Source organism: Dactylosporangium maewongense, assembly GCF_039531485.1.
Taxonomy (GTDB): domain Bacteria; phylum Actinomycetota; class Actinomycetes; order Mycobacteriales; family Micromonosporaceae; genus Dactylosporangium; species Dactylosporangium maewongense.
Genome location: NZ_BAAAQD010000006.1, coordinates 121,915 through 237,257, shown reverse-complemented (window position 1 = coordinate 237,257; position 115,343 = coordinate 121,915). Strand labels below are relative to the sequence as shown.

Sequence of the window (115,343 nt, the reverse complement as noted above, 5' to 3'; positions counted from 1 at the left end):
GTGAGCACGACCACGGTGCGGTGCAGCGGGCCGGCGACGGCGGCGGCGATGCCGTGCGGGTCGGTGCCGGTCAGGACGGTCAGCGGCACGCCGAGCGTGCGGGCGATCGCGTCGGCGGCGCGGGCCGGCGCCCCGTCGCCGGCGAGGACGACGCGGTCCAGGCTCAGGGCCCGCAGCTCCGTGCGGAGCATGGTGACCCTGGGGACCACGTCGTAGTCGGGGGACCAGTCGAGCGGGGAGCGTGGTAGGGCGCGGGTGTCGATCGCACCGGCGACGGCTGCGGCGCCGAACACCGTGAGTCCGGCCGCAGCGGTGACATCGTCGAGAAGATCAGGCACCCGCACCCCCCAAGAGACGGCCGGCCCAGATGGCCGGCCTACTGAAATCGCGTGCCCTACTTGCCCGCTTCGAGGGCCGTCCGGACGGTCTCGATCATCTCGTTGCCGGAGACGGAGAACTTCTCGACGCCCTCGCGCTCCAGGACCTGCACGACGTCGTCGTAGTCGATGCCGATCGCGGCGAGGTCGTCCATGACCTGCTGGGCGTCCGCGTAGGAGCCGGTGATCGCGTCGAGGCGGACCTCGCCGTGGTCGGCGAACGCGTGGATGACGGCCTCCGGCATGGTGTTGACCGTGCCGGGCGCGACGAGCTCCTCGACGTAGATGACGTCGCGGTACTCGGGGTTCTTCGTCGAGGTGGACGCCCACAGCGGCCGCTGCGGGTGTGCGCCCGCGTCGGCGAGGGCCTGCCAGCGCTCGGAGGAGAACAGCTCCTCGTACTTCTTGTAGGCGAGCTTCGCGTTGGCGATGGCGGCTTTGCCCTTGAGCGCCTTCGCCTCGTCGGAGCCGATCTTGTCGAGCCGCTTGTCGTACTCCGTGTCGACGCGCGACACGAAGAACGACGCGACCGAGCCGATCTTCGCGAGGTCGTGACCGTTGGCCTTCGCCTGCTCGAGGCCGACGAAGAACGCGTTCATGACCGCCTCGTAGCGCTCCAGGGAGAAGATCAGCGTCACGTTGACGCTGATGCCCTCGGCGAGCACGGCGGTGATCGCCGGCAGGCCTTCCTTGGTCGCGGGGATCTTGATGAACAGGTTGTCGCGGTCGACGAGCCACCACAGCGCCTTCGCCTCGGCGACGGTGCGGGCGGTGTCGGCGGCGAGGCCCGGGTCGACCTCGATCGACACCCGGCCGTCGATGCCCTTGCTGGCGTCGGCGGCGGGCTTCATGACGTCGCAGGCCCAGCGCACGTCAAACGTCATGAGCGCGCGCATCGCCTCGTTGACCTGCGCGTCGCGCAGGGCGAGGTCCTTGACCTGGTCGGCGTAGTCCTCGGCGGAGGTCAGCGCCTTCGCGAAGATGGTGGGGTTGGTGGTGACTCCCACGACGTGCTGTTCGCGGCGCAGCTTGTCGAGGCCGCCGCCGCTCAGTCTGGCGCGGGAGAGGTCGTCGAGCCAGACCGCCACACCTGCGGCGGAGAGCTCGGCCAGCCGATCGGAACTCATCGCAGTGCTCCTCTAACTCAGATGCCGATGTCTCAGTTGCCCGTGGTGGTGCCGGTGATCTCGCCGACCTTGGCGAGCGAGGCGTGCGCGGCCGCGACGACCTTGTCGGTGGTGAAGCCGAACTGCTCGAAGAGCACCGTGTGCGGGGCGCTCGCGCCGTAGTGCTCGATGCTCACGGCCACGCCGTGGTCGCCGATGATGTGCTGCCACGACATGGCGATGCCGGCCTCGACGCTGACCCGCGCCTTGACCCCGCTCGGCAGGACCTGCTGGCGGTACGCCAGGTCCTGCTCCATGAACCACTCCTGGCAGGGCATCGACACGACGCGGGTCGGGGTGCCCTCCGCCTCGAGCCGGCGCTGCGCAGCGACGGCGAGCTGCACCTCGGAGCCGGTGGCCACGATGATCACCTGCGGCTGGCCGTCAGAGGCGTCCTTGAGGATGTAGCCGCCCTTGGCGGTGCCCTCGGCCGGCGCGTACTCGTCGCGGTCCAGGGTCGGCAGGTTCTGCCGGCTGAGGGCCAGCGCGACCGGGTGGTCGGTGACCTCAAGGGCCCGGCGCCACGCCCACGCGGTCTCGTTGGCGTCGGCGGGGCGGACCACGGCCAGGCCGGGGATCGCGCGCAGCGCCGTCAGGTGCTCGACCGGCTGGTGCGTCGGGCCGTCCTCGCCGAGGCCGATCGAGTCGTGCGTCCACACGTACACGACCGGGAGCTTCATGATGGCCGCGAGGCGCACCGCGGGCCGCATGTAGTCGGAGAAGACGAGGAACGTGCCGCCGTAGGGCCGGGTCGGGCCGTGCAGCTTGATGCCGTTGAGGATCGAGCCCATGCCGTGCTCGCGGATGCCGAAGTGCAGCGTGCGGCCGTACTCGTTGCCGGGGAACGCCTTCGTGGCGAACTCGGCGGGCACGAAGGACGGCTCGCCCTCCATCGTGGTGTTGTTGCTCTCAGCGAGGTCGGCGGAGCCGCCCCACAGCTCGGGCAGCACCGGGGCGAGCGCGCCGAGCACCTCGCCGGACGCCTTGCGGGTCGCCATGCCCTTCTCGCTGGCCGGGAACTCCGGCAGCGACTTCTCCCAGCCCTCGGGCAGCTGGCCGGCGAAGAGGCGGTCGAGCAGCTCGGCGCGCTCACCGGCGGACTCCCGCCACGCCTCGAAGCCCTTGTCCCACTCGGAGTGCAGCTCGCGGCCGCGCTCGATGGCGCCGCGGGCGTGCGCGAGGACGTCGTCGGCCACCTCGAACGTCAGCGCCGGGTCGAAGCCCAGGACCTGCTTGGTCGCCGCGACCTCGTCGGCGCCGAGCGCCGAGCCGTGGATCTTGCCGGTGTTCTGCTTCTTCGGGGCGGGCCAGCCGATGATGGTGCGCAGCGCGATGAACGACGGGCGGCCCGTCTCGGCCTTCGCGGCCTGGATCGCGTCCCACAGCGCCTGCACGTCTTCGGCGTAGACACCGTCGCCGGCGTCGTGACCGGCACGCCAGTCGACGGTCTGCACGTGGAAGCCATACGCCTCGTACCGAGCGGCGACGTCCTCGCTCTTGGCGACCTTGGTGTCGTCCTCGATCGAGATCTCGTTGTCGTCGTAGATGACGACGAGGTTGCCGAGCTTCTGGTGGCCGGCGAGCGCGCTGGCCTCGTGCGTGACGCCCTCTTCGATGTCGCCGTCGGAGCACAGCACGTAGACGTGGTGGTCGAACAGGCTGTCGCCGGTCGCCGGCTCGGGGTCGAAGAGGCCGCGCTCGCGGCGGGCCGCCATCGCCATGCCGACGGCGTTGCCGAGGCCCTGGCCGAGCGGGCCGGTGGTGGTCTCCACACCGGCGGTGTGCCCGTGCTCGGGGTGGCCCGGGGTCAGCGAACCCCACTGCCGCAGCGACCGGAGGTCGTCGAGGCTCAGACCGTAGCCGGCGAGGTACAGCTGGATGTACAGCGTCAGGCTCGAATGCCCGCAGGAGAGCACGAAGCGGTCGCGGCCGAGCCAGTTGGGGTCGGTCGGGTCGTGCCGCATGACCTTCTGGAACAGCATGTAGGCCGCGGGTGCCAGGCTCATCGCGGTGCCGGGGTGGCCGTTGCCGGCCTTCTCGACGGCGTCCATGGCGAGGACCCGCACCGTGTCGACCGCCCGACGGTCGACGTCGGACCAGGAAAGCTCGGGACCCTTGACCTCTTCAGCGCTCACGGCTGTGCTGCTCCTGTCGAACGAGGGTTTTGTCAGCGTGTTGCGGGGGCTCTTTCAGAACGACCCTACCCACGAATGGGTAGGCCCACGCGCAGTCGACCATGTTTCGGACATCGGCGACACTGCCTGCGGCAACGGTAGTCGATGCCCACCGCGACCTGCACCGGCACGCGACTGCGCGGATGCGCGGAACCGGCGCCAAACCTGGATCGATTCAGCCCTGCGCGAAACTTTTGCTGCGACGGTACAGGCGGCCGCCGCGACGGAGGCGTCCGCCGATGTGGTGGGGTCCCGCTCTGGCCTGCGTTGATCCTGTTCTAGGATGCGAGTGCCCGCCGGTCTCGGCGGGACCCTCGGTCTCGCCCTGCCGCCACGCGCCGTCATCCGGCCGCGGCCCCAAGGCAGGCGGTCCCAGGTGCGGCCGATGCCGGGAAGGTGGCAATCCAGACGTGACGCAGCTCGTCGACCGTGCGGTCTCCCAGAGCGCGTCCGAGCCGGTCCGCCCCACGACGGCAGCGGCACTGGCCCGGGCACAGCAGCAGCAGGCGGCCGGCCGCCGCGCCGGCTTCGGCGCCGTGGTCAAGGCATACGTATCACTGACGAAGCCGCGCATCGTCGAGCTGCTGCTCATCACGACGGTCCCGGCAATGCTCCTCGCGGAGCGCGGCCTGCCGTCGCTGTGGCTGATCGCCGTGGTGCTGGTCGGCGGTTCCCTGGCGGCCGGCGCGGCCAACGCGCTGAACTGCTACATCGACCGCGACATCGACCCGCTGATGAAGCGCACGTCACGCCGCCCGCTCGCCACGCACAGCATCACCCCGCGGGCCGTGCTGATCTTCGGGCTGATCCTGGCCGCGCTGTCCACGGTGCTGATGGCGACGTTCACCAACCTGCTCGCCACGCTGCTGACCGTCGGCGCGATCGCCTACTACGACCTCGTCTACACGATGTGGCTGAAGCGCACCACGCCGCAGAACACGGTGTGGGGCGGCGCGTGCGGCGCGGCGCCGGTGCTGATCGGCTGGGCCGCGGTCACCGGCGGCCTGGCCTGGCCGGCCTGGGTCATGTTCGCCGTGGTCTTCCTGTGGCAGCCGCCGCACTTCTACGCGCTCGCCATCAAGTTCAAGGACGACTACGCCCGCGCCGGCATCCCGATGCTGCCCGTCGTGGCGAGCATGCGGCGCGTCGGGCTGGAGACGGTCATCTACAGCTGGCTGACCGTGGCCGCGTCGGTGGCGCTGTGGCCGTTCGGGATGACGCCCGTCTACGGCGTCGTCGCGGTCGTCGTCGGCGCGCTGCTGCTGCTGGAGGCGCACCGCCTCGACGGCCGGGCCCGCCGCGGCGAGCCGCTGAAGCCGATGCGGCTGTTCCACTGGTCGGTCACGTATCTCACGCTGTTGTGCGTGGCGGTCGGAGTAGACGTCTTCATCCAGTGATCTGGTTGCCGCCGGTGCCGTATCGATACCATCCGGGGGACCCCGGAGGCGCCGCCAAATGTCGAGCTTGAACGTGTCTTGACCCGGAAACGCCCGAATTTTTGGCACAACGCGCCCCAGGGGTCGTGACGTGATGCATGTCTCTCGTTTGCCCCCGGATCTGGGCGCCTGAATATCCGCTTTTAGCTGGTTCTGTCGGGGCAAAACGAACGCCTGGTGAACTAAACCTGTCAGTAACTACGATCACATCAGACCGTCAGTTCACTCCCGAGCGGCGGGTTACCCCTTTAGTGTGGCCGTCATGGCAGATGGTTCCGATACGACGATGACCCTGAGCCGCCCGGTGCCGGGCAGCCTGATCTCCGGCATCAAGTCCTTCGCGGACGACCACGGCGGCGCCAAGGCAGTCATCGAGTACGTCGGCCGGCGCGGTGCTCGCATCGTGCTCGTCGGGGAGGACGGCGTCTGGGGCGACCAGATGGCGGAAGGCACCGACATCGCGCGCTCCGCCTGCGCGCAGGCCGGAGTCAAGATCGAGAATGCCTGGGAGCGCGAGCTGCTCGAGCAGATGCGGCCCAGCAACGACCTCTGGCGCTCCATGGGGCGGCGTGTCCTTTCCCGCTAGGGTCGGTATCTTCGCTCCGTGATCATCGAACAGTCATATTCCGCGACCCGGGCCGGTGCCCGGGTCGCTCTCGTTACCTGCGCCAAACTGCCCGACCTCGACGAGGACGACCAGAGCCTCGTCCCGGCCCTCGCCGCCGCCGGCGTCACCGCCGTCCCCACCGTCTGGGACGACCCGGCCGTCGACTGGCCGTCCTACGACCTCGCCGTCGTGCGCAACACCTGGGACTACCCGGCCCGGCGGGCGGAGTTCACCGCGTGGGCCGCGTCCGTGCCCCGCCTCGCCAACCCGGCCGACGTCATCGCGTGGAACACCGACAAGCGGTACCTCCGCGAACTCCACGACAAAGGCATCCCCATCGTCCCGACGCGGTGGCTCGACCCCGGCGACCCGATCGGGCTCGACGACATCGCCGGAACGGCCGCCGCCGAGATCGTGGTGAAGCCTGCCGTCAGCGTCGGCAGCGTCGACACCGGCCGCTACCGGCTGCCCGAGCAGGCCGACCTCGCCGCCGCGCACGTGCGGCGCCTGCACGACGCCGGACGGCTCGTCATGATCCAGCCGTACCTCGCCGACGTCGACACCGCCGGGGAGACCGCCCTGCTGTTCATCGCCGGCGCCTACAGCCACGCGATCCGCAAGGGCCCCATCCTCACCGGCCCCGACGAGGGCGTCGAGACGCTGTACCAGGAGGAGTCCATCACCCCGAGGACACCGTCACCGGCGGAACGCGACCTCGCCGAACGGGTCCTCGCGGCGCTGCCCTTCGACCGGACCGGCCTGCTCTACGCCCGCGTCGACCTGCTGCCGACCCCGTCCGGCGACCCGGTCGTCATCGAGGTCGAGCTCACCGAGCCGTCGCTGTTCCTGACCACCGCCGAAGGCGCCCCCGACCGGCTCGCCCGGGCCATCGCCGAGCGTCTGACCGGCCGCTCGTGAACATCTTCGAAGCGATCCTCCTCGGCTTCGTCGAAGGACTGACCGAGTTCCTGCCGATCTCCAGCACCGGCCACCTCACGATCCTGGAGAAGCTCCTCGGCTACTCGATCGACGACCCCGACATCACCGCGTTCACCGCGATCATCCAGACCGGCGCCGTCCTCGCGACCGCCATCTACCTGCGGCACGACATCGCCCGGATCGTCCCCGCGTTCCTCCGCGGCCTGTTCGACAAGACCCGGCGCGACAACCTCGACTACCGCTTCGGCTGGTCGGTGATCCTCGGCTCCATCCCGGTCGGGATCGTCGGCCTGCTCTTCAAGGACCAGGTCGAGACGACCCTGCGCAGCCTCTGGTTCGTCGGCGGCGCGCTCATCGCGTTCTCCGGCGTCATGTGGTTCGCCGACCGCGCCGCCACCCAGCAACGCCACGAGACCGACGTCACGTGGAAGGACACGCTCATCATCGGCACCGCGCAGGCCCTCGCCCTCATCCCCGGCGTCTCCCGCTCCGGCGCGACGATGTCCGCGGGCCTGCTGCGCGACTTCGACCGGGTCACCGTCACCCGGCTGTCGTTCTTCCTGTCCATCCCCGCGCTGCTCGCCGCCGGCGCCCTGCAGATCGCCGACGAGCACGACAACATCGCCAACGGCGTCGGCTGGCCCGCCACGATCACCGCGACCCTCGTCAGCGGCGCCGTCGGCTACCTGGCCGTCGCATGGCTGCTGAAGTTCGTGGCGCGGCACACGTACACCATCTTCATCGTGTACCGCGTCGTGCTCGGCGTCCTCCTGCTCGTCCTCGTCGGCACCGGCACGATCGAGGCGACCTAAGCTTCCCGCCCGGGCCGCCGATGAACACCTTGTGAAACGGCGGCTCGGCGCGGCTCTTGTCCTGGCCTCGGCACTGCTCTCCGGAGTGGCCGGCTGCTCCGTGCTGCCCGGCCTCGGCGGTACCGGCGCCGGCAACACCAACAAGAAGCAGGGCGGCAAGGTGCTGGACCTGCCGCAGAAGACCGTCTACTCGAAGGGCGACGCGGTCAACCCGTCGGCCGGCCTGACCACCGGCGCCCCCGTCCGCGGCCCCCTCGCGTCGATCTCGCCACTGCCCAAGGTCAGCCGCAGCTACCCGACCCCGAGCATGAGCCCGACCGACTGCACCGGCGTCGTGCGCCCCGGCGTCATCAACGGCGTCGACGTGGTCCCCGGGACCGCCTCCGCCACCGTCAGCTGGTGGAACATCGGCGACCCGTCCATCGTCTCCTACCAGCTGACCGCCATGTCCCAGGAGCTGCTCATCGGCCCGCAGCCCGGCTGGACCTGGCAGACCGTCCCGCCCGGCAAAGGCTGCACACGGGTCACGACCACGGTCACGGGCCTGATCTCGCAGACCCCGTACGTCTTCGTCGTCCACGCCGTCCTGAAGAAGTACGAGTCCCTCCCACCGACCGCCCCCGAGGTGGCCCGATCCGAGGCCGTCACCATGCTGTGATTCCCCCCACCGCTGTGCTTCCGCCCCACCGGTGCCGCAGCGGGTCCCGGCGGGGATTCTCACCCGCACCCCAATGCGCCGCTCCGCGGCGCACTGCCCGCGCCGAGGCGCGAGGCAGGGCAAGCGGCGCATGCGCGCCGCATCCGGTGGCCACCGCTCCCGTGGCCTCGCAGGGCTCCGGTAGCCCTGCGGCCTCTCGCGGAATGCGGCCGCTTCGAGGCCGGCACCGTGCTCGGGCCGGGGCTATGGTGTCTCTGTGCTTCCCGAGCTGCTCCCGCCGGCGGGCGTTGCCGGCGCCGACGTGCCGCTGCTCGTCCACTACGAGGCCGACGGCCGGCGCACCGCTCTCACCGCTGCGCAGCTCGGCGGCTGGGCCGCCCGCACCGCAGGCCTGCTGCACGACTGCGGGCTGGGCCCCGGCAGCCGCGCCGCCGCCCTGCTCCCGCCGCACTGGCGCACCGCGGCCGCCCTGCTGGGCGCCTGGTCCCTCGGCGTCACGGTCTCCTTCCACCTGGCCGCGACCGCCGGCCTGCCCGACGTGGGCCCCGACGCGGGCGTGCCGTTCGACGTGGTGTTCGCCGCCCGCGACCGGCTCGGCTCCTGGCTGGAGTCCGTCCCCGACGCCCCGCACCGCTTCGTCTTCGGCACCCCAGCGGCCGGCCCGGCCAGTGGGGACCCGCGCGACGTCCTCGGCTACCGCGACTTCGACGCCGCCGTCGCCGCGTACCCGGCGTCCACCCCGGCCCCGGCCCTGATCCGCCCGGGCGCCGCGGCGAGCGGCGACGGCACCACGTACGGCCAGTGGGGCAGCATCGCCCGCGAGCTCGCCGACCGGCAGGACCTCCGCCCCGGCGACCGCGTCGTCGTCGACACCAGCGAGCACGAGCACCCGGTGAAGTGGCTCCTCGCCCCGCTGTCGGTCGGCGCCTCGATCATCCTCTGCCCCGGCCCGTCCCACCTCTCCACCATCACCGCCGCCGAGTCCGCCACCCGCGTCTTCGGCACGCTGTAATTCCCTGCACCGCTTCGCGGCGGCGCCCTTCTCACCCGCACCCGCTGCACCCCACCGCGCCGCGGCGCACGGCCGCGCAGACCGCGCCGACGGGGATCGCCCCTGCGCGCCGCATCCCGGTAGCCGCGCTGCATCCCGTAGCCGCATCCCGTAGCCGCGTGCTGCATCCCGGCAGCCACGCGTCGAATCCCGGGTAGCTGCGCGCCGCGTCCCGTAGCCGCGCGTCGGACGCCTTCCGACCCTCCGCGACAGAGCCGGCTGGGATGATCGCGGCTGCGCGCCGCGTCCGTAGCTGCGCCGCGTCCGTAGCTGCGCCGCGTCCGTAGCTGCGCCGCGTCCGTAGCTGCGCCGCGTCCGTAGCTGCGCCGCGTCCGTAGCTGCGCCGCGTCCGTAGCTGCGCCGCATCCCGTAGTTGCGCGTCGCATTCCGTAGCCGTGCGCCGGGCGCCTTCCGGCTCCCGCGACAGACGTTGGTCAATGCCCCTGAATGTGGCTTTTGCGTCATCGACGGTGCGCGATCAACCTACAAGATGATCTCTGAATTGGGGGTGGATCGCGCACCGTCTATCCGAGGGGCGCGGCGCGGTGTGGCGGGTCGTGTGGGCGGCGGGCGGGAAACCGCTAAGGGGACTTCGTGTGTGCCTGGAGGGCGCGGTCCACCAGTACACCGGCGGCGTCGGCGGCATCGTCGGCCGTCCCGGACGCGGTGGTGGCGCGGGCCAGGTTGGCGCGCATGACGTCGGGGTGCACGAGGAGCCGCTCCAGGGCCGCACGCAGCCACGACGCGGCCGAGCCGGTGCAGACGAGCAGCTCGCGCAGGGGGCGCCACTCGGCGTGCCAGGCGCCGGCGGCGCGTTCGTGCTCGTGGGCCATCGCGGCGAGGAGGTCGGCGACGAGGCCCGGCGCGGACGCGGCGCTGCCGAGGGCGCAGACGGCGGCGACCGGCTTGCGATCATGCGGCGCCGCCGACGGGCCGGCGGCGACGGAGGCTTCGTCGACCTCGTCCTGCGCCATCAGCGTCAGGTCGCGGGCGATCTTCGCGACGGTCCCGGCGGCGCCGCCGAGAGCGCCGGCGAGCTCGGCGACGCGGGTGCGTTCGGTGTGCCAGGGCACGACGGGCTCGGCGAGGCCGAGGAGCGTGGCGAGGGACTCGACGACGTCCGGCCCGTCGTCGCCGAACGGGGCGAGGGTCCCGGCCGCGCCGCCGAACTGCACCGCGAGGCGCTCCCGCCGCACCTGTTCGAGCCGGCGGCGGGCGGCGTCGAGGCCGGTGAGCCAGCCGGCGGCCTTCAGGCCGAACGTGGTCGGCACGGCCTGGCGCAGCAGCGTACGGCCGATCATGCGGGTGTCGCGGTGCTCGCGGGCGAGGCGGGCGGCCTGGTCGGCGCAGGCGGCGAGGTCGGCGAGCAGCGGCCGCAGCGCCTGCGCGGCGACGAGCATGCCGGCGGTGTCGAGGATGTCCTGGCTGGTGGCGCCGAGGTGCACGGACGGCCCGGCGGGACCGGCGAGCGCCCGCAACCGCTCGACCAGCGGCACGACGGGGTTGCCGCTGGCGGCGGCGCGGGCACCGAGGTCGGCGGCGTCGAAGTGCTCGGGCCGGGCGCAGCCGGCGATCGCGTCGGCGTCGGCCTGGGGGATGAGCCCGCTGAACGCCTGCACCTGGGCGAGCGCCGCCTCCACCTGCAGCATCGCGGTCAGCCACGCGTCGTCGCCGACGGCGGTCGCGACCTCGCCGCGGGCCAGGACGCCGTCGAACAGGGCGGAGGAGGACGGTTTCATGCTCACCTTGGTGGACTCTATCGAGCAGGCCGGGGGCGCAGACCTACATCGTGAGCTTTCGCAACGCGGCCGGTGCGCCCGTGCGGGGCCCGGGTCGTGTCGGCGGGCAGATCTCGCCGGCGCACCACCCGGGCCGCGGCACGCTTCACCGGCCTCCGTGCCGGCCACACCCGCATCCGGCCCCCGGATCGCGGACCGGGGGCGGACGCTCTAAAGGAAGTCGGTGAACCCTGGACGGAAGCGGTCGTCGGGCTTGCCGAACGTCGTGAACACCAGCCCGCCGCGCGGCTCCACCCCGGGCAGATGCTCTGTCATGCGCTGCTGCTCAACGACGCATGCCAATGCCTCTTGCAAGTCTGACTCGAGTTGGTGGACCGCCTCTTCGAGGTCCTCTTCCTTGCGTGACCAGTCGATATCGGCCTCGCGAAGCTGCTGACCGGCCAGTTTGGCGATCACGTCGGGGTCGTTGACCGCGACTTCCAGGCGGCAGTAGATCTGCATGATGAGCGGTTCTGGTTGCCCCATTGCAGAATCGTTACACAGGGAGATCCCTGTACAAAGAAAGTGCAGATGAATTTACAGCCCGGCAATAGATGGGGCTAAGGTCTTGCGGATGGTGTCATTTCTCCGCAACGTTGCTTTCGACTGCGCCGACCCGTACGCGCTCGCGACCTTCTGGGCTGACGTCATCGGCCACCCCGTCCACCCCGGCTGCTCGCCGGGCGACGCCGAGGTCGTCATCGAGCCGGAGGACGGACCGAGGTGGTACTTCCAGGCGGTACCAGAGCCGAAAACGCTGAAGAACCGCGTGCACGTGTGCCTCCGGCCCGGCGACCGGGACCGCGACGCCGAGATCGACCGGCTGCTCGCGCTCGGCGCGACCCTCGCCGACGACCGCCGCGAACCCGACGGCACGGGCTGGGCGGTCCTGCAGGACCCGGCGGGCAACGAGTTCTGCATGACCCGTCCACAGTCGTGAAGATCGTGTGGAACTGCGGTGCAGGCCCACCGGATCCGGGCGCCGGTGCGGCAGGGTCGGCGGTGTGCCATCGACCCTGCCGACCCACCCCTTGGCGGTCCTGCCCCTGAAGCTGTGGCGGCCGCGCTGGTTCGACGGCGTCGCGCTCGCCGTCGGCGCCACCGCACCCGACATCGCGTACGCGCTCGGCGACGCCGTCACCATCCGCAGCCACACGGTCGCCGCCGCCTTCTGGTGGGGGCTGCCCGTCACCGTGTTCACAGCGTGGCTGATCCGCCTCGGCGCCCCCGTCGTCGCGGCGCACCTTCCCGGGTCGCTGCCGGAGCTCGGCGTGCTGGGGCGGGTCAGGCACCGGTGGTGGGTCACCGCGACCTCGGCGCTGCTCGGCGACGCCAGCCACCTGCTGTGGGACCTGGTCACCCACCCGCAGCCCGAGGTCATCGCGTCGTGGCGCCTGGTGCGCGACGTCAGCGACTACGCCGCGCTGCTCCTGCTGCCGCTGTTCATCTGGTACGTCCAACGCCGCCATCTGGTCAGGGAATGGCACGGGGCCGCACCGGTCGTGGCGCGGCGACCGTGGCTGTTCTGGTCGTGCGCCGTCGAAACGTTCGCGGCCTGCGCGTTCGTCGTCGGCAACCTGCACTACGGCGGCCCGCACGTCTTCGTCGTCCGGCTGATCGTATCGGCGGTGATCGCTCTGCTCACGGCCTGTCTGGCACTACACTTCGTGCGTGCTCCTGGAGACAGACCGGTTGCTGCTGCGGCGCTTCCACAGCGGTGACGCCGCCGCCCTCGCCGCCTACCGTTCGGACCCGGACGTGGCCCGGTACCAGTCCTGGGACGCGCCCTATCCGCTCGGCGACGCCCTCGCCTTCGTCGCGGAGACCGCACGCCTGGACCCCGAGCGGGAAGGCTGGTTCCAGTACGCCGTCGAGGGCCGCGACAACGGCCTGCTCCTCGGCGACGTGGGCGTCAACCGCGGCGACGGCGGCCGGCAGGCGGAGATCGGCTTCACGTTCGCGCCCGCGTTCCAGGGCCAGGGCTACGCCACCGAGGCGGTCGGGCGGGTCGTCCGGCACCTCCTCGTCGAGGAGGGCCTGCACCGCGTGCATGCGGTGCTGGACGCCCGCAACGAGCGGTCGGCCCGGTTGCTGGAGCGGCTCGGTTTCCGCCGGGAGGGGCTGCTCGTGCGGGCCAGCTACTGGAAGGGCGAGTGGACCGACGACCTGCTGTACGCCGTCCTCGCCGCCGAGTGGCAGGCGTAGCCCTTCACACGGTGCTGCCCTTTGCGCGGTGCCGCCCTTCACATGGTGCTGCCGCTTACGCGGTGCTGGCCGCCGGGTGGGCGGCGCAGGCGTTTACGCGGTGCTCGCGTCGGGCTGTGCGTCGAGGACCAGCTGATCCTCGGCGGCCGCGCCGCCGGCCGGAGCGCGACCGGGTGACACCGCCAGCAGCAACCCCAGCGTCGCCGTCCAGACCAGGCAGGCGCCCAGCATGTGGAGCAAAACGACCGGCCAGGGCAATCCCGTAAAATATTGGACAAACCCAACGATTCCCTGCCCCAGCTCGACGGCGAGCAGCAGGGCGGCGGCCCGAGTGACCCGCAGCGGCGCCCCCAGCGCGCGCAGGCCGAACCACAGCGCGATCGTGAGCCCGACCAGGACAAAAACCGCATCCCCGTGCAATTGCGACACTGTCGCGGGGTCGAACCCGGTCCGCGCCGCCTTCGTGTCGCCGGAGTGCGGCCCGCTGCCCGTCACGACCGTCCCGAGCACCAGCACCACCGCCGAAACCGCCGTGATCACGATCCCGGCGCTCCTGATCGCCCGCGGCGCGGTCCACCGCGGCGGCACGTCACGCGTGCGGTGCCAGAACACGTACGCCAGCGCGATCAACAGCATCGACGCCAGGAAGTGCGCCATCACCGTCCACGGGTTGAGCGCCATCCGCACGGTGATCCCGCCCAGCACCCCCTGGAACGCGATCCCCGCCATCATCCACACCCCTGCGGCGAGCAGCCCCGGCACCCGCTGCCGCTGCCGCCACGCCGCCGCGAGCGCGACGACGGCGATGAGCCCGAGCACGAACGTCAGCGTCCGGTTGCCGAACTCGATGATCCCGTGATGCCCCATCGCCTGGGTCGTCACGTACGACTCCTCGGTGCACCGCGGCCACGTCGGGCAGCCGAGCCCCGACCCGGTCAGCCGGACCAGCCCGCCCGTGCACACGATCCCGATATTCGCCACCAGCGACGCGAGCGCCGCCCGTCGCAGCACCACCGGCCGATCGAGCAGCGACAACACCATCCCCAACACCCGGCCGATACTACGCGCGGCTACATATCACCCCCGCCGCGGTCCGCCCACACCTCTGCCCGCCACTTCCGCCCCGCCGGCGGCGCCCCATCACCGACGCCCCGGTCGCCGTCCCGCCACCGCCGACGCCCCGTCACCGTCCGTCCCGACGCCACCGAGGACGCCCCGTCACCGTCTCGCCACCACCGACACCGACGCCCCGTCGCCGTCCGTCCCGACGCCACCGAGCCTGCCGCCACCGAGCCTGCCGCCACCGAGCCTGCCGCCACCGTCTGCGACCCTCCGCAGCCGGCCCAGCTGTCGGCGTGCTTGTCTGGCCGTCCACGCTCGTCCCGCCGCCCAAGTGCTGGTCCCGTCCATGCGCCCGTCTCGCCGGACACGTGCTGGTTCCGCCCGCGTGCTCGTCCGGTCGCCTGAGTGCTGGTCTGGGCCGTTGGCGTGCTCGTCCCCGTTCACGTGCTGGTCCCGTCGTCCCGCGTGCCGCCACTCCCAGTCCCGGTCCGCCGCTGCCGCCCGTCCCCGCTGGTCGGGCTGCTCAACGGGTCCGGGTCGGAGGGTTTTCCCAGCCCAGCGGTGCCGTGTCCGAGCGTGATCTTGCTACCGCGCGCGGGTGTGCGGGTGGTGGCGACGGCGAGGAAGTTGGTGGTGGTGGCGCCGGGTCGGGGTCGCGCTTCACGAAAGGCGTCACGGGCCGGTGTCGGTGGCCGCTCCGCTTTCAAAGCAACCGTACTCCCGCCCTCCTAATCGGACAGCGATAAGTATGGTCGCTCCGCTACGAACCGTTATAAGGCCTGCTCGATAGCCGGAAGTTCAGCTAAGGGGAGCCTTACCTTCCGTGCGTTGGATCACCCGTAGGGCGGTTTGCCTGCGTCAGGCGAATTACGTAACGTTGGTGTTGTGAAAAACGCGGAGGTGGCGCAGCAGAGGTCTGCCGTCGCTGACGCGTGCCCGCCGCTCGACGTGCGCACCCGTGACCGGGTCACGGAGTTGCTGCTGCAGCAGGGGTCGGCGACGGCGACCGAGCTGGGGCTCGCCCTCGGGCTGAGCGCGGCCGGGATCCGTCGGCACCTCGACGCGATGCTGGCCGAAGGCCTGGTGGAGAGCCGGGAGCGGCCGGACCGCGGGCGTCGCGGGCGCGGGCGGCCGGCGCGGGTGTTCACGCTGACCGCGGCGGCGCGTGAGGCGCTGCCGCACACCTATGACGACCTCGCCGCGTCCGCGCTGCGATGGATTGCCGAGCACCACGGCGAGGCCGCGGTCGCCGCGTTCGCCATGGCGCAGGTCGCAGGGCTCGAGGAGCGCTGCAAGGCCGCCATGGCCGAGGCCGGCGACGACCCGCTCGCCCGCGCCGAGGCGCTCGCCAAGGCGCTGACCGCGGAGGGCTACGCCGCCGGCGCGACCACCATCGCCACGGGTGGCCAGCTGTGCCAGCATCACTGCCCGGTGGCGCACGTCGCCGCCGAGTTCTCGCAGCTGTGCGAGGCCGAGACCCAGGTCATCTCCCGCCTGGTGGGGACCCATGTCCAGCGGCTCGCGACCATCGCCAACGGTGATGGTGTCTGCACCACGCACATCCCGGCGCCAGTCCCCGGTGCCAGATCCGATAATGCCCGTCAAATTCGGCAAAATAGGCAAAGGAACGTGAGATGACCACCGCCGATCAGCTTGCCGGTCTCGGCCGGTACGAGTACGGCTGGGCCGACTCGGACAGCGCCGGTGCCGCGGCACGCCGCGGCCTCAACGAGGACGTCGTGCGCGACATCTCGGCGAAGAAGAGCGAGCCGCAGTGGATGCTCGACCTGCGCCTGAAGGGCCTGCGCCTGTTCGACCGCAAGCCGATGCCGGCCTGGGGCGCGGACCTGTCGCACATCGACTTCGACAACATCAAGTATTTCGTCCGCTCGACCGAGAAGCAGGCGGCGAGCTGGGAAGACCTTCCCGACGACATCAAGAGCACCTACGACAAGCTCGGCATCCCCGAGGCGGAGAAGCAGCGCCTCGTCGCCGGTGTCGCAGCGCAGTACGAGTCGGAGGTCGTCTACCACAAGATCCGCGAGGATCTCGAGGAGCAGGGCGTCATCTTCCTCGACACGGACACCGCGCTGCGTGAGCACGAGGACGTGTTCAAGGAGTACTTCGGCACCGTGATCCCGGTCGGCGACAACAAGTTCGCCTCGCTCAACACGTCGGTGTGGTCCGGCGGCAGCTTCATCTACGTGCCCAAGGGCGTGAAGGTGGAGATCCCGCTGCAGGCGTACTTCCGGATCAACACCGAGAACATGGGCCAGTTCGAGCGGACGCTGATCATCGTCGACGAGGACGCGTACGTCCACTACGTCGAGGGCTGCACCGCGCCGATCTACTCGTCGGACTCGCTGCACTCCGCGGTGGTGGAGATCGTCGTGAAGAAGGGCGCCCGCTGCCGGTACACCACGATCCAGAACTGGTCGACCAACGTCTACAACCTGGTCACCAAGCGGGCCGTGTGCCACGAGGGCGCGACCATGGAGTGGATCGACGGCAACCTCGGCTCGAAGGTCACGATGAAGTACCCGGCGGTGTACATGCTGGGCGAGCACGCCAAGGGTGAGGTCCTGTCGGTCGCGATGGCCGGCGAGGGGCAGCACCAGGACGCGGGCGCCAAGATGGTGCACGCCGCGCCGCACACGTCGAGCACCATCGTGTCGAAGTCGATCGCCCGTGGCGGCGGCCGGACGAGCTACCGCGGTCTCGTGCAGGTCCTGGAGGGCTCGCACCACTCCCGGTCGACGGTGAAGTGTGACGCGCTGCTCGTCGACACGGTCTCCCGTTCGGACACGTACCCGTACGTCGACATCCGCGAGGACGACGTGTCGATGGGGCACGAGGCGACGGTCTCGAAGATCAGCGACGACCAGCTGTTCTACCTGATGTCGCGCGGCCTCACCGAGGACGAGGCGATGGCGATGATCGTGCGTGGCTTCATCGAGCCGATCGCCAAGGAACTGCCCATGGAGTATGCGTTGGAGCTCAACCGGCTCATCGAGCTGCAGATGGAGGGCGCGGTCGGATGAGCGGCCAGCGAAGCGGCTCGGGCCGCTCATCGTGTGTCAGTTTTGGCTCAGGCCGACGCCGGAGCGCAGCGGAGGCGGCGGAATGAGCGCACCCGTACTGGTACCGCCGAAGACCCGCGCGCAGCAGGTCCGCTCGTTCGACGTCGCCGACTTCCCCGCCCTCACGGGGCGGGAGGAGGAGTGGCGGTTCACCCCGCTCAAGCGTCTGCGTGGCCTGGCGACCGCCGAAGGCGGCGAGCCCACACAGGCACCGGCGCCGAAGGTCGAGATCGGTGACCTGCCCGAGGGCGTGACTGTCGCGACCGTCGACCGCTCCGACCCGCGGGTCGGAGCGGCGCTGACCCCGTTCGACCGGATCAGCGCGCTCGCGGCCGGCGGCGCCACCGAGGCGCTGCTGGTGTCGGTGGCGGCGAACGCCGTGCCGGAGACCGCCGCCGTGGTGCGGCTCGTCGGCTCGAGCACCGAGGTCGCGTTCGGCCACACCGTCGTCGAGGTCGGCCGGCTCGCCGAGGCGACCGTCGTGCTGGAGCAGGTCGGCTCGGTCACGCTCGCCGACAACGTCGAGGTGCTCGTCGGCGACGCGGCCCGGCTCACGCTGGTCACGGTCACCGACTGGGACGCCGACGCCGTCCAGGCGCAGCACATCCGTTTCCGGCTCGGCCGGGACGCGAAGGTCACGCACGTCCAGGTCACGCTCGGCGGCGACCTGGTCCGGCAGTACACCAGCGTCGACTACACCGGTCGCGGCGGCGAGATCGACGCGTTCGGGCTCTACTTCGCCGACGCCGGGCAGCACATGGAGCACCGGCTGCTCGTCGACCACTCGGTCCCTGACTGCCGCAGCTACGTCGCGTACCGCGGCGCGCTGCAGGGTCAGGAGGCGCACACGGTATGGGTCGGCGACGTGCTGATCCGGGCCGAGGCGACCGGCACCGACACGTACGAGATCAACCGCAACCTGGTGCTGACCGACGGGGCGCGCGCCGACTCGGTGCCCAACCTGGAGATCGAGACCGGCGAGGTCGCCGGCGCGGGCCACGCCAGCGCCACCGGCCGGTTCGACGACGAGCAGCTGTTCTACCTGATGTCCCGGGGCATCCCGGACGAGCAGGCGCGCAAGCTCGTGGTCCGCGGCTTCTTCGCGGAGCTGCTGCACAAGATCCCGGTCGAGTCGCTGCGCGACCGGCTGGGCGAGGCCATCGACGCACGACTCGAGGCGGCCGGCACGTGATCCGAGTGTGCGCGGCGGCCGAGGTGGGCAAGGGGACGGTGCGGCAGGTCGAGGTCGAAGGGACCGAGATCGCGCTCGTCCACGCCGACGACGACAACTTCTACGCCGTCTACGACGAGTGCTCGCACGCCGCGGTCGCGCTGTCGGAGGGCGAGGTCGAGGGCTGCACCCTGGAGTGCTGGCTGCACGGCTCGCGCTTCGACCTGCGCACCGGCGAGCCGACCGGCCTTCCGGCGACCGAGCCGGTCCCGGTCTACCCCGTCGAGATCCGCGACGGCGACGTCTACATCGACTTGAATCCCAGTAACGGAGTGACGAAGTGAGCACGCTGGAGATCAGCAACCTGCAGGTGTCGGTGAAGCTGCCTGACGGCGAGCTGAAGCCGATCCTCGCCGGGGTCGATCTGACCGTCGGGGCGGGGGAGACCCACGCCATCATGGGCCCCAACGGCTCGGGCAAGTCGACCCTGGCGTACTCGATCGCCGGTCATCCGCGGTACGAGGTCACCGGCGGTTCGGTGACCCTCGACGGCCAGGACGTGCTGGCGATGACCGTCGACGAGCGGGCCCGCGCCGGCCTGTTCCTGGCGATGCAGTACCCGGTCGAGGTCCCCGGCGTGTCGGTCGCCAACTTCCTGCGGACCGCGAAGACCGCGATCGACGGTGAGGCTCCGAAGCTGCGCACCTGGGCCGGCGAGCTGCGCGGCGCCATGGAGAAGCTGCAGATGGACCCGGCGTTCGCGCAGCGCAACGTCAACGAGGGCTTCTCCGGCGGTGAGAAGAAGCGGCACGAGATCATGCAGCTGGAGCTGCTCAAGCCGAAGATCGCGGTGCTCGACGAGACCGACTCCGGCCTCGACATCGACGCCCTGCGCATCGTCAGCGAGGGCGTCAACCGGGTCCGCGAGAGCGGCGACACCGGGCTGCTGCTCATCACGCACTACACGCGGATCCTGCGCTACATCAAGCCCGACTTCGTGCACGTGTTCGTCGGCGGGCGGATCGTCGAAGAGGGCGGGCCGGAGCTCGCCGAGCAGCTCGAGGCCGAAGGCTACGAGCGCTACCTGGCCGGTGCGGGACCGGCGACGCACCACGCTTAGGGGAATCATGAACGCGCTGGATGTCGACGCCGTACGGAAGGACTTCCCGATCCTCGATCGGGAGGTCAACGGCAAGCCTCTCGTCTACCTCGACTCCGGGAACACGTCGCAGAAGCCTCGCCAGGTGATCGACGCGGTCCGGGAGCACTATGAGCTGCACAACGCCAACGTCGCCCGGTCCGTGCACACGCTCGGCACCGAGGCCACCGAGGCGTTCGAGGGCGCCCGCGAGAAGGTCGCCGCGTTCGTCGGCGCCGGCACCGCCGCCGAGATCGTCTTCACGAAGAACTCGACCGAGGCGATCAACCTCGTCGCGCACGCCTTCACGGCGGTCGCCGACGACCCGCGGCTGCGGATCGGGCCCGGCGACGAGATCGTCATCACCGAGATGGAGCACCACTCCAACATCGTGCCGTGGCAGCTGCTCGCGCAGCGCACCGGCGCGACGCTGCGCTGGTTCGGGCTCACCGACGAGGGCAGGCTCGACCTGTCGGCGATCGACGAGATCGTCAACGAGCGCACGAAGCTCGTCTCGGTGGTGCACTACTCCAACATCCTCGGCACGATCAACCCCGTCGACGTCCTCGTCGCCCGGGCCCGGCAGGTCGGCGCGCTGGTGCTGCTCGACGGCTCCCAGTCGGTGCCGCACATCCCCGTCGACGTGACCGCGCTCGGCGCCGACTTCGTCGCGTTCACCGGCCACAAGATGCTCGGGCCGACCGGCATCGGCGGGCTGTGGGGCCGGTTCGAGCTGCTCGACGCCATGCCGCCGTTCCTGGGCGGCGGTTCGATGATCGAGACGGTCGCGATGACCGGCTCGACGTTCATGCCGCCACCCGCCCGCTTCGAGGCCGGCACGCCGCCGATCGCGGAGGCCGTGGGTCTGGGCGCGGCCGTCGACTATCTCAGCGCCGTCGGCATGGACGCGATCCAGGCGTACGAGAAGCAGCTCACCGCGTATGCCCTCGACGCCCTGACCGCGACGCCGGACGTGCGGATCATCGGCCCGACCACTACGGAAGGCCGTGGCGCGACGATCTCCTTCACCGTCGACGGTGTCCACCCGCACGACGTCGGGCAGATCCTGGACGACGAGGGCGTGCAGGTCCGGGTCGGGCATCACTGCGCCCGCCCGACCTGCGTGCGCTTCGGGGTGCCGGCGACCACGAGGGCGTCGTTCTACCTGTACACCACGACCAACGAGATCGATGCGCTGGTCCGCGGCCTGGAGCGGGTGCGGAAGGTCTTCGCATGAAGCTGGACCAGCTCTACCAGGAGATCATCCTGGATCACTACAAGCGGCCGCACGGCCGTGGCCTGCGCGAGCCGTTCGACGCCGAGGCCCACCACGTCAACCCGACCTGCGGCGACGAGGTGACCCTGCGCGTGTCGATCAAGGGCGACACCGTCGCGGACGTGTCGTACGAGGGCGTCGGCTGCTCGATCAGCCAGGCGTCCGCGAGCATCCTGCACGAGCTGCTCAAGGGCGGCACCGTGCAGGAGTCGCTGCGGCGGCACGAGGCGTTCACGGAGCTGATGGGCGGCCGCGGTCAGGTCGAGCCCGACGAGGCGGTGCTGGAGGACGCGGTGGCGTTCGCCGGCGTGGCGAAGTACCCGGCCCGGGTGAAGTGTGCCCTGCTGGCGTGGATGGCGTACAAGGACGCGCTCAGCCGAGCCGTCCCGAGTGAGGAGAAGGCATGACCGCGGTGCTCGCCGACATCGAAGAGGCGATGAAGGACGTCGTCGACCCGGAGCTCGGGATCAACGTCGTTGACCTCGGCCTGGTGTACGGCATCCACGTCGACGAGGACAACGTCGCGACCCTCGACATGACGCTGACGTCCGCGGCGTGCCCGCTGACCGACGTCATCGAGGACCAGACCCGCCAGGCGCTGTGCAGCGGCCCGGGCGGCGGCCTGGTCAGCGACATCCGGATCAACTGGGTGTGGCTGCCGCCGTGGGGGCCGGACAAGATCAGCGACGAGGGCCGCGACCAGCTGCGCGCTTTGGGCTTCAACGTCTGACGAGCCGTTCAGCGAGAAGCCGTTCAGCGAAGGGCGTTCAGCGGGGCTTGGTCGGCGTGGCCGTCCTGCAGGAGCAGACGTAGTCCATGTAGCCCTGGAGGCCGTGGATCCGCTGCTCCACCGCGTCGGCCTCGCGCACCTTGGCGACCCGGAAGCGGAACGCCTGGGGGAGCATGTCGACCCGGGTCGCCGCGACGAGGTCCGGCGCGTCGCTGAAATGGATCTTGAACTGCTCCCAGGCCTGCTCCTTGGTCTCGAAGCTCAGGCAGTAGACCTCGGGGGAGCTGCGCAGCGCCAGGTCCAGTTGCTGCGTCTGCTCCTCGGTGACGTCGCTCTTGAGGAAGACCGCCACGTTGTGGCCGGGCCGGTCGCAGCCCGGCCCGGCGGCCATCTGCGCCGGTCCGTCGCCGGGCAGCAGGCGCCACGTGACCGCCCCGGCGCCGGCGACGGCCAGGGCCAGGATCGCGGCACCGGTGGCCATGTGCCGGCGCCTCCTGCGGGCGGCGCCCGTGTGCACGGCGGCGACGCCGTCGGGGCGGATCGTGTCGTGGGCGAGCTCGTACTCGGCGCGGAGCGCGTCGTGCAGCTGCTGGTTCATCGGCGTGCCTCTCGGAAGTCGTCCAACATGGCCGCGAGGGACTGCCGGGCCCGGTACAGCCAGGTGCGCACCGTGCCCTCACGGACCCGGCACAGCTCGGCGATCTCCGCGACCGGCAGCCCCACCAGGTAGTGCAGGACCACGGCGCGGCGCTGGCCGTCGGGCAGCGCCGCGAGCGCGTCGCGGATCGCCACACCGTGCCCGCCGTGCTCGTCCGGGCCGGGCACCAGCTCGAGCCTGGCGCCGCGTTGATGTCGCAGCGCGACCCGCAGGCGGCGCAGGCGCGACGTGGCGAGGTTCCACGCGACGCGGCGGATCCACGTCGCGGGCTCCTCGTAGCGGCTGATGCGGTCCCAGCGCTGCCAGGCGCGCACGAACGCCTCCTGGGTCAGGTCCCGCGCCTCGTCGAGGTCGCCGAGGTACACGCTCAGCTGGGCGGCGATCTGCCGGAACTGCAGCGCGTAGCACTCGGCGAACCCTTCGGCATCCCTCATGCCGACATCACGCGCGGGCGCGGCAAAAGGTCACACGACCAGAACGACGGCGAGGACGGCGATCACGGCGCTGGACGTCAGCGCGGTCCACAGCCTGCCGCGCGGGCCGGTGAGGACCTTGCCGAGCAGGGTGCCGCCGCCGGCGATGAGCAGCTGCCAGCTCGCCGACGCCACGAACGCCGACAGGACCCAGACGGTCTCGCCGGCCGCGGACAGGCCGTCGTCGGCGCGGCGGCCGAGGACGAGCGCGCCGAAGTAGACGATCGTCGCCGGGTTGAGCATGGTCAGGCCGAGCAGCGCGAAGTACGCGCCGGTCGGCCGGGTCATCCTGCCGTCCGTGTCCCTGCCGTTATCCCCGGCGCGCGCGGCCTCGTGGCGGTGCCGCAGGGCGTCGGCGGCGGTCTTGACGGCGAGCGCCACCAGTACCACAGCGGCGACCCAACGCAGGGGAGCGGAGATCGGCGCGATGAGCCCCGCGAGGGCCGCGCCGCCGAGGACGGCGATCACCGCGTAGATCCCGTCGGCGGTGGCCACCCCCATCGCGGCGCCGGCGCCGGTCCGCCAGCCGGTGCGGGCGGCGAGCCCGGCGATCAGGGCGCCGATCGCGCCGACCGGCACCGCGACCCCGTAGCCGGCGAGCATCCCGGAGAGGACGACCTCCCCGAGGCCCGCGGTCACGATTGCTGCTTGCGGCTCGCCTCCGTCAGGGCGCCGGTCTGTCGCTTCGCCCGTTCGCCGGAGCTGGCGGGGGCTGCGATCAGGAGGCGTCGGCTCATGGCGTGCATCATGGCGCCGGTGCCGGGGTGCCGCCACCGATATTCTTCAGCGCTTCCCGCCTGGACAGGCCGGACAGGTCCGGGTTCGCCGCGACGAAGGCGCGCACCGCGTCCGGGTCGGTCTTCGCATACTCGCGCAGTGCCCAGCCGATGGCCTTGCGGATGAAGAAGTCCTGCTCGTGTTTCCATCGGCCGCTGTACGAGAAGAGCCGTCGCGGGTCGGTCGCCTCGCGGTACTTCAACTGGTGCAGGATCGCGGTCCGCACCACCCACAGGTCGTCGTCCTCGATCCAGGCGTCCATCGGGGTCTGGTCGTGGCGGACGACCGGCCCGACGACGTTGGCGGCGAGCAGGTCGACCGTGTCCCACCAGGGCCTGGTCGTGATGAGGGCGCGCAGGGCGGGCAGGTCGGCCGCGGTGAGGTGCTTCGCGTGCCTGGTCAGCAGGTCGCAGGCGAAGTACTGGAACTCCCGCTCCGGCTGCGCCCAGCATTCCTGCGCCAGCCGCAGGGGCTCGTCCGTCCGCAGGAACGGCTTGTCCAGCTTCCGTCGTACCGGCGACGGGATGCCGAGGAAGTCGAACTGGTCGCGCATGTAGGCGCGCATCCCGGCGGCGGTGCCGGGGGCGGCGTGCCCCCGGTACACCTGCCGCAGCTCGACCAGTGTCACAGGTTGCTGGTGGAGAAGGTGTCGCACTGGCGCGGGTCGCCGGTGTTGAAGCCCTGCGTGAACCACTTCTTGCGCTGCGCGGACGTGCCGTGGGTGAAGCCGTCCGGGTTGACGCCGCCGCCGGACTTCTTCTGGATCGTGTCGTCGCCGATCGCCTCGGCCGCCTCGATCGCCTCGTTGATGTCCGCCTGCGTGATGGAGGTGAACAGCACGGCGTCGCCCTCCTTGTCCTTGGTCTCCGTGGCGTGGAAGGCCCAGGTGCCGGCGTAGCAGTCGGCCTGCAGCTCCAGGCGCACCGAGCCCGAGGTGGGGCCGGTGTCACCCTGCTGGACCTTGGCGTTGGTGCCGAGCAGGTTCTGGATGTGGTGGCCGTACTCGTGGGCGATGACGTACGGGGCGGCGAACTCGCCCTTGGCGCCGAAGCGGCTCGACAGCTCCTTGTAGAAGGTGAGGTCGATGTAGACCTGGCTGTCGGCCGGGCAGTAGAAGGGCCCGACGCCGGAGTCGGCCTGGCCGCAGCCGGTGTTCACGGCGCCGTTGAAGTAGTTCGTCTTCGCCTGCTGGTACTGCTTGCCGAACGCCTGCGGCATCTCCGCCTTCCAGTACGCCTGGACGGAGTTGACGTACAGCAGGTTGCGGCAGTCGGCGTCGTTGAACCGGTCCTTGTTGGACTTGTCGCAGCGCTTCTCGATGTCGGAGTTGTCGGCCTGCTGGTTGCCGCCGCCCCCGCCGCCGAGCATGCCGCTGCCGAAGAGGCCACCGCCGCCGCAGATCACCAGCGCCAGGACGACCAGGGTGATGATGAGGCCCATCTTCCCGCCGCCGCCACCCGGGAGGGGGATCGGGATGCCGCCGAGGCCGCCACCGCCACCACCGCCGCCACTGGTCGACCCGCGCAGGTCGTTGACCTGGCTGCTGTCGAGATCAGCATCGTCGTTGAACTCCATGGCACACCTCTTCAGACGGGGGGATCGATCGGCGTCTGCTGCGTCGGTACCCGATGATCTTGTGACGTAATCGTGTGGCGGTGCGGTGCCGTGCGCACGGTAGGATATGCCGGTGACTCGCACGCTTCGTACGCAGAGGGAGTGACCCCGGTCCTGCACCAGGAGTCTGTCCGTCTTCCCCCTGAATATTGCGAGAGCGAGTCCTTCCTGTGATCACGACCACGGGTCTTGAGCTGCGCGCGGGCGCGCGCATCCTCCTCAGCGACATCAACCTGCGCATCCAGCCCGGCGACCGCATCGGTCTCGTCGGCCGCAACGGTGCCGGCAAGACCACCACCCTCAAGGTCCTCGCCGGTGAGGGCACCCCGCACGCCGGCTCCGTCGAGCGCCGCGGCCCCGTCGGCTACCTGCCGCAGGACCCCCGCACCGGCGACCTCGACGTGACCGCCCGCGACCGGGTGCTGTCCGCCCGCGGCCTGGACACCATCTACGCCGAGATGAAGGCCCTGGAGGCCACGCTCGGCGACGACGAGCGGCTCATCCGGCGGTATGGGCAGCTGGAGGACCAGTTCGCCGGGCTCGGCGGTTACGCGGCCGAGGCAGAGGCCGCCCGCATCTGCGCCAACCTCGGCCTGCCCGACCGGGTGCTCGCCCAGACGATCGGCACGCTCTCCGGCGGTCAGCGCCGCCGGATCGAGCTGGCCCGCATCCTGTTCCGCGACGCGGCGGCGACCGGCGGCGGCATCCTGCTGCTCGACGAGCCGACCAACCACCTCGACTCCGACTCCATCGCCTGGCTGCGCAACTTCCTGTCCAGCCACAAGGGCGGCCTCGTGGTGATCTCCCACGACGTGGAGATGCTCGACGCGATCGTCAACAAGGTGTGGTACCTCGACGCCAACCGCGCGACGATCGACTTCTACAACCTCAACTGGAAGCTGTACCAGCAGCAGCGCGAGACCGACGAGAAGCGCCGCAAGCGCGAGCGGGCCAACGCCGAGAAGAAGGCCGGCGCCCTCATGGCGCAGGCCGACAAGATGCGGGCCAAGGCCACCAAGACCGTCGCCGCGCAGAACATGGCCCGCCGCGCCGAGCGGATGCTGGGTGACCTGGAAGAGGTCCGGGTCTCCGACAAGGTCGCGAAGGTCCGCTTCCCCAACCCGAAGCCGTGCGGCAAGACCCCGCTGACGGCGTCCGGGCTGTCGAAGATGTACGGGTCCTTGGAGATCTTCGTCGACGTCGACGTCGCCGTCGACCGCGGCTCCCGGGTCGCGATCCTCGGCCTCAACGGCGCCGGCAAGACCACCCTGCTGCGGATGCTCGCCGGGGAGCTGGAGCCCGACACCGGCGAGGTCCACGCCGGGCACGGCCTGCAGCGCGGGTACTACGCCCAGGAGCACGAGCAGCTCGACGTCGACCGCACGATCCTGGAGCTGATGCGCTCCGCCGCCCCGGACCAGAACGACACCGAGCTGCGCAAGATCCTCGGCGCGTTCCTGTTCACCGGCGACGACGTCGACAAGCCAGCCGGGGTCCTGTCCGGCGGCGAGAAGACCCGGCTCGCGCTCGCCACGCTGGTCTGCTCCGGCGCCAACGTGCTGCTGCTCGACGAGCCGACCAACAACCTCGACCCGATCAGCCGCGAGCAGGTCCTCGACGCGATCGCCCGCTACCCGGGGGCGATCGTCCTCGTCACGCACGACCCCGGCGCGGTCACGGCCCTGAAGCCGGACCGCGCGATCCTCCTGCCCGACGGCGTGGAGGACGCGTGGAGCGACGACCTGCTGGAGCTCGTGGAACTCGCCTGAGGTTTCACCAGGGCGTGATCAGCACGGCTTCGACGACGACCGCGAGGGCTGCCCCGACCGCTGTGAGCAGCAGCGGGGTCGGGGGCAGCTCGCCGGCCGGCTTCTCCGGCGCCACCACGGCGACCGTGAGCCACGGGAAGAACGGCAGCCAGGCGTGCTCCACACCGCCCCTGGCGAGGCCCGCCGCGATCGAGAACACCACGGCCGCCCCCGCGCCCACCAGGAACGGCCAGGCGGCCGTGTTGCGCAGCTTCCGCGCGCTGGCGACGATCGCCGGGCCCGTGGCGAGCAGCAGGACGACGACGCTGATCGCGCTCCACCACAGCACCGACCGGTACGGCGCGACCCGGCTTGCGTAGTCGGTCTCCGCGGCCACCAGGCCGTCCGCCCAGCCGAAGCCGAGCAGTTGCGCCCCCAGGACGGGCACGAGGGCGCCGATGCCCGTCACGATGTTGAGGAACGCCCGCCGCCGGGCGAAGTAGACGCAGACGATCGACAGGCCGAGCCAGGGGGCCGAGTACGAGAACAGCGCGGCGACGCCCACGAGCAGCCCGGCCGCCAGCGCCCAGACCGCCTTTTTTCGGACTTTTGTGCGACTTGCCCGGAGGCCGCACACGATCGCGGCCGCGCCCAGGGTCGCCACCAGGCCGTCGAGGCTGACGGCGACCCAGATGGCGTACGGGGCGAGGACGAGCACCGGCAGGTACCGCCGCGCGGCCGCCTCGCCGACGGAGTCACGCACCGCCGACAACACCAGCGGAATCGTCAGCGCCGACAATGCGGTGATCAGGAATCCGAGGACGACGTGGTTGTCGACGCCGATTCGGTCGGCCAGCCACAAAAACAGAACGGGACCCGGCGGATGGCCCCGGGAGGCGACCGAGTGGGCCGGCGCGTCGGAGGTGAAATGTCTGAGGTATGCGAGGGGATCGCCGCCGACCCGCCTAACGTCACCCAGATATTCCTCCGGCGAACCGAGGGCTTTCGTAAGGCCAGACCAGCCATCGACAAGCGCCAAAGCGATTGCCCACGTCAGGCCGGCGCAGTACCCGAAAAGCTGAATTTTTCGCCAGGATCGTCGCTCGAGGGTGCCCTGTGACGCAGACCACAGTACCGCCGCGGCCACCAGCGGCGCCAGTACGCTTCCCGGCCCGACCCTGATCTTGTACCTGCCGAGGAAGGGCGCGCTTGCGGTGCCCAGACGGGCGTCGAGCTGCACCGCGAGCGCGGCGACAGCGAGCCCGAGCAGGCCGAAGGCAACCCAACGGAGCGCATCGCGACGCTCACGATGCGCTGTCCATGGTTGGTCGGTGGAGGGTTCGCTCATCACGGCGCATCACGGTATCGGGTAGGCGACAATGCTGTGCGTGTCGGTTGGCGTGCCGTCGATATCTAGCGCATGATCGTTCGAGGCGGTCTAATAGGTGGGACCGCACCAACCGCTCAGTCTGGGACGTGAGGGATCAGCATGGCAGCCACCGCCACCACCAGCACCGAGAAGGGTCGCCGGATCGTCGGCGCCGAAAGGCAGACGCTGGCGAAGGACCTCGTGAAGCGGTACACCAACGGTGAGAGTATCCGCGCGCTCGCCGCTTCCACCGGTCGATCCTATGGATTCGTGCACCGGGTGCTGACCGAATCTGGCGTTCAGCTTCGTCAGCGTGGCGGTGCCCGGCGCCGCAAGAAGGCGTGAACGCCGCTCCCACGTCGGGAGAGGCGCGTTTCGACGTCGAAGGGCCGGTCGCAACGGTGACGTTGGACCGGCCCGAGGTTCTCAACGCGCAGACCCCCGCGTTGTGGGCCGACCTCCGGGCGTTCGGCCGGTCACTGCCGGGCGACGTTCGGGTGGTCGTCGTGCGCGGCTCCGGTCGGGCCTTCTCGGCCGGGCTCGACACCTCGGTCGCCGCGTCCATCCTCGGCGGCGTCTCCGACGCGCAGATCGCGCAGTATCAGGAGGCGTTCGCCTGGCTCCGGCAGCCGTCGCTGATCTCGATCGCGGCGGTCCACGGCCACGCCATCGGCGCCGGATTCCAGCTCGCCCTCGCCTGCGACTTCCGGGTCGTGGCCGAGGACGTGAAGTTCTGCATGGCCGAGGTGTCCCTCGGGCTCGTCCCGGACCTCGGTGGCACCAAGCGGCTCGTCGAGCTGGTCGGTTATGCGCGGGCTCTGGAGCTGTGCGTCACCGGCCGGCGCGTGCACGCCGGCGAGGCGTCGCAGATCGGCCTGGCCAACGCGGTGGTTCCCCCGGCTGATCTGGGGGACGCCGTCGGTGATCTCACCGCGGCCGTCCTGGCGGGTTCCCGCGACGCGGTCGTGGAGATCAAGGCGCTGATCGCGGCCGCGGGCGGGCACACGTTCGCCCAGCAGGAGGCCGTCGAGCGGGCCGCGCAGGTGCGCCGGATCCAGGATCTGGCGGGCCTCGGCGAATAATTTGTCGTACCCCCCGGGCATGCTTGGGCTTCAAGTTCTCCGACCGGGGGGTTTCGAATGACGTCGCCGAGCAGCATGGCCGGGTGGGAGACCCTGCGCTCCCTGCGCAAGGCCGACGAGCTGGCCGGCAAGCGCCTGGCCCGCGGCACGGCGAAGCGCATCCTCGCCTTCGCCCGGCCCTATCGCGGCGACATCAGCGTCTTCCTCGTCACCGTCGTGTTCGGCGCGGGCATCGGCGTCGCCACGCCCTACCTCGCCGGCGACGTCATCAACAAGATCAATGCCGGTGGCCCCCACGCCGGCACCGCGGTCGTCCGGGTCGCGCTGCTCATCGGCGCCCTCGCCGTCGCCGACGCCCTGCTCTCCCTCGTCCAGCGGTGGTATTCCGCCCGCATCGGCGAAGGCATCATCCTGTCGCTGCGCACCCAGGTCTATGGGCACGTGCAGCTCATGCCGCTGCAGTTCTTCACCCGCACGCAGACCGGCGCGCTGGTCAGCCGGCTCAACAACGACGTGCAGGGCGCGCAGCGCGCGTTCACCTCGACCCTGTCCGGCGTGGTCAGCAACGTCATCCAGCTCGTCCTCACCGCCGCGGTCATGGTCACCCTGTCGTGGCAGGTGACGCTGCTGTCGCTGGTCATGCTGCCGGTCTTCATCCTCCCGGCCCGCCGGGTCGGCAAGCGGCTCGCCGCGATCACCCGCGAGGCCTACCAGCTCGACGCCACGATGAACGCGACGATGACCGAGCGCTTCGGCGTCGCCGGCGCCCTGCTGGTCAAGCTCTTCGGCCGGCCGGAGACCGAGGCGGAGCGCTTCGCCGACCGGGCCGGCCGGGTCCGCGACATCGGCATCCAGACCGCGATGTACAGCCGCGTGTTCTTCGTCAGCATGCTGCTCGTCGCCTCCCTCGCCCAGGCGCTCACCTACGGTCTCGGCGGCTGGTTCGCCGTGCACGGCCAGATCACCGCCGGCACCGTCGTCACCCTGGCGCTGCTGCTCACCCGGCTCTACGGCCCGCTGACCGCGCTGTCCAACGTCCGGGTCGACGTGATGAGCGCGCTCGTGTCGTTCGAGCGGGTCTTCGAGGTCCTCGACCTCGCCCCCGGCATCGCCGAGCGCCCCGACGCCCGCCCGCTGCCGCCCGGCGCGGCGAAGGTCGAGCTCCGCGACGTCCGCTTCCGCTACCCGAGCGCCGCCGAGGTCTCCCTCGCGTCCCTGGAAGACGTCGCGTCGCTGGACCGCACCGTCACCGACGAGGTGCTCAAGGGCGTGTCCTTCACCGTCGAGCCGGGCCAGATGGTCGCGCTCGTCGGCCCCTCGGGCGCCGGCAAGTCCACCACCGCCATGCTCGTCCCGCGCGTCTACGACGTCACCGCCGGCGCCGTCCTCGTCGGCGACGTCGACGTCCGCGACGCGACCCTGCAGTCGCTGCGCGACACCATCGGCGTCGTCACCCAGGACTCGCACCTCTTCCACGAGACCATCGCCGAGAACCTGCGCTATGCGAAGCCCGGCGCCACCGACGACGAGCTCTGGACCGCCCTGCGCCGCGCCCAGGTCGGCGACCTCGTCGAGTCCCTCCCCGACGGCCTCGCCACCGTCGTCGGCGAGCGCGGCTACCGCTTCTCCGGCGGCGAGAAGCAACGCATCGCCATCGCCCGCCTCCTGCTCCGCGCCCCCTCCATCGTCATCCTCGACGAAGCCACCGCCCACCTCGACTCCGAGTCCGAGGCCGCCGTCCAGCGCGCCCTCGCCGAGGCCCTCACCGGCCGCACCGCCCTCGTCATCGCCCACCGCCTCTCCACCATCCGCGCCGCCGACCAGATCCTCGTCGTCGACAACGGCCGCATCGTCGAGCACGGCACCCACGACACCCTCGTCACAGCGGGCGGCCTGTATGCGGAGCTCTACAAGACCCAGTTCGCCCTGGTCGACTCCCCACCCGTACCGCTGCTCGTGCCGTCTTCCGACACCCCCTCCAGCACCCCCTCGCCAGCCACTCCCTCTACAGACCCTGCACCCGCAGCCACCGCGTTAGCTGGCGCCGCCTCCGCAGACCCTGCTCCCGCAAGCACTGCCTCTGTGGCCGTCACTCCCGCGAGCGTTGCCCCTGCGGCCTCGGCTTCCGCAGGCGTTGCTCCTGTGGGCGTTGCTTCCGAGGGTGCTGTTCCCGGGGCCGCTGCTTCCGCAGGCGTTGCTCCTACGGGCGTCGCTTCGGAGGGTGCTGTTCACGGGGCCGCTGCCTCTGCGGACGCTGCTTCCGGTGGTGCTGTTCCCGAGGGCCTTGCTTCCGCGGGAAGTCCCCACGCTGGCGTTCACTCCTCAGCCCACTCCGAAGACATCCACCCCTCCGATGAACCCGACCCTCCCCACCAAACCGCCCCTTCCAGCCCCGTTCCCACCCCAACTCCGTAGCCGAACCCGACCCGGCGCTCCGCACTCGCCGCACCCACCCCCAACAACGTCCATGGCCTGCCGTGCGTGAGTGCCTGCCCGGCGGCGTGCGCCACGACTGCGTGTTCGGCGGGATCTGCGTTGCTGTGTGAGCCGACACGTCGAGGGTCTGGTTCCCGCCGGTTCTGGTGCCCGGTGCGGGTGGTGGCGGCGGCGGGCTGTGTGAGCTGGGCTGCCTATCTGGCAGTGTCGGGTCGGCTGCGTCAGTCCGGCTGCGTCTGCGCGGCTAGGTCCGTCCAGCTGTGCCTACCGGGCGTACCTGCCTGACCGTGTCTGCGTGCCCTGGCGACCAGGTGTCCGTCCGAACGATCTGCCCCGCCTCCGTCTCCTGGCCGAGTAGATCCGTCCCGTGACGCTGATCCGTGTGTCTGGCCCCGTGTCCAGCTGTGACTGCTTGACCCGCACGTCCGGGCGTGTCCGCGCGGCCGTGTTCGTCCGGGTGGCTGCCGGTTGCGTGTGGCCGGCCTTCGCCGTCGCGACCCTCGACGTCGGCGTGTGAGTTCGACGCTGCCCTTCGGCCTGGCTTCGTGGGAGGCTGCGTCGGTCCGGGCCGTTGTCCGTCCAGCTGCCTGTCGTGTGTGTGACCGGCTCCTACGCCGCCATCGTCACTCTCGACGACGTGGGCGCGTGAGCCCGGCACGAACCCGACCTGTGTGTCTGGCTCTGCGTCCACGTGGGACTGTCGGACCGCGTGTCCGCGTGGGTGTGTCCGTCCGGGTGCCTGCGGGAGCTCGACCTTGGGAGTGGGTCTGGCTTCCGTGTTCGGCTGAGACTGCCCGGCCCCGCATCCGGCGCAATCGTGGCCGTGTTGGTCCGGCTGTGTGTCCGGCTTGGGGGCTGGGCGCCGAGCGGGCCGACCCGGGCTGCGGTTGGCGGGTCGAGCGTGAGCGTCGCTGGTTGCCGGACGGGTGCGCCGCGTCGGTGGTGAGGCAGGGCGCTTCCGCGGGGTCCGCGGGACCTCGGTTGCCGGGAGCGGCGCGGTCAGGGCTGCGGTGTGGGTCGATGCTGAGCGCTTCGTCTGGATGGCCGGCTTGAGGTGTGCTGTTTCGCCGCCGTCGCTGGGGGATGGGGGTGGGCGTCCTGGTGTGGGGCGCATTGTTGCTGCTGGGAAAGTAGCGGCGGTGGAGAAGGGGGGCTGGGGGTCATCGACCTCAGTGGATCATGTGAGTGCGTGGGGGGAGTGTTGCGGCGTGTCCGGGCGATTCGCGTGTTGTCCGGCAAAGCGTGCCGCCGCGTGGTGGGTAGTTGATGGTCGTCAATGCGATAGGGGGTGGAAATGGGGGGAGGGAATGGCGAGGAATGTGGTGTAGGTCACGGCCCGGGCCGGGGTGGGAGAGGGGTCAGGCGAGGACGGTCCAGGTGTGTTGGGTGGGGGTGGCCTGCAGGGCGGGGGTCTGCGGATAGTTCTGGCTCGGCAGCTGGGCCCTGATCGCCCTGAGCCAGTCGCGGTACGTCGCGTCCGGTGGCAGGGCGGCGAGGGTGGTCAGGGCAACGTACGTGAACGCGCCGTTCGGGCGGCCCGAGAAGGTGGCGTCGTAGGAGTACTCGGTGTCGCGGCACGCCGACAGCAGCAGCGCGGCCGAGCGGGGGCGGGTGACACGCGGAGCAACAGCCTCGTGGGTAGGGGTGCCGAGGGGCAGGAACGTCGACGGGGCCAGGAAGCGGGTCGGGCAGCGGCCGTCGCCGAGCGGGCGGCTGAGCCGTGTCAGCGTGCCCGAGTGGCAGGAGTCGGAGATCAGTACGACGCGGACGCCGGGGGCGGCGGTGGCGAACAGGGTGGAGAGCTCGTCGTCGAGCAGCGGGCCGTTGGCGGCGACGTCGTGCGGGCAGATCGCCTCGTCGCGCTGGTCGGGTTCGTCGCCGTCGAGGTCGGGGACCCAGGTGCCGTGGCCGGAGTACGTGATGACGACCGCGTCGCCGTCGGAGGTGCGGGAGAGCAGGTCGGCGATGCCGGTGCGGATGGCGAGGCCCGAGGCGGCGCTGTCGAGCAGGGTGCGGACGTCGAAGCCGCGCGCGGTCAGCGCCGCCGCCCAGTCGGCGGCGTCGTTGCGGCAGCCGTAGAGGTCGTTGGAGACGCCCGGGTAGTCGTTGATGCCGACGCAGAGCGCGAGTTTCATGGTGTACCCCCGTAAACCAGTGGAACCTTCTGCAGTGAAGGCGCCACAGCGCGTCACCGAGGTTGCACGAACTCCGTCAGCCCGCGCCGAAGCAGACGAACGGCGTCGCCTCCGGCAGGTCGGCCAGGGCACGGGCCGGTGACACGCCGAGCGCGACGGCGCGGTGGTAGTGGGCCATGACGGCGGGGCCCAGCTCGTCGGGGATGCGTGCGACGCTGGCGACGACGTTGGCGGTGCCGGCGTGCAGGAGGGCGGCGGTGAAGCCGACCAGCTCGTCGCCGGCCCGCACGACCGCCCGGCCGACGTCGCAGGCGGAGAGGACGACCTGGCCGGGGGCGGTGCCGAGGCGCTGCAGCTCGTACGCGAGCAGCGGGCCGTCGCCGAGCTCCAGGCGCGAGAAGAGCACGTTCTGCGTGTCGTGGTGGCCGTGCGCGGCGACGTGCACGACGGGCGCGGCGTCCATGCCGGCCAGGACGCTGGTCGCGGTCGCGTCGGCGCCCCGCAGGACCCGGCCCCGCGGGTACAGCCGCGCGATCGCGTCGATCTCGGCGTCGGCGTGGACGAGGTCAGGGCCCGCGACGAGCAGGGGCGCTCCTGTTGTGACGGCGTTGGCGGCGGTACGCGCGGCGAGCCACACCGACGCGGACGGCGCCACCGCCACGGGCCGCCCCCGCAGGCTGGGCAGGAGCCCCCAGGGCAGCACCGCGAGCTGCCGGGTCGGCACGACCACCACGTCGTGGGGGCCGAGCGCCGCCAGTACAGGAGCGATCAACGCCTGATCGAGGGTGGCGGCCTGCCGGTCGGCGCTGGCCCGCACCACCGCGGCGAGCTTCGCCGGGAGGCGCCGGTCGGCCGCGGTGTCGAGGTCGCTGAGGAGGCGGCGGACGGACTCGGCCACGGGAGCGTACGGGCCGAGCTCCACCGACGTGATCGCCCCGCCGGCGAGGACGAGCGCGTGCAGGCGGTCGCGGCGGACGAGGTAGCTGACCATGCAGCGGCCGGCGCGGGCGAGCTCGGCGGCCACCTCGGTGTGGGTGGCGGCGCCGTGGCTCTCCTCGGTGTCGCCGGCCCACCAGCCGTGCCGGCGGATGCTCTGCTCGAGGTCGGCGCAGCGGGCGCGCAGCAGCGGCTCGGGCCGGCCTTCGAGCTCGCCGAGGCGCACGGCCCAGCGCAGCTGCCGCAGCTCCGCGAGGGCCTCGGCGATCTGCGGGTCCTGCGGCGGCAGGACGGACCGGATGCGGAACGACTGTGCCCGGGACCGCTCCGACCAGTTGAAGACGAGGCTCGGCGGGCCGAGCGACCAGGAGATGTCCAGCCCGTACGCGCCGAGGTCCGCCCCCAGCGCCGCGACGCTGCTCTGCAACTCGAGGCTGCCGAACCGGCGCCGGTGCTCCTGCAGCGTCACGAGCCCCTTGCGCAGCTCGTCGAGCGCCGCCCGCGGCCGCCCGTCGGCGCGGTGCAGCTCGGCCCGGGTGAGCCGGTGCAGCAGCCGCACGTCGAGCGGCACGTCGGCGACGAGAGCCCGGCGCGCCGGGGCCCGCTGCTCCGCCGACGGGGTGTCACCGGCCGCCACCCTGGCCCGCAGCGCCAGCAGCTCCGCACTGCCGGCGTCGTGCCGCAGCCCGAGTCCCCGCAGCGTCGCCGCCAGCCGTGTCGCCCGCCTGGCCACGGCCAGCAACTTCCGACGATTTGGGTTTTTCGGCTGATGTACCCCTGAAACCACCCCGACATGACTGCCGTTGCTTTCCGGCTGGACGTCGCTGCTGATCGCGGCGGCCTGGACGGAAGCAGCCGCTGCCACCGACCGCCGGCCGGGCCCGGTGGCAGGTGGCTGGTCCGGGTCGGCGGCGGCCGCGGGTTCGTCGGGGCCATGCTGTGGCCGGGCGGGACGGATGGCCTGTGGCTGGTCCAGGTTGGCGGCAGGCGCGGGTTCGCCAGGGGCAAGCAGCGCCCGGGTGGGACCGGTGGCAGTGGGCTGGTCCGGGTTGCCGGGCGCAAGCTGCGGCATGGCGGGGCGGGTGGCAGGTGGCTGGTCCGGGTTGGTGGGCGGTGCGAGTTCGCCGGAAGCAGGCCGCGGCCGGGCGGGTCCGGTGACCGGTGGTGGCTGGACGGGACCGAAGACCGTTGGCGGCTGGGTGCGGGCGGCGGCAGGTCGTGGCTGGACGAGTCCCGCGGCCTGGACAGGGGCGGTGGACGGTGGCGCCTGGACGGGACCAGCGGCCGGTAGTGGCTGGACGGGGTTGGCGGCCTGGGTGCGGGCGGCGCTGGCGAGGTCGACGCGGACCTGGAGCGACGCGGCGAGGGCGGCCCAGGCGCGGTTGCGGCGGCGGGTGAAACGGGCGCGGGCCCTGGCGCTCCACACGGCGGCGGCGGCCAGGTCGCCGCTGCCGAGGGCGGCCTGGGCGCGGGCGAGCTCGGCCTCGCCGAGGTCCTGGCTGAGACGGTGGCGTTTGAGCAGTTCGATCGACCGGTCGAGGTCCTCCGCGGCGGCGGTGTCGAGGCCCGCGCCGAGCAGCGCCCGCGCCCGGTCGAGCATCGAGATGGCGAGGAACCCGTCCGCACGCAGCCGCCGCAGCGAGTCCGCCGCCGTGTCGAACGTCTGCAGCGCCGCCGGCACGTCCCCGCCCGCGAGCGCGCAGTAGCCGAGGTTGTGCTCGACCTTCGCCGCGAGCAGGTCGAGCCCGTGCGCACCGGCGAGCTCGCGGCACAGGCGCAGGTCGGCCCGGGCCAGCCGGACCCGCCCGGCGGTGAGGTGCACGACGCCCCGGTTGAGCAGCGTCCGCGCGAGGACCGCCGGCTCCCCGTGCTCCTGGAGCACCGGCACGGCCGCGTCCAGCAGCTTCAACGCCGCGTCGATCTCCCCGACCCGCAGCAGGAGCAGCCCCCGCTGCTGCAGCACGGTGCCGACGTCGGCCAGGTCGGCGAGCGTCTCGGCGCGGTCGAGCAGCTCCAGCCCCAGCTCGGTGCGCCCCTGCTCGGCCTCCGCATGCGCGAGCGTCAGCAGCAGCCTCGCCGCCAGCGCCGGCCTGGACGGCTCCGCCCCCGGCCACCCCAGCAGCCGCAGCGCCTCGGTCGCCCGCTTCGCCGCCGCGGCAGGCTTCCCGGCCGCCCCGGCCCGCACCGCCGACCGGTGCAGCCGCACCACCCGCGCCACTTCCCGCCGCTCGCCCGCGTCCGCCCCACCGTCCGCCACCGCCCGCCCCGCAGGCGCCGCCACACCCGCCACCGCACTGGCGACCGGGGAAGCGCCGCTCGAGGAACCGGCAGCCACGGACGGCCCGGCTCCCGCGAAGGTGCCAGGTCCCGCAACACCCGCCGGACGGTCCGCGGGGGAAGGGGTGGTGGCACCCGCCGGGCTGTCCGCGGGGGAAGGGACGGCGATGGTGGGTCGCGTGGCACCCGCCGGACTGCCGGCGGCGGGCGCGGTGGCGGCGGCTCGCACGGCGCCTGCCGGACTGTCCGCGGGGAAAGGTGCGGTGGTTGTGGGTCGTGCGGCGCCCTTCGACCTGCCGGCGGGGGAGGGTGCGGTGGTGGATCGCGCGGCCTTCACCGGACTGTCGGCGGTGGCGGGTCGCGCGGCGCCCGCCGGACTGCCAGCGGTGGGGGCGGCGCGCGTCGGGCCGCCGGCGGGGGCAGGGGCGGTGCGGATAGGCATGGGTGTAGCCCGCGTGGCGGTGGAGGCACGCGGGTCGGCCGGGGACGGTGAGGTTGCGGCTACACCACGAACGATGGCGTCACCACCGTCCGGGCGCCATCGGCTTCTTGGTCGTTCGTCGGGTGGACGCGGATCTGGACCTCGCCGCGGGTGACCCGCTGGGCGGCGAAGCGGCCGCCCTCGTCGGTGTCCATGGTCTGCGGGCCGTCGACCGTGCGCAGCTCGATGCGGCAGGGGGAGGGTGGGGCGAGCCAGCCGTCGAGGCGGACGGTGCCGGCGGCGCCGGCGGTCCATTCGACCATGATGGTGAGGCTCGCCGACTCGAAGGTGGCGCGGGTGGTCTCCTCGTCGCCGCGGACCCCGGCCATCGCGCCGTCCAGCGCCGGGACGAGGCGACAGACCTCGATGTCGAGCCCGGCGACGCTGAGGGAGAAGAGCAGGTCGGCGGGGACGGGGTCGACCAGGCCGGCGACGCGCCGCAGGTCGGCGAGCAGCCCGTCGTCCGAGAAGTGCTGGAAGTCGGCCATGGTCTACCCCGGGAACCCGTCGAGGGCTCGCAGCGCCCGTTGCGCGGTGGACTTCGCGTCCACCTGGTCGAGGCGCAGCTGCGGGTCGGCGGCGGCGTTCTCCAGCAGGAGCGCGGCGACCTCGGCGGCGCCGAGACCCGCGGCGAACGAGCTGCCGCTCCACGAGGCGAAGCCGCGCGTGTAGTCGTCGTCGTCGAGGGTCTCGCGGCGGGTGGGGCGGCCCCCGGCGTTGCCGGCGGGGGTGGTGAAGGCGGCGCCCCGGCTGCCCTGGACCTTCGGGAACGTGCTGATCAGCGCCGACCCGGGCGCCCAGTAGCGGACCCAGGGACCGTCGTTGCTGAACATCGCCTTGGCGTCGTTGGGCTGGAAGGCGCCGACGCTCATCACCGGCAGCTCCCCGTCGCACGGCAGCGCCGCGGGGTAGAACTCGCGGGACGTGGCGTGGTTCCCGGCGGCGGCGACCACGACGACCCCGGCCGCGAGCAGGCGGTCGACGTGTTCCTGGAGGCGGATGGTGTACGAACCGTCGGCCGCGCTCTCGAGGTAGTAGCCCAGCGACAGGCAGACGACGTCGACCATCCGTCCGCCGGTGCCCGCCTGGGCCGCTTCGACCTCGTCGGCGAGGCGGTCGAGGGCGATGAGCAGGTCGCTCTCGTAGACGACGCCGTCGCTGTGCATGACCCGGATCTGCAGGACAGTGGCGTCGGGGGCGACCTGCCGGACGAGCCCGCCGATGAACGTGCCGTGCCCCGTATGGGTGCCGAGCTCGCCGGCGACGGAGCCGGTGCTGATCTGCCGCTCCCAGGCGTCGCGGAGGCGTTGCAGGGAGTGACCGGCGGCGATGAGCTGGTCCTGCGCGGCGAGGATCATGGCCTGCAGCTCGGTGTCGACGGTGGTGAACCCGTCCGCGGGCAGCGCCGAGCCGGCGGGGGTGGGGACGTCGAGCCACTCGTGCGGGGAGATGCCCGTGTCGAGGATCGCGACGACGGGCCGCCGGTCGCCGAGCTCCGCGGCGGTGCGCCGGCGGGGCGGCGGGAGGACCAGGTCGACCGGCCGGCGGCCGGCACCGCCGGCGAACCGCCAGGCGCTGCCCTCCGTCATCGGGGACCCCTCCGTCATGGGGGAGCCTTCGGTCATCGGCGAGCCCTCCGTCATCGGAGAGCCTTCCGTCATGGGGGAGCCCTCGGTCATCGGCACCCCGCCGATGGAGGCGCCGAAGAGCAGGTGGTCGAGCGACAGGTGCGCCCCGTGGCCGCCGGCGCGCAACGCCTTCAGCGCGGCCCACGCGTCGACGGACTCGGGGTCGGCGCCGTGCGCCGCGACGAGCTGGACGGCCCGCACGCGCCGCCGCACGGCCCGCTCCCTGGCGGGCCCGTCGGGGCCGTGCGCCGCGGCACCGTGCCCGCCGGGCCCGCTGGGCACGGCGTGGCTCTCGGCGAGGCGCATGCCGGACCCGGCGAGGGTCTGGTTGCAGCGCTCGAGGGTGTCCGGCGGCTCGCTGGCCGGCGCGGTCGACAGCAGGACGCCCGCCCGGTACACCGTCGGCGCGGACACGCCGTCGCCGGGCTCCAGCACGCGGGCACCGTGGCGGCGCAGGACGGCGGCCGACGGCAGCCAGGGCGTCGACGGTGGCGCGCCGTTGTCGTCACCGAGGTCGGCCAGCGCGTCCCCCGTCATCCGCCGGCAGCGTAACTGCATGTGGCTCTCCGTCCCCGCAGGGCGCCTCGAATCCGAAGTCGGCGCCGTCTCACCTGACTAGAGGACACACGCGTGGCACCTGATACAAGAAATTTCAGAGCGCGCCGGTCACGTGGACCGGGATCCGTGCCGTGACAGCAGCAGCCGCAGCCGGGCGGCGAGCCGCCCGCGGGGGACCGGGGCGGTGGCGCCGTCGTAGCGGAAGGCGGCCTCGCGCCCGGCGAGCTCGTCCCGGGCGAGCGGCGTCAGCGTGGCGGGGTCGGCGCAGCGGGCGAAGTCCCAGCCGTCGCGCAGCGAACCCTGCGGCGGGCGCCCGGACGCCCACTCGGCGAACGCGCGATGCCAGCGGTCGCCGTACGACGCGGCCAGGAAGGGCCATGTGCGGGCCACCTCGCCGGCGCGTTTCCTGCGGAGGGCGACGGCCGCTGCCCGTACACCTGCCGCATCGAAACCAGGGGGGACGGCACCGCCGGCGACGAGCGCGTCGACGAGGGCCCGCTGCCGGTCGGCCAGGGTCATGCCGTGATCCGGGGGAGGCCCGCGGCGGCGCAGAGGGCGTCGAGCTCGCGGGTCAGCTCGGCGGCGGGCGGGTAGTGGCCGTCGCGTTCGAGCATCAGCGCCGGCGGGCTGGTCCGCGCGCACAGCTCCTTGACCAGGTCGAGGACCTCCGGCGGGGTCGGGTCGGTGTGGGTGTCGTGGTAGAAGCCGTCGTGCTCGGCCCCGCCGGCGACGTGCACGTACGCGATCCGCTCCAGCGGCAGCCCGTCGAGCAGGTCACCGGGGGTGCCGCGGTTGCGGGCGTTGGCGTGGACGTTGGCGACGTCGAGCAGGAGCGCGCAGCCGGTCCGGTCGAGGATCTCGGTGAGGAACTGCGCCTCGGTCAGCTCCGGGTCGGGCCAGTCGAACAGCGCGGCGATCGGCTCCAGGGCGAGGGTGACGCCGCCGAGCGCCGCCTGGGTGCGCCGGACGTTGGCGACGACCGCGTCGACCGCCTCCCGGGTGCGGGGCACCGGCAGCAGGTGCCCCGCCTCGACGCCGCCGGCCCGCACGAACGCGATGTGCTCGCTGACCAGCGGCGACCGCAGCAGCTCGGCGCAGCGCGCCAGGTGCGCCGCGCGGGTGTCGTCGACGGGTTCGGCGCCGCCGAGCGACAGCCGCACCCCGTGCGGCACGACCCGCACGCCCCGGTCGACCAGGTCCATGAGCATCGCCGGCGGGTGCGTCAGGTGTACGGACTCCGCGACGACCTCCGTGAACCGCAGCCCCGGGAGACCGGCGACGTAGCCGGCGATCTCGGGCCGCCAGCCGATGCCGACCGTGGTCATCCCCCGCACCCTCCGCCGCCGCCACCGCAGCTCGACCCGCCGCCGCAGCTCGAGCTCGACCCGCCGCAGGAGCTGGACGAGCCGGAGTCGGAGCTGCCGCTCGAACCGCTGTCGAAGGAGCCGCCGCCACCGCTGGCGGCGACGTGCCGCTGCAGCTCGGCGGCCTCGGCGAACGCGGGGTCGGCGAGGAAGAACGCGCCGGCGCCGAAGAGCCCGATGCTGAGCGCCGCGGCCTCCGGGCCGTAGGTGGACCACGACGGCGACTGGCGCGGCGACAGGTGCTGGGCCCGCATCCGCATCCGAAGCAGCAGGGCCCTGCCGTTCGTGGTGACCCGCGGGACGGACCGGAACAGCAGCGCGATGAGGAAGACCGGGACCACCAGCATCACCAGGAAGCCGATGGGCCGGTCGTTGAAGATGCCGGCGCCGATCCGGGCGACGCCGAGCGCGACGACGGCGAGGACGATCAGCCACGCCCGCCGCACGTTGCGGCGGCGGTCGGGGTCGAGCAGCCAGCCGGCCAGGGTCAGCTGCTCCTCGGTGCGCTTGAGCACGGCGACGACGCCGGAGTCGGTCTGCACGTTGCGGGCGGCGAGCCCACGGCGCGCGGTCTCGTGCACGGCCTGGTCGAGCTCGCCGGCGCCGGCCGGCAGGGGGCCGGTCTGCCGGAGGATGCCCCGGGTGCTGGTGTCGATGGCGCCGGCGGCGCGCAGGGCGGCGAGGGAGCTGTAGACGGCCAGCTTCCGGTCGCCGTTGAGGAGCGCGGCCTGGGTCGGGGTCAGGTCCCGGGCGCGGCGCAGCGAAGGACCGCGCAGGGCGGCACGGCGCCAGATGAACGCGGTGATGATCGCGAGTGCGGCGAGCCCGGCGTACAGCCACAGGAAGTCCGGGCCCGCGATGCCCCAGGTGTCACCCGGGCCAGCGACGATCGATGTCCTCATGGGGTCAGTGTGGGTGCGGACGTCGAGAAGCGCCTGTCACCGGAAGGACACTTGAGGAAACCTTGTGACCGATGTCATCCCGATCTTCGGCCGGCGGCCTCGCGGCCGCCGGCCGGCGTCGTCACGACTTTCGGACGGCGGCCTCGACCAGGTTGAGGACGGCCTCCAGGTCCTGCACGGGGCGGCCGGTCGCGAGGTGGAGGACCAGGCCGTCGTAGGCCAGCTCGAGGAACTGGGCGAGGATCGCGATCGGGACGTCGGCGCGCAGCACGCCGGCCTCCCGCTGGCGCTGCAACCGCTCGCGGGTCGCCTCGGCGACCGCCTCCGAGCGGGCCGCCCACCGCTTCGCGAACTCCGGGTCGGTGCGCAGCCGCCGAGACACCTCCAGCTGGCTGCCGAGCCACCCGGCGACGTCCTCGGTGGCCGCCCGGGCGAGGAGGTCCCGCATGACCTGGACGAGGCCGTGCTCGGCGACCGTGGCTACCATGGTCGCGGCGTCGTCCTCGGCGACGGCGAGGAAGAGCGAGTCCTTGTCCCGGAAGTGGTGGAAGATCGCGCCGCGGGACAGGCCGATCTCCTCTTCCAGCCGCCGGACCGTCGCCCCTTCGTAGCCGTGCCGGGCGAAACAGGTCCGCGCGCCGGTGAGGATCTCCTTCCGGCGTGCGTCGAGCTGGTCCTGGCTCACCCTGGGCACGGGACGATTATGCAAGCCGTACATACGGTTTGGCACACTGCCCAGGGAAAACGGTGCGTTTCACCCCGTTCTGTGGGGATCTTCGGCCATCGAAAATGTGAGCACTGTTTTATGTCATTCCGGTCACGTACCCTGCCCGCGTGCCCCTGTTGTTGCTCTCCCTGGACGACACCCTGCTGGACAGGGCCGGGGCGTTCCGCGCATGGGCCGGCGACTTCCTGCGTGGCATCGGCGCGCCCGAATACGACCTGGACTGGCTGCTGTCCGTGGACGCCGACGGGATGGGTTCGACGTGGGACGTCGCCGAGGGGATCCGGGAGCGGTACGGGCTCCGTGAGGCCGCGATCGACATCGTCGAGGAGATCCGCGGCGAGCTGATGGCCCGGGTCCGGCTCAACCCGCTGACCGCCTGCGCCCTCGCGATCGCCGAGGACGCCGGCTGGGTGCCGGTCGTCGTCACCAACGGCGAGACCCGGCAGCAGGAGGAGAAGCTGCGCAAGACCGGGCTCGACCGGTACCTGGCGGACTGGGTCATCTCCGAGGACGTCGGCGTCCGCAAGCCCAACCCGCGGATCTTCGCGATCGCGGCGGAGCGGGCGCGGATGCGGCTCGGCGGCGCCTGGATCATCGGCGACAGCCCCGAGGCCGACATCGGCGGTGCCGCGGACGTCGGGATGCGCAGCGTCTGGCTGCACCGGGGCCGCCGCTGGGTGGAGCCCCGCTATGCGCCGACCCGCACGGCCGACGGGGTGATCGCCGCGATCGCCGAGGTCATGGCGTCGCGGTAATTCGGTTGCGTTTTCCGCGGGTGTACGGGATGGTGCACCTGACCTCAGGGTCTTCGTGTCTTCGTGTCTCGAGTTGAGAGGGGGCTGGTTCGCATGGCTGCCGTCACGGCGCGTTTTTGCATGCCGACTTCCGCTTTCCTCTTGACTCTGGAGACCTCGCGTTGCGCGACAACGACTCTTTTGGCACGTCCGCTCGCCGCCGCCGCAAGTTCGACGACGACGATCCGACCTTCGTAAAACGCTCCTCCCCGTCCAGCGAGGCCGCCTGGGACGTCGTGGAGGAGGAGACCGGCTGGTCCTCGTGGAGCGCGCCCGGCGTGCAGCACGGCCCGGCCCCGTTCCCCGACTGGGTGATCACCGAGCACGCCGCCAAGGACACCGACCGGGGCGTGCTCAAGACCGGTAAGGAAGCCGACGTCCACCTGGTGGAGCGCGGCGTCCCCGGCACCGACCGGCGGGTCCTGCTCGCCGCGAAGCGGTACCGGGCCGCCGAGCACCGCCTCTTCCACCGCGACTCCGGTTACCTGGAGGGCCGCCGGGTCCGCGAGTCCCGGGTCACCCGGGCGATGGCGGGTCGGACGGCGTTCGGCCGGGAGGCGATCGCCGGCCAGTGGGCGAACGCCGAGTTCGGCGCGCTCGCGCAGCTGTGGGAGCTGGGGGTCTGCGTCCCGTACCCGGTGCAGCTGCTCGGCACGGAGCTCATGCTGCAGTTCATCGGGGACGACGACGGCACGGCCGCGCCGCGGCTCGCGCAGACCCGCCCGGACCTGGACCTGCTGGCGGACCTGTGGTGGCAGCTGGTCGACGCGCTGCGGGTCCTCGCCCGCGCCGGCGTCGCCCACGGCGACCTGTCGCCGTACAACACCCTCGTCCACGACGGGCGGCTGGTCATCATCGACCTGCCGCAGATCGTCGACGTGGTGATCAACCCGAAGGGGGCGGACTTCCTGGCCCGCGACGTCGCCAACATGGCGAAGTGGTTCACGGGCAAGGGCTTCCCCGTCGACCCGGAGCCGCTGATCGTGGAGCTGCTGCACGACGCCGGCATGCGGGTCTGAGCGTCTGGTTCAAAAGCGCGGCCCGCCCGGTCTTGTGGCCGGGCGGGCCGCGGGTGAAAGCGGCGGGGAGGGTATGTCCGCCGCTTCCGTCTGCGCGAGGTGTCGAACCTCGCTCAGCCCATGTGGACGGCACCTTCTTCGGGCACGTCGTCCTTGCTCGCCTTGATGAAGACGGCGACGATCACGGCCGCGGCGACCAGCAGGGCCGAGCCCCACCAGAACGCCGTCACGTAGCCGTGCACCATCGCCTCCAGCTGCGTGCCCTGCGGGTCGCCGGCCGTCGCGTGGTCCGTGAAGTACGACGTGGCGGCCGTGATGGCGACCGTGTTGAGCAGTGCCGTGCCGAGTGACCCGCCGACCTGCTGGCTGGCGTTGACCACCGCGCTCGCGGCGCCGGCGTCGTGCTCGTCGACGCCGACCAGGGCGATGTTGCCCAGCGGCACGAACGTGCAGCCCAGCCCGAAGCCGAGGATCAGCATGGACGGCATGACGTGGGTGGCGTACGCGGTGTCGACCCCGATCCGGGTCAGCAGGATCATGCCGGCCGCCCCCAGTAGTCCGCGATCCTGCCGCCGAGCAGCAGCAGCCCGCCGAAGGTCAGCGTGTACGCCGTCACCACCCACTGCTGGTTGGCGTCGCTGATGCCGAGGTCGGCCTTGGCGTGCGGGAGCGCGACGTTGACGACCGTGGCGTCCAGCACCACCATCAGCTGCGCCACCGCGATGATCACCAGCGCGAACCAGCGGCTCGGGTGCGTGTGCAGCTCGTGCCTGCCGTGCTGGGTCGTTGCCACGTGGCTCATCGCGCTCCCCTCCTCTGGACCATTGAATGGTCTAGTCGGGGGACTTTTCCCGGCTTCGCGCAGGTCCGTCGCCTGAGATCACGATCACGGAATAATGAGCAGCTTCCCGGTCGAGTGCCGGCCCTCCAGTGCGGCATACGCGTCCTGTACGGCGTCCAGCGGGTACTTCCCGGTGACGGCCACCTCGACGACGCCGTCCGCGATCCAGCCGAACAGCGTTTCGGCGCGTTCGAGCAGTTCGTGCCGCTTCGCGATGAAGTGCCCCAGGGTGGGGCGGGTCAGCATGTAGGACCCCGCCATGAGGCGCAGCGGGTCGACCGGCGGCACCTTCCCGCTCGCCGCGCCGAACAGCACGAGGGTGCCGCGCGGGCGGAGCGCTTCGAGACTGGTGTCGAACGTGTCCTTGCCCACGCCGTCGTACACGGCCGCCGCGCCGTCGCTGACCTCGCGGACGGCTTGCAGGGCCTCGTCGTACGGCACGGCCCGCACCGCACCGTCGGCGAGGGCGATCTCCCGCTTCGCGGGCGTGCCGGCGGTCGCCACCACCCGGCCGCCGAGGTGCGTGATGATCCGCGTCAGCAGGCGCCCGACCCCACCCGCGGCGGCGTGCACCAGGACGGTGTCCCCGGCGCGCACCGGGTAGGAGTCGTGGGTCAGGTAGTGCGCGGTGAGGCCCTGCAGCATCGCCGCGGCCGCCTGCTCGGTGCTGATCCCGTCCGGCACGGGCACCAGCCGGTCCGCCGGGACGACGGCCTGCTCCGCGTGGCTGCCGGGGACGCCAGTCCACGCCACCCGGTCGCCGGGGGCGAGGCCCTCCACCCCGTCGCCGAAGCTGAGCACCGTGCCGCCGCCCTCGCTGCCCAGCACGAACGGCAGCGGCACCTGGTAGGTGCCGCTGCGCTGGTACACGTCGATGAAATTCACCCCGCTGGCTTCCACGAGCACCAGGACCTCGCCCGGCCCCGGCTGCGGGTCTGGGGCATCCTTCGCCCGCAGGACCTCCCGGTCGCCGTACTGCTCGAACACGACTGCGCGCATCGACCCTCCCGTTTCTGTGTCGGCTTCCTGTCTACCCCAAACCGCCGATCGGAAATGTCGTACCGCTGCCGTACGATCCCGGGGTCTTTGGAGGTGAGGGCGTGGGGCCGACCCATCGTCTCGCGATCGATCTGGGCACCTGCCACACCGTGGCGGTCGTCCGCCGTGGTGACGACGCCCCGCGCGCGCTGCTCTTCGACGGCTCGCCGGTCATGGCGTCCGGCATCTACGCCGACGAGAGCGGCAAGCTCTCCGTCGGTCGCGACGCGGAGCGGCTCTCCCAGCTGGCCCCGTCCCGCTTCGAGCCCTACCCGAAGCGCAGCGTCGACGAGGGCGCGGTCCTGCTCGGCGACACCGAGGTCACCGTCGTAGAGATGCTCTCCGCGCTGCTCAAGCGGGTCGCCGACGAGTCCCTGCAGGCCGGGGTCAACCCGGTCGGCTCCACCGTCCTCACCTGCCCCGCCGACTGGGGCGGCCAGCGGCGCAACGTGTTGCTGGAGGCGGCCCGCGCCGCCAACCTCGGCCCGGTCGTCCTCGTCGACGAGCCGATCGCCGCCGCCACCTACTGCCTGCGCGTCCTCGGCCAGCAGGTCGCGCCGCTGCAGTCGCTCGCCGTGTTCGACTTCGGCGGCGGCACGCTCGACGTCTCCGTGGTGCGCCGCGAGCCCGCCGCCGCGGGCGGCCCGGGCGGTCTGCGCGTCCTCGGCGTCGGCGGCCTCGACGACCTCGGCGGCGTCGACATCGACGCGGCCCTCGTCGGTCACCTCGGCCAGCTCATCAGCCTGCGCAACCCCGAGATCTGGCAGCGCCTCGCCAACCCCGACAGCATCGCCGCGCACCGCGACCGCCGCGCCCTGTGGACCGAGGTCCGCGCCGCGAAGGAGATGCTGTCCCGCGCCGCCTCCGCCCCGATCCACGTCCCCGGCACCGAAGAGGCCCTGCACATCACCCGCGAGGAGCTGGAGCGCGTCGCCGGCCCCCTCATCGACCGCGCCGTCGACGAGACCCGCCGCGTCCTGGAGCGCGCCGGCGTCGACGTCCGCCAGCTCGCCGGCATCTTCCTCGTCGGCGGCTCCTCCCGCATCCCGCTCGTCGCGAGCCGCCTGCACGCCCGCTTCGGCGTCGCCCCCGTCGTGCCCGAGCAGCCCGAGCTGCCCGTCGCCTATGGCGGCATGCTCGCCATCGCCACCTCACCCCAGCAGCTCTTCGACGGCGGCCAGTCCCCGGCCCCCCGCCCGGTCTCCGGCACCCCGGTCTCCCCGAGCGGCACCTCCTCCCACCCGCTCTCGGTCCCGATCGCGGGGATCGGCGGTTCGTCGTCCCCGACCTCACCGGGCGCCTTCGGCTCCCCGGCGAACTTGTCGCAGACCTTCAACGCCGCCTCCCCGTCGTCCCCGGCCGCCTTCGTCCCCAACCAGAGCGGCCGTCCCGGCGGGCCCGGTTTCGGCGGCCCGGCGGCGTTCGGCGCGACCGCTCCGCCCGGCGTCCGGCCCGCCCCCGGCGTCCCCGCGGGCGCTCCCGGCCTGGCCCGCCCCGACGTCCCCGCAGGCATCGGCGCCCCCGGCGGCTTCAGCACTCCCGGCGGCCCACCCGGCCAGGGCGGTCCCGGTTTCAGCGCTCCAGGCGGTCCCGGCGGTCCCGGCTTCGGCGCTCCGGGTGGCCCGCCCGGCCAGGGCGGCTTCGGCGCCACGACGTTCCCGCCGGGCGGCCAGCCCGCGTTCACCCCACCCCCGCCGGTCATCGTCCGCCCTCGCCGCAGCGCCGCCCCCTGGATCGCCCTCGTCATCGTCCTGTCCCTCATCGGCGGCTGCCTCTGGGGCGGCTCCAAGGTCTTCACCTGGATCGGCGACCAGTTCGAGTCCGTGAAGGACGGCCTGCCGGACAACACCACCGCCAACGACAACGGCACCGTCAAGGACCCGAAGATCCAGGGGCTCAGGTCGGGGACGCCGATCACCCTGCCGAGCGAGGGCGCCGTCGCCGCGGTGGCCGGCAACGGCATGGTGTTCACGGCGGCGGTGAGCGTCGGCTCGACCGACGTCGTCGGCTATGAGGCCACCGGCGGCCAGAAGTTCCGGGTCCAGCTCGGGATGGAGCCGAAGAAGGTGCACCTCACCGTCGTGGGTGGTCTCCTCATCGTCGACGGCGAGGAGGACGTCAAGCAGGCGGAGAAGAAGGGCAGCCGCGCTGTCGTCGACATCGCGAGCGGCACCAAGAAGTGGATCGGTCCCTACATCGACCGCATCGACGCGCTGTACATCGGCACCGACGCGATCACCGAGTTCCGCGGCTTCAACGCCACCGCGATCGAGCGCATCAACCTGCTCGACGGCAAGGCCCGCTGGTCGCACCCCGGTGCCAAGGAGTTCTACATGCACGGCGCCCGTGGGGTGCGCCCCGCGCAGCGCTGGGCCGCCGCCGGGTCGCCGGCCGACGTGATCGTCCCGACCTACTCGGTGTCGTTCAGCGATCCTGTGCCGTATCAGCAGTCGCTCACGGCCGACACGACGGTGGCCGTGCAGCTCCAGGACGGCGACAAGGCGAGCACGATCGATCTCAACTCGGGCAAGGTCAAGGCGACCGGCGCCATCTCCATGGGCGACGAGCTGTGGACCGTCTACAACGACCTGGCGATGGTCAAGCCTGAGAGCGACGGCAACGAGCTCGTCGCCTATGGCCTGGCCGACATGAAGGAGAAGTGGCGGTACAAAGCCACCGCAGGCACCAAGATCGGCGACATCCGCCCCTGCGGCGAGAAGCTCGTCTGCGTGCAGGCCGAGCTGTCGTCGTCGAAGGACGCCATCGTCGCCATCGACACCGCCACCGGCACGGCCAAGTGGACCAAGACCCCGCCCGCCGACGGCAAGAGCCTCATCACCAGCGACGGCGAGTGGGCCGTGGTCGGCGGCAAGCTGATCGGCGGCTTCGGCTCGTCCGGCGAGATCGGCGAGGGCGCGGTCATCGACCCGGCCAACGGCAACAACCAGTTCTACCTCGGCCAGAGCCTCGACGCCCATGACGTCGCCGCCTGCGCCGCCGGCCGGGTCGCCATCGTCAGCTTCCGCAACGCGGCCTCCGCCGTCCAGGTCGCGATCGTCAACGTCGCCGACAACAAGATCGTCGGCACCGCCGACCTCGCCAAGGACGACATCCTCCAGGAGGTCTCGATGTCGGACAACACGGTCGTCGCCCTCAACCCCGACACCCGCGTCGTCCAGCGCTACACCATCCCCAGCTGACCCCGAGGCGTTCGCAGTGCGTGCCCGCTCGCGGGGAAGCCGGGAGCGGGCACGGCGGACACCGGCGGAACCAGTGGCTTCGCGGGCACTCGGGCACCGGGCCTGTCCTTGGCCGAAGCGTGGTGACAGCCGGAATCGGCCGGTTTGTCTGCGCGGGCGGTAGCGGCCGATCCAGGCAGCGACAATGCCGGATGTGAATATCAACGTTCGCCAACGAGTTGCGTCGCTGGCCGCGGCGCTGGTCATCGGGGCCGCCGGGAGCGTGGTGCTGCTCGCGGAGCCGGCGGCTGCGGCGGTGCCGGTGTGCACGAGCTACGTCCGGACCTCGATCTACCGGCCCTCCTCCTCGACGGGTGACTACCGGTGCTGGATGCAGCGTGGTCACCGGACCGACGGAGTCATCATCCTGCAGGAGGCGATCCGCGTCTGCTACGGCGCGTGGCTCAGGTCGATCGGATTCCCTCAGGAGGTCAAATCCGACGGGGACTTCGGGCCGATCACGGAGGACGCGCTGCGCCGAATCCAGAAGCTCGAAGGCGCCGCCGTCGACGGCGTGTTCGGGATCGATACGTCGTATCGGATGCTGTGGTTCAACGGGCGGGACGCGAACTGCCGCCACGTGTACTGACGATCGAGGCGACGCCCCGGGTGCGATCGCAGCGAGGGCAAGAGGACGGGCCGGTCACCGTGGTGGTGGCCGGCCCGTCGGGTTGGGGAGCCTCTGGTTACGCCTCGATCATCTTGCGGAGGACGTACTGGAGGATGCCGCCGTGGCGGTAGTAGTCCGCCTCGCCGGGGGTGTCGATGCGGACGACGGCGTCGAACTCGGTGCCGGTGTCGGTGGTGACCTTGACGGTGCGGGGGGTGGTGCCGTCGTTGAGCTGTTCGACGCCGGTGACCGTGAAGGTCTCGGTGCCGGTGAGGCCCAGGGACTCGGCGTTCTGGCCCTGCGGGTACTGCAGCGGCAGGACGCCCATGCCGATGAGGTTGGAGCGGTGGATGCGCTCGTAGCTCTCGGCGATGACGGTGCGGACGCCCAGCAGGGCGGTGCCCTTCGCGGCCCAGTCGCGGGACGAGCCGGAGCCGTACTCCTTGCCGGCGAGGATCACCAGCGGCGTGCCCGACGAAGCGTACGCGACGGAGGCGTCGTAGATGGTCGTCTGCTCACCGGTGAGGTGGTTGACGGTGACGCCGCCCTCGGTGCCGGGGGCGAGCTGGTTGCGCAGGCGGATGTTCGCGAACGTGCCGCGGATCATCACCTCGTGGTTGCCGCGCCGGGAGCCGTACGAGTTGAAGTCCTTGCGGTCCACATCGTGCGCGGCGAGATACTTGCCGGCGGGGGAGTCGGCCTTGATCGAGCCGGCGGGGGAGATGTGGTCGGTGGTGACCGAGTCGCCGAGCTTCGCCAGGACCCGGGCGCCGCTGATGTCGGAGACCGGGGCCGGCGAGGTGGCCATGCCCTCGAAGTACGGGGGCTTCCGCACGTACGTCGACTCGGCGTCCCACTCGAACGTGGAGCCGGTCGGCGTGGGCAGCGACTGCCACTGCTCGTCGCCGGCGAACACGTCGGCGTAGCGGGAGTTGTACAGGTCGCTGCCGATCGCCGCGGCGATGGTGTCCTCGACCTCCTTTGGCGTGGGCCAGATGTCGCGGAGGTACACCGGCTGGCCGTCGGAGCCGGTGCCGAGCGGCTCGCTGGTGAGGTCCAGGTCCATGGTGCCGGCGAGGGCGTACGCGACGACGAGCGGCGGCGACGCGAGGTAGTTCATCTTCACGTCGGGGTTGATGCGGCCCTCGAAGTTGCGGTTGCCGGACAGCACCGACACGACGCTGAGGTCGTGCTCGTTGACGGCGGCGCTCACCGCCTCGGGCAGCGGGCCGGAGTTGCCGATGCAGGTCGTGCAGCCGTACCCGACGAGGTTGAAGCCGAGCTTGTCGAGGTACGCGGTGAGCCCCGCCCGCTCGTAGTAGTCGGTGACGACCTTCGAGCCGGGCGCCAGGGTGGTCTTCACCCACGGCTTGACGGTGAGGCCCCGCTCGACGGCGTTGCGGGCCAGGAGGCCGGCGCCGATCATGACCTGCGGGTTGGACGTGTTGGTGCAGGAGGTGATCGCGGCGATGACGACGGCGCCGTGGTCGAGCTCGAAGTCGCCGACCTTCACCGGCTTCGACTGGCGCCCGTTGGCGCCGCGGGCGGCCGAGACGAGGTCGTGCGGCTTGTCGCCGTTGGCCTGCAGGTGGTTGGCGGGCGGGTCGCTGGCCGGGAAGGACTCGGCGCTCGCCTCGTCGGCCGGGCCCTCGATGCCACCGTCGGCGACGTAGTCACCCAGTACACCTCGGAACAACGGCTTGGCGCTCTTCAGCGGCACCCGGTCCTGGGGCCGCTTCGGGCCCGCGAGGGAGGGCTCGATGGTGGACAGGTCCAGCTCGAGACGCTCGGAGTAGTCCGGCTCGGCGGCCGGGTCGTGCCAGAGGCCCTGCTCCTTGGCGTACGCCTCGACGAGCGCGACCTGGGCCTCGTCGCGGCCGGTGAGGCGGAGGTACTTGATCGTCTCGTCGTCGATCGGGAAGATCGCGACGGTCGAGCCGTACTCCGGGCTCATGTTGCCGATCGTGGCGCGGTTGGCGAGCGGGACGGCGCTGACGCCGGGGCCGTAGAACTCGACGAACTTGCCGACGACGCCGTGCTTGCGCAGCTTCTCGGTGATGACGAGCACCAGGTCGGTGGCGGTGCAGCCCTCGGGGAGCTCGCCGCTGAGCTTGAAGCCCACGACCCGCGGGATCAGCATCGACACGGGCTGGCCGAGCATCGCGGCCTCCGCCTCGATACCGCCGACGCCCCAGCCGACGACGCCCAGGCCGTTGACCATCGTGGTGTGCGAGTCGGTGCCGACGACCGTGTCCGGGTAGGCCTGGCCCTTGCGGGGCATGACGACCGGCGCCAGGTACTCGATGTTGACCTGGTGCACGATGCCGGTGCCCGGGGGCACGACCTTGAACTCGTTGAACGCGGTCTGGCCCCAGCGCAGGAACTGGTAGCGCTCCTTGTTGCGCCCGTACTCCAGCTCGACGTTGCGCTCGAAGGCGTCCGGCCGGCCGAACAGGTCGGCGATGACCGAGTGGTCGATGACCAGCTCGGCGGGGGCGAGCGGGTTCACGCGGGTCGGGTCGCCGCCGAGCTCGACGACGGCCTCGCGCATGGTGGCCAGGTCGACGACGCACGGGACGCCGGTGAAGTCCTGCATCAGTACCCGGGCGGGGGTGAACTGGATCTCCACGCTGGGCTCGGCGGTGGCGTCCCAGCCGCCGAGCGCACGGATGTGCTCGGCGGTGATGTTGGCGCCGTCCTCGGTGCGTAGCAGGTTCTCAAGGAGGATCTTCAGGCTGTAGGGCAGGCGCTCGGCGCCCTCGACCTTGTCGACCTTGAAGATCTCGTAGCTGGCGTCACCGACGCTCAGCTGGCTCTTGGCTCCGAACGTGTCGAGGCTCGCCACGGCGTTGCTCCCTTAAGTCATCAGGCGGGTGTCTCACGGCAAGTCTTCCGCAAGTGGGACGCCCAGTCGTCGTCAACCGTCGTCCAGCAAGAAAACCGTACGTCCGTCTTGTTAAACCCGCAAGCGTGTACCAAGCTGTGAAACATGATTCACCACGCCCAACTCGCCTGCCCGGCGGGCTCCGAGGCGGTGTCGATCGCCTTCTACGGTGACCTGCTCGGCCTCGCCGTGGTGCCGAAACCGCCGGCGCTCGCCGGAAGGGGTGGCTGCTGGTTCCGCGGGCACGGCATCGAGCTGCACCTGGGGGTGGAGACACCGTTCACGCCGGCGCGCAAGGCCCACCCCGGGCTGCTCTGGCCCGACCTGCCGGCGCTCGCCGCGCGGCTGTCCGCGGCCGGCCACCAGGTGACGTGGAGCGACGAGCTGCCCGGGTACCGGCGGTTCCACACCTTCGACCCGCACGGCAACCGGTTGGAGTTCTTGCAGCCGGTTGTCGCCTTGTAGATCGTTTCTTCGACCTTCTCGTTCAGAGATCTCTGTTTCAGAGGTCGACGGTCCATGCGCCGGCGTGCTGCCGGAAGCCGGCCTGGCGCAGCAGGTCGTGCCCGTTGGGGGGGAACTCGGCGGCGAGCCGCTCCGCCTCACCCGCGCGCAGTGCGTCGACGAGCCCCTGCAGGACCTGCACCGCGAGGTCGCGCCGTCCCGGCGGCGCGGCGAGACGGATCAGCTTGACCGTGGCCCCGTCGGGGCGGACGGCGGCGAGCGCGGCGGCGGGCTGCTCGTCGTCGCAGATCGGATCGACCAGCTCCCACCACTGCACCCCGGACGTGGCCGGCGTGCCCCAGTGGGCGGTGATGCGCCGGGTCACGGCGAGGCGGTGCGCCGGCACACGCCGGACAAGGAGTAGGGGATCCACCCGACCACTGTGTGGGATCGGTCTTGCAGGACCCTTGCCTTCGCTTTGCCACGTGGCGTGGGCGTCCTCGTGTACCGCCCGCGTGCTTGTGGGCACGCGGGCGGTGTCACCTTGCGTCAGAACCCGAACTCGGACACCAGCACGGCCCGGGCGATCGTGTGCGCGACCACGTTGAACCCGACGACGTTCGCCGCCGCGTCGGCGCCGATCTCCAGGGCGTCCACGTCCAGGGCGTGCACCGCGAAGAAGTACCGGTGCGGCGCGTCCTTCGGCGGCGGCGCCGCACCGCCGAAGTCCCGGGTGCCGTAGTCGTTGCGGGCGTGGATCGCCTCGTCCGGCAGGCCGTCCTTGTCACCCGTGCCGGCACCCGTCGGCAGCTCGGTCGCGTCCGCCGGCAGGTTGTACACGATCCAGTGCCAGAACCCGCCGCCTGTCGGCGCGTCCGGGTCGTAGCAGGTCAGCGCGAAGCTCTTCGTCCCGGCCGGGAACCCCGACCAGCTCAGGTGGGGCGAGGTGTTGCCACGCTCGTAGACCTGCGCGTCGGGCAGCGTGCCGCCGTCGGTGAGGTCCTCGCTGGTCAACGCGAACGCCGGCACCGCGGGCAGGAAGTCGTACGGCGACGGGGGACGGGGTCGGTCGGTCATGCGCACTCTCCTAGTGCTGGGATGGCTCCTAACCAGATCCTCTTACCCAACGACCAGCGGGCTCAAGTGACGCCGGTCAGCCTCGCGTACTCCGCCTCGGTCCCGATCGCCGCCCGCCGGTCCGGATGCTCCACGTAGTGCTCGACCACCGATCCGAGGAACACCGGCTCGACCGCCAGCAGCTCCAGCGGCACCAGCAACCAGCCCGGCTCATGCCGCCCCGGCCGCCGGATGCTGAGCGCCAGCTTCGGGCTGCGCACGGTGAGCGGCAGTGGTCGCTGCGGCACCTGTACGAGGTCGTCCCAGCGGACCCGCCGGCTGCCACCCGCGCGGATCGTGAGCCCGTCGGGGCTGAAGACGATCCGCGGCCCCCGCAGCAACGGCACTGCGGCCAGCCCGATGAGCAGCACGGCGACCGCATTCAACGTGACCCGCAGCTCGACGGGTGCGCTCGGGTCGCTCTCCAGGAACAACGTGCCGAGCAACGCCCACGCCATCGCCGCCCGCCCGGACCAGACCGGAGACCCCGGCACGACGAACGCGTCCCCACGCACCCGCAACGCCGCGGGCGGCGGCTGCATCACCGGCCGCAGCACGATCCCGAACCCCACGAACGCCCCGCTGAGCAGCACGACCGGCGCCAGCAGCAACGTCACCGCCAGCCACGTCGGCGTGCGCGCCTCGGTCACCCCGAACTCGTACCCGACCCGCAGCCCCACCAGCGCCAACGCGACTACCCCAGCCGCGATCCTGCTCCCACGCACATAGCGGCCGAGCTGCTCCGACGTCACACCGGCCAGTGTACGAACAACCGCATCGGCCGACATGAGTAACATTGGGCGACGCGGTCATCGCGCTGCGAAACCACGATTTGGTGGCATGAAGTAGCGTGCTGTACAGCGGAATGCCCGGCGCCACTCACCCGTTCCCATCGACCAACCGCCTCGCCCCAGCCGCCCCGCCGTCACCCCGACCCAGCGCAGACGCCCGCACCCACCCGCGCGTGTCACCCAGGCGGCGGCGCCACGCGCGTCGCTCTGGCCTGACGGCCCGTACCCTGCGCCGGCGCGACGTGCTCGGGCTCACCTGGTCGCCGCTCTTGCGGCAGGTGAGCCAGCCCTGCGGGCAGCATCCCGGCCACGTCGAGATCTCCGACCACGCTCCCCTTGACGGCGCCCGCCTCTGGACGGCGCCCGCCCGTGCCCGCGTCGGGCCTGGCGATCCTGCCGTGCTTGCGGGTCACGCGGCTCGCAGCGGCAGGGGGTGTGGGCCAGATGGGTGGCGAGCGCGGATCGGGCCGGCGGTGAGCGCGGGCTGAGCGGGCGCCGGGCGCGGGTCGGGCTGGATCGGGCGGGTGGCGGGCGCAAGTTGGGCGGGTGCGAAGTCAGGCGTGGCGGGCGCAAAGTTGGGCGGGCGGCGGGCGCGAAGTCAGGCGTGGCGGGCGCGAAGTCGGGCGGGCGGCGGGCCCGGGAAGCCGGGCGGGTGGCGGGCGCGAAGCTGGGCGGGTGGCGGGTCCGGAAAGCCGCCTGCGTGCGATGCGGGCGGCCTTGGCGTGGGCTGTCGAGGGGGCGACGGTCGTGTCCAGCGCCCGCTGCCGTGGACGGCGAAACCCGTGGTGCCGGCCATCCCCGCGCCGTCATCACGGACAGGACCTTCCATCGCCGTCCTGCGGTCCGCAAGCCCGGGGAGCGCCGTCCTGCGGTCCGCAAGCCCGGAGAGCGCCGTGCTGCGGGCCACAAAGACCGCGGAACAGCGATGGCCGCGCGGAACGACAAGGCCATGGGGCGACGGCCTGCCGCACGAGTTCGCGGGAACGCTGAACGGGTGGGTTACAGGGGCAGGGTGGGGAAGCGGGCCTGCAGGGCGGCCACGGTGGGCATCGAGACCGCGCCGCCGCGTGATTCGCAGACCAGGGCGGCGACGTGGACCGCGACCCGGGTGAGGTCCGCCCAGCCGTCGAGGGTGGTGGGGAGGCCCTTGGTGAGGATGCCCCAGGACAGGGCTGCCATGGTGGCGTCGCCCGCGCCGGTGGCGTCGACGGCGGTGACGGTGGGGGCGGGGACGCGGACGGTGGCGGCGGCGTGGGCGACGAGGGCGCCCTCCGCGCCGCTGGTCACCACGACCGCGCCGGCGCCCAGGTCGAGCAGGCGGCCGGCGGCGTGCTCGGGGGACTCGCCCCACAGGGCGGCGGCGTCGGCGGAGCTGAGCTTGACCAGGTCGGCCGTCGCGGCGAACTCGGCCACCACGTCGGGGTCGACGCCGACGACCGGGCGGACGTTGGGGTCGAAGACGCGGATCGGGCCGGGGGTGGCCCAGGCCGATCGGGCGGCGGCCAGGACGGGCGGGCTGAGCAGGCACATCGAGCCGCAGTACAGCAGCCCGGCGGAGCCGACGAGGGCGGTCGACAGGTCGGCGGGGGACAGGAGGGCGTAGGAGGGCGGGTCGCCGTAGAAGCGGAAGGTCGGTTCGATGCCGCGGAAGGTGGTCACGGCGAAGGTGGTGGCGACGCCGGGGACGGTGGCCACGCCGCGGGTGCCGACGCCGGTGGCGGTGAGGAAGTCGACGATGCGGGTGGCCCAGGGGTCGTCGCCGACGGAGCCCGCGAACTCGCTGGCGGCGCCCAGGCGGGCGATGCCGACGGCGACGTTGAGCGGGGCCCCGCCGATGGCGGGGTGGTAGACGATCTGGCCGTCGTCGGTGGTGGACTCCAGCAGGTCGACCAGGGCTTCACCGATGACCACCGCATGTCCCGTCATCGCGCCAGTACATCATTTCGGCTGACGTGCCAGCCAGAGTTCGCGGGCGAGGTCACCGGGGCCGAGCTGGGTGGCGGAGGGGGCGCGGCTGAGGACGGTGGCGCCGTCGGAGTCCTTGGCGACGTACCAGATCTGCTCCGGATCCAGGACGGGCAGGCCGTCGCTGCCGGGGCCGAACGGGGTGCGTGCGGTGAAGACCAGCTGCGCCCTGGCCGGGTTGAGGTCGCGGTCGCGGAGCAGGCGGAGCGCCTCGGCGGCGAGGTCGGGGTGCACGGCGGCGTCCAGGTCGTCGACGAGCAGGACGCCGCCGCGTTCCAGCATCGGCAACAGGGCGGCGAGCAGGTCGAGCCAGGCGATGGTGCCGTCGGACTCGGCCCAGCCGCCGAGGGGGACCGAGCCGGAGCGGCCGGCGTGGACGAGGCGGAGCAGGTCGCGCTCGACGCCGACGACGCCGAGGTCCGCGTGGCTGACCAGGAGCGTCAGCTGCTCGCTCCACCGGTCGGAGAGGTGGGCCAGGCCGCCGGCGAGCCGGGTGCCGGGGGCGAGGCGGACGGTCCGGATGCCGAACAGCCACGCGGCGATCGGGGCGAGCCACGGATGCTCCACGTCGGCGCCGAGTGACAGCAGCGTGACGGCGGACGGGCAGGCGGCGGCGAGGTGGTCGAGGCGGGCCTCGGGCAGGCAGCGGATGCCGGTGCGGTCCCGCTCGAACCAGACCCGCCGCCGGTCGCGGTCCGTGGCGTGCAGCCATTCGCCGGCGATCTCGTCGCGCTTGTAGGCGCAGCCGTAGACGTACCGGACGCCGTCGAGCAGGAACTCGATCTCGAACCGGGTCGGCAGCAGCCGGGCGGCCGGGTCGAGCTGGAAGGGCTCGAAGCGTTGCGTGGCGTCGTGGACGTCGCTGCCGGACACGGCGAGGGACCGCATCGTGGACAGGGCGCGCAGGATGGTCGACTTGCCGGCGGCGGTCGGGCCGAACACCCCGCACAGCGGCGACACCCGGAGCGCCCCGGCGGTGTTGTCCGAGGACGAGGATCCGGCGGTACGTGAGGAGCCGGCGGAACCCTGAGCGACGGACGCGTGCGAAGGGCCAGGAGCACCAGAACAGCCGGAGCGCAGCGGCACGCCGAAGCCGCCGTCGGGGCCCGAGAGCAGTGTCAGCTCTTGGATGTCACGGACCGAGCGGGAGTTCTGGAGCCTGAACTTGAGCAGCATCAAGTACCGACGCTAAGCGCCTGCCAGCACGGCGAACAGTGTGCCGCGTAAAGATCACCAGGGATCTAACCCCAGGCCGTCGGCGACGGAGTGCGACACCGCCGTGGGGATCACGGGTTTGACGGTCTCCGTGACGAACACGGCGTGCCACATGCAGAAGACCAGCACCGTCCAGATCTTGCGGGAGTGGTCGGCCTCCTTCTTGCGGTGCGCCTTCAGCAGGCCGCGCACCACGTCGAGGTCGATGAGGTCGCCGGCGCCCGACGAGTCGAGCAGGCCGTGCGCCCAGTCGTGCATCTCGGTGCGCAGCCACGGCCGGATCGGCACCGGGAAGCCGAGCTTCGCGCGGTTGACGATCGGGTCCGGCACGACCCCGGCCAGGGCCCGGCGCAGCGCCGCCTTCGTCACCGGCGACTGGGTGCGCGAGCGTGGTGGCACCTTCAGGTCGCTCGGCAGCGTCGAGGCGACCTCGAACACGGCCCGGTCCAGGAAGGGCGTGCGCAGCTGCAACCCGTGCGCCATCGTCATGCGGTCGGCCTTGACCAGGATGTCGCCGCGCAGCCACGTGTACAGGTCGATGTACTGCATCGTGGTGACGTCGTCGAGGGCGCTGGCCTCCTTGAAGACCGGCGCGGTGACGTCGGTGTGCCTGATGTCCGCCGTGTAGTGCCGCAGCAGCGCCGCCTTCTCCTCCTCGGTGAAGACCCGCGCGTTGCCGTAGTAGCGCTCCTCGATCGGCGTGGTGCCGCGCTCCAGGAAGCTCTTGCCCTTCACGCCCTGCGGGATCACCCGCGACACCGCCCGCAGCCCGCGCTGCATGGTGTCGGGCAGGTGGCTGACGCCGGCGAGGGACAACGGCTCCCGGTAGATCGGGTAGCCGCCGAAGAGCTCGTCGGCGCCGTCGCCGCCGAGGACCACGGTGACGTCCCGGGCGGCGCGCTCCGCGAGCAGGAACAGCGGGACGAGCGCCGGGTCGGCGACCGGGTCGTCGAGGTGCCAGACGATCCGCGGCAGCGCCCGCATCAGGTCCGCCGGGCCGACCTCCAGCGGCACGTTGGGCACCCCGAGCGCGCGGGCGGACTGCGCCGCCACCTCCAGCTCGGAGAACTGCGCTATGTCGTACCCAACCGTATATGTCCGGATCGCCGGGTCGACCTCGGCGGCGAGCGCCACCAGGGCCGTCGAGTCGATGCCGCTGGACAGGAAGGCGCCCACCGGCACGTCGGCCCGCAGGTGCGCCTGGACGCTGTCGCGCAGCGCCGAGGTGATCCGTCGGACCAGGCCGTCCTCGTCGCCGGTCGGGGTGGGGCGCAGGTCCAGCTGGCCGTAGCGGCGGTTCGCGAGGGGGCCGCCGGGCGTGTAGACGAACGACTCGCCCGCACCCAGCCGCCGGATGTCGGGGTGCAGGGTGGACGGCTCCGGCACGTACTGCATCGTCAGGTAGTGCTGCAGGTTGGCCGGGTCGACCAGGCGCCGGCGCTCCTCGGCGACGAAGGGCAGCAGGGCCTTGCGTTCGGACGCGAGGTAGACGCCGTCGTCGGTCGTCAGCTGGTACAGCGGGCGGATGCCATACGGGTCGCGCGCGCCGAAGGCGCGCCTCGCCGAACCGTCCCAGATGACGAACGCGAACATGCCGCGCAGCCGGCTGACCGCGCTCGGCCCCCAGTGGTGGTACGCGGCGAGGATGACCTCGGCCTCCGACTCGGTGGCGAAGTCGGCGCCCCGGTCCTCGACCAGCTCCGCGCGCAGCTCGTCGGCGTTGTGGACCGCGCCGTCGAAGACGATGAGGTACCGCCCGCGGGTCACGCCCATCGGCGGGAACGACATCGGCTGCCGCCCGCCGGTGAGGTCCCGCACGGCGAGCCGGTCGGCCCCGAACACCACGTCGTCGGTCACGACCACGTTGGTGTCGTCAGGTCCGCGGTGGCGCAGCAGCTCCAGCGCGTCGACGACCGCGTCCCGGTGCGCCGCCGCCCGCCCACGGGCACTGACGAAGGTGAGCAGCCCAGCCATCCCGTCCCTCCGCTCGTTCAGGAGAAAGTCTCGCACGCGGTACCGTCGCAGGAGGAGCACGAATTCGCAGCGATAGGACAGGCGGAGATGGACGAGAACGCGGGTGGCCAGTCGCACGATCCGGATTTCCCGGACCGGTTCATCGAGTTCATGCGCACCGGCTGGCGCGACTCGACCCTCGACGTGTCGCCCCGGCCGGAGGCGCCGGACCACGCCAAGCGCCGCGCCGAGCTGTCCGCGGCCTTCCCCGGTGAGACGATCGTCATCCCGACCGGCGTCGACAAGGTGCGCTCCAACGACACGTACCACCCGTTCCGCCCCGGCACCGACCACGCGTGGTTGACCGGCGAGCACGACCCCGACGCGGTCCTCGTGCTGCACCCCACCGGCGGCGGGCACGACGCGATCCTCTACGTGCGCCCCCGCTCGCCCCGCGACACCGACGAGTTCTTCCGCGACCGCAACCACGGCGAGCTGTGGATCGGCCGCCGGCACACCCTCGCGGAGAAGGCGACCGAGCTGCAGCTGCAGACCGCGCACCTGGACAGGCTCGCCGCCGCGCTCGACGACGCCGCGCCCGGGCGCACCCGGGTGCTGCGGGGGTTCGACCCCACGGTCGACGGGGCCGTCCGGTCGGCGAATCCGGCCCGTGACGCCGAGCTGGCCACGGTGCTGGCGGAGCTCCGCCTCGTGAAGGACGCCTGGGAGATCGAGCAGCTGCAGGACGCGATCGACGCGACGACCCGCGGCTTCGAGGACGTCGCCCGCATCCTGCCCGCCGACCGCCCGGTCAGCGAGCGGCTCATCGACGGCGTCTTCAACCTGCGCGCCCGCCACGACGGCAACGCCGTCGGCTACGGCTCCATCGTCGGCAACGGCGCCCACGCCGCGATCCTGCACTGGACCCGCAACGACGGCCGGACCCGCCCGGGCGACCTGCTGCTCATGGACATGGGCGTGGAGAACCGCAACCTGTACACCGCCGACGTCACGCGCACCGTCCCGGTGAACGGCACGTTCACCCCGTTGCAGCGCCAGATCTACGACCTGGTCTTCCGCTCCCAGCAGGCCGGCATCGACGTGATCCGGGCCGGCACCAGGTTCGACGACGTGCACCAGGCCTGCATGCGGGTCCTCGCCGAGGGCCTCGCCGACCTGGGCATCCTGCCGGTCAGCGTCGACGAGGCGATGGACCCGGCGTGCATCTTCTACCGGCGCTGGACGCTGCACGGCTTCGGGCACATGCTCGGCCTGGACGTCCACGACTGCGGCGAGGCCCGCAAGGAGCGCTACCGCGAGGGTGTCCTCGACGCGGGGTACGTCCTGACCGTCGAGCCGGGCCTGTACTTCCAGCCCGACGACGAGCTCGTCCCCGCCGAGCTGCACGGCATCGGCGTCCGCATCGAGGACGACGTCCTGGTCACCCCGACCGGCGCCGTCGTCATGTCGGAGGCCCTGCCCCGCTCCCCGGACGCCGTCGAGTCGTGGCTCGCCGCCCAGCGCGAGGCAGGACCCCGCCTGCCGGGTTAGTCCAGCCAGAACGTGTCGTGGGCGAGCATGAACTCGTCGCGCTCCAGCGCGCTCAGCGACGACAGGTGCGGGAGGCCCTCGAAGTAGGCCTCCCGCGGCGCGCCGGGGGAGAAGTGCAGCAGCATCGAGGCGGGTTCGCCGGACTCGTTGCGGAACGCGTGGATGCCGCCCTCCGGCACGTGCACCCAGTCGCCGGGCTGCGTGGTGATCCACTCCTTGCCGTCATAGATGCGGACCGAGCCCGACAGGATGTAGAAGGACTCGGAGATCGAGCGGTGGTAGTGCGGGTCCGGGCCGCTCGGCTGCGGGCCCATCTCCCACCGGTACAGGCCGAACTGCCCGTGCGTCGTCTGGCCGGTGGCCAGGTAGTGCACCGTGTTGCCGTTCGCGTAGGTGAACTCGGGCGGCGTCGCCGCTGGGCGGTAGGTGGCCGACAGCTCGCCGGCCGGCCCGAGGTAGTACGGCGGTGGATAGGACATACGATCACAATACGGCGCACCCGGCGCGACCTCGACGAATCCAGGTAGGCTGTTGACCCCGTGAAGACCATCGAGCGCGTCCGCAAGCCCATCCGGACATATCACCCGCGCCGGGGGCGGCTCAGTGGTCGGCACTTCGACGCCCTCGAGCGCCTCACCACCGCGTACGGGTTCACCCCCGGGGACCGGGTCGACGTCCTGGAGATCGGGTCCGGGATGGGCGAGGCGACCCTCGAGATGGCCGCCGCGGACCCCGGCCGGCGCTACCTGGCGGTCGAGATCCACACGCCGGGCGTGGCGAACCTCCTCGCCAACATCGAGCAGCGCGGCCTGGCGAACCTGAGCGTGGTCAGCGTCGACGCCCTCGACCTGTGCCGGGAGCACATCGCCGACGGGTCCCTGGACGCGGTGCACGTGTTCTTCCCCGACCCGTGGCCGAAGGCCCGGCACCACAAGCGCCGCCTGATCCAGCCCGCCAACGTCGGGCTCCTGGCCGCGAAGCTGCGCACCGGCGGGCTGCTGCACTGCGCCACCGACGACGCCGGCTACGCGGAGTGGATGCTGGAGACCTTGACGAACGCCGCGAACCTGACCAACCGCCACGACGGCTACGCGCCGCGGCCGTCCCACCGGCCGGTCACGAAGTTCGAGCAGCGCGCCCTGGACGCCGGCCGCGCACCCGCCGACCTGATCTTCGTGAAGTCATGAGCGCCGGACTGGCCGCCAGGGTCCCCAGGGGAGGCGACCCGGACACGGTCTTCGACGCGTTCGCGGAGTGGGCCATGGAGCAGGGCCTTGAGCTGTACCCGCACCAGGAAGAGTCCCTGATGGAGATCGTCTCCGGGGCGAACCTGATCCTGTCCACGCCCACCGGCTCCGGCAAGAGCCTCGTCGCCGCCGGGGCGCACTTCGCCGCCCTCGCCACCGACCGGACCACCTTCTACACCGCGCCGATCAAGGCGCTGGTGTCGGAGAAGTTCTTCGCCCTCGTCGCGATGTTCGGCGCGGAGAACGTCGGCATGCTCACCGGCGACGCGTCCGTCAACGCCGACGCGCCCATCATCTGCTGCACGGCGGAGATCCTCGCCAACATCGCGCTGCGCGACGGCGCGACCGCCGACGTCGGTGTCGTCGTCATGGACGAGTTCCACTTCTACGCCGAGCCCGACCGCGGCTGGGCGTGGCAGGTGCCGCTGATCGAGCTGCCGCAGGCGCAGTTCGTGCTGATGTCGGCGACGCTCGGCGACGTCACCAGGTTCGTCGACGACCTGACGGCGCGCACCGGCCGGCCGACCGCCGTGGTGAAGAACGCCGAACGGCCCGTGCCGCTCATGTTCAGCTACTCGATGGACCCGCTGCACGAGACGATCGAGGAGCTGCTCAGCACGAAGCAGGCACCGGTCTACATCGTGCACTTCACCCAGGCCGCCGCCCTGGAGCGGGCGCAGGCGCTGATGAGCATCAACGTGTCGACCCGCGCGGAGAAGGACATGATCGCCGAGGCGATCGGCCGGTTCCGGTTCACGGCGGGCTTCGGCAAGACCCTGTCGCGGCTCGTCCGGCACGGGATCGGCGTCCATCACGCCGGGATGCTCCCCAAGTACCGCCGCCTCGTCGAGACCCTCGCCCAGGCCGGGCTGCTGAAGGTCATCTGCGGCACCGACACCCTGGGCGTGGGCATCAACGTGCCGATCCGCACGGTGCTGTTCACCGCGCTGTCCAAGTACGACGGGCAGAAGACGCGGCTGCTGTACGCGCGGGAGTTCCACCAGATCGCCGGCCGGGCCGGCCGCGCCGGGTTCGACACGATCGGCACGGTCGTCGTGCAGGCGCCCGACCACGTCATCGACAACGAGCGGGCCCTGGCGAAGGCCGGCGACGACCCGAAGAAGCGGCGCAAGGTCGTACGGAAGAAGCCGCCGGAGGGCTCGATCGGCTGGGGCAAGCCCACGTTCGACCGGCTCGTCGACGCCGAACCCGAGCCGCTGCGCTCCAGCTTCCACGTGTCGCACGCGATGCTGCTCAACGTGATCAGCCGCCCCGGCGACGCGTTCGCCGCGATGCGGCACCTGCTGACGCAGAACCACGAGGACGTCCACTCGCAGCGCCGCCTGATCCGCCGGGCGATCGCGATCTACCGGGCGCTGCTCGCCGGCGGCGTGGTCGAGCAGCTCGCCGAGCCCGACGAGGAGGGTCGGCGGGTCCGGCTCACCGTCGACCTGCAGATGGACTTCGCGCTCAACCAGCCGCTGTCGCCGTTCGCCCTCGCCGCGATCGAGCTGCTCGACCGGGAGGCGCCCGCGTACGCGCTGGACGTGCTGTCGGTGATCGAGTCGACGCTCGACGACCCGCGGCAGATCCTGTCCGCGCAGCAGTTCAAGGCCCGCGGCGAGGCCGTCGCCGCGATGAAGGCCGAGGGCATCGAGTACGAGCAGCGCCTGGAGCTGCTCGACACCGTCACCCACCCGAAGCCCCTCGACGAGCTGCTCGACAGCGCGTACAACCTGTACAAGCAGGGCCACCCGTGGGTCGCCGACTACCAGGTCAGCCCGAAGTCGGTGGTCCGCGACATGTACGAGCGGGCCATGACGTTCGTCGAGTACGTCAACTTCTACAGCCTGTCCCGCTCCGAGGGTCTCGTGCTGCGGTACCTGGCGGACGCGTTCAAGGCGCTGCGCCAGACGGTCCCCGAGGACGCCCGGACCGAGGAGCTCACCGACATCATCGAGTGGCTCGGCGAGCTCGTCCGGCAGGTCGACTCCAGCCTCATCGACGAGTGGGAGCGGCTGCGCAACCCGGGGGCCGAGGACGAGAAGCTGGTGCTCGACGACCGCCCGCCGGCCGTCACCCGCAACCTGCGCGCGTTTCGCGTCCTGGTCCGCAACGCGCTCTTCCGCCGGGTCGAGCTGGCCGCGCTGCGCCGCTTCGACGAGCTGGGGGAGCTCGACGGCGAGCACGGGTTCACCGCCGACGACTGGCAGGACGCGATCGAGGACTACTTCGACGAGTACGACTCGCTCGGCGTCGGCCCGGACGCCAGAGGTCCGGCCCTGCTCGTCATCGAGCAGAAGCCGGACCGGTGGTTCGTGCGCCAGATCTTCGACGACCCGGCCGGCGACCGCGACTGGGGCATCACCGCCGAGGTGGATCTCGCCGAGTCCGACGCCACGGGGTTCGCGGCGATCAGGGTCACGGCCGTGGGACCCATGTCGGACGCTTAGGCGTTGGCGTCGACGGTACGAAGTGCCGCCAGGAACTCCTTCGGGTGCGTGAACGCGGCGAAGTGGGACGCGCCGTCGATGAGGACCAGGGACTTCGCCGGGGCGTCGACCTCGGCGAAGTAGTCCACGGCGGGACCGGTCAGGGTGACCACGTCCTGCGCGCCCTGGAACAGGTGGAACGGGATCTCCAGGCGGGTGCCGTCAGCCCGGGCGTCCCAGCGCATGAACTGCTCGAACATGCCGTCCCGGACCGCCGCGAAGCCCTTCAGCCAGGCGACGACGTCCAGCAGTGAGTAGTCGGGCTTGGTCAGCAGCAGCGAGAAGAGCTTCTTCAGGCCGCCGTTGGGGTTGGACGGGTCGGTGCCCATCGACCACTGCATGCGTCGGCCCCAGGCCTTGACGTCCCAGGTGCGCGGGTCGGCGTCCAGCTGCTCGAGTGCCGCCACCCCGCGCTGGTTGCCGGCCTCGCGGAGGCGCTGGAGGGTGTCGGCGCGGCCCTGGCGCTCGTTGTCCAGCATGTTCACGTAGAAGTCGGTGCCGACGTATGCGCTGAACAGGTCGGGCCGCTGCCGGGCCATCGGCAGGCCGACGATGGTGCCCATCGAGCCGGCCATCAGGATCACCTTGTCCTTGCCCAGGTGGGCGCGGACGTGCTCGGCGACCTCGATGCCGTCGGCGACCAGCTGCTCGAAGGTGCCGCTCTCCGGGCCGCTGCGGCGCAGCGTCCGGCCGCAGCCGCGGCGGTCCCAGTGCACGACCGTGAAGTGCTTCTCCCACTCGCGGAGCGCGGCGGTGAACACCGAGTAGGGCGAGCCGGGGCCGCCGTGCACGACGAGCAGCACCGGGTTGGCCCGGTCCTCGCCGCGGATCTGCAGCCACTGCTCGACGCCGCCGATGGTGACGTAGCGACCCTCGACGATGCCGGCGGGGCTGGTGATGCGCGCCTCGGCGGCGCGGCGGTGCTTGAGGACCGCCCGGACGGCGAGGGGGGCGGTGGCGAGAGCGGCAGCGGCGGTGAGGGCGGCGGGGGCGATCAGCATCAGCGTCATGCCGAGAACTGTACGCACGTCTCACACAAACGTGCAAGAGAGATGTGCAAGACGCTTGTGTCAGACGGCGCTATGCTTCGGGGCATGGGCAACAAGGAGAAGCTCCTCGAGGGCGCGCTGGCGTGCCTGCTCGACAAGGGCTACGCACGCACCACCGCACGCGACGTCGCGTCGGCGGCCGGGGTCAGCCTCGCCGCGATCGGATACCACTTCGGCACCACCGACGCGCTGCTCAACGCCGCGCTCGACCAGGCCCTCGAAGCCTGGGGCGCCGCCCTGGAGGAAGCCCTGCGCGGCGCCGCCGACGGGCCCGACGACGACCCCGCCGCCAGGTTCGAGGCCGTCTGGGCGCGGATCATCGCCTCCGTCGAGGCGCAGCCGGCGCTGTGGAAGCTCCAGTTCGAGGTGGTCGCGCAGCTCGCCGTCCTGCCGGAGCTGCACGAGCGCTGGCAGCACTCGCTCGCCGCCGCGCAGGAGGGGCTCGCCGCGCTCTTCGGCGGCAGCCCCGGCACCGGTGCGTTCTATCAGGCGCTGCTCACCGGCGTGGTCGTGCAGCACCTCGTCGCGCCGGGCCGCGGGGTGGACGGCGCGCAGCTGGCGGCGGCGGTGCTGGAGGTGGCGGCGCACCTCCGCGGCGGTGAAGATGCCGCCGAACGCGTGTAAACGGCGCGAACCGCGGTAGCCCGTAGGTATGACCGCTGCGCTGACCACAGACCAGGGCATCCCGGTCGCCGACACCGACAACTCGCTGCGCGCCGGTGCCCGCGGGCCGAGCCTGCTGGAGGACTTCCACCTGCGGGAGAAGCTGATGCGCTTCGACCACGAACGGATCCCGGAGCGGGTCGTCTACGCCCGCGGTGCCGGAGCGCACGGCGTGTTCAAGCTGCACACGCCGCTGGACGACTACACGACGGCGGACTTCCTCACCGACCCGGACGCCGAGACCCCCGTCTTCGTCCGGTTCTCCACCCTGCAGGGCTCCCGCGGCTCCACCGACACGCCCCGCGACGCGCGCGGCTTCGCCACGAAGTTCTACACCCGGCAGGGCAACTTCGACCTCGTCGGCAGCAACATGCCGGTCTTCTTCATCCAGGACGGCATCAAGTTCCCCGACCTGGTGCACGCGCTCAAGCCGGAGCCGCACCACGAGATGCCGCAGGCGTCGTCGGCGCACGACACGTTCTGGGACTTCGTGTCGCTGCAGCCCGAGACGATGCACCACGTGATCTGGCGCATGTCCGATCGGGCGCTGCCTCGCTCGTACCGCATGATGCAGGGCTTCGGCGTGCACACCTTCCGCCTCGTGAACAGCCAGGGGCGCGGCACGTTCGTCAAGTTCCACTGGAGGCCGTCGCTCGGCACCCACTCGCTGGTCTTCGACGAGGCGCAGCGCATCTCCGGCCAGGACCCCGACTTCAACCGCCGCGACCTCTGGGACGCGATCGCGTCCGGGAACTTCCCGTCCTGGGAGCTCGGCGTGCAGCTGTTCTCCGAGTTCGCCCTCGACGACGTCGACCTGCTCGACGCCACCAAGCTCGTCCCCGAGGAGATCGTGCCCGTCACGCCGGTCGGGCGGCTCACGCTCAACCGCAACCCCGACAACTTCTTCGCCGAAACCGAGCAGGTCGCGTTCAACGTCGGCAACATCGTGCCCGGCATCGACTTCACCGACGACCCGCTGCTGCAGGCGCGGCTGTTCTCCTACCTGGACTCGCAGCTCAACCGGCTCGGCGGCCCCAACTTCGCGCAGCTGCCCGTCAACCGGCCGCACGTGCCCGTGCACAACCACCAGCAGGACGGCTCCCACCAGCAGCGGGTGCCGACCAGCCGGGTCACGTACTCGCCCAGCTCCCTCGCCGCCGAGGCGCCCGCCGGTTTCGTCTCGTACCCGGAGACCGTCGACGGGCCGAAGGAACGCAAGCGGAGCGTGACCTTCGCCGACCACTACAGCCAGGCGACCCTGTTCTGGAACAGCATGGCGCCGTGGGAGCGCGCGCACATCGTCGAGGCGTACCGCTTCGAGCTCGGCCGGGTCACCTCGATGGCGATCCGGGTCCGGATGGTCGAGCACCTCAACCGCATCGACCACGACCTGGCGGCGGCGGTCGCATCCGGGATCGGCGTCGAGGAGCCGGTCAGGTCCGTCGCAAACCACGGCCGCTCGTCCGCGTCCCTCAGCCAGGCCGCCGCCGCGCCGGCACCCGTGGCCACCCGGAAGGTCGCGGTCCTCATGGGCGACGGCGTCTCCGCCCGCTGGGTCGCCCGCCTGCGCGACGACCTCACCGCCGAGGGCGTCGTCGTCGACCTGCTCGGCCCGGTCGACGGCACCGTGATGACCGACGACGGCCTGCCCATGGAGGTCACCCGCGCACTGAGCACCGTGGCCTCCGTGGTGTACGACGCGGTTGCCGTCCCCGACGGGGTGCTCGCGCTGCCCGTGGACGGCCCGGCGGTCCACTTCGTCGCCGAGGCGTACAAGCACGGCAAGCCGATCGCCGCCTCGGGCACCGGCGTGGACGTGCTGCTCCGCGCCCACATCCAGATCCCCGCGGCTGGCTCCCCGGGCGCTGACGCCGCGGGCGCCGCCTTCGCCGCCCGCTCCGCGGGTCCGTCCGCCGGCGCGTTCAACGGCCCTCGCTCCGCGGGTCCTTCCGCCGCCGCCGAGCCTGCGGGCACCGTCTTCGCCGCCCGTTCGACGGGCCCTTCCGCCGGCGCCACCCGCGGCCCACGCTCGGCCGCTCCTGCGCCCGCGGGCGCCTCTTCCGCCGCCCCGTCCTCCACGAGCGTCGCGGACATCGCCGACGTGTCGCTCATCGTCGCCGACGAACCGGCGTCCCGCCTGCTGGCGGCGCTGGCCATGCACCGCAACCACGACCGGGACGTGACCTCGATCCCCGCCTAGCGCCGCCGCGCCTCGTCCACTGGCCTTGTCCACTGGCCCAGGTCTACTGGCCCAGGGCCTTCGCTACTGGCCCAGTGCCTTCTCCCTACTGGCCCAGGGCCTTTTCCACGAACCTGTGGCGGTCGACGAGCATGCGCTCGACCCGGCCCTCCGCCACGACCTGGCTGCCGTCGCGGGCGACGACCTCGAACACCAGCTTCCGGCCGTCGGTCTTGGCGAGGCGGGCCTCCACGACGACCTTGCCGCCGATCGGGGTGGCCGCGCGGTGCTCCAGCTCGACCCGCGTGCCGACCGTCGTCCAGCCCGGCGGTAGTCGCCTGACCAGAGCGCCGACGCTCGCCGCCTCCGCGAGCGCCAGCACCTTCGGCGTGCCGAGCACCGGCACGTCACCCGACCCCAGCGCCTGCGCCGTGTCGGCGTCGCTGACGATGAGCTCGACCCGGGCGACCGCGCCGACCCAGGGTGCCGCGTCCACTGAGAAACCCATGTGCTCAGCCTAGTGAGTCGCGGCTACAGTCGGGCCGATGCGCAACCTGGCGGCCTGGATCGATGCGGGCTCCGTCGTCGCCCTCACCGGCGCCGGCATCTCCACCGACTCCGGCATCCCCGACTTCCGCGGCCCCGACGGCGTCTGGACCCGCGACCCCGAGGCGATGAAGCTCTCCTCGATCGACCACTACGTGGCCGACCCGCAGGTGCGCCGCCGGGCGTGGCAGGAGCGGCTGCACAACCCCGCGTGGACCGCCGAGCCCAACGCCGCCCACTACGCCCTCGCCGACCTGGAACGCGCGGGGAAGGTCACCGCCGTCATCACGCAGAACATCGACGGCCTGCACCAGCGCGCCGGCGCCTCGAACGTCATCGAACTGCACGGCACGCTCTCCCAGACCGAGTGCCTCACCTGCGCCGAACGCCGCCCGATGCCCGACACCCTGGCCCGCGTCACCGCCGGCGACCCCGACCCCGCCTGCCTCAGCTGCGGCGGCCTGCTGAAGTCGGCGACCATCTCGTTCGGCCAGTCGATGCACCTGCCGACCCTCGAGGCCGCCGCCGAGGCCGCCATGGGCTGCGACGTGCTCCTGGCCATCGGCACGTCACTGACCGTCCACCCGGCCGCCGGCCTCGTCGACGTCGCCCACAAGTCCGGCTCCATGGTCGTCATCATCAACGCGGCCGAAACCCCGTACGACCCCATCGCCCACCTGCTCGTCCGCGACCCGATCGGCGAGGTCCTGCCCCGCCTGGTCGCCGGCTGACCTTCTTCGCGGTCCGACCGGCGAGGCGCTGCCTCACTCGCCCGCCGGCCGCCCGGCCGACTCGTCCGTGATGCGTTCGGCGAGGTCCTGCCCGCCCGGTCGCCACTGCCCCGCGCGGCAGTTGGCTGCCGTACCTGCGACGGACCGCGGCTGCGCAGCCAGCGGGGGAGCGGCCGCCGGGTCCGGCCGCGCGGCGACCGGGTTCGGCGGCGCGGCGGTTGGCTTCGGCGGCGGCGCGACGGTTGGCTTCGGCGGCGGTGTGGCGATCGGATTCGGCGGCGGTGTGGCGATCGGGTTCGGCGGCGGTTCGGTGGTCGGGCTCGCACGTGCTCGTCCGTGACCGGTCGGCGAGGTGCTGCCGCGCCTGGTTGCCCACTGGCCGACGCGGTGGCTGCTGCTGCACCCGCCGCGGGACCGTCGCCGTTACACCGGCGGATGGGGCGCGGCTACAGGGCCCGGCGGCGTGGCGATCGGGTTCGGCGGATCGGCTACCGGACCGGGCGGTGCGGCGGCAGGGCCCTGAGGCGGTGCGGCAATCGGGTCCTGCGACGGTGCGGTGACCGGGTTCGGCGACGGTGCGGTGACCAGGTGCGGTGGAGCGGCCACCGGACTGGGTAATGCGGCGGCTGAGTCCGGCGGTGGCGCGGTGACCAGGTTCGGTGGAGCGCCCACTGGGCCGGGCGGTGCGGCGGCCGGGCCTTGAGGCGGCGTGGCAATCGAGTCCGGCGGTGCAGCGACCGGGTTCGGTGGCGGAGCAGCGGCCACTGGACCGGGCGGTGCGGCGGCCGGGCCTTGAGGCGGCGTGGCAATCAGGTCCGGCGGTGCAGCGACCGGGTCCGGTGGCGGAGCAGCGACCGGGTTCGTTGGAGCGGCGATCGGGCCGGGCGTTGCGGCGTGCGGGTCCGGCGGCGGTGCGGCGACCTGGTCCGGTGGTGGGGCGGGCGGCTTCTGGAGGGAGACGGCGACGGCGGCGCGGCGGGCGGTGCGGGAGGTGGCCGCGAGGAGGTCGGCGAGGGCGTAGGCGTCGGCGGTGGCCCGGTGGCGGCCGACGGCGTGCAGGCCGCCCGCGGTGTCGACGTGGACCGTCGCGAGGTCCAGTGCGCGTTGCAGCGGGCCCTGGACCACCCTGACGCTCTGCACCCGGGCCAGCGGGACCACCACGAGCTCGCGGGTCAGGACGCCCTCCCGCACGACGACGACCGTGTCGGTGACGCCGATGCCGATCCGGGACCACGCCAGGGGTGCGAGCCACCGGGCGCGGCGGGGTGGGCCGGTGACGGCGACCGCGGCCGCGTCGACGGGCGGCCAGTGGCCGGCGCCGGCCAGCGGCGGCATGGGCGGGGGCTTGGCGGGGCGGGCGTGGACGGCGGCGGTGAGCACGGTGGTGACGACCGCGAGCGTGTCGGCGGTGGACGCGACCGGGACGAGGGTGCCGGTGCGCAGCTGTGCCTCGCCGTGGCCCGCGTAGCCGGCGACGTCGAGGCGGGCGCGGGCCCAGCCGGCGCGGCGCCACAGGAGCGGCCAGGTGACCTTCAGCCCCTGGACGCGGTGCGGCGGGACGGTCTGGCTGCGCTTGTTGAGCAGGCCCTGGCGCAGGCGGAGCGCCGCGGCGTCGGTGCCGATGGTGAAGTCCCACTCGTCGAGGACGCGGCGGACGGGGACCTGGAAGACGCCGAGGAACGCGGTGATCGTGCTCGCCGCGCCGATCAGGGTCCAGGTCGGGTCGAGGGTCGCCTGCCAGGCGACGAACGCCAGGCCGGCGGGGACGGCCAGGGCCTGCGGGGTGAGCAGCTGCGCGAGCAGGAGCCGGCGGTTGGCGACGGCGAAGACGCGCGACTCGCCGGCGCCGGTGTCGGTGGTGGCGACGTGGGTGTGGGGGACGCCGGTGGACAGTCCGATGAGGCGCGCGCGCAGGCCGGCGGCGCCGGCGACGGTCAGGTAGGCCAGGGGCGCCTCGGTCTTGCTCGCGCCGATCACCTCCAGGCGCAGCTCGGCCAGGCCGAAGACGCGGGCGAGCAGGGGCCGGACGACGTCGATCGCCTGCACCCGCTCCAGGGGGATCGTCCTGGTACGGCGTGAGATCAGCCCCTCGTGCACCCGCAGCTCCCGGCCCACGATCTCGTAGCCGGTGACGAGCCAGACGACGGCGGAGACGACGACCGCCGCGACGAGGATCGCGCCCATCGCGGCCAGCCAGTGCACCAGGCCCAGGTCCGACAGGCCGCGCCAGGAGACGGCGGCGGCGGCGAACGCCACCAGCTTCGCCCCCTTCAGCAGCGGCGTCAGCGGATGGAGGCGCTGTCTCACAGGCCCTCTTCGCGGATCTCGCCGAGCGCGGCGAGCCGGTCCCGCAGCCGGGTCGCCTCCGCGGCCTCGAGGCCCGGGACGGTCGCGTCGCTGGCCGCGGCGGCGGTGTGCAGGGTGACGGTGGCCAGGCCGGCGGCGCGCTCCAAGGGGCCGGCGGTGACGTCGACGAACTGCATCCTCGCGTACGGGACGATCGACAGCCGCCGCACGAGCAGCCCGTGCCTGACGAGCAGGTCCTCGGCCCGCTCCGCGTAACCCCAGGCGCGCACCGACCGGCGCACGAACACCGCCCGGAGCCCACCCAGTACCAACGCCGCGAACGACAACAGGAAGAACCAGGGGCTGACGAGCAGCGCCGCGACCACGCCCGCCACCGCGAAGGCCAGGGTCCAGGCGCTCAGGACGGCGAGGCGCAGCCAGAAATAGCGAGGGGAGATTGATCGCCAGGTAACTTCCAGAGGCGGCGCGGTCACGTGTCGAGCGTATCCGCTGCCACGGGGATGACGTCGCGGAGGAAACCGCGTGCGGTCAGGAAGTCACTCAGCGTCGTGCGGTGGGTGTCACACGCGAGCCAGATCTTGCGGCGGTCAGGCGTGTGCAGCTTCGGGTTGTTCCAACGCAGCTGCCACTTCGCCTCGGCGCGACAGCCTTTGGCGGAGCAGATGATGGGATCCACGCGGCCAGTCTGCCAGCGGTGGAGCAGAGGATGAGCGCCGGGCGGCCACGGGGGAAGCCGCCCGGCGACGGGGTGAATCGTACCCACTCGGGTACGGGTGATGTCCAGTCACCCGAGGTGTCCGATCCGAAAATCCCGCCCAATCACTGGTCACTTTTACGATTAATACGTAAAAATCGGTCGCGGGTAGGACTCCCAGAAGCTTCCCAGTGACGTCGGATCGCGTTCGGTTGGTGCGGCGTGCGAGGCTTGGAGTCGTCTGTACGCCAGCAAGCAGTGGAGGACCGGTGACCCAGCCGAGCAACCCCGTCTCGCCGCCAGGTGGGCAGGTCTCGACGCCCGCGCAGGACGCGACCGTGCTGGAACGCGCCCTGTTCGAGGTCAAACGGGTCATCGTCGGCCAGGACCGGATGATCGAGCGGATGTTCGTCTCGCTCCTCGCCCGCGGTCACGTGCTGCTCGAAGGCGTTCCCGGCGTCGCGAAGACCCTGGCCGTGGAGACCCTCGCGCGGGTCGTGGGCGGCACGTTCTCCCGCATCCAGTTCACGCCCGACCTCGTGCCGGCCGACATCGTCGGCACGCGCATCTACCGGCAGTCCAGCGAGAAGTTCGACGTCGAGCTCGGCCCGGTGTTCGTCAACTTCCTGCTCGCCGACGAGATCAACCGCGCGCCCGCGAAGGTGCAGTCCGCGCTGCTGGAGGTCATGGCCGAGCAGCAGGTGTCGGTCGGCGGCGAGACGTACGAGGTGCCGCGGCCGTTCCTCGTCATGGCCACGCAGAACCCGATCGAGCAGGAAGGCGTCTACCCGCTGCCCGAGGCGCAGCGCGACCGCTTCCTGATGAAGATCCAGGTGGGGTACCCCACCGACAGCGAAGAGCGCGAGATCGTCTACCGGGTCAGCGTGAAGACCCCGGAGCCCGTCGCCGTGCTCACCCCGACCGAGCTCATGGCGCTGCAGGACAAGGCCGACGACGTGTTCGTGCACAACGCGCTCGTCGACTACGCCGTGCGGCTGGTCGTGGCGACCCGCTCCCCGGCGGAGCACGGGCTGGCCGATATCGCGCAGTTCATCCAGTACGGTGCGAGCCCCCGCGCCTCGCTCGGCATCGTCCGCGCGTCCCGGGCCCTCGCGCTGCTGCGCGGCCGTGACTACGCGCTGCCGCAGGACGTGCAGGACATCGCGCCCGACATCCTGCGCCACCGGCTCGTGCTGTCCTACGACGCGCTCGCCGACGACATCCCCGCCGACGACATCGTCAAGCGGGTCCTCGCCGCCGTGCCGCCGCCGACCGTCGCGCCGCGCCAGCAGGCCGGCCCGGGCGCCCCTGGAGGCCCTGGAGGCCCTGGAGGCCACGGCGGACCCGGCGGACCCGGCGGACCCGGCGGACCCGTCCCCACCACGATCACCACCTGGCCCGGCCGTTGAAAGGCCGGTGATCCATGCCGACCGACGACGCCCGCGCCGAGGTTGTGCTCAACCGCATGCAACTGCTCGTCACCCGCAAGCTCGACGGCCTCCTCCAGGGTGACTACCTGGGCCTGCTGCCCGGCCCCGGCACCGAGGCCGGCGAGTCGCGGGAGTACCGGCCGGGCGACGACGTGCGGCGCATGGACTGGCCCGTCACGGCCCGCACGACCCTGCCGCACGTCCGGCAGACCGTCGCCGACCGGGAGCTGGAGACCTGGCTCGCCGTCGACCTGTCCGCGAGCCTCGACTTCGGCACCGCGCGGTACCTCAAGCGCGACCTCGCCATCGCCGCGGCCGCCGCGGTCTCCCACCTGACGGTCCGCGGCGGCAACCGCATCGGCGCCGTCGTCGGCACCGCCGGCGACATGCACCGGATGCCGGCCCGCCCCGGCCGCAAGGACGCGCAGGGCCTGCTCCGGGCGATCGCCATGACGCGGGCGCAGACGGGCCGCGCCGACCTCGGCGCGCTCATCGACATGCTCAACCGGCCGCCCCGGCGGCGCGGCATGGCGGTCGTCATCTCCGACTTCATGACACCGGTCAGTCAGTGGTCCCGGCCGCTGCGCAAGGTCGGCGTCCGCCACGACCTCCTCGCCGTGGAGATCGTCGACCCGCGCGAGCTGGAGCTGCCCAATGTGGGCGTGATCGCGCTCGTCGACCCCGAGACCGGCCGCACCCACGAGGTGCAGACCGCCGACCCGAAACTGCGCCACCGCTACGCACACGCGGCGGCCGCCCAGCGCGCCGAGATAGCCTCGGCACTGCGCGGCGCCAACGCCGCGCATCTGAGACTGCGCACCGACTCCGACTGGCTGCTTGACATCGTCCGGTTCGTCGCGGCACAGCGGCACGCCCGGACGAGGGGGACGACCCGATGATTCGTTTGCTGTCACCGTGGTGGCTGCTGTCGCTGCTGCCCGTCTTCGCCGTCATCGGCGTGTACATCTGGCGTCAGCTGCACCGGCGTGCCTTCGCCGTGAAGTTCACCAACGTCGACCTGCTCAGCAGCCTGGTGCCCAAGGGCATCGGCGTGCGCCGGCACGTCAGCGCCGCCGCGTTCCTGCTGAGCCTGCTCGTGCTCAGCTTCGGCATGGCCCGGCCGTCGGTCGACACCAAGGAACCCCTCGAACGGGCCACCATCATGCTCGCCATCGACGTCTCCCTGTCGATGCAGGCGACCGACGTGCAGCCGACCCGCATCGAGGCGGCCAAGTCCGCCGCCACCGACTTCGTCAAGCAGCTCCCGGCGTCGTTCAACGTCGGCCTGGTCTCGTTCGCGAAGACCGCGAGCGTCCTGGTCTCCCCGACGAAGGAACGCGGCTCGGTGCTCCAGGCGATCGACGGCCTCACCCTGCAGGAGTCGACCGCCACCGGCGAGGCCGTCTTCACCAGCCTCGACGCCATCCGCACCGTCCCCGCCGACGGCGCCTCAGGCCCGCCACCGGCCCGTATCGTCCTGCTCTCCGACGGCTTCCGCACCGCCGGACGCTCCCTCGAAGACGCCTCCGCCGCCGCCTCCGCCGCCAACGTGCCCGTCTCCACCATCGCGTTCGGCACCGACGAGGGCGTGGTCCGCATCGGCAACACCCCGCAGCGGGTCCCGGTCGACCGGGCGTCGCTGCAGAAGGTCGCCGAGACCACCAAGGGCTACTTCTACGAGGCCGCCAGCAAGGATGAGCTCAAGCGGGTGTACACCGACATGGGCAGCTCGATCGGCTTCAAGACCAAGCCCCGCGAGATCACCCAGTGGTACCTCGGCGGCGGCTTCCTGCTCGCCCTGCTCGCCGGCGGCCTGAGCCTCCTGTGGGGCAGCCGCCTCCCGTAACCGCTTCGGTGCCTGCTGGTCGTGATGATCAAGTAGCAGATCCGGCTGCCATGACGACCGGATCCGCGATCCGATCACGGCGGATCCGGCCAGCGCGTCATCGTCGGTCATGTCGACTCGCTTCGCTCCCCGACATAACCGAAATTTCGGATATGTTCGCGCCAGCGGACATATCCGGGAAGGCTTGTGTGCCACCCGCGGCCCAGCCACCGGGATGCGCCGCGCATGCGGGTGAGGCTGCCGCGCGCCAGCGCTGGCAGTGCGCCGCGCAGCGGCGCATTGGGGGTCCGGGGTGAGAATCCCCCGGCGGGACCCGCCGCGCCAGCGGTGGGGCAGCGAGCCCATGGCCGAAGGCCAAAGGCGGGAAACAGTGTTAGTGCGCGCCGACGAGGTAGAAAAGGGCAGCAACCCAGACTGCGGCCAGGAAGAATCCAATGGGCGCGATGAAGCGGCTCATGACGTGCTCCCAACGGTGTGTCTCAACAAGAACGGAGAACAGACACGCGGAGCCGTGACAGGGGAAGGACTACACCCGGTCACGACTGGAAGGATCGCTACTTCGCACAGCGATCACCTCCAGGGAGCAGCAGCCGCACCGGGCGGTCAGCGAAAAGCACGAGCAGACGCCGCCATGGTACCGCCACGCCTCATGGCTCACATCAGCCGACCGGCGAGTTGCCGGGTACCCGTCAGTAACACCTAATCTCCGTACAGCTGATCGCAGCGCATCACAGAAGCAGAAAGGCGGCAACGTGGCGAGGACCGTGCTGGTCACCGGCGGTAACCGTGGGATCGGGCTGGCAATCGCGCAGGCGTTCGCGGCGCAGGGTGACAAGGTCGCGGTGACCCACCGGGGCTCCGGCGCCCCCGACGGGCTGTTCGGCGTGCAGTGTGACATCACCGACAGCGCCGCCGTCGACGCCGCGTTCACGACGGTGGAGGCCGAGCTCGGCCCCGTCGAGGTGCTCGTCGCCAACGCCGGCATCACCGACGACACGCTGCTGCTGCGGATGAGCGAGGACCAGTTCACCCGCGTGCTCGACACGAACCTCACCGGCTCGTTCCGCTGCGCCAAGCGGGCCACCAGCAAGATGCTGCGGGCGAAGTGGGGCCGGATCATCTTCATCTCCTCCGTCGTCGGCCTGTACGGCGGACCCGGCCAGGTCAACTACGCCGCCAGCAAGGCCGGCCTGGTCGGCATGGCCCGGTCGATCACCCGCGAGCTCGGCAGCCGCAACATCACCGCCAACGTGGTGGCGCCCGGGTTCATCGAGACGGACATGACCGCCGTGCTGCCCGAGGCGACGCAGGCCGAGTACAAGAAGGCCATCCCGCTCGGCCGGATGGCGAAGCCCGAGGAGGTCGCCGGCGCGGTGACCTGGCTCGCGAGCGACGCCGCCGGCTACATCACCGGCGCCGTCATCCCCGTCGACGGCGGCCTGGGCATGGGTCACTGACTTTTCCGGACACAGAGGAGAACCATGAGCGGACTGCTCGAAGGCAAGCGGCTGCTGATCACCGGGATCATCACCGACCAGTCGATCGCCTTCTCCGTAGCAAAGCTCGCCCAGGAGCAGGGCGCGACCGTCGTGCTGACCGGGTTCGGCCGGCTGTCGCTCGTCGAGCGGATCGCGAAGCGGCTGCCGCGGGAGGCGCCGGTCATCGAGCTCGACGTGACCAACCCCGAGCACCTCGCCGGCCTCGCCGACAAGGTCCGGGAGCACGTCGACGGGCTCGACGGCGTGCTGCACTCGATCGGCTTCGCCCCGGCCAGCTGCCTCGGCGGCGGGTTCCTGGACGCGCCGTGGGAGGACGTCGCGACCGCGCTGCACGTGTCGACGTTCTCGTACAAGTCGCTCGCGGTGGCCTGCCTGCCGCTGATGGAGTCCGGCGGCTCGATCGTCGGCCTGGACTTCGACGCCACGAAGGCGTGGCCCGTGTACGACTGGATGGGCGTCGCCAAGGCCGGCCTCGAATCCGCGAACCGTTACCTGGCCCGGGATCTCGGCCCGCGCGGGATCCGGGTCAACCTGGTCGCGGCAGGCCCGCTCCGTACCATGGCGGCGAAATCCATCCCCGGCTTCGCGGTGTTCGAGGACTCGTGGGCGAAGACCGCGCCGCTCGGGTGGGACCTCAACGACCAGGTCGCGGCGGCGAAGGCCTGCTGCGCGCTGCTGTCGGACTGGTTCCCCGCCACGACCGGTGAGATCGTGCACGTCGACGGCGGGTACCACGCGGTCGGCTCGTCCTGACCCTCTTGTAACAATGGGGCGTGGCTTATGACGCGTTCCTGCTCGTCTCGTTCGGCGGTCCGGAAGGGCAGGACGACGTCCTGCCCTTCCTGGAGAACGTGACCCGGGGGCGCGGCATCCCCGCGTCGCGCCTCTCGGCGGTCGCGGAGCACTACCGGCACTTCGGCGGCGTGTCGCCCATCAACGCGCAGAACCGCGCGCTGATCGACGCGCTGCGATCCGAGCTCGACCTGCCGATCTACTGGGGCAACCGCAACTGGCACCCGTTCCTGCCCGACGCGGTCGCGCAGATGCGCGACGACGGCATCCGGCACGCGCTCGCGTTCGTCACCAGCCCGTTCGGCTCCAACTCCTCGTGCCGCCAATACCTGGACGACATCGCGGCAGCCCGATCCACGGTGGGCGAGGACGCCCCGGCGATCGACAAGATCCGGCACTTCCACGACCACCCGCTCTACATCGAGTCGCACGCCGCGGCCGTCCGGGCGGCCCTCGCCGAGCTGCCGTCCCGGCTCGCCGCGCGACTCGTCTTCACCGCGCACTCCATCCCGACCGCGATGAACGCCGCCTCCGGGCCCGGCGGCGTCGGCCGGTACCAGGCGCAACTGCTGGAAACGGCGGCCCTGGTCGCCGCCGCGGCCGCCCCCGAGCTGCCCTGGGACCTGGTCTGGCAGAGCCGCTCCGGCCCGCCGCAGGTGCCGTGGCTGGAGCCCGACGTCAACGACCATCTCGAGTCGCTGGCGGCGGCAGGTGTACGGGAGGTCGTGGTCAGCCCGATCGGCTTCATCTCCGACCACCTGGAAGTGATCTGGGACCTCGACAACGAGGCGCGGGCCACCGCCGCGCGACTCGGCATCGCCTTCGCCCGCGCCGCCACCCCCGGCGTCGACCCCCGCTTCGTGACGATGATCCGACAGCTCGTCGATGAGCGCGTGCTTGCTCACAGTAACGTTCGTCACGCGCTCGGAACCGTCCCCACCTGGGATTTCTGCCCGGCCGACTGCTGCGTGTCACCGAAACGCGTATAGGCACGAAACGTTTCTGAGGGAGCATGTACGCGTGAGAGAACGCAAGCCCATCGAGTCCTGGCTCACCGACATGGACGGGGTCCTCGTGCACGAGGGCGAGCCCGTGCCCGGCGCACCGGAGTTCGTCAACCGGCTGCGCTCGTCCGGCAAGCCGTTCCTGATCCTGACCAACAACTCCATCTACACCGCCCGTGACCTCCAGGCCCGCCTGCGGCGCATCGGCTTCGACGTGCCCGAGTCGGCGATCTGGACCTCGGCCCTGGCCACCGCCCAGTTCCTCGACACGCAGCGCCCCGGCGGCACCGCCTATGTCATCGGCGAGGCCGGCCTCACCACCGCGATGCACGAGGTCGGCTACATCCTTACCGACACCGAGCCCGACTACGTCGTGCTGGGGGAGACCCGCACGTACAGCTTCGAGGCCATAACGCAGGCGATCCGCCTCATCAACGACGGCGCCCGCTTCATCTGCACCAACCCCGACGCCACCGGCCCCTCCAACGAGGGCGCCCTCCCCGCCTGCGGTGCGGTGGCCGCCCTCATCTCGAAGGCGACGGGCATCGAGCCGTACTTCATCGGCAAGCCCAACCCGATGATGATGCGCTCGGCCCTCAACAGCATCGACGCCCACTCCGAGACCACCGCCATGATCGGCGACCGCATGGACACCGACGTCCTGTGCGGCCTCGAGGCGGGCCTGGAGACGATCCTGGTCCTGAGCGGCATCTCGACGGTCTCGGACGTGGAACGCTACCCGTACCGCCCGTCCCGCATCATCCCCTCCGTGGCCCACCTGATCGACGAGGTCTGACCCACCCCTTCACTGCTGAAACTACGCGCTGCGACGGCGTGGTTGCGACTCTGAAGATCGATTAGGTAAGCCTTGGTACGGTGCTAGTGAAACGGCCGGCGCGCCACCGGAACCCCTCCGTGACCGCTGCCACGCCTAGGCGAGCGGTGCCCAGAACCCGGCCCGCCATCCGACCCGACGCCCCCGCGCGACGTGCCGCGCGACGCATCGGGCCTGGGCTGGCGGGCTGCCGTGATCATGGACCTGCGACCCATGATCACGGGGCTCGTCGTCGGCGTCCTCGCTGAACCTGAGGACTCTGTGCACTTCTGAGTGCTCAGGGTCCCCAGATCGCGACGGAGCAGGAGAGCAACCACTGGCGCGCCGCGCCGAGGCGGTGAGGCCCACGGGCACGAACCGGCCGTCGCGGCGCAGGCGCGACCCGGGCGCACCGCGGGCGGGGCACGTCCCGGACGCGTCGTTGGTTCTGGCGCGTTGGGCCCAGGGTGCGCTGCTGGTCGTGGGTGGGGCCTGTTGTTCTGGGCTTGTGGTCGCGGGTGGGGCGTGTTCTAAGCGTGTTCTGGGCTTGCTTGGGTCGTGAGTGGCCTGCCGTAGGCGCGTCGCTGGTCCCGGACGGGTGCTGGTCCTGGGCGCGTCGCTGGTTCTGGGCCACGCGGTGGTTCTGGGCGGGGTGCTGATTCCGGGCGCGTCACTGGTCCCGGGTGCGTCACTGGTCCCGGGTGCGTCACTGGTTCCGGGCGCGTCACTGGTCCCGGGCGGGGCGGTGGTCGTGGGCGGGGGTTTCTGGGTGCGTCGCTGGTGTGGCTAGGCGCGGGGTTTCGGTGATCGGGAAGACTTTGTGCAGCCCTGGCTACCCAAGGTCTACCGGATCATGGCGCGGAGGGTGTGTCGGCCGTGTGCTCGGTGAGCCGGGACGTGCTGGGCGTTTCCTGAGGCGGCTCATCCGGGTGGTGCCGGGTGGCGGGTGCTCAAGGGTTACCGGATCATGACGGGCCGGACGGTGGCCGTCGGATGTGGCGCAGGGGGCGACCACCGGATGCGGCGCGCACGCGCAATCCCAGCCACGCGCAAGCGCGGGCTGTGCGCCGCGCAGCGGCGCATGGGGGTGCGGGTGAGAATCCCCGCCGGGCCCCGCCGCGGCAGCGGTGGGGGGATTGCAGCGGGGAATTACAGCCTCAGATCAGGGGGGCGTTGCAGGCGGCTACCAGGGCGCGGCGGCAGGCGGTGGTGAGAGGGCGGAGGGCGGCGTCGCGTTGCTGGACCTCGTAGCCGTTGATGGCGCCGCCGGGTGCGGCGTGTTCGGCGAGGGCGAGCACGCGGTCCAGGATGGCCGCGCGGGCGTACAGGCGGCGGGCGCGTGGGTCGTAGCCGGGTGGCAGGTCGGTGGCGCCGTCGGGTTTGCGGAGGGCCTCGATCGCGCCGGCGAGCTCGGGGCGCCACTGGGCGATGTCGAGCTTCGCGAGGGTGCGGGTGGCGGTCGCCAGCTCGGCGGACAGCTCGGCCTCGGCCTCGGCGGTCGAGGGGCCGTCCAGCGGCGCCGGGACGGCCGCGGGTAAGACGAAAACCTGCCAGCGGACGGTCTCGAACTCGTCCCCCGAGCCCGAGGTGTGCAGGCGGACCTCCGGCACGAAGCCGAGGCCGCCCGCGATGACGCCCTCGCCGGCGAGGAGGGCGGCGCTGCTGAAGGGGCCGGGGCCCGGCAGGCCGCGGGGGTCGCCGGGTGCGGGGAGCACCAGGCGGACCTCGTCCGGGTGGAGCTTGGACAGCGCGGTGATCGCATCCACGAGGGATACGTCGGTCCACGTGCCGGGGACGTCGGAGACCATGTGCTCCTCGTCGCCGGAGATCTCGGCGGCGGCGTCGTCGCACGGCACGAGGCCGGCGCGCCACGCCCGGACCCATGCCACGAAACGCGCCGAGCGGCGCGCCTGCAGGGTCGCCGCGCGTGCTGCGGGGGACATGGGAGCAAGGGTACGTGCTGACGTGCCGGTATGTCTCGCAGGCGCTGGGGGCGTCAGCCGATACGCTTGCCGTCCATGGACGTCCTGGCGAACAACGACTGGCGGCGCCGGCGCACGGTCCCGACGGTGGACGCCGAGCTGGACCTCGTCGTGGAGGATGTGGACTCGGGGTTCTGCGGTGCCGTGGTCGGCTACCAGTTCGGCGCGGTGGTGCTGGAGGACCGGCACGGCAAGCGGCGCAACTTCCCGCTGGAGCCGGCCGCGTTCCTGCTGGACGGCGAGCCGGTGACGCTCGTCAAGCCGAAGCTGGCGGTACAGCGGCAGAAGAGCACCATCACCAGCTCGGGGTCGATCGCGGTGGCCGGGCTCACGGCGCGCGTGGCGAGGCGGAGCCGGATCTGGGTCGAGGGCATCCACGACGCGGCGCTCGTCGAGCGGATCTGGGGGCACGACCTGCGTGTCGAGGGTGTCGTCGTCGAGCCTCTGGACGGCATCGACGAGCTGGCCGCGGCCGTCGCCGAGTTCCACCCCGGGCCCGTCGCCAGGCTCGGCGTCCTCGTCGACCATCTCGTACCAAACTCCAAAGAAAGCCGAATTGTCGGAAATATCCGGTCGCCTTACGTCCTCGTCACAGGTCATCCGTACATCGACGTGTGGCAGGCGGTCAAACCCCAGGCCGTCGGCATCCGCCAGTGGCCGGTCGTCCCGCCGGGGCAGAACTGGAAGGAAGGCGTCTGCGACCAGCTCGGCGTGAGCGAGCCGGCCGACATGTGGCGCCGCATCCTCGCCTCGGTGTCCAGCTACAAGGATGTCGAGACCCCGCTGATCAACGCCATGGAGCGCCTCATCGACTTTGTGACCGAACCCGACGAAGACCTGGACGACGACGAGGACGCCTGAGGCGGAGGCCAGAAAAACGGGGACGCCTAGAGCACAGGCCACGGATCCCGGCTGAAGAGGAACGTCGCGACGTCGAGCGCGACCACCGCGCCGTCCCCGTCACGCACCACCCGCAGCAGCTCCCCGTCGCAGTCCCCGGACAGCCCGCGCCACACGTCCGGCGCGGGCCCGTCCGGCACGAAACGCCACGGCGTGCCCCCGGCGGTCAGCGGCGTGACGACCAGCTCGCCGCCGGCCCAGCCGACCTCGTGCTCGCGCCCCATCCACCACCACCGGCCGGTCAGCGGCAAGATCTCCGCCGGCGGCTCCTCGCGCGGCCGCCACGACGCCACCCGCACGGGCTCACGGTCCAGCACCGCGCCGAGAAGGTCCAGCCCGAAGCCGCTGAGGCCGCCCGAGTCGCGATAGCGCATGGTGTACGCGTTGGCGAACGCGACCACTCCGGTGCGTGACGGCCGGTGTGCGGCCAGTACCGCCAGGTAGCCGGGCATCGAGCCGGTGTGGCCGACGAACACCCGCTCCCCGCGCCGCCACAGCTGCAGGCCGAGGCCGTGCCCCGCGGTCCAGCCGTCGAGGTCGCTGAGCACGACCGGCGCGCACATCTCGTCGAGGGTCGCCGGCGCGAGCACCGCCGGGTCGGGCTCGGCCAGGAACGCCGCCCAGCGCCCGAGGTCCTCCACCGTCGACCACAGCTGGCCGGCGGGTGCCATCGCGGCCGCGTCGTGCCGCGGCTCCTCGCGCAGTTCGTCCAGCCACGGGTGCACGACGTAGCCGCGGGCGAACGGTTCGGCCTCGGCGTAGGTCGTACGGTCGAGATGGAGCGGGCCGAGGAACCGCTTCGCGAGCATCGACTGCCAGTCCTCGCCGCCGAGGCGGGCGACCATCGCGCCGAGCAGCCCGTAGGCGAGGTTCGAGTAGTGGTATCCGCGCAGCGGCGGGTAGGCGACCTTGTCGGCGGTGAGCGTGGACAGGAACGTGTCGACGTCCACCCCGGCGGCGCGCTCCCACCAGTCGCCGTCCGGCTCGCGCTGCACGCCGCCCGCGTGGCCGAGCAGCTGCCGCAGGGTGACGGTGCCGACGGGCGTGCCGGGAAGGTGGCGGTAGAGCAGGTCGTCGAGGGCCAGCTTCCCCTCGTCGCGCAGGGCCATGACCAGCGCCGCCGTCATCGTCTTCGTGATCGACCCGATCCGGAACTGCAGCCCGGCGACCGGCTGGTCGAGCCCGGCCGTCGCGACGTGCTGCAGGGCGCCGTCGCGGACGACGCCCGCGACGAGGACGGGCACCCGCCCACCGGCGTGGGCGCGGGCGACGAGGTCGTCGACGCACGAGACGGTCTCGGGCAGCAACGGCACGGAAGGCCTCCAAAAGGCGAAGCGGGGACGAAGCGGGCGACTGATTCCCCAACTGTGCACCGGGCCGGGCCGCACCGCGTATCGACAAGGATTCGGCAAGACGAGTGATCAGACGCGAGCGCCGCGTGCATCGGCGTGACACGATCGAAGCGTGGACCTGTGGCTGATCGTCTGGATCGTCGTCGGCGCCGCGCTCCTCGCGGCGGAGATCTTCACGACCACGTTCATTCTGCTGATGTTCGCGATCGGCGCGTTCGCCGCGGCGGGCGCCGCCGCCCTCGGTGCCGGGGTGCCGGTGCAGGCGGCGGTGTTCGCGGCCGGGTCGGCCCTGTCGTTCCTGGCGGTGCGGCCGACGCTCAAGCGATACATGCGCCGCGACGTGCGCGACATGCAGATGGGCGTCGAGGCCCTGGAAGGCTCGACGGCGCTCGTCATCGAGGCGGTCGACCACGACAGCGGCCAGATCAAGATCGACGGTGAGTTGTGGCGGGCCCGGCCCTACGACGCGACGCAGACGTTCGCGATCGGGGAGCGGGTCCGGGTGATCGAGATCAAGGGTGCTACCGCGATGGTGTGGAAGGACTGAGTTACGTGGATCCGAGTGTGTTCCTGGCGGTCGTCGTCATCGCCGCCGCCCTCCTGGCGATCGTCACGGTCACCAAGATGGTCAAGGTCGTGCCGCAGCAGGTCGAGTACGTGGTGGAGCGGCTCGGCAAGTACAGCCGCACGCTGACGCCCGGCCTCAACATCCTGGTGCCGTTCATCGACTCGGTGCGCAACAAGGTCGACAAGCGCGAGGTGGTCGTCAGCTTCCCGCCGCAGCCCGTCATCACCTCCGACAACCTGGTCGTGTCGATCGACACCGTCCTGTACTTCAAGGTCGTCGACTCGGTCCGCGCCACGTACGAGATCTTCAGCTACCTGCAGGGCATAGAGCAGCTCACCGTGACGACCCTGCGCAACGTGATCGGCTCCCTCGACCTGGAGAAGGCGCTCACCAGCCGCGACGAGATCAACCGCCACCTGTCCGGCGTCCTCGACGAGACCACCGGCCGCTGGGGCATCAAGGTCACCCGCGTGGAGCTGAAGGCGATCGAGCCGCCGCCGAGCATCCGCGACTCGATGGAGAAGCAGATGCGCGCCGAGCGTGACCGCCGCGCCGCGATCCTGCACGCCGAGGGTCTCAAGCAGTCCCAGATCCTCACCGCCGAGGGCGAGAAGCAAGCCGCGGTCCTGCGTGCCGAGGGTGAGCGCCAGTCCCGCATCCTCACCGCCGAGGGTCAGGCGAAGGCGATCCGGACGGTGGTCGACTCGATCCACGTGGCCAACCCGGACTCGAAGGTCATGGCGTACCAGTACCTCCAGTCGCTGCCGCAGATCGCCGCCGGCCAGTCCAACAAGCTGTGGATCCTGCCGGTCGAGCTGACGAAGGCCCTGGAGGGCATCGGCGGCGCGCTGGGCGGCATGGCGCAGCTGTCCGACGCCGCCCGCACCGACCTGGTCAAGCGCAACGTCGCCGAGGAGGAGGAGTCCGAGGACGTCATCGAGGCCCGCCGCTCCGCCGAGGACGCGGCAGCCGCCGCCAACGCCGAGGCCGCCGCGGCCGCCGCCCAGGTGTCCGGCACGCAGGTGACCGCCGCCGAGCTCACCGCCGAGTTCCAGCAGCCGTCCCACGAGCTCGAGCGTTAGCGGCAGAGCTCCCAGAAGGCGACCGCCGCCGCGGCCGCCACGTTGAGCGAGTCGACCCCGTTCCGCATGGGGATCACGACGCGTACGTCGCTGGCGTCGAGGGCCTTGGCCGACAGTCCGGGGCCCTCCGCGCCGAGCAGCAGCGCCGTCCGCTCCCGTTGCGCCGCGCTCAGCGTCTGGATCGGCACCGCATCGGCGGCCGGCGTCATCGCGAGGAGCGTCAGCCCCGCCTCCCGGACCGCGTGGAGCCCGTCCGGCCACGGTTCGATCCTGGCGTACGGGATCGCGAACACCTCGCCCATGCTGACCCGCACGCTCCGCCGGTACAGCGGATCCGCGCACGACGGCGACAGCAGCACCGCGTCCATCCCGAGCGCCGCGGCGCCCCTGAAGATCGCCCCGACGTTCGTGTGGTTGTTGACGTCCTCCAGGACCGCGACCCGCCGCGCGGTCGTGAGGATGTCGGCCGCGGCAAGGTCCGGTTTGCGGTGGAAGCTCGCCAGCACCCCCCGGTGCACGTGAAACCCGGTGATCGCCTCGAGCGTCGCCTGGTCGCCGGCGTACACGGGGACGTCGCCGAGCGGGAGGTCGTCGAGCTGGCCGACGCGCTTGCTGTCGATCAGCACGGACCGCAGCCGGTAGCCGGCCCGTAGCGCCCGGCGCAGCACCAGCTCGCCCTCGGCGATGAACAGCCCGTTGGGCGGCTCCCACCGGGTGCGCAGCTCGACGTCGGTCAGCGCCCGGTAGTCACCGATCCGCTCGTCGTCCTGGTCCATGATCGTTGTCGCGCTCAGCACCCGGTCGATTCTGCCTTGCGCCGCGATCCCGCGAACAGAACGCCTCCCCGGCGGTGACCAAGGCGGGCGACACGACATCCGCACCGGGGCGTCGGCGCGGTGCCGGTATCGAGGATCGATAATCTGGGTGCGTGGACGGGCGGGCCGATCCGGTGAGCGCCGGTCGTCGTGCCCTCGTCGACCTGCTGGCCAGGTTGAAGGTCCACGCCGGCCGGCCGACCCTGCGGCAGATCGCTGCCCGGCTGACCTCGGCCCGCGACGGCGGCAGGCCGTCCATCGGGCATCTCAGCGAGATCTTCCGCGGGCGGAAGACACCCAGCGGTGACCTGGCGGTGGCGCTGGCCCGGGCGCTCGGCGGCTCCGCCGACGACCAGGTCAGGGCCAGGATCTACGCCGACGCGGCCGCGCAGGTCGCCCGCCACGGAGCCGTGACCGGCGCTGCCGCCGTGACCGGCGCGGGCGAGCCGGACGGTGCCGGCGAGACCGTGTCCGGCGACCAGGACGGTGCCGGCGAGCCGGACGAGGCGGGTGTGGCCGGTCCTGTACTGCCGTGGTGGCGGCCGGATTACGCGGCGCACGTCGACGACCTGGTGCCCGTCGGTGGGCTCAGGGACCGCGAGGCCGAGCTGGCGGAGCTCGCCGCGTTCTGTGCCGGCGACGAGCCGTACCTCTGGATACAGGCGGAGCCCTGGGCCGGCAAGTCGGCGCTGCTGGCGACGTTCGTGCGCCATCCGCAGCCCGGCGTCGACGTCCTGGCGTTCTTCGTCACGGCCCGCCTCGCGACCCAGTCGGACAGCAACGCGTTCGCCGGGGCGCTGGTGGAACAGCTGACGGGCCTGCTGGAGCTGCGGCTGGACGCGTCGGCGCCCGCGGCGCAGGTGTCGCGGTGGCTTCCGCTGTTACGCACCGCGGCCCGGCACGCGGAGCTGGCCGGCCGCCGGCTGCTCCTCGTCGTCGACGGCCTCGACGAGGACAAGGGCGCGGAGACCGGGTCGGGGCTGGCGAGCGTGGCGTCGCTGCTGCCGCGGCACGCCGTCCCGAACCTGCGGATCGTGGTGTCGAGCCGCCCCGACCCGCCGCTGCCGGACGACGTGCCCGGCGACCATCCGCTGCGGCACTGCCGGGTCCGCTGGCTGACGGCGTTTCCGCACGCCAGCAGCATCGCCGCCCAGGCGCGGCAGGAGCTGCGGGCGCTGCTGCTCGGCGACTCGACGCACGTGGACGTCATCGGCCTGCTGACGGCGTGCGCGGACGGGTTGACGGTGGCCGAGCTGGAGGAGCTGACCGGGCTCGACCGGTTCCGCCTGGAGCGGCTCATCGGTGGGGTCTTCGGCCGGTCGGTCGCCGTCCGGCCGGTGCACGCGTCCGCGCCCGAGCCGGTGCTGCTGTTCACCCACGACGAGCTGCGCGAGCAGGCGGTGGGCGGGCTCGGCGCCGCGATCGGCCGGCACCGGGAGCGGATCCACGCCTGGGCGGACGGCTACCGGGCGAAGCGCTGGCCGGTGGGCACGCCGCAGTACCTGCTGCACGGCTACCCGCGCATGCTGCGGTCGCTGCCCGATCCGGGGCGGCTGATCGCGCTCGCCGTGGACCACGACCGGCACGACCGGCTGCTCGCCGTCACCGGCGGCGACGGTGCGGGCATGGCCGAGGTCCGGGCCGCCCAGGACCTGATCATCGGCCGGCCCGAGCCGGACCTGCGCGCCATGGTCCGTCTCGCGCTGCGCCTGGACGAGCTCACCGCCCGCAACGCCAACATCCCGGCCGGCCTGCCGGCGCTATGGGTCGTCCTGGGGGAGCCCGCGCGGGGCGACGCGCTCGCGCAGGGCATGGCCGATCCCGTGGCGCAGAACATGGCCCTCGCCCAGCTGGCGGCCGCGGTCGCCGGGACCGTCGACGAGCGGTTCGCCCAGACGGTCGCGTGGAGCATCGTCGACGCCAAGCGGCACGAACGGTCGCTCGCCGACCTGGTCGAGACGGCGGTCAGCATCGGCGACCACCGCCGCGCGGCGCGCTTCGCCCGCAGCGCCATCGACCAGGACCGGTGGACGCGGAGCATGCTGGGTCTGGTCGGCGCCGTCCTCGACGACGGCGACCTACCGCTCGCGATGTCGCTGGCCCGGTCGATCATCGACCCGGACCACCGGGCGCTGGCGATGAGCCAGCTGCTGCGGGCCTTCGGCGCGGCGGGCGACGCCGACCAGGTCGAGCGGCTCATGACGGAGGCGGAGACCGCGGCGCACGCCGCCCGCGACCGCAGCGGCCGGTCGGTGGCGCTGGCCCGGCTGTCCGCCGCGGTCCGCGTGGCCGGCCGGAGCCTGCGAGCGGAGCGACTCTTCACCGAGGCGCTGTCGCTGGCCCGGTCCATCACCGACCCGGCCGCCCGGTCCCGCACGCTGGCCGGCCTGCTGCAGTGGGGCGCGCCGGCGCCCGGCGGCCCCGGCGCCCTCGCCGCCGAGGCAGCGGCCGCCGCCAGGACGATCGACGGACCGGTCGAGCAGGCCGAGCTCATGCTGGAGCTCGTCGACGCGGTCCTCGCCGCCGGCGACCTGCGATCCGCGGAGACCCTCGGCCGCCTGATCGACGACCCGCGTCTCCGCACGAGCGCCCTGACCCGCCTGCTGGAACACACCGCCCGGGCAAGCGCCACACCACCGGCCGCGGACGCGCCAGCGGCGGACGGCGCCGCACCGCTGGCCGTGGACGCGTCGGTCGTGGACACGTCGGCGGCGGATGGCGCCGCGCCGCTGGTCGTGGACACGTCGGCGGTGGACGGTGCCGTGCCGCTGGTCGTGGACGTGTCGGTCGTGGACGTGCTGGCCGTGGACGCGTCGGTCGTGGACGCACCGGTCGTGGACACGTCGGCGGCGGATGGCGCCGCGCCGCTGGTCGTGGACGTGCTGGCCGTGGACGCGTCGGTCGTGAACGCGTCGGTCGTGGACACGTCGGCGGTGGACGGTGCCGCGCCGCTGGTCGTGGACGTGTCGGTCGTGGACGTGCTGGCCGTGAACGCGTCGGTCGTGGACACGTCGGCGGCGGATGGCGCCGCGCCGCTGGTCGTGGACGCGCCGGCTGTGAACGCGCTGGTCGTGGACGGCGCCCCACCGCCGGTCGTGGACACGTCGGCGGCGGATGGCGCCGCGCCGCCGGTCGTGGACGCACCGGCGGCGGACGGCGCCGCTCTACCGGTCGCGGACCCGTCGGCTGTGAACGCGCTGGTCGCGGACGGTGCCGCGCCGCTGGTCGTGGACGCGTCGGTCGTGGACGCGTCGGTCGTGGACGCGCTGGTCGTGGACGCGCTGGCCTCGGCTGGCGGCATCGGCGGCAGGGGGGCGCGGGCGCTGGCGTACGCGGAGCTCGCCGCGGCGCTGTACACCGCCGGCCGCCCCGACGAGACGCGACGGCTCGCCGCCGAGGTGGCCGCGGCCGCGCCGAGGATCGCCGACCCGGCGGAGCAGGCCGCGGTGTGGATCGCGCTGATCCGCCTCAGCCCGTTCACCGGCGCCGGTGAGATCGAGCGGCACGTCGCCGCCGCCCACGCCGCCGCGGGCCGGTTGCAGCGGGCGCAGCGGACACCCGTCCGTGCCGAGCTCATGGCCGAGCTCATGGCCGCGATCATCGCCGCCGGCGGCCCGGACCGGGCGGAGCGGTACGCCGCCGCACTGCCCGACGCCGACCAGCGCGCGGCGGCGCTGACCCAGGTCGGCCACGCGGTCGCGGCCGCCGGCGACCACCGGCGGGCGGCGGCGCTCGCGGTCCAGGCCGAAACGGCCGGCCGGACGGTGGACGTGCTCACCCGGGCGCACACCCTCGGCGCCCTCACCGCGGCGGTCGCCGTCACGGGGCGCCTCGGCCTGGCCGAACGCCTCGCCCGGTCGATCCCGGACGAGCAGCTCCGGGCGCAGGCCCTCGCCCGGCTCGCCACGACGGCCGCCAGGACCGGCGCGTTCCCGCTGGCGGAGAAGCTCGCCGGCGCGGTGCCCGACCCGGCGCTGCGCTCCCGCACCACCTGCGAGCTGGCCGCGGTCGCGGCGGCCGCCGGACAGCCCGACCGGGCCGAGGCGTTCGTCGACGCCGTCGACGACCCGGACCAGCAGGCCGAGGCGCGGACGCAGCTCGCGGAGACGCTGACCCGCCAGGGGCTGCACGACCGGGCGCAGCGCGTCGCCTCGAACCTCGCCGACCCGTTCCAGCGGGTGCTCGCCCGCATCGCCCTGATGAAGCTGGCGTCCGGCCTCGGCGGTGACGAGGCCGCCCGGCTCACGACGGACGTCGACGCGGCGATCCGGGAGCTGCCGCACGCCGACGAGCGGATCCCGGCGATGATCCAGCTCGTCGGTGCCGTCCTCGTCGCCGACCGGGTCCGTGCGTGGCGGCTGACCGCGGAGGTCCGGGACGCCATCGACGAGCTGCCCGACGAGGAACAGCGGGCGTGGCTGATCGTCCAGCTCGTCGAGGTCCTCGCCGCGAACGACGAGGCGGACCGGGCCGAGATCGTCGCCCGGGCCGTCGCCGACCCCGGGCAGCGGACCTGGGCGCTGGTACAGCTCATCGAGACGCTCGCCGCGGCGGGCGAGACCGAGCGGGCCGAGGCCGTCGCGTACGGGCTCGACGACCCGGACGAGCGGGCCAGGGCGCTGGCGCGGCTGGTCCGGGCCGGCGGTGCCGCCGCAGGCAGGCGGGCCGAGGCGATCGCGTTCATGCTGCCCGACCCGTACCGGCAGGCCGAGGCGATGACGGACGTCGCCGCGTCGCTGGCGGAGCGCGGCGACCACGACCGGGCCGAGGCCGTCGCGCTGGCCGTCAGCGACCCCGAGCAGCAGTCGTGGGCGCTGGCCCAGGTCTGCCTGGCCGCCATCGAGGCCGGCGACCTCGGCCGGGCCGAGCGGCTGACCCGCGGCATGCCGGTCGCGGAGCAGCGGGTGCAGGCGCTGGCACCGCTGATCGCCGCGGTGCGGGCGGCGGGGGACCCGCACCGGGCGGAGCAGCTCGCGGCGGAGGCCGAGGCGGTGGTGCGGACGATCACCCAGCCCGACCGGCGGGTCCAGGCCGTCAACGCCCTGGTCGCCGTGGTGCCGCCGGCGCACGCGCACCGGCTGCTCGCCGGCTCGCTCGGCCTGAGCGGCTGGAAACAGTGCCTGCTCAGGCTCGCCGAGGTCGCCGCGCCGGTGGTCCTGCGCGCCGCCGAGGACTACCTGGACGCGGACTCCTCTACCGCCGCTCGTCGATGAGCGCGTCGAGCCGGCCGAGGATCCACAGGGTGGTGACGGCCGCCGCGAGCTGGCCCGGGCCGGGATGCGTGAACCCGAACCGCGTCGCGGCCTGCTCGGCGACCGCCCCCGCGGTGGAGCCGAGCGAGAGCGCGGTCGTGACGATGACGGCCTGACGGAGTGTCCAGGGCTTCGTTCGCATGTTCGTCCTCCGGTGTACTGGTCGCGAAGTGCTTGCGGCGCCCAGTACACGCGGCAAGAGGCGTTCGCCCGGCCGCCGGCGAACAACGAACCTGCGGGTGGGCGCACCGGCTGCGTGGACAGGGGAATGTTCGCCGCGCACCGGCGAACACCACCGGGTTTGGTTGAACCGGCCGCCGGGTGGGCGGAGGCACCCTGCGGGAGGACCGCGCCGGTGCGAATGCTCAAGCGGCACGGTTCCCGGCCGAGTAGAACGTGCGTGAACCACTTGTCACGACGGGCGCTGCTGGCCGCGGCGACGCTGCCGGCCGCGGGGCTGCTCGCAGGATGCGGGGACGACGGCTCGCCCACGGCGGCGTTCGACCCGTTCGGGATCACGCCGGAGCGCGCGCTCGAGGTGGTGATCTTCAACGGCGGCTTCGGTGACGACTACGCCAAGGCGCACGAGGAGCTGTACCGCAAGCGCTTCCCCCGGGCGCAGATCAAGCACACGTCGACGAAGAAGATCGTCGGCGACCTGAAGGGCCGCTTCGACTCCGGCGACCCGCCCGACGTGATGAACAACGACGGCGCCGACCAGTTCACGACCGGCGAGCTGGTCAACGACGGTGCCCTGCTGGACCTGACGGAGCTGCTGGACAGCCCGAGCCTCGACGACCCCGGCGTGAAGGTGCGCGACACGCTGCTGCCCGGGACGGTGGAGTCGGGGACGTTCAACGGCAAGGTGTACGGGCTCAACTACATGTACACCGTCTTCGGTCTCTTCTACGACGCCACCCGCTGGCAGGCGGCCGGCTGGTCGCCGCCGCAGACGTGGGAGCAGTTCCTGGAGCTCGCCCCGAAGATCAAGGCGGCCGGGGTGGCGCCGTTCGCCCACGCCGGGAAGTACCCGTACTACATGGGCTGGACCATCGCCGACTGGATCCACAAGGCCGGCGGGGCCGCGGCGGCGGCCGCGATCGACAACCTCGAACCGGGCGCCTGGCAGCACCCGGCCGTGCTCGCCTCGGTGGAGCTGGCGATCGAGCTCGTCGGGCGCGGCTTCGTGCTGGCCGGCAGCGACAAGCTGTCGCACACCGAGTCGCAGCAGGCGCTCATCGACGGCCGGGCGGCGATGCTGCCCTGCGGCACCTGGCTGGAGAACGAGATGAAGGCGACGCTGCCGGCGTCGGTGAAGCTGACGATCGTGCCGGTGTGGAGCGTCGGCACGGGCGACACGATGCCCTACGGGTCGGCCCGGGCGGGCGCCTCCGGCACGTTCGCGGTGCCGACGATGGCGAAGAACAAGGCCGGCGGGCTGGAGTACCTGCGCGTCATGCTGTCCAAGGCCGGCGCGGGCCGCTTCAGCGAGCTCACGAACTCTCTGGCCAGCCGGAAGGGCTCGGCCGACGGGGTCGCCGGCTCCAGCGGCCTCGCGTCGGCCAACGAGGTCGTCAAGGGCGCCGGGAACAACCTCATGACCTGGAAGTTCAACGACTGGTACGGGGCGCTGGACAAGGCCTGGCAGGCCACCATCGCCGACGTGATGTCCGGCGCGCTGAAACGCCCCGCGGACTTCGCGGCCCGGATGCAGGCCGCCGCCGACGGGGTCGCCCGGGACAGCTCCATCACGAAGTTCCGGCGGGACGCCTGATGGCGGCCCCGAGCGGGGGTCTGACCGGGGCGCTGCGCGACATCCGGTGGACGATCGGGCGGCGGCTGCTGGCCGGGTTCGCGGTGGCGCTGGTCCTGCTCATCGCCGTGGGCGCGGTGGCGTACCGCAACACGCTGCGGCTCACCGACGACCAGCGCCAGGTCGAGGCGGCGCACGCGTTCATGTCCGAGTTGGACGAGCTGTGGAACGCGCTGCAGGCCTCCTCCAGCGGCACGCAGGCGTTCCTCGTCTCCGGCGCCGACGCCGACCTGAAGGCGCACCAGCAGGCGCAGGACGCCGCGACCGCGAAGTTCGCCGACATCGCCCGGCGCATCGGCGCCGACCCCGCCGAGCGGGACCGCATCCGCGAGCTGCGCCCGCTGCTCGACGCGCGGTTCGCGCTCATGGACCGCGTCGTGCAGGCCCGCCAGTCCGGCGGTTTCGAGGCCGCCCGGAAGGTCGCCGACGCGGACCGGGCCCAGCGGCTCACGGCCGGCGTGCAGAGCGTCACCGGCGAGCTCCTCGCCGCGCAACGCCAGCGCATCGCCGCGCTGCAGGCCAGGTCGAACTCCGTCGTCGACTCGACCGAGCGCACCGTGCTGGGCGGGACGCTCATCGCCGCGGTGCTGCTGCTGATGGTCTCGCTGTGGCTGACCCGCGGCATCGTCCGCCCGATCAACGTGCTCTCCGAACGCATCGCCGAGATCGCCGACGGCGACGGCGACCTGACCCGCCGCGTCGACGAGTCCCGCCGCGACGAGGTCGGCGACCTCGCGAAACGCTTCAACCGGTTCGCCGACAACATCGCCCGGCTGGTCCGGGAGATCGCCGAGACCGCCGGCACGGCCTCGGCGGCGGCGCACGAGCTGTCGGTGATCAGCGCCGGCATGACCATGAACGCCGAGCGCACCCACGCCGAGGCCCAGGCCGCGGCCGGGGCGGCGGAGGAGGTCTCGCAGAGCGTCCACACGGTCTCGGCCAGCGCGAACGAGATGGGCAACTCGATCAGCGAGATCGCCCGCAGCACCGCCGCCGCGAGCACCGCCGGCGCCGACGCCGTCGCCCGCGCCGACGAGGCCACAGCCACCGTCACCCGCCTCGGCGAGTCCTCGGCCGCGATCAACGAGGTCCTGGGCATGATCAGCGCGATCGCCAAGCAGACCAACCTGCTCGCGCTGAACGCCACCATCGAGTCCGCGCGGGCCGGCGTGGCCGGCAAGGGCTTCGGCGTGGTCGCCGACGAGGTGCGCGCCCTGGCCCAGCAGACCGCCGAGGCCACCGAGAACATCACGTCCCGCATCGCCGCCATCCAGCGCGACGTCGCCCGCGCCGTCGAGGCCATCACCGCGACCGGCGAGGTGATCGGCACTGTGAACGCCTACCAGGGCAGCATCGCCAGCGCCGTCGAGGAACAGTCGGCGAGCACCGCGAGCATCGGCACCCACATCGGCGGCGCCGCGGACAGCGCGATCAGCATCGCGGGCAGCGTCCGCAGCATCGCCGACATCGCCCAGGTGACGGCAGACGGCATCAGCCAGGTGACAGGCGCCGCGGGCGAACTGACCCAGGTCTCGACCCGCCTCACCCAACTGGTCGGCCGCTTCCGAACCTGACCCGCCCGCTCCGCGGCGGGGGAAGCGGAGATCGCCCCACACGACGGGCACCGCTGGGCCATCGAGCAAGCTCGTAGTGACCAACGTCTGTGCGGGGGGTGGCACGTCAGACCGGCCGGGAACCGTCGCGACAGCGGTGGGGCGGAAGCACAGCATTGACGGGGAAATCGATTTCTGACATCTTGTTGCCATGTCGGGCAGCGGGATGGTTATCGGCATCGATGTGGGGACGTCGAGTACCAAGGGGGTGCTCGTCGCCGGGGACGGTGCGATCATCGCGACCGCGGTGCGCGGGCACGACGTACAGACGCCGCGGCCCGGGCATGTGGAGATGGACGCGGAGCTGTGGTGGGGCGAGGCCGTCTCGATCGTCTGGGAGCTGCTGGCGGCGCATCCGGGTGAAGTGACGGCCGTCGGGGTGAGCGGGATGGGGCCGTGCGTCGTCCTGACAGGCGACGCCGGCCTCCCGTTGCGGCCCGGCATCCTGTACGGCGTCGACACCCGGGCGACCGCCCAGATCGCGCGGCTGACGGCGCAGCTCGGCGGGCCGGACGTGATCCGGGAGCGGACCGGGTCGGCGCTGTCGACGCAGAGCGTCGGGCCGAAGCTGGCCTGGGTCGCCGAGCACGAGCCGGAGGTGTGGCGGGCCGCGCGGCGGCTGTTCATGCCGGCCAGCTGGCTCGGGTGGCGGCTCACCGGGGCGTACTACCTGGACCAGCACTCGGCCAGCCAGTGCACGCCGATGTACGACGCCGCGGCGCAGGCCTGGCACGAGCCGTGGGCGGCGGACCTGGCGGGGAGCGTCGCGCTGCCGCCGCTGGTCTGGCCCGGCGACGTCATCGGCGGCGTCACCCCGGCGGCCGCCGCCGAGACCGGGCTGCGGCAGGGCACGCCGGTCGTGGCGGGGACGATCGACGCCTGGTCGGAGGCGGTCAGCGTCGGCGCGCAGCGGCTCGGCGACCTGATGCTGATGTACGGCACGACGATGTTCCTGGTGCACACCACCGACGTGCGGAACACGTCGCCCGTGCTGTGGGGGACCACGGGGGCGTTCCCCGGCACGCGCAACCTCGCCGCCGGCATGGCGACGTCCGGCGCGATCACGAGCTGGCTGCACGACCTGCTCGGCGCGCCCGGCTACCCGCGGCTCCTGGAAGAGGCGCGCGAGTCCGGGCCGGGTGCGAGAGGGCTGCTGATGCTGCCGTACTTCGCGGGAGAGCGCACGCCGATCGCCGACCCGCACGCGCGCGGGGTGATCGCCGGGCTGACGGTCGGGCACACCCGCGGCGACCTGTACCGGGCGGTGCTGGAGGCGACCGCGTTCGGCGTGCGGCACAACATCGAGGCGATCGAGGCGGCCGGCGGCACCATCGAGCGGATCGTCGCGGTCGGCGGCGGCACGCAGGGCGGGCTGTGGGCGCAGATCGTCACCGACGTGACCGGCCGCGAGCAGCTGATCCCCGAGAAGACCATCGGCGCGAGCTACGGCGCCGCATTCCTGGCGAGCAACACGACAGATGTCGGGACCTGGAACCCCGTCGTCGAGCGGATCAGCCCGGACCCGGGCGCCGCCGCGGTCTACGACGAGCGCTACCAGCTGTACCTCGACCTGTACCCGGCCACCGCCGACATCAGCCACCGCCTGGCAGCCGGCACCGAGTCAACCGGAGGAACCCCATGACCAGTCCGTACCAGCTCCCGGTCCCGTTGGAGCGTCCGGCCGCCGAGCCGGTCACCGCGTACCTGGTGACGAGCGGCGACCTGCGGCCCAGCGCCAACCTGCGGTGCTGGCCGACGCAGCAGCGGCTGGAGGCCGACGTGACCGCGGCCCTGGCGCGGCTCGGCTGGCAGGCGCGACGGGCGCACGAGTTCGACGAGGTCAAGGGGCACGGCTTCATCGACAGCCAGCGCATGGGGATCGAGGTGTTCAAGCACGTCCCGCGCGACGCGCCGCTCATCGTGGTGGAGGCCGTCTGGCAGTACAGCCACCACGTGCTCGCGGGCCTGCGCACCCATCAGGGCCCGATCCTGGTGGTGGCGAACTGGTCCGGCGCGTTCCCCGGGCTGGTCGGCCTGCTCAACCTGACCGCCAGCCTCACCAAGGCCGGCGTGGCGCACTCGGCGCTGTGGAGCGAGGACTTCACCGACGACTGGGCCGTCGACGGGCTGCGCGAGTGGCTGGAGACCGGCACCGTGGTGCACGACCTGTCGCACGTCCGGGACCTGCCGGCGCTCGACCGGGAGGCACCGGAGGTCGTCCTGGGCACCGCGCTCGCCGAGCAGCTGCGCGACGAGAAGGCGATCATCGGCGTCTTCGACGAGGGCTGCATGGGCATGTACAACGCGATCTTCGACGACGAGCTGCTCAACCCGCTCGGCATCTACAAGGAGCGGCTGTCGCAGAGCGCGCTGGTCGCGGAGATGCTGAAGGTCACCGACGCGGAGGCGGCCGCGGTCACGTCGTGGCTGGACGACCGCGGGTTCACGTTCCACTTCGGCACCGACGAGGCCACCGAGCTGACCGAGGCGCAGGTGCTCAGCCAGTGCAGGATGTACGTCGCGGCGCTGCGGATCAGCGACGACTTCGGCCTCGACGCGGTCGGGATCCAGTACCAGCAGGGGCTGAAGGACGTGGTGCCGGCCAGCGACCTCGCCGAGGGCCTGCTCAACAACGTGGAGCGCCCGCCGGTGCGCAGCCGTGACGGCGCCAGGGAGCTGTACGCGGGCGCGCCCCTGCCGCACTTCAACGAGGTCGACGAGGGGGTCGCCGTCGACGCGCTGCTGACGAACCGGCTGTGGAACGCGATGGGCTTCGACCCGGCGACCACCCTGCACGACATCCGCTGGGGCGAGCAGTACGAGGGCGAGTTCGTCTGGGTCTTCGAGATCTCCGGCTCGGTGCCCGCCTCGCACAACGGCGGCTACGACAAGAGCTACAGCATGCGCCAGCCGCCGATGTTCTTCCCGCTCGGCGGCGGCACGCTCAGTGGCGTGTCGAAGCCGGGCGAGATCGTGTGGTCGCGGGTGTTCATCATGGACGGCGTGCTGCACGCCGACCTGGGCCGGGCGAGCGTGCGGGAGCTGCCGCCGGAGGAGACCCAGCGCCGGCTGGACGCCACCGACCGGCAGTGGCCGATCATGCACGCGGTGCTGCACGGGGTGGGCCGGGACCAGCTCATGGCTCGGCACAAGGCCAACCACGTGCAGGTCGCCTACGCCCCGGACGCCGCCGCGGCCGACCGGGCCCTGCTGGCGAAGGCGGCCATGCTGCACGGGCTCGGCGTCGTCGTGCACCTGTGCGGGGACGTGAAGCTCTAGGTCCTAGGGCTTGAGGCTGCTCTCGCGCACCTTCAGCGTCGTCTGAAGGGTGACGGTCGAGGCGGGCCGGTCCGGTTCGGTGATCCGCTCCGCGAGGAGCATCGCCGCGGTCCGGCCCAGCTCGTACGTCGGCTGCGAGACCGTCGACAGCGACGGCCGCACCAGGTGCGCCCACGGGATGTCGTCGAAGCCGATGACGCCCATGCCGGCGGGGACGGCGATGCCGCGGTCGACGACGCACTCGACCGCCCCGACGGTCATGAGGTTGTTGGCGGCGAACACCGCGTCCGGCGGGTCGCCGGCGTCCAGCAGCGACGCCATCGCGGCGTAGCCGCCCTCCTCGCGGTAGTCGGAGTAGCGCACCAGCGCCGCCGGGGTCGCGAAGCCCTGCTCGCGCAGCGCCTGCTGGTAGCCGCGCAGCCGCTGCGCGGCCGTGGACACCTTCCGCGGGCCGGTGATGCAGGCGATGCGGCGGTAGCCGCGTTCGAGCAGGTGCGCGGTGGCCATGTGGGCGCCGTGCTCGTTGTCGACCAGGACGCTGTCGACGTTGGCCCCGCTGATCTGGCGGTCGATGGCGACGACTGGCGTGCCCGCCTCGATCAGCCGGTTCACGTTCGCGGCGTGCCCGGAGCTGGAGATGATCACCCCGGCCATCTGGTCCTGCAGGGCGGCGGTGACGTACTGCGCCTCCTTCGCCGGGTCCTCGTCGCTGTTGCACAGCACGACCGAGTAGCCGGCCCGCTGGGCGACGTCCTCGACGCCGCGGACCATCGCGGTGAAGAACGGGTTCCCGACGTCGGAGATGATCACCGTCCACAGCGTGGTGCGGCTGCGGCGCAGGTTGCGGGCCACCGAGTTGGGCCGGTAGTTGAGCTCGCGCACCGCGTCCTGCACGCGCACGACCATGTCGGGGTCGACGCTGGCCCGCCCGTTGAGCACGCGGGAGACGGTGGCGGGGGAGACCTGCGCCCGTTGTGCGACGTCGTAGATGGTCGCCATGACCTACATCCTTCCAGGCGGCTCCGGAGCGCAATGATGCCACGCCTCGCCGTTGACACCCCCGGAGAAGCGCGGCTACGGTGCTGGAAATCGATTTCTCCGGTGAAACCTTCCTACATATTGACGGACCTGGATGTTAGTCGTCTACTAGCGGGTAATCGATTTCCCCGAAGGGACGCCACCCATGCGAGTCTTGCGAAGAGCCGCCGTAGCGATCCTGCTCATCCCGCTGCTCACCGTCATCGGCGCCGCCCCGCCGGCGGTCGCGGCGGTCGCCGACGACAAGGGCCCGGTCGGCTGGGAGACCTACCGCCGCCTCGACCGGCTGCCCACCCTGTCCGCCGGCACCAGGACGAAGCAGTTCTCCAGCTTCGGCCGCGACGGCTCCAACGACGACGGGTTCGGCGGCACCTACTCCTGCCTGCGCATCGACGGCGGCTGCGTGCTCGCCGAGGACCGCGGCCCGGGGGAGATCCAGTCGATCTGGTTCACCCGCGACGAGGGCAACGTCAGCGCCACCGGCTGGATCCGCATCGAGCTCGACGGCGTCACCGTCGTCGACACCGGCCTGCAGAACCTCGTCAACGGCAACCTCGGCGCGCCGTTCAGCTGGCCGCTGGTCACCAACGCCGACCAGACCTCCGGCGGCGTCACGGTCAAGGTGCCGATGCCGTACCGCAGCAGCATGCGGGTCGTCACCCAGAACAACCCGCTCTTCTACCACGTCGGCTACCGCCAGTTCTCTGACGCCGACGGGGTGACCCGCTTCAACCCCGCCGACCCGGCCACCGACGTCGTCGACAACCTGCGCCAGGCCGGCCTGCGCGACCCCAAGCCGGCCCAGCCCGGCGCGGTCACCACCGCCGTGACCGTCACCGCCCCCGCCGGCGGCCAGGCCACCCTCGCCACGCTCTCCGGGCCGCGGGCGATCACCGCGCTGCGGCTGCGGATCCCCGACGCCGCCGCGACCGAGGCCAACCTCACCGCCCTGCGGGTCCGCATCACGTTCGACGGGCGCACCACGGTGGACGCGCCGGTCGCGGAGTTCTTCGGCGCCGGGCTCGGCGAGCGGACCGTGCGCTCGCTCATGTTCGCCATGGACGCCGCGCCCGGCGGCTGGTACAGCGCCTGGTGGCCGATGCCGTTCGGTACGAGCGCGACCGTCGCGATCGCGAACACCGGTGGCACGTCGATCGGCGGCATCCAGGCCGAGGTGACCTCGGCACCCACGGCCTGGGGCGGCGACCTCGGCCACTTCACCGCCCAGTCGCGGCGTGGCGAGACCGTCAACGGCAAAGACTGGGTCATCGCCGACCAGGCCGGCCGGGGGCGCTTCGTCGGCGTCGCGCAGACCATGCGCGCGCACATCACCGGCGGCAACACCCGCAACTACCTCGAGGGCGACGAGCGGGTGTACGTCGACGGGTCGGCCACCCCGCAGCTGTACGGCACCGGCACCGAGGACTTCTACGAGTCGGGCTGGTACTTCAACCGCGGCGAGTACTCCGGCGTCTTCACCGGCAACACCGGGCACCGCTTCCGCACCGCGGGCTGCGCCGACGAGTGCGACGCCGCGTACCGGCTCATGATCGGCGACGCCGTGTCGTTCACGACCGGGCTGCGCTTCGGCATCGAGCACGGGCCGACCGCCAACGAACCGGCCGACTACGCCTCCACCGCGTTCCTGTACACCCAGCCGACCGCCGCCCTGCGCCTCACCGACACCGTCGTCACCGGCGACGCGGCCAGCCGCGGCGCGCACGCCTACGGCGACGGCGCCGCCTCCCAGTACGGGCTGACGTCGGTCTTCGAGGGCGACAACGACGACGTGTCCACCACCGCCCAGGTGCGCGCCGGCTCGGCGGCGATCTCGTTCCGGGTCGCGACCGACCCCGGCAACTCGGGCGTCCGGCTGCGCCGCACAGGCGACCAGCAGCGCGCCTACCAGCAGGCGGCGGTCGCGGTCGACGGCGTCAGCGCGGGCGTGTGGCTGCAACCGCTCGGCAACGCCGCCCAGCGCTGGCTCACCGACGAGTTCACCCTGCCCGTCGCGCTCACCGCCGGCAAGTCCGCGGTCACGGTCACCCTCACGCCCTCCGGCGGGGCGTGGACGGCGTCGAGGTACAGCGCGCTGAGCATGGTGGCGCCGTTCGCCGACACGACCGCCCCCGGCACGGTGACCGGCCTGACCACCGCCGGAGGGAGGACCCACGCGATCGGCCTCAGCTGGACGGAGGCGAGCGACAACGTCGGCGTGACCGCCTACCGCGTCTACGGCTCGACGAACGCGAGCGTCCCGGTCACCGCGGCGAACCTGCGCGGCACGGTGAGCGGCACGAGCTTCCGGCACGGCCCCCTGCCGGTCGGGCAGACCTGGTACTACCGGGTCGTCGCGGTCGACGCGGCCGGCAACGCGGGCCCCGCGTCGGGTGTCGTCTCCGGCACGACCCGCGGCCGCACGGTCAGCGACGTGAACGGCGACGGCCGCGACGACGCGGTCGCCTTCACCCGCGGCGCCGACGCGGACGTGTTCAGCGCGACGTCGTCCGGCACCGCCTTCGGACCCGCCGTGAAGGGCAACGACTTCTTCGCCCTCGACGGCGAGGTGCCCTTCACCGGCGACGTCGACGGCGACGGCCGCACCGACCTCATCACCTTCACCCGCGGCGGCCCCGCCGACGTGTACGTGGCGCTCGGCAACGGCTCCGGCGGCTTCGGCGCCGGCGTCAAGTGGCACGACTTCTTCGCCGTGGACGCCGAGGTGCCGCTCGTGGGCGACTTCGACGGCGACGGGCGCACCGACATCGTCACGTTCACCCGCGGCACGACCTCCGACGTGTACGTCGCGCTGTCCACCGGCTCCGGGTTCGGCCCCGGCGTGAAGTGGCACGACCACTTCGCCGTCGGCACCGAGACGCCCGTGGTCGGCGACTTCGACGGCGACGGCCGCGACGACATCGCCACCTTCACCGGCGGGTCCGGCGGCAGCGTCTACGTCGCCCTGTCCGACGGCGGCCGTTTCGTGCAGGACGGCTGGCTGTGGCGGTCCGGCTTCGGCGGCGACGCCGTCGCGACCGGGGACTTCAACGGCGACGGGCGCGACGACGTGGCGGTCTTCACCCGCGGATCGACCGCGGACGTCCTCGTCGCACTGTCGTCCGGCGGCGGCTTCGGTACCGCCGGCAAGTGGCACGACAACTTCGCCGTCAACGCCGAACGCCCGGGTGTCGGCGACTTCAACGGCGACGGCAAGGCCGACATCGTCACGTTCACCGGCGATCCGGCGGCCGACGTGTACGTGTCGCTCTCCGACGGCGGGCGCTTCGTGCAGAACGCCTGGCGGTGGCACGACAACCTGGGCGGCGGCGCGTCCACGGTCGCGCGGCCGAGCGTGCCGTGATGCGCGCCGCCGCGCTCTGCTCCGCTGTGGTGACCGTGGGGGCCCTGCTGATTCCGGCAGGGCCCGCCCGGGCCGCCGACGCGCCCGTGAAGCTCGAGGCGGAGTCGCTGCTGCCGGCGGTGTCCGCCACCGCGCCGGTCGAGGCGCAGCCGGACTGCTGCGGCGTGACCTGGTCCGGCGGGCGGCAGCTGTGGTTCCGCGCCGCCCGGGCCGGCGACACGGTCACCGTCACCCTGCCCGCCGTCACCCCCGGCCAGTACGACCTGGGCGGGGCCCTGACCCGCGCCGCCGACTACGGCACGCTGCGCTTCGCCGTCGACGGGGTCGCGGTCGGCCAGCTCTTCGACGGCTACGCGCCGTCCGTCCAGCGCACCGGCGCCGTGCCGCTCGGCTCGGTCGCGCTCACGGCCGGCACGCACCGGTTCACGGTCACCGTCACCGGCCGGGCCCCGGCCTCGTCGGGCTTCTTCGCCGGGCTCGACACGATCACGCTGCAGCGGGTCGGGGCGCTGCCGGCGGTGACCACGACGACCTACGAGACCGTCGCGGAGACCCCGTCGCGGGGCGCGCTCACCCGCGTCTACGACCCGGGCGTGGGGGAGTCCTCCGCCTGGTACTTCAACGACCACACGATCGTGCGGCACCAGGGCACCGGCGTGTGGCACGCGTTCGGCATCACGCACGCCGAGCCGGGCGCGCCGCTGCAGGAGACGATGTTCGGGCACGCGACCGCGCCGTCGCCGACCGGGCCGTGGACGAAACAGCCGCCGGCCCTCGTGGCGTCGCCGGCCGCCGGGGAGCAGTGGATCTGGGCGCCGCACGTCGTCCACGACAACGGCGTCTACTACATGTTCTACGCCGCCGGGAACCCCGACTACACGCGGTACCGGATGCACCTGGCGACGTCGACGGACCTGGTCACCTGGACGCGCAGCCCGGCGAACCCGCTGTTCACCGACGGGTGGGAGGCGCGGGACCCGATGGTGACCCGGGTCGGCGACCAGTGGGTCATGTACTACACGGCCACGACCGCGCCCGGCGGCGGCAACCACATCGTCGGCTACCGCACCAGCACCGACCTGCGCACGTGGAGCGCCCGCGGCACCGCGTTCACCTCGCCGTTCACGGGACAGGCGGCCGGGCAGACCGAGTCGCCGTTCGTGGTGCGGCGCGGCGAGTGGTGGTACCTGTTCGTCTGCTGCGACGGCGTCGACTACGGCGCCGCGTACCGGCGCACGGCGGTCTTCCGCAGCCGCGACCCGCTGCGCTTCGACGGGGCGGAACGGGTGGCGGTCCTCGACGCGCACGCCGCCGAGGTGGTGGTCGACGGGTCCGCCTGGTACCTCAGCCACGCCGGCTGGGGCATGGGCGGGCTGTGGCTGGCGCCGCTGCAATGGACCTCGGGCGTGGTCGCGCGGGGACGGGTGGTCAGCACCGGCTTCCTGCGCGCCGACATCCGCACCTGGCCGTCGGCGCGGATCGCCTCCCTGGCGGTGGACCCGGGCGGCGGCGGGGCGTACCGGCCGGCGCTGGACTCGTCGTTCCGGGGGACCGGGCCGTACCTGGCCGTCGGCGGCTTCGGGGTCACCGACGCGGCGGGGGCGCCGGCGCGAATCGACGTGTCCGCGGACGGGTCCCGGATCAACCTGGCCGGCATCCCGTTCGGCGACGAGCCGGTGACCGCCGACTGGCTGCTCACGGTCGCGCCGCGCTGGACCGGCCCGGCGCTGCAGAGCGACGTGGTCTGGTCGGTCCGCGGCCCCACGACCGCCGGGGTGTGGGAGGTCGCGTTCAACGTCGACGGCGCGCTGCCGATGGTCGGCGACCCGTCGGTGGAGGCCCGCCCGACCGGCGACGTCAGCGGGATGCCGCCCTGGTCGATGCTGTCCGCCGACGGGCTGTCGGTGGTGTCGTCGCACCGCTGGGCGTCGGCGTGGCGGGGCGACAACATCTGGTACGACGCCGGGCACGCCGGGGCCGCGTGGCAGCCGCTGTGGCGCTCCGGCGGGACCGCGTGGGCGCCGGGGCAGTACCCGGGCGGGACGTGGCGGTTCGCCGCCAGCGGGGTCCGCCGGGACGTCGCCTTCGCCGGCACCGTCCAGGCCCAGATCAACGCGACACCGTGATCCATGTTGATCATTACGACACCGCTACGAGACCTTGACAGGGTAGTGACGGTCTTCTACGTTCCACGGTGAGAAATCGATTTCTCGCTGTTGAGACGTCTCGTTGGAGTGATGCCTATGAGCGCGACCCAGGCACTCGTCACGATGACCGGCATCACGAAGCAGTTCGGGGGCGTGGTCGCCTGCGCCGGGGTCGACTTCTCGGTCCGCACCGGCGAGGTGCACGCGCTGCTCGGCGAGAACGGCGCCGGCAAGTCGACGCTCATGAACGTGCTGTCCGGTGTGGTCACCGACTACACCGGGCAGATCACGGTCGGCGGCGAACCGGTGCGCTTCCAGGGGCCGGCCGACGCGCAGGCGGCCGGCATCGCGACGATCCACCAGGAGCTCGACCTGGTGCCGGGGCTGTCGGTGGCGGAGAACCTGGTCCTCGGCCGGGAGCCGCGCAACCGGCTGCGGCTGCTGGACCGCCGGGCGATGCTGGGCAACGCCCGGGAGCAGCTGCGGCAGCTCGGCGCCGAGCTCGACCCGCGCCGGCCCGTCGGCGCGCTGCGCGTCGGCGAGCAGCAGCTGGTCGAGATCGCCAAGGCGCTGTCGCTCGACGCGCGGGTGCTCGTCATGGACGAGCCGACCGCGGCGCTCGCCGACGCCGAGGTGCGCCGGCTCTTCGCCACCATCGACGAGCTGCGCCGCCGCGGTGTCGGCATCGTCTACATCTCCCACCGCATGGAGGAGATCGAGCGGATCGCGGACCGGGCGACGGTGCTGCGCAACGGCGGCGTCGCCGGCACGGTCGACCCGCGCGCCGCAGGCCCGGGCGAGATCATCTCGCTGATGGTCGGCAGGTCCGTGGAGACGCTCTTCGGCTCGGCGGAGACGGAGGTCAGGGCGGAGGAGGGCGCGCCGCTGCTCGAGGTCGCCGGCCTGGCCGTGCGGCCGAGGACCCGGCGGCCCGGGCGGTGCGAGCCGGCCGGGGTCACGCTCACGGTGCGCGCGGGCGAGATCGTGGGCCTCGCCGGGCTCATGGGGGCGGGCCGCACCGAGCTGCTCGAGACGCTCTTCGGGGCCGGTCCGGCGGGGCGCCGGAGCGGCTCGGTCCGCCTCGACGGGGCGCCGTACGCGCCGGGCGGCCCGCGCCGGGCGCTGCGGCACGGCGTCGGGTTCGTGCCGGAGGACCGGCGCGGCTCGGCGCTCGTGCTCGGCCACTCGACCGGGCGCAGCATCGCGCTCACCGCGCTGGACCGGCTGAGCACCGCCGGGATCGTCCGGCGCCGGCGGGAGCGCGCGGCGGTGCTCGGCAAGATCGCCGAGCTGGCCATCAAGACCCCGTCGACGGCCGTGCCCGTCGGGGCGCTGTCCGGCGGCAACCAGCAGAAGGTCGTGTTCGCCCGGCAGCTGCTCGCGCGGCCGCGCCTGCTGCTGCTCGACGAGCCGACCCGCGGCGTCGACATCGGCGCCAAGGCCGAGATCTACCGGCTGCTGCACCGGCTCGCCGACGACGGGATGGGCATCCTGCTCGCCTCGTCAGAGCTGCCGGAGCTGCTCGGCGTCTGCGACCGGATCGTGGTCCTGCGCGCCGGGCGGACGGTGGCCGACCTGCCGGCGGCGCGCACCGACGCGGCGGCCGTCCTCGCCGCGGCCATGGGCACGACCCGCGCCGCCGCCGTCAGCGCGACGGACGCCCCCGCGCCCGGAGCGGACATCGAGGTGGCCGGCGCCGCCGGTACACCTGCCGCCGCCGCGACCGGAGAAGGCGTGGCCACACACGAGAAGCCGGATCACTCTTCGAGGGAGTCAGCGTGATCGACGAGCAGACGCCGGCCGCCGGCACCACCGGGCTCAAGGCATCCCTCAGCACCTCGGTGGCGCGCTGGCTGCGCCGCCCCCGCAGCCGCCGCGAACTCATCGACCGGCTCTTCACGGTGCAGAGCCTGTTCGCGCTCGTGGTGGTGTTCGTCGCCGCGGTCATCGCGTCGCCGACCCGCGGCGGCGAGAACCTCTTCCTGTCCACCGGCAACCTCGGCAACATCGTCCGGGCGGTGTCGGAGATCGGCATCATCGCGATCGGCATGACGTTCGTGGTGCTGCTCGGCGGCATCGACCTGTCCGTCGGCGCGATCCTCGGGCTGTCGGCCGTCGGCACCGCCACGCTGATGGTCGACTCCGGCTACGGGATCCTGCCGGCGGTCCTGGCGGTCCTCGCCATCGGCGCGGTCTTCGGCGCCCTGCAGGGCTACGCGACGGCGCGGCTGGGCATCCAGTCGTTCATCGTCACGCTCGCCGGGCTCCAGGTCGCCCGCGGCCTGGCCCGCATCTGGTCCGGCGGGCTCGGCATCCCGATCGCGTACGGCGACGGCCCCAAGGAGGCGCCGCCCGCGTTCGAGATCCTCAACGGCTCGATCAACGGCGTGGTGCCGGTGCCGGCCGTGCTCTTCATCGCCATCGGCGTCGCCGCCGTCGTCGTGCTGCGCACCACCGCGTTCTCGCGGCACGTCTACGCGATCGGCGGCAACGAGAAGGCGGCCCGGCTCTCGGGCGTCCCGGTCACCCGGGTCAAGGTCGCCGTGTTCGCCATCGCCGGGCTCCTCGCGGCGGTGGCCGGGGTCGTCCACGCGGGCCAGCTCAACCAGGGCAGCCCCAACGACGGTGCCGGGTACGAGCTGGACGCCATCGCCGCGGTGGTGATCGGCGGCACCAGCCTGTCCGGGGGCTCCGGCTCGATGGGCGGCACCCTGGCCGGCGCGCTCCTGCTCGGCATCCTCAACAACATCCTCGCGCTCAACAACATCGACGCCAACGTCCAGCTGCTCATCAAGGGCCTGGTCATCGTGGCCGCCGCCGGCCTGCAGAAGCTGCACCGCAGCGTCGTCTGACACCCCAACCCCATCCACCAGGAGCGATCAATGCGTACCCGTACCAGCACGCTCGCCCTGCTCGCCGCCGGCGCGCTGCTCGCCACCTCCGCGTGCAGCGTGGAGACCCAGTCGGAGCAGAACAAGGCCGCCGGGGCGTCGGGAGCCGCCGCCTGCGGCACCGGCAAGGAGTTCCTCATCGGCATGTCGCAGGCGAACAACGCCGAGCCGTACCGGCAGGTCATGAACAACGACGTCCAGACCGCGGCGAAGGCGGTCCCCGGCTTCAAGGTGGTCGTCTCCGACGCCGCGCAGGACAACAGCAAGCAGGTCGCCGACGTCGAGAGCTTCCTGACCCAGAAGATCAACCTGCTGATCATCTCGCCGAACGAGGCGAAGCCGCTCACCGCGGTCGTGAAGAAGGCGTACGACCAGGGGATCCCGGTCATCGTGCTGGACCGCAAGGTCGAGGGCGACGCCTACACCGCGTTCATCGGGGGAGACAACGTTGCCATCGGCAAGGCCGCCGGCGAGTACTACGCCAAGACCCTGCTGCCCAACGGCGGCAAGGTGATCGAGATCGCCGGCCTGCCGGGCTCGACCCCGGCGAAGGAGCGGGCGGACGGCTTCCGCGCCGGCATCGCGGGCAACCCGAAGATCGAGATCGTGGCGTCGCAGCCCGGCGACTGGCTGCGGGAGAAGGGCCAGTCGGTGGCGGACGCGCTGCTCAAGGCGCACCCGGACGTCGCGGCCGTCTACGCGCACAACGACCCGATGGCCGAGGGCGCGTATCTCGCCGCCAAGGCCGCGGGCCTCGAGACGAAGATCAAGTTCACCGGCATCGACGCGCTGCCCGTGCCGTCGGGCGGCATCAAGGCCGTCGAGCAGGGCCGGCTCGCCGCGACGTTCCAGTACGCCACCGGCGGCCGCGAGGCGGTCGACCTGGCCAGGAAGATCCTGGTCGACTGCTCCAAGGACGTCCCGCGCAGCACGACCCTCGGCACGCAGCAGATCACCAAGGACAACGCCGCCGAGGTCTACACCAAGCTCGGCGGCTCCTGACGGGTCATGGAGAGGCGCCCCACCCCGCCCGGGGGGGGGGCTCCTTTCTGCGCTACAGCGTGGTCTCGCCGTTGAGACCGAAGAAGTCGTGCCACTTGGCGCCGCCGAGGAACGCGGTGCCGGTGGAGAGGCCCACGTACACGTCGTTCGTGGTGCCCTTGGTGAAGACGATGATGTCGTCCTTCCCGTCGCCGTTGACGTCACCGAGGTACGGGAACTCCCCGGCGATGCAGAAGAAGTCGTTCCACTTCACCGTGGTGCCGGCGAAGGCCGTGCCGGTGGAGGTCGCCGCGTAGACGTCGGCGTCGGCGTTGCAGGTGAAGGTGACGATGTCGGCCTTGCCGTCGCCGTTGATGTCACCGACCCGCGGCTGCTCGGCGCCGACGGCGAAGAGGTCGTGCCACTTCTGCGGCGCGCCGAACGACGCGCCGTTGGACAGCGCCACGATCACGTCCGAGGCGCTCGCGGGGCCCTGGGTGAACGTGATGATGTCGGCCTTGCCGTCGCCGTCGACGTCACCGACCGCCGGGTACTCGCCCGCGATGGAGAAGAACTCGTGCCACTTCACGCCCGGGCCGAAGCCGGTGCCGGTGGACAGCGCCACGTAGACGTCGGCGGCGGCGTCGTGCGTGAAGGTGATGATGTCGTCCTTGCCGTCGCCGTTGACGTCGCCGACCGCGGGCACCTCCGCGCCGGGCGCGAACCAGTCGTGCCACTTCACCCCGGCGCCGAACGACGTGCCGTTGGACAGCCCCACGTACACGTCGCCGAGGGTGCCGCCGGTGAACACGACGATGTCGTCCTTGCCGTCGCCGTTGAAGTCGCCGGTCAGCGGGGTCTCGCCGGTGAGGCCGAAGTAGTCGTTCCACTTCACCGACGTGCCGGCGAAGCCCGTGCCGGTCGACGTCGACACGTACACGTCGTTGAGCGTGCCCTGGGTGAAGGTGACGATGTCGTCCAGCTCGTCACCGTTGAAGTCCGTCGGCGAGCCGGCGAAGTACCTGCCGCCCGCGCCGCCACCGCCCTGGTTGACCAGGGAGATGTAGTAGTTCCAGTTCCAGTTGGGGCCCGGGTCGGTGTGGTCGTTGCCGGGGATCTCGTTGTGTCCCTTGATCCCGGTGCGGTTCTTCGGGATGCCGTACTTGTCGCAGAGGTAGCGGGTGAGCGCCGCCGACGAGCGGTACATCGCGTCGGTGAACCACGCCGGGTTGTCCACGTAGCCCTCGTGCTCGATGCCGACGCCGTACGCGTTGGCGGAGCGGGCGTGGTAGGCGGTGTCGCCCTCCCGCACCATCTGGGTGATCTCGCCGTTGCTGGACTTGACGACGTAGTGCGCGCTCACGCCGGCGGCCGGGTTCTGGAACCAGTTGACCGTGCCGGCGTAGGAGCCCTGGGTCACGTGGATGACGACCGTGGTGATCCGGCTGGAGCGGCCCGCGCCGTAGTTGGCGGCGTTGGCCGGGACCCACCGCGCCGGGCCGTACTCGGGCAGGGCGGCCAGGGACGCCTTCGGCGCCCCGGCGGGCTGGACGGCGGCGAACCTGCCCAGCTCGGGCTGGACCTTCCGGGCGGCGAGCACCCCCGTGACGCCGTCGCGCAGCAGGTCGTAGACGTGGTCGGCGGACAGGCGGGCGGTCGCGTCGTCGACGGCGGAGGCGTAGGCCGCGACCACCGGGTACCAGGCGGCGATCCGGCCCCGGTCCCCGGCCTTCAGGCCCTGCGCGTCGGCGAGGTCGCGCAGGACCGCCGCGCCGCCGCGGATGTTCGCCGGGGTGTCCAGCCGCAGCCGGGCGACGGGCTCGCCGGTGAGCCGCGCGGCGCGCTCCAGGCTGTGGTTGCCGGGGTTGCTCGCCAGGTGCATCACGCCGTACCCGTTGTCCTGGCTGGGCCTGCCGCCGTGCCCGTCGAGGCGGGTCTCGCCGTAGCCGACGGCGACGAGCAGGTCGCGCGGGACGCCAGACTCGCCGGCGGCCCGGTCGAACGCGGCGTCGAGAGGGCTTCGCGCGGGTGCGGCCGCGGCCGCCGTGGTGGTCGTCGTCGCGGCCAGCGCGGCCGCGAGGAGGGCGCTCGCGCCGCGGCGCAACCAGGTCGATGCCATGGGGGTCTCCCGTCGGGGGCTCACAGGGTCGCCTCGCCGTTGAGGCCGAAGAAGTCGTGCCACTTCGCGCCGCCGAGGAAGGCGGTGCCGGTCGAGATGCCGACGTACACGTCGTTGGTGGCGCCCTTGGTGAACACGACGATGTCGTCTTTGCCGTCGCCGTTGGCGTCCGCGAGGTACGGGAACTCACCGGCGAGGCAGAAGAAGTCGTTCCACTTCACGGTCGTGCCGGCGAAACCCGTGCCGGTGGAGACCGCGGCGTAGACGTCGGCGTCGGCGTCGCAGGTGAAGGTGACGATGTCGGCCCTGCCGTCGCCGTTGATGTCGCCGACCCGGGGCAGCTCGGCGCCGACCGCGAACAGGTCGTGCCACTTCTGTGCGGCCCCGAACGACGTGCCGGTGGACAGGGCCACGATGACGTCGGCGGCGCTCGCCGGGCCCTGGGTGAAGGTGATGATGTCGGCCTTGCCGTCGCCGTTGACGTCGCCGACGGCCGGGTACTCGCCGAACGGGGCGAAGAACTCGTGCCACTTCACGCCCGGGCCGAAGCCGGTGCCGGTGGACAGCGCCACGTAGACGTCGCCGGCCGGGTTGTGCGTGAACGTGATGATGTCGGCCTTCCCGTCGCCGTTGACGTCGCCGACCGCGCCGATCTCCGCACCGGGCGCGAACCAGTCGTGCCACTTCTGTGCGGCCCCGAACGACGTGCCGGTGGACAGCGCCACGTACACGTCGCCGGTGTTGCTGTGCGCGAACGTGACGACGTCGTCCTTCCCGTCGCCGTTCACGTCGCCGGTCGAGGCGGTCTCGCCGCCGATGGAGAAGAAGTCGTGCCACTTCACCGACGTGCCCGCGAACGCGCTGCCGGTGGAGGGCGCCACGTACACGTCGGCGCTCGCGTTCTGGGTGAACGTCAGGATGTCGTCGCGGCCGTCGCCGTTGACGTCGGTCCTCGAACCGGCGGCGATGGACGCGGTGCGGGCCGCCTCGGCGAGCAGCGTGCGCGCCTTGGCGGCGACCTGGTCGTAGCGGTCGGGGAAGCCGGAGCGCTGCACGCACTGGGCGACCTGCCCGGCGCTGTAGCCGGGGTTGTTGCGGTCGCAGGTGATGGCGCGCGTGACGTACTGCGTCGAGGCGTAGACCGGGTCCATGATCTGCTCGGCGGTGCCCCAGCCGTAGTCCCAGCGCTGCTGGAAGACGCCGAGCGAGGTCTTGTCGCCGCACGGCAGGTTGTTCATGTGCGACTCGACCCAGCCGGCCTCGAACGCCGACAGCATCACCTTGTCGTCGGCGTTGAAGCCGCGGGCGACGCGGTACACGATCGTGGTGACCGCCGGGTCGTGACCGGACGGGATGGACGGGCAGGCGAGGATGCGGTCCTGCGCGGCCGACGCCGCCGGTGGGGCGGCGGCGACCGCCGCGGTGATGGTGAGGCAGAGCGCGGCCAGCAACGCCGCAGGGGTGCGTCTCACGGTGCTCCTTCGGGTTCTTGGGCAGCTCAAGATGGGTGTCCCGGGATCCGGGGCACCTGTCGCGAGGAGGTGAGAAATCGATTGCTGATGAGTGTCTTCAGTCAGCGTCATCGATGTCAATGGCCTGGTGAAGGAAATCTTCGCCCGTCACTGTGCGGTGGGCAGAGATTGACGCCCCTGGCCGGCCCCGCGCGCGGCGGGGCCGGGTCGGGGCTACAGTCGACCCGTGCCGGCCGACCTCCTCGTCTGCGACCTGGAGCACAGGCCGCCGCTGGCCTACGTGACCGCGCGGGGCACGCTCGACCCGCTCACCGCCACGGTGCTCCGGCAGTCCGTGCTCAAGGCGCTGACCGGGGAGCCGGCCGCGGTGCTCGTCGACCTCGCCGGGGTGACGGTCGCCGATCCGGTCGCGCTGACGGTGTTCCTCTCGCTGTCGCGGGCGGCGGCCGCCTGGCCCGGCGCGCAGATCGTCATCCACTCGGCCGCGCCCGCCGTCGCCCGTGACCTCGACAGCTTCGCGATCGTCCGGCACACCGCGGTCGCCGCGGGCCTGGCGGAGGCGGAGGCCCTCGCCGCCCGGCAGGAGGGGGCCGTGCAGGTCGGGTGGGACGTCCACGGCCTGGCCGGGGGCCTGGCCGGGGGCCTGGCCGGGGGCCTGGCCCAGTCCCGCGACGTGGTGCGGGCCTTCTGCCGGCGGCACGGCCGCGAGGCGCTCACCGGCCACGCCGAGCTGGTGATCACCGAGCTGGTCGTCAACGCGTTCCGGCACGGGGCCGCGCCGGTCACCGCCTGGGTGTCGATCCGCGGGCGGTACCTGCACCTGGCGGTCCGCGACCGGGCGCCCTCGCTGCCCCGCCTGCCCGCCCCGGCCGGCAGCGTCGGCGGCCTCATGATCGTCGAGGCGCTGACGGTGGCCTGGGGCGCCACCCGCACCGCGGACGGCAAGACCGTCTGGTGCACCCTGCGCCCCTGAGGGGCGGGACCGGGGTCTAGTGCCCGGTCTGCTGCCCGTCAGGGGTGGCGGCCGGGTCCGGCTGGGCCGGGTCGTCGGTGGGTGTCACCGGGTCCATGACGAGGATGGCGCCGGCGGCGGTGTCGTT

At 72.2% G+C, this 115,343-nt stretch carries 96 protein-coding genes and 1 pseudogene (2 of these 97 only partly in view); 53 read left to right on the top strand and 44 right to left on the bottom strand.

Annotation, left to right across the window (positions count from 1 at the left end):
* The 3 genes in view from ABD332_RS17555 to tkt are tightly spaced (at most 56 nt apart) and all read right to left on the bottom strand, a layout consistent with a single transcriptional unit that may run on beyond the window.
* A protein-coding gene (locus ABD332_RS17555) for a glucose-6-phosphate isomerase (RefSeq protein WP_344503003.1) crosses the window boundary here: on the bottom strand, positions 1 to 338 show its 5' portion. The gene continues 1,396 nt to the left of window position 1, outside the view; 338 of the gene's 1,734 nt are visible here — the first part of the coding sequence; it begins with the start codon at positions 336 to 338; its stop codon lies off the left edge, out of view.
* A gap of 56 nt (positions 339 to 394) precedes the next feature.
* Positions 395 to 1,504: a transaldolase gene (gene tal, locus ABD332_RS17550; RefSeq protein WP_344503002.1), complete on the bottom strand. Its 1,110-nt coding sequence runs from the start codon at positions 1,502 to 1,504 to the stop codon at positions 395 to 397.
* A 32-nt stretch (positions 1,505 to 1,536) separates the two neighbouring features.
* Complete coding sequence (gene tkt, locus ABD332_RS17545; RefSeq protein WP_344503001.1) at positions 1,537 to 3,678, bottom strand: transketolase; 2,142 nt, start codon at positions 3,676 to 3,678, stop codon at positions 1,537 to 1,539.
* A 449-nt stretch (positions 3,679 to 4,127) separates the two neighbouring features.
* Here tkt and ABD332_RS17540 point away from each other — a divergent pair, with 449 nt between their 5' ends.
* The 6 genes from ABD332_RS17540 to ABD332_RS17515 all read left to right on the top strand — a co-directional run bounded on the left by ABD332_RS17540 (position 4,128) and on the right by ABD332_RS17515 (position 9,181).
* Complete coding sequence (locus ABD332_RS17540) at positions 4,128 to 5,114, top strand: heme o synthase (RefSeq protein ID WP_344503000.1); 987 nt, start codon at positions 4,128 to 4,130, stop codon at positions 5,112 to 5,114.
* Between the two features lie 301 nt (positions 5,115 to 5,415).
* The gene (locus ABD332_RS17535; RefSeq protein ID WP_344502999.1) at positions 5,416 to 5,739 is read left to right on the top strand and encodes a hypothetical protein; all 324 of its coding nucleotides are present in this window, start codon (positions 5,416 to 5,418) and stop codon (positions 5,737 to 5,739) included.
* Between the two features lie 21 nt (positions 5,740 to 5,760).
* Entirely contained in the window at positions 5,761 to 6,678 is a 918-nt protein-coding gene (locus ABD332_RS17530) for an ATP-grasp domain-containing protein (RefSeq protein ID WP_425552234.1), read from the top strand.
* Positions 6,675 to 7,511, top strand: coding sequence for an undecaprenyl-diphosphate phosphatase (locus ABD332_RS17525; RefSeq protein WP_344502998.1), 837 nt, complete (start codon positions 6,675 to 6,677; stop codon positions 7,509 to 7,511). Before ABD332_RS17530 ends, ABD332_RS17525 begins: the two co-directional genes overlap by 4 nt.
* Before the next feature lie 31 nt (positions 7,512 to 7,542).
* Positions 7,543 to 8,169 (top strand): fibronectin type III domain-containing protein, encoded by a 627-nt coding sequence (locus tag ABD332_RS17520; protein ID WP_344502997.1) that lies wholly within the window; start codon positions 7,543 to 7,545, stop codon positions 8,167 to 8,169.
* A gap of 256 nt (positions 8,170 to 8,425) precedes the next feature.
* Positions 8,426 to 9,181 carry a TIGR03089 family protein gene (locus ABD332_RS17515; RefSeq protein WP_344502996.1) on the top strand — a complete coding sequence of 252 codons (756 nt, stop codon included), beginning with the start codon at positions 8,426 to 8,428 and terminating at the stop codon, positions 9,179 to 9,181.
* Between the two features lie 620 nt (positions 9,182 to 9,801).
* Here the strand turns inward: ABD332_RS17515 and ABD332_RS17510 are convergent.
* Both ABD332_RS17510 and ABD332_RS17505 read right to left on the bottom strand, forming a co-directional pair.
* Entirely contained in the window at positions 9,802 to 10,959 is a 1,158-nt protein-coding gene (locus ABD332_RS17510) for a lyase family protein (RefSeq protein ID WP_344503247.1), read from the bottom strand.
* 210 nt (positions 10,960 to 11,169) lie between these two features.
* A complete protein-coding gene (locus ABD332_RS17505; protein ID WP_344502995.1) occupies positions 11,170 to 11,484 on the bottom strand; it encodes a hypothetical protein in 315 nt (104 codons plus the stop codon).
* Between the two features lie 88 nt (positions 11,485 to 11,572).
* Between ABD332_RS17505 and ABD332_RS17500 the strand changes: the two genes are divergently transcribed.
* The 3 genes from ABD332_RS17500 to ABD332_RS17490 all read left to right on the top strand — a co-directional run bounded on the left by ABD332_RS17500 (position 11,573) and on the right by ABD332_RS17490 (position 13,203).
* Positions 11,573 to 11,938 (top strand): VOC family protein, encoded by a 366-nt coding sequence (locus ABD332_RS17500; RefSeq protein WP_344502994.1) that lies wholly within the window; start codon positions 11,573 to 11,575, stop codon positions 11,936 to 11,938.
* Positions 11,939 to 12,002: 64 nt separating this feature from the next.
* Positions 12,003 to 12,719 carry a DUF4184 family protein gene (locus ABD332_RS17495; protein ID WP_344502993.1) on the top strand — a complete coding sequence of 239 codons (717 nt, stop codon included), beginning with the start codon at positions 12,003 to 12,005 and terminating at the stop codon, positions 12,717 to 12,719.
* The gene (locus ABD332_RS17490) at positions 12,670 to 13,203 is read left to right on the top strand and encodes a GNAT family N-acetyltransferase (RefSeq protein ID WP_344502992.1); all 534 of its coding nucleotides are present in this window, start codon (positions 12,670 to 12,672) and stop codon (positions 13,201 to 13,203) included. The genes ABD332_RS17495 and ABD332_RS17490 overlap by 50 nt, the downstream gene beginning before the upstream one ends.
* Before the next feature lie 93 nt (positions 13,204 to 13,296).
* On the opposite strand, the gene ABD332_RS17485 is transcribed toward ABD332_RS17490, so the two are convergent.
* On the bottom strand, positions 13,297 to 14,244 hold the full coding sequence (locus ABD332_RS17485; RefSeq protein WP_344503246.1) for a COX15/CtaA family protein: 948 nt from the start codon (positions 14,242 to 14,244) through the stop codon (positions 13,297 to 13,299).
* 906 nt (positions 14,245 to 15,150) lie between these two features.
* Between ABD332_RS17485 and ABD332_RS17480 the strand changes: the two genes are divergently transcribed.
* From ABD332_RS17480 to ABD332_RS17445, 8 genes are all read left to right on the top strand, one after another.
* Positions 15,151 to 15,903: a helix-turn-helix transcriptional regulator gene (locus ABD332_RS17480; RefSeq protein ID WP_344502991.1), complete on the top strand. Its 753-nt coding sequence runs from the start codon at positions 15,151 to 15,153 to the stop codon at positions 15,901 to 15,903.
* Positions 15,900 to 17,306 (top strand): Fe-S cluster assembly protein SufB, encoded by a 1,407-nt coding sequence (gene sufB / locus ABD332_RS17475; RefSeq protein ID WP_344502990.1) that lies wholly within the window; start codon positions 15,900 to 15,902, stop codon positions 17,304 to 17,306. The genes ABD332_RS17480 and sufB overlap by 4 nt, the downstream gene beginning before the upstream one ends.
* An 82-nt stretch (positions 17,307 to 17,388) precedes the next feature.
* Positions 17,389 to 18,537 (top strand): Fe-S cluster assembly protein SufD, encoded by a 1,149-nt coding sequence (sufD, locus tag ABD332_RS17470; RefSeq protein WP_344502988.1) that lies wholly within the window; start codon positions 17,389 to 17,391, stop codon positions 18,535 to 18,537.
* Complete coding sequence (locus ABD332_RS17465; RefSeq protein ID WP_344502987.1) at positions 18,534 to 18,860, top strand: non-heme iron oxygenase ferredoxin subunit; 327 nt, start codon at positions 18,534 to 18,536, stop codon at positions 18,858 to 18,860. Before sufD ends, ABD332_RS17465 begins: the two co-directional genes overlap by 4 nt.
* Positions 18,857 to 19,636 carry a Fe-S cluster assembly ATPase SufC gene (gene sufC / locus ABD332_RS17460; protein WP_344502986.1) on the top strand — a complete coding sequence of 260 codons (780 nt, stop codon included), beginning with the start codon at positions 18,857 to 18,859 and terminating at the stop codon, positions 19,634 to 19,636. Before ABD332_RS17465 ends, sufC begins: the two co-directional genes overlap by 4 nt.
* A 7-nt stretch (positions 19,637 to 19,643) precedes the next feature.
* Entirely contained in the window at positions 19,644 to 20,891 is a 1,248-nt protein-coding gene (locus tag ABD332_RS17455; RefSeq protein WP_344502985.1) for a cysteine desulfurase, read from the top strand.
* Positions 20,888 to 21,337 carry a Fe-S cluster assembly sulfur transfer protein SufU gene (gene sufU / locus ABD332_RS17450; RefSeq protein ID WP_344502984.1) on the top strand — a complete coding sequence of 150 codons (450 nt, stop codon included), beginning with the start codon at positions 20,888 to 20,890 and terminating at the stop codon, positions 21,335 to 21,337. The genes ABD332_RS17455 and sufU overlap by 4 nt, the downstream gene beginning before the upstream one ends.
* The gene (locus ABD332_RS17445; protein WP_344502983.1) at positions 21,334 to 21,660 is read left to right on the top strand and encodes a metal-sulfur cluster assembly factor; all 327 of its coding nucleotides are present in this window, start codon (positions 21,334 to 21,336) and stop codon (positions 21,658 to 21,660) included. Before sufU ends, ABD332_RS17445 begins: the two co-directional genes overlap by 4 nt.
* Before the next feature lie 37 nt (positions 21,661 to 21,697).
* Here the strand turns inward: ABD332_RS17445 and ABD332_RS17440 are convergent, their stop codons facing one another.
* The 5 genes from ABD332_RS17440 to ypfJ all read right to left on the bottom strand — a co-directional run bounded on the left by ABD332_RS17440 (position 21,698) and on the right by ypfJ (position 25,143).
* Positions 21,698 to 22,258 carry a permease-like cell division protein FtsX gene (locus ABD332_RS17440; protein WP_344502982.1) on the bottom strand — a complete coding sequence of 187 codons (561 nt, stop codon included), beginning with the start codon at positions 22,256 to 22,258 and terminating at the stop codon, positions 21,698 to 21,700.
* Positions 22,255 to 22,752 (bottom strand): RNA polymerase sigma factor, encoded by a 498-nt coding sequence (locus ABD332_RS17435; RefSeq protein WP_344502981.1) that lies wholly within the window; start codon positions 22,750 to 22,752, stop codon positions 22,255 to 22,257. The genes ABD332_RS17440 and ABD332_RS17435 overlap by 4 nt, the downstream gene beginning before the upstream one ends.
* A 30-nt stretch (positions 22,753 to 22,782) precedes the next feature.
* Positions 22,783 to 23,394, bottom strand: coding sequence for a LysE family transporter (locus ABD332_RS17430; RefSeq protein WP_344503245.1), 612 nt, complete (start codon positions 23,392 to 23,394; stop codon positions 22,783 to 22,785).
* Positions 23,395 to 23,536: 142 nt separating this feature from the next.
* On the bottom strand, positions 23,537 to 24,196 hold the full coding sequence (locus tag ABD332_RS17425) for a DNA alkylation repair protein (RefSeq protein ID WP_344502980.1): 660 nt from the start codon (positions 24,194 to 24,196) through the stop codon (positions 23,537 to 23,539).
* A complete protein-coding gene (gene ypfJ / locus ABD332_RS17420; protein ID WP_344502979.1) occupies positions 24,193 to 25,143 on the bottom strand; it encodes a KPN_02809 family neutral zinc metallopeptidase in 951 nt (316 codons plus the stop codon). Before ypfJ ends, ABD332_RS17425 begins: the two co-directional genes overlap by 4 nt.
* Before the next feature lie 209 nt (positions 25,144 to 25,352).
* On the opposite strand from ypfJ, the gene ABD332_RS17415 reads away from it, so the two are divergent.
* Positions 25,353 to 26,951 (top strand): ABC-F family ATP-binding cassette domain-containing protein, encoded by a 1,599-nt coding sequence (locus tag ABD332_RS17415; RefSeq protein ID WP_344502978.1) that lies wholly within the window; start codon positions 25,353 to 25,355, stop codon positions 26,949 to 26,951.
* Between the two features lie 4 nt (positions 26,952 to 26,955).
* Here the strand turns inward: ABD332_RS17415 and ABD332_RS17410 are convergent, their stop codons facing one another.
* Positions 26,956 to 28,278, bottom strand: coding sequence for a hypothetical protein (locus tag ABD332_RS17410; protein ID WP_344503244.1), 1,323 nt, complete (start codon positions 28,276 to 28,278; stop codon positions 26,956 to 26,958).
* 141 nt (positions 28,279 to 28,419) lie between these two features.
* On the opposite strand from ABD332_RS17410, the gene ABD332_RS17405 reads away from it, so the two are divergent.
* The 3 genes and pseudogenes from ABD332_RS17405 to ABD332_RS17395 form a co-directional block, all read left to right on the top strand.
* Positions 28,420 to 28,644 carry a helix-turn-helix domain-containing protein gene (locus tag ABD332_RS17405; protein WP_033359767.1) on the top strand — a complete coding sequence of 75 codons (225 nt, stop codon included), beginning with the start codon at positions 28,420 to 28,422 and terminating at the stop codon, positions 28,642 to 28,644.
* Positions 28,641 to 29,381: an enoyl-CoA hydratase/isomerase family protein gene (locus ABD332_RS17400; protein ID WP_344502977.1), complete on the top strand. Its 741-nt coding sequence runs from the start codon at positions 28,641 to 28,643 to the stop codon at positions 29,379 to 29,381. Before ABD332_RS17405 ends, ABD332_RS17400 begins: the two co-directional genes overlap by 4 nt.
* A gap of 57 nt (positions 29,382 to 29,438) precedes the next feature.
* Positions 29,439 to 31,332, top strand: a pseudogene (locus ABD332_RS17395) (ABC transporter ATP-binding protein); the annotation flags it as partial.
* A gap of 1,843 nt (positions 31,333 to 33,175) precedes the next feature.
* Here the strand turns inward: ABD332_RS17395 and ABD332_RS17390 are convergent.
* The 8 genes from ABD332_RS17390 to ABD332_RS17355 all read right to left on the bottom strand — a co-directional run bounded on the left by ABD332_RS17390 (position 33,176) and on the right by ABD332_RS17355 (position 42,792).
* Positions 33,176 to 33,952, bottom strand: coding sequence for a caspase family protein (locus ABD332_RS17390; RefSeq protein WP_344502976.1), 777 nt, complete (start codon positions 33,950 to 33,952; stop codon positions 33,176 to 33,178).
* 76 nt (positions 33,953 to 34,028) lie between these two features.
* Complete coding sequence (locus ABD332_RS17385; protein ID WP_344502975.1) at positions 34,029 to 37,169, bottom strand: CHAT domain-containing protein; 3,141 nt, start codon at positions 37,167 to 37,169, stop codon at positions 34,029 to 34,031.
* A gap of 497 nt (positions 37,170 to 37,666) precedes the next feature.
* Positions 37,667 to 38,134 (bottom strand): hypothetical protein, encoded by a 468-nt coding sequence (locus tag ABD332_RS17380; protein WP_344502974.1) that lies wholly within the window; start codon positions 38,132 to 38,134, stop codon positions 37,667 to 37,669.
* Positions 38,135 to 38,137: 3 nt separating this feature from the next.
* Positions 38,138 to 39,811 carry a S8 family serine peptidase gene (locus tag ABD332_RS17375; protein ID WP_344502973.1) on the bottom strand — a complete coding sequence of 558 codons (1,674 nt, stop codon included), beginning with the start codon at positions 39,809 to 39,811 and terminating at the stop codon, positions 38,138 to 38,140.
* Positions 39,812 to 39,940: 129 nt separating this feature from the next.
* A complete protein-coding gene (locus tag ABD332_RS17370) occupies positions 39,941 to 40,351 on the bottom strand; it encodes an SCO6045 C-terminal-like domain-containing protein (protein ID WP_344502972.1) in 411 nt (136 codons plus the stop codon).
* A complete protein-coding gene (locus ABD332_RS17365) occupies positions 40,348 to 41,157 on the bottom strand; it encodes an MbnB/TglH/ChrH family RiPP precursor modification enzyme (RefSeq protein ID WP_344502971.1) in 810 nt (269 codons plus the stop codon). The genes ABD332_RS17370 and ABD332_RS17365 overlap by 4 nt, the downstream gene beginning before the upstream one ends.
* On the bottom strand, positions 41,154 to 42,098 hold the full coding sequence (locus tag ABD332_RS17360; RefSeq protein ID WP_344502970.1) for a TIGR04222 domain-containing membrane protein: 945 nt from the start codon (positions 42,096 to 42,098) through the stop codon (positions 41,154 to 41,156). The genes ABD332_RS17365 and ABD332_RS17360 overlap by 4 nt, the downstream gene beginning before the upstream one ends.
* Before the next feature lie 121 nt (positions 42,099 to 42,219).
* Positions 42,220 to 42,792 carry a TetR/AcrR family transcriptional regulator gene (locus tag ABD332_RS17355; protein WP_344502969.1) on the bottom strand — a complete coding sequence of 191 codons (573 nt, stop codon included), beginning with the start codon at positions 42,790 to 42,792 and terminating at the stop codon, positions 42,220 to 42,222.
* A gap of 140 nt (positions 42,793 to 42,932) precedes the next feature.
* On the opposite strand from ABD332_RS17355, the gene ABD332_RS17350 reads away from it, so the two are divergent.
* Together ABD332_RS17350 and ABD332_RS17345 are read left to right on the top strand one after the other, a co-directional pair.
* Entirely contained in the window at positions 42,933 to 43,580 is a 648-nt protein-coding gene (locus ABD332_RS17350) for an HAD family hydrolase (protein ID WP_344502968.1), read from the top strand.
* Positions 43,581 to 43,741: 161 nt separating this feature from the next.
* Complete coding sequence (locus ABD332_RS17345) at positions 43,742 to 44,638, top strand: serine protein kinase RIO (RefSeq protein WP_344502967.1); 897 nt, start codon at positions 43,742 to 43,744, stop codon at positions 44,636 to 44,638.
* A 113-nt stretch (positions 44,639 to 44,751) separates the two neighbouring features.
* On the opposite strand, the gene ABD332_RS17340 is transcribed toward ABD332_RS17345, so the two are convergent.
* The 3 genes from ABD332_RS17340 to ABD332_RS17330 form a co-directional block, all read right to left on the bottom strand.
* Complete coding sequence (locus ABD332_RS17340; RefSeq protein WP_344502966.1) at positions 44,752 to 45,177, bottom strand: MFS transporter; 426 nt, start codon at positions 45,175 to 45,177, stop codon at positions 44,752 to 44,754.
* Complete coding sequence (locus ABD332_RS17335) at positions 45,174 to 45,440, bottom strand: MFS transporter (RefSeq protein ID WP_344502965.1); 267 nt, start codon at positions 45,438 to 45,440, stop codon at positions 45,174 to 45,176. Before ABD332_RS17335 ends, ABD332_RS17340 begins: the two co-directional genes overlap by 4 nt.
* An 84-nt stretch (positions 45,441 to 45,524) precedes the next feature.
* Positions 45,525 to 46,478: a quinone oxidoreductase family protein gene (locus ABD332_RS17330; protein ID WP_344502964.1), complete on the bottom strand. Its 954-nt coding sequence runs from the start codon at positions 46,476 to 46,478 to the stop codon at positions 45,525 to 45,527.
* 101 nt (positions 46,479 to 46,579) lie between these two features.
* Between ABD332_RS17330 and ABD332_RS17325 the strand changes: the two genes are divergently transcribed.
* Together ABD332_RS17325 and ABD332_RS17320 are read left to right on the top strand one after the other, a co-directional pair.
* Positions 46,580 to 49,717 (top strand): Hsp70 family protein, encoded by a 3,138-nt coding sequence (locus ABD332_RS17325; RefSeq protein WP_344502963.1) that lies wholly within the window; start codon positions 46,580 to 46,582, stop codon positions 49,715 to 49,717.
* Positions 49,718 to 49,910: 193 nt separating this feature from the next.
* The gene (locus tag ABD332_RS17320; protein ID WP_344502962.1) at positions 49,911 to 50,345 is read left to right on the top strand and encodes a peptidoglycan-binding domain-containing protein; all 435 of its coding nucleotides are present in this window, start codon (positions 49,911 to 49,913) and stop codon (positions 50,343 to 50,345) included.
* 97 nt (positions 50,346 to 50,442) lie between these two features.
* On the opposite strand, the gene acnA is transcribed toward ABD332_RS17320, so the two are convergent.
* Positions 50,443 to 53,211, bottom strand: coding sequence for an aconitate hydratase AcnA (acnA, locus tag ABD332_RS17315; protein WP_344502961.1), 2,769 nt, complete (start codon positions 53,209 to 53,211; stop codon positions 50,443 to 50,445).
* Between the two features lie 144 nt (positions 53,212 to 53,355).
* Here acnA and ABD332_RS17310 point away from each other — a divergent pair, with 144 nt between their 5' ends.
* Positions 53,356 to 53,715 (top strand): VOC family protein, encoded by a 360-nt coding sequence (locus ABD332_RS17310; protein ID WP_344502960.1) that lies wholly within the window; start codon positions 53,356 to 53,358, stop codon positions 53,713 to 53,715.
* Between the two features lie 37 nt (positions 53,716 to 53,752).
* On the opposite strand, the gene ABD332_RS17305 is transcribed toward ABD332_RS17310, so the two are convergent.
* The 6 genes from ABD332_RS17305 to asnB form a co-directional block, all read right to left on the bottom strand.
* Positions 53,753 to 54,127 (bottom strand): hypothetical protein, encoded by a 375-nt coding sequence (locus tag ABD332_RS17305; protein WP_344502959.1) that lies wholly within the window; start codon positions 54,125 to 54,127, stop codon positions 53,753 to 53,755.
* Between the two features lie 116 nt (positions 54,128 to 54,243).
* Positions 54,244 to 54,771: a YbhB/YbcL family Raf kinase inhibitor-like protein gene (locus tag ABD332_RS17300; protein WP_344502957.1), complete on the bottom strand. Its 528-nt coding sequence runs from the start codon at positions 54,769 to 54,771 to the stop codon at positions 54,244 to 54,246.
* A gap of 62 nt (positions 54,772 to 54,833) precedes the next feature.
* Positions 54,834 to 55,562 (bottom strand): hypothetical protein, encoded by a 729-nt coding sequence (locus tag ABD332_RS17295; RefSeq protein WP_344502956.1) that lies wholly within the window; start codon positions 55,560 to 55,562, stop codon positions 54,834 to 54,836.
* Positions 55,563 to 56,600: 1,038 nt separating this feature from the next.
* Positions 56,601 to 57,527: a carbohydrate kinase family protein gene (locus tag ABD332_RS17290; RefSeq protein ID WP_344502955.1), complete on the bottom strand. Its 927-nt coding sequence runs from the start codon at positions 57,525 to 57,527 to the stop codon at positions 56,601 to 56,603.
* A 12-nt stretch (positions 57,528 to 57,539) separates the two neighbouring features.
* A complete protein-coding gene (locus tag ABD332_RS17285) occupies positions 57,540 to 58,742 on the bottom strand; it encodes an AAA family ATPase (RefSeq protein ID WP_344502954.1) in 1,203 nt (400 codons plus the stop codon).
* Between the two features lie 54 nt (positions 58,743 to 58,796).
* A complete protein-coding gene (asnB, locus tag ABD332_RS17280) occupies positions 58,797 to 60,755 on the bottom strand; it encodes an asparagine synthase (glutamine-hydrolyzing) (protein WP_344502953.1) in 1,959 nt (652 codons plus the stop codon).
* Between the two features lie 87 nt (positions 60,756 to 60,842).
* On the opposite strand from asnB, the gene ABD332_RS17275 reads away from it, so the two are divergent.
* Complete coding sequence (locus ABD332_RS17275) at positions 60,843 to 62,285, top strand: aminopeptidase P family protein (RefSeq protein ID WP_344502952.1); 1,443 nt, start codon at positions 60,843 to 60,845, stop codon at positions 62,283 to 62,285.
* On the opposite strand, the gene ABD332_RS17270 is transcribed toward ABD332_RS17275, so the two are convergent.
* Positions 62,282 to 62,764 carry a cupin domain-containing protein gene (locus tag ABD332_RS17270; protein WP_344502951.1) on the bottom strand — a complete coding sequence of 161 codons (483 nt, stop codon included), beginning with the start codon at positions 62,762 to 62,764 and terminating at the stop codon, positions 62,282 to 62,284. The two genes, ABD332_RS17275 and ABD332_RS17270, sit on opposite strands and share 4 nt — an antisense overlap.
* A 60-nt stretch (positions 62,765 to 62,824) precedes the next feature.
* Here ABD332_RS17270 and trmB point away from each other — a divergent pair, with 60 nt between their 5' ends.
* Together trmB and ABD332_RS17260 are read left to right on the top strand one after the other, a co-directional pair.
* Positions 62,825 to 63,472 (top strand): tRNA (guanosine(46)-N7)-methyltransferase TrmB, encoded by a 648-nt coding sequence (trmB, locus tag ABD332_RS17265; protein WP_344502950.1) that lies wholly within the window; start codon positions 62,825 to 62,827, stop codon positions 63,470 to 63,472.
* On the top strand, positions 63,469 to 65,985 hold the full coding sequence (locus tag ABD332_RS17260; protein WP_344502949.1) for a DEAD/DEAH box helicase: 2,517 nt from the start codon (positions 63,469 to 63,471) through the stop codon (positions 65,983 to 65,985). Before trmB ends, ABD332_RS17260 begins: the two co-directional genes overlap by 4 nt.
* On the opposite strand, the gene ABD332_RS17255 is transcribed toward ABD332_RS17260, so the two are convergent.
* Positions 65,982 to 67,034 carry an alpha/beta fold hydrolase gene (locus ABD332_RS17255; protein ID WP_344502948.1) on the bottom strand — a complete coding sequence of 351 codons (1,053 nt, stop codon included), beginning with the start codon at positions 67,032 to 67,034 and terminating at the stop codon, positions 65,982 to 65,984. The two genes, ABD332_RS17260 and ABD332_RS17255, sit on opposite strands and share 4 nt — an antisense overlap.
* A gap of 84 nt (positions 67,035 to 67,118) precedes the next feature.
* Here ABD332_RS17255 and ABD332_RS17250 point away from each other — a divergent pair, with 84 nt between their 5' ends.
* Both ABD332_RS17250 and ABD332_RS17245 read left to right on the top strand, forming a co-directional pair.
* Entirely contained in the window at positions 67,119 to 67,697 is a 579-nt protein-coding gene (locus ABD332_RS17250; RefSeq protein ID WP_344502947.1) for a TetR/AcrR family transcriptional regulator, read from the top strand.
* A 28-nt stretch (positions 67,698 to 67,725) separates the two neighbouring features.
* Complete coding sequence (locus tag ABD332_RS17245) at positions 67,726 to 69,936, top strand: catalase (protein WP_344502946.1); 2,211 nt, start codon at positions 67,726 to 67,728, stop codon at positions 69,934 to 69,936.
* 85 nt (positions 69,937 to 70,021) lie between these two features.
* Here the strand turns inward: ABD332_RS17245 and ABD332_RS17240 are convergent, their stop codons facing one another.
* On the bottom strand, positions 70,022 to 70,423 hold the full coding sequence (locus ABD332_RS17240; RefSeq protein WP_344502945.1) for a thioesterase family protein: 402 nt from the start codon (positions 70,421 to 70,423) through the stop codon (positions 70,022 to 70,024).
* 37 nt (positions 70,424 to 70,460) lie between these two features.
* Between ABD332_RS17240 and ABD332_RS17235 the strand changes: the two genes are divergently transcribed.
* Positions 70,461 to 71,192, top strand: a complete 732-nt coding sequence (locus ABD332_RS17235; RefSeq protein WP_344502944.1) for an SIR2 family NAD-dependent protein deacylase — start codon at positions 70,461 to 70,463, stop codon at positions 71,190 to 71,192.
* Between the two features lie 423 nt (positions 71,193 to 71,615).
* Here ABD332_RS17235 and ABD332_RS17230 read toward each other — a convergent pair whose 3' ends face one another.
* The 3 genes from ABD332_RS17230 to ABD332_RS17220 are packed head-to-tail and all read right to left on the bottom strand — an operon-like array spanning position 71,616 to position 74,175.
* The gene (locus ABD332_RS17230) at positions 71,616 to 73,499 is read right to left on the bottom strand and encodes a PH domain-containing protein (protein WP_344502943.1); all 1,884 of its coding nucleotides are present in this window, start codon (positions 73,497 to 73,499) and stop codon (positions 71,616 to 71,618) included.
* Positions 73,496 to 73,972 (bottom strand): PH domain-containing protein, encoded by a 477-nt coding sequence (locus tag ABD332_RS17225; protein WP_344502942.1) that lies wholly within the window; start codon positions 73,970 to 73,972, stop codon positions 73,496 to 73,498. Before ABD332_RS17225 ends, ABD332_RS17230 begins: the two co-directional genes overlap by 4 nt.
* Entirely contained in the window at positions 73,969 to 74,175 is a 207-nt protein-coding gene (locus tag ABD332_RS17220) for an acetone carboxylase (protein ID WP_344502941.1), read from the bottom strand. Before ABD332_RS17220 ends, ABD332_RS17225 begins: the two co-directional genes overlap by 4 nt.
* A 287-nt stretch (positions 74,176 to 74,462) precedes the next feature.
* On the opposite strand from ABD332_RS17220, the gene ABD332_RS17215 reads away from it, so the two are divergent.
* The 7 genes from ABD332_RS17215 (at position 74,463) to ABD332_RS17185 (ending at position 81,560) form a co-directional block, all read left to right on the top strand.
* Positions 74,463 to 75,602, top strand: a complete 1,140-nt coding sequence (locus ABD332_RS17215) for an AAA family ATPase (RefSeq protein WP_344502940.1) — start codon at positions 74,463 to 74,465, stop codon at positions 75,600 to 75,602.
* A gap of 14 nt (positions 75,603 to 75,616) precedes the next feature.
* Positions 75,617 to 76,522: a DUF58 domain-containing protein gene (locus ABD332_RS17210; protein ID WP_344502939.1), complete on the top strand. Its 906-nt coding sequence runs from the start codon at positions 75,617 to 75,619 to the stop codon at positions 76,520 to 76,522.
* Positions 76,519 to 77,469, top strand: a complete 951-nt coding sequence (locus ABD332_RS17205; RefSeq protein WP_344502938.1) for a VWA domain-containing protein — start codon at positions 76,519 to 76,521, stop codon at positions 77,467 to 77,469. Before ABD332_RS17210 ends, ABD332_RS17205 begins: the two co-directional genes overlap by 4 nt.
* Before the next feature lie 752 nt (positions 77,470 to 78,221).
* Positions 78,222 to 78,926, top strand: a complete 705-nt coding sequence (gene fabG / locus ABD332_RS17200; RefSeq protein WP_344502936.1) for a 3-oxoacyl-[acyl-carrier-protein] reductase — start codon at positions 78,222 to 78,224, stop codon at positions 78,924 to 78,926.
* A gap of 24 nt (positions 78,927 to 78,950) precedes the next feature.
* Positions 78,951 to 79,721 (top strand): enoyl-ACP reductase FabI, encoded by a 771-nt coding sequence (gene fabI / locus ABD332_RS17195; RefSeq protein ID WP_344502935.1) that lies wholly within the window; start codon positions 78,951 to 78,953, stop codon positions 79,719 to 79,721.
* Between the two features lie 20 nt (positions 79,722 to 79,741).
* A complete protein-coding gene (locus ABD332_RS17190) occupies positions 79,742 to 80,749 on the top strand; it encodes a ferrochelatase (protein WP_344502934.1) in 1,008 nt (335 codons plus the stop codon).
* 31 nt (positions 80,750 to 80,780) lie between these two features.
* Positions 80,781 to 81,560, top strand: coding sequence for an HAD-IIA family hydrolase (locus ABD332_RS17185; RefSeq protein ID WP_344502933.1), 780 nt, complete (start codon positions 80,781 to 80,783; stop codon positions 81,558 to 81,560).
* 1,175 nt (positions 81,561 to 82,735) lie between these two features.
* Here ABD332_RS17185 and ABD332_RS17180 read toward each other — a convergent pair.
* Positions 82,736 to 83,521: a hypothetical protein gene (locus ABD332_RS17180; RefSeq protein WP_344502932.1), complete on the bottom strand. Its 786-nt coding sequence runs from the start codon at positions 83,519 to 83,521 to the stop codon at positions 82,736 to 82,738.
* A gap of 75 nt (positions 83,522 to 83,596) precedes the next feature.
* On the opposite strand from ABD332_RS17180, the gene ABD332_RS17175 reads away from it, so the two are divergent.
* Positions 83,597 to 84,421: a DUF3097 domain-containing protein gene (locus ABD332_RS17175; protein WP_344502931.1), complete on the top strand. Its 825-nt coding sequence runs from the start codon at positions 83,597 to 83,599 to the stop codon at positions 84,419 to 84,421.
* 26 nt (positions 84,422 to 84,447) lie between these two features.
* On the opposite strand, the gene ABD332_RS17170 is transcribed toward ABD332_RS17175, so the two are convergent.
* Positions 84,448 to 85,773: a serine hydrolase domain-containing protein gene (locus tag ABD332_RS17170; protein WP_344502930.1), complete on the bottom strand. Its 1,326-nt coding sequence runs from the start codon at positions 85,771 to 85,773 to the stop codon at positions 84,448 to 84,450.
* Between the two features lie 157 nt (positions 85,774 to 85,930).
* On the opposite strand from ABD332_RS17170, the gene ABD332_RS17165 reads away from it, so the two are divergent.
* Together ABD332_RS17165 and ABD332_RS17160 are read left to right on the top strand one after the other, a co-directional pair.
* Entirely contained in the window at positions 85,931 to 86,359 is a 429-nt protein-coding gene (locus ABD332_RS17165; protein ID WP_344503243.1) for an NfeD family protein, read from the top strand.
* A 77-nt stretch (positions 86,360 to 86,436) separates the two neighbouring features.
* Positions 86,437 to 87,462: an SPFH domain-containing protein gene (locus ABD332_RS17160; protein WP_344503242.1), complete on the top strand. Its 1,026-nt coding sequence runs from the start codon at positions 86,437 to 86,439 to the stop codon at positions 87,460 to 87,462.
* Here ABD332_RS17160 and ABD332_RS17155 read toward each other — a convergent pair.
* Positions 87,459 to 88,238: a TrmH family RNA methyltransferase gene (locus tag ABD332_RS17155; protein ID WP_344503241.1), complete on the bottom strand. Its 780-nt coding sequence runs from the start codon at positions 88,236 to 88,238 to the stop codon at positions 87,459 to 87,461. The genes ABD332_RS17160 and ABD332_RS17155 overlap by 4 nt on opposite strands.
* Before the next feature lie 152 nt (positions 88,239 to 88,390).
* On the opposite strand from ABD332_RS17155, the gene ABD332_RS17150 reads away from it, so the two are divergent.
* Positions 88,391 to 93,490: a P-loop domain-containing protein gene (locus tag ABD332_RS17150; RefSeq protein ID WP_344502929.1), complete on the top strand. Its 5,100-nt coding sequence runs from the start codon at positions 88,391 to 88,393 to the stop codon at positions 93,488 to 93,490.
* Here the strand turns inward: ABD332_RS17150 and ABD332_RS17145 are convergent.
* Positions 93,471 to 93,671, bottom strand: a complete 201-nt coding sequence (locus ABD332_RS17145; protein ID WP_344502928.1) for a hypothetical protein — start codon at positions 93,669 to 93,671, stop codon at positions 93,471 to 93,473. The two genes, ABD332_RS17150 and ABD332_RS17145, sit on opposite strands and share 20 nt — an antisense overlap.
* A gap of 258 nt (positions 93,672 to 93,929) precedes the next feature.
* On the opposite strand from ABD332_RS17145, the gene ngcE reads away from it, so the two are divergent.
* The 4 genes from ngcE (at position 93,930) to ABD332_RS17125 (ending at position 100,234) form a co-directional block, all read left to right on the top strand.
* Positions 93,930 to 95,303, top strand: a complete 1,374-nt coding sequence (gene ngcE / locus ABD332_RS17140) for an N-acetylglucosamine/diacetylchitobiose ABC transporter substrate-binding protein (RefSeq protein WP_344502927.1) — start codon at positions 93,930 to 93,932, stop codon at positions 95,301 to 95,303.
* On the top strand, positions 95,303 to 96,916 hold the full coding sequence (locus tag ABD332_RS17135; protein ID WP_344502926.1) for a methyl-accepting chemotaxis protein: 1,614 nt from the start codon (positions 95,303 to 95,305) through the stop codon (positions 96,914 to 96,916). The genes ngcE and ABD332_RS17135 overlap by 1 nt, the downstream gene beginning before the upstream one ends.
* A gap of 190 nt (positions 96,917 to 97,106) precedes the next feature.
* Positions 97,107 to 98,597, top strand: coding sequence for an FGGY-family carbohydrate kinase (locus tag ABD332_RS17130; protein WP_344502925.1), 1,491 nt, complete (start codon positions 97,107 to 97,109; stop codon positions 98,595 to 98,597).
* Positions 98,594 to 100,234: a fucose isomerase gene (locus tag ABD332_RS17125; protein WP_344502924.1), complete on the top strand. Its 1,641-nt coding sequence runs from the start codon at positions 98,594 to 98,596 to the stop codon at positions 100,232 to 100,234. The genes ABD332_RS17130 and ABD332_RS17125 overlap by 4 nt, the downstream gene beginning before the upstream one ends.
* Positions 100,235 to 100,237: 3 nt before the next feature.
* Here ABD332_RS17125 and ABD332_RS17120 read toward each other — a convergent pair whose 3' ends face one another.
* The gene (locus tag ABD332_RS17120) at positions 100,238 to 101,233 is read right to left on the bottom strand and encodes a LacI family DNA-binding transcriptional regulator (protein WP_344502923.1); all 996 of its coding nucleotides are present in this window, start codon (positions 101,231 to 101,233) and stop codon (positions 100,238 to 100,240) included.
* A gap of 184 nt (positions 101,234 to 101,417) precedes the next feature.
* On the opposite strand from ABD332_RS17120, the gene ABD332_RS17115 reads away from it, so the two are divergent.
* The 5 genes from ABD332_RS17115 to ABD332_RS17095 all read left to right on the top strand — a co-directional run bounded on the left by ABD332_RS17115 (position 101,418) and on the right by ABD332_RS17095 (position 110,673).
* Positions 101,418 to 104,633 (top strand): DUF2961 domain-containing protein, encoded by a 3,216-nt coding sequence (locus ABD332_RS17115; protein WP_344502922.1) that lies wholly within the window; start codon positions 101,418 to 101,420, stop codon positions 104,631 to 104,633.
* Positions 104,633 to 106,759, top strand: coding sequence for a glycoside hydrolase (locus ABD332_RS17110; RefSeq protein ID WP_344502921.1), 2,127 nt, complete (start codon positions 104,633 to 104,635; stop codon positions 106,757 to 106,759). Before ABD332_RS17115 ends, ABD332_RS17110 begins: the two co-directional genes overlap by 1 nt.
* 117 nt (positions 106,760 to 106,876) lie before the next feature.
* Complete coding sequence (locus tag ABD332_RS17105; protein WP_344502920.1) at positions 106,877 to 108,562, top strand: sugar ABC transporter ATP-binding protein; 1,686 nt, start codon at positions 106,877 to 106,879, stop codon at positions 108,560 to 108,562.
* A complete protein-coding gene (locus ABD332_RS17100) occupies positions 108,559 to 109,632 on the top strand; it encodes an ABC transporter permease (protein WP_344502919.1) in 1,074 nt (357 codons plus the stop codon). Before ABD332_RS17105 ends, ABD332_RS17100 begins: the two co-directional genes overlap by 4 nt.
* A 30-nt stretch (positions 109,633 to 109,662) precedes the next feature.
* Positions 109,663 to 110,673, top strand: a complete 1,011-nt coding sequence (locus tag ABD332_RS17095) for a substrate-binding domain-containing protein (protein WP_344502918.1) — start codon at positions 109,663 to 109,665, stop codon at positions 110,671 to 110,673.
* A gap of 52 nt (positions 110,674 to 110,725) precedes the next feature.
* Here the strand turns inward: ABD332_RS17095 and ABD332_RS17090 are convergent, their stop codons facing one another.
* Complete coding sequence (locus ABD332_RS17090; RefSeq protein ID WP_344502917.1) at positions 110,726 to 112,771, bottom strand: N-acetylmuramoyl-L-alanine amidase; 2,046 nt, start codon at positions 112,769 to 112,771, stop codon at positions 110,726 to 110,728.
* A gap of 20 nt (positions 112,772 to 112,791) precedes the next feature.
* Positions 112,792 to 114,243, bottom strand: a complete 1,452-nt coding sequence (locus tag ABD332_RS17085; RefSeq protein WP_344502916.1) for an FG-GAP repeat domain-containing protein — start codon at positions 114,241 to 114,243, stop codon at positions 112,792 to 112,794.
* 226 nt (positions 114,244 to 114,469) lie between these two features.
* Between ABD332_RS17085 and ABD332_RS17080 the strand changes: the two genes are divergently transcribed.
* Positions 114,470 to 115,216, top strand: a complete 747-nt coding sequence (locus tag ABD332_RS17080; RefSeq protein WP_344502914.1) for an STAS domain-containing protein — start codon at positions 114,470 to 114,472, stop codon at positions 115,214 to 115,216.
* Positions 115,217 to 115,232: 16 nt separating this feature from the next.
* Here ABD332_RS17080 and ABD332_RS17075 read toward each other — a convergent pair whose 3' ends face one another.
* Positions 115,233 to 115,343: the final stretch of a CheR family methyltransferase gene (locus ABD332_RS17075; protein WP_344502913.1), read on the bottom strand. Its footprint extends 1,791 nt past the window's final position; 111 of the gene's 1,902 nt are visible here — the last part of the coding sequence; its start codon lies off the right edge, out of view; it ends in the stop codon at positions 115,233 to 115,235.

Coding starts and splice junctions, on each gene's coding strand:
- tal (WP_344503002.1), bottom strand. CDS start 1,504: ATGAGTTCCGATCGGCTGGCCGAGCTCTCCGCCGCAGGTGTGGCGGTC.
- ABD332_RS17535 (WP_344502999.1), top strand. CDS start 5,416: ATGGCAGATGGTTCCGATACGACGATGACCCTGAGCCGCCCGGTGCCG.
- ABD332_RS17510 (WP_344503247.1), bottom strand. CDS start 10,959: ATGAAACCGTCCTCCTCCGCCCTGTTCGACGGCGTCCTGGCCCGCGGC.
- ABD332_RS17505 (WP_344502995.1), bottom strand. CDS start 11,484: ATGGGGCAACCAGAACCGCTCATCATGCAGATCTACTGCCGCCTGGAA.
- ABD332_RS17500 (WP_344502994.1), top strand. CDS start 11,573: ATGGTGTCATTTCTCCGCAACGTTGCTTTCGACTGCGCCGACCCGTAC.
- ABD332_RS17485 (WP_344503246.1), bottom strand. CDS start 14,244: ATGGTGTTGTCGCTGCTCGATCGGCCGGTGGTGCTGCGACGGGCGGCG.
- sufB (WP_344502990.1), top strand. CDS start 15,900: ATGACCACCGCCGATCAGCTTGCCGGTCTCGGCCGGTACGAGTACGGC.
- sufD (WP_344502988.1), top strand. CDS start 17,389: ATGAGCGCACCCGTACTGGTACCGCCGAAGACCCGCGCGCAGCAGGTC.
- ABD332_RS17455 (WP_344502985.1), top strand. CDS start 19,644: ATGAACGCGCTGGATGTCGACGCCGTACGGAAGGACTTCCCGATCCTC.
- sufU (WP_344502984.1), top strand. CDS start 20,888: ATGAAGCTGGACCAGCTCTACCAGGAGATCATCCTGGATCACTACAAG.
- ABD332_RS17445 (WP_344502983.1), top strand. CDS start 21,334: ATGACCGCGGTGCTCGCCGACATCGAAGAGGCGATGAAGGACGTCGTC.
- ABD332_RS17440 (WP_344502982.1), bottom strand. CDS start 22,258: ATGAACCAGCAGCTGCACGACGCGCTCCGCGCCGAGTACGAGCTCGCC.
- ABD332_RS17435 (WP_344502981.1), bottom strand. CDS start 22,752: ATGAGGGATGCCGAAGGGTTCGCCGAGTGCTACGCGCTGCAGTTCCGG.
- ABD332_RS17430 (WP_344503245.1), bottom strand. CDS start 23,394: ATGCTCGCCGGCTACGGGGTCGCGGTGCCGGTCGGCGCGATCGGCGCC.
- ypfJ (WP_344502979.1), bottom strand. CDS start 25,143: ATGGAGTTCAACGACGATGCTGATCTCGACAGCAGCCAGGTCAACGAC.
- ABD332_RS17410 (WP_344503244.1), bottom strand. CDS start 28,278: ATGAGCGAACCCTCCACCGACCAACCATGGACAGCGCATCGTGAGCGT.
- ABD332_RS17405 (WP_033359767.1), top strand. CDS start 28,420: ATGGCAGCCACCGCCACCACCAGCACCGAGAAGGGTCGCCGGATCGTC.
- ABD332_RS17390 (WP_344502976.1), bottom strand. CDS start 33,952: ATGAAACTCGCGCTCTGCGTCGGCATCAACGACTACCCGGGCGTCTCC.
- ABD332_RS17380 (WP_344502974.1), bottom strand. CDS start 38,134: ATGGCCGACTTCCAGCACTTCTCGGACGACGGGCTGCTCGCCGACCTG.
- ABD332_RS17375 (WP_344502973.1), bottom strand. CDS start 39,811: ATGACGGGGGACGCGCTGGCCGACCTCGGTGACGACAACGGCGCGCCA.
- ABD332_RS17370 (WP_344502972.1), bottom strand. CDS start 40,351: ATGACCCTGGCCGACCGGCAGCGGGCCCTCGTCGACGCGCTCGTCGCC.
- ABD332_RS17365 (WP_344502971.1), bottom strand. CDS start 41,157: ATGACCACGGTCGGCATCGGCTGGCGGCCCGAGATCGCCGGCTACGTC.
- ABD332_RS17360 (WP_344502970.1), bottom strand. CDS start 42,098: ATGAGGACATCGATCGTCGCTGGCCCGGGTGACACCTGGGGCATCGCG.
- ABD332_RS17340 (WP_344502966.1), bottom strand. CDS start 45,177: ATGATCCTGCTGACCCGGATCGGGGTCGACACCGCGTACGCCACCCAC.
- ABD332_RS17335 (WP_344502965.1), bottom strand. CDS start 45,440: ATGAGCCACGTGGCAACGACCCAGCACGGCAGGCACGAGCTGCACACG.
- ABD332_RS17330 (WP_344502964.1), bottom strand. CDS start 46,478: ATGCGCGCAGTCGTGTTCGAGCAGTACGGCGACCGGGAGGTCCTGCGG.
- ABD332_RS17310 (WP_344502960.1), top strand. CDS start 53,356: ATGATTCACCACGCCCAACTCGCCTGCCCGGCGGGCTCCGAGGCGGTG.
- ABD332_RS17300 (WP_344502957.1), bottom strand. CDS start 54,771: ATGACCGACCGACCCCGTCCCCCGTCGCCGTACGACTTCCTGCCCGCG.
- ABD332_RS17290 (WP_344502955.1), bottom strand. CDS start 57,527: ATGACGGGACATGCGGTGGTCATCGGTGAAGCCCTGGTCGACCTGCTG.
- ABD332_RS17285 (WP_344502954.1), bottom strand. CDS start 58,742: ATGCTGCTCAAGTTCAGGCTCCAGAACTCCCGCTCGGTCCGTGACATC.
- asnB (WP_344502953.1), bottom strand. CDS start 60,755: ATGGCTGGGCTGCTCACCTTCGTCAGTGCCCGTGGGCGGGCGGCGGCG.
- ABD332_RS17275 (WP_344502952.1), top strand. CDS start 60,843: ATGGACGAGAACGCGGGTGGCCAGTCGCACGATCCGGATTTCCCGGAC.
- ABD332_RS17270 (WP_344502951.1), bottom strand. CDS start 62,764: ATGTCCTATCCACCGCCGTACTACCTCGGGCCGGCCGGCGAGCTGTCG.
- ABD332_RS17260 (WP_344502949.1), top strand. CDS start 63,469: ATGAGCGCCGGACTGGCCGCCAGGGTCCCCAGGGGAGGCGACCCGGAC.
- ABD332_RS17255 (WP_344502948.1), bottom strand. CDS start 67,034: ATGACGCTGATGCTGATCGCCCCCGCCGCCCTCACCGCCGCTGCCGCT.
- ABD332_RS17250 (WP_344502947.1), top strand. CDS start 67,119: ATGGGCAACAAGGAGAAGCTCCTCGAGGGCGCGCTGGCGTGCCTGCTC.
- ABD332_RS17245 (WP_344502946.1), top strand. CDS start 67,726: ATGACCGCTGCGCTGACCACAGACCAGGGCATCCCGGTCGCCGACACC.
- ABD332_RS17240 (WP_344502945.1), bottom strand. CDS start 70,423: ATGGGTTTCTCAGTGGACGCGGCACCCTGGGTCGGCGCGGTCGCCCGG.
- ABD332_RS17235 (WP_344502944.1), top strand. CDS start 70,461: ATGCGCAACCTGGCGGCCTGGATCGATGCGGGCTCCGTCGTCGCCCTC.
- ABD332_RS17210 (WP_344502939.1), top strand. CDS start 75,617: ATGCCGACCGACGACGCCCGCGCCGAGGTTGTGCTCAACCGCATGCAA.
- ABD332_RS17205 (WP_344502938.1), top strand. CDS start 76,519: ATGATTCGTTTGCTGTCACCGTGGTGGCTGCTGTCGCTGCTGCCCGTC.
- fabI (WP_344502935.1), top strand. CDS start 78,951: ATGAGCGGACTGCTCGAAGGCAAGCGGCTGCTGATCACCGGGATCATC.
- ABD332_RS17180 (WP_344502932.1), bottom strand. CDS start 83,521: ATGTCCCCCGCAGCACGCGCGGCGACCCTGCAGGCGCGCCGCTCGGCG.
- ABD332_RS17175 (WP_344502931.1), top strand. CDS start 83,597: ATGGACGTCCTGGCGAACAACGACTGGCGGCGCCGGCGCACGGTCCCG.
- ABD332_RS17160 (WP_344503242.1), top strand. CDS start 86,437: ATGGTCAAGGTCGTGCCGCAGCAGGTCGAGTACGTGGTGGAGCGGCTC.
- ABD332_RS17155 (WP_344503241.1), bottom strand. CDS start 88,238: ATGGACCAGGACGACGAGCGGATCGGTGACTACCGGGCGCTGACCGAC.
- ABD332_RS17145 (WP_344502928.1), bottom strand. CDS start 93,671: ATGCGAACGAAGCCCTGGACACTCCGTCAGGCCGTCATCGTCACGACC.
- ABD332_RS17135 (WP_344502926.1), top strand. CDS start 95,303: ATGGCGGCCCCGAGCGGGGGTCTGACCGGGGCGCTGCGCGACATCCGG.
- ABD332_RS17130 (WP_344502925.1), top strand. CDS start 97,107: ATGTCGGGCAGCGGGATGGTTATCGGCATCGATGTGGGGACGTCGAGT.
- ABD332_RS17125 (WP_344502924.1), top strand. CDS start 98,594: ATGACCAGTCCGTACCAGCTCCCGGTCCCGTTGGAGCGTCCGGCCGCC.
- ABD332_RS17120 (WP_344502923.1), bottom strand. CDS start 101,233: ATGGCGACCATCTACGACGTCGCACAACGGGCGCAGGTCTCCCCCGCC.
- ABD332_RS17115 (WP_344502922.1), top strand. CDS start 101,418: ATGCGAGTCTTGCGAAGAGCCGCCGTAGCGATCCTGCTCATCCCGCTG.
- ABD332_RS17110 (WP_344502921.1), top strand. CDS start 104,633: ATGCGCGCCGCCGCGCTCTGCTCCGCTGTGGTGACCGTGGGGGCCCTG.
- ABD332_RS17105 (WP_344502920.1), top strand. CDS start 106,877: ATGAGCGCGACCCAGGCACTCGTCACGATGACCGGCATCACGAAGCAG.
- ABD332_RS17095 (WP_344502918.1), top strand. CDS start 109,663: ATGCGTACCCGTACCAGCACGCTCGCCCTGCTCGCCGCCGGCGCGCTG.
- ABD332_RS17090 (WP_344502917.1), bottom strand. CDS start 112,771: ATGGCATCGACCTGGTTGCGCCGCGGCGCGAGCGCCCTCCTCGCGGCC.